The following is a 115,343-nucleotide window of genomic DNA, read 5'->3' as shown; positions in this document are numbered from 1 at the left end:
GCCCCCATCACCCGCTGGCCCTTTTTCAGGTTCATGGCCTGTACTCCCTGGGTGTTCTTGGTGGCCTTGGGCTGAATGAGACCCGTGTGGAACAGCAGCATCCTGCCGGAGGAAGCTGTAAGCAGCACCTCACAGTCCTCCCGCAAATAGAGAGCAGTTGCCAGGGGGGATTTGTCGCTGTAGGCGCTGATCAGCTTTTTCCGGTTCGTCTTCGTCTGGTAGGCGCTCATCTCCACCTTGGCGGCCTTGCCGTTTTCGAAGAAAAACAGCAGGAAGCCCGCATAATCCTTGGTAGGCGCCAGGTAGACGGCCCGTTCTCCCTCGTCCATTTGGGCCTTGGCCGGGATGTATTCGCCCAGGACGCTTGCCTTGGTGTCGTCGAAATCAGAGGCCTTCAGCTTGTATACCTGGCAGCGGTCGGAGAAAAACAGCAGGTCCGTGCTGTTGGTGTCCTCCAGCTGCTGGGCGATCTCGTCCCCCTCTTTGAGTTTCTGCTCGCCGCTCATGCGCAGGGACTGGGGGGTAATCTTCTTAAAATAGCCTTCCCTGGTGAAGAACAGGTTCACCGGGTAATCCGGCGTTTCCTCCACCACTTCCGCCTCTTCCACCTCGTCGGCGTAGAGGATCATGGTGCGGCGGGGCTTGCCGTACTTCTTCGCCACCTCCTCCAGCTCCCGGATGATGATGGATTTCACCTTGGATTTGGAACCCAAAATCCCTTCCAGCTCTCCGATCTCCTTTTTCAGGCTGTCGGTCTCCTCGGTGCGCTTTAAAATATATTCCCGGTTCAAATGGCGCAGCTTGATCTCCGCCACATATTCCGCCTGAACTTCATCGATGCCGAAGCCGATCATCAGGTTCGGCACCACCTCGCTCTCCTCCTCGGTCTCCCGCACGATTCGGACAGCCTTGTCGATATCCAGCAGGATGGCCTGCAGGCCCAGCAGGAGGTGCAGCTTTTCCTTTTTCTTCCGCAAATCGTAGTGGGTGCGGCGGCGGACGCACTCCACGCGGAAGGCCGTCCACTCCTCCAACAGCTCCCGCACCCCCAGCACCCGGGGCACGCCGCCCACCAGCACGTTGAAATTGCAGCCGAAGCTGTCCTCCAGTGTGGTGAGCTTGAAAAGCTTCTGCATCAGCTTATCCGGGTCTACGCCGCGTTTCAGGTCAATGGTGATCTTCAGGCCGTCCAGGTCCGTCTCGTCCCGGATGTCGGAAATCTCCTTGAGACGGTTCTGTTTGACCAGATCTACCACCTTTTCCACAATGACCTCCACTGTGGTGGAAGGGGGGATTTGGGTGACGTCGATACAGCCTGCGGCCTTGTCATAGGCGTAGCGGCTGCGCACCCGGAAGCTGCCCCGTCCGGTCTGATAGATTTTCTCCATCACCTCCCGGTCAAAAATCAGCTGGCCGCCGCCGGGAAAATCCGGGGCCTGCAGCGTCTCAAACAGGTCCGCGTCCGGATCCCGCATCAGGGCGATGGCGGTATTGCACACCTCACTGAGGTTGAAGGGACAGATATTGCTGGCCATGCCCACGGCAATGCCCGTGTTGGCGTTTACCAGCACCGTGGGGAATGTGGCGGGCAGCAGGGTGGGTTCTTTTGTGGTGTTGTCGTAGTTGTCCGCAAAGTCCACGGTATCCTTATCGATATCCTTAAACAGCTCTTTGCAGATTTCGTCCAGCTTGGCCTCCGTGTAACGGGAGGCGGCCCAGGCCATATCCCGGGAATAGAATTTCCCGAAATTCCCCTTGGAATCCACAAAGGGATGAAGCAGGGCCTCGTACCCCCTGGACAAACGCACCATGGTATCGTAGATGGCGGAGTCGCCGTGGGGATTCAGCTTCATGGTCTGGCCCACGATGTTGGCGCTCTTGGTCCTGGCAGAGCCCAAAAGCCCCATCTTGTACATGGTATACAGCAGCTTCCGGTGGGAGGGTTTAAAGCCATCGATCTCCGGGATGGCCCGGGACAGAATGACGCTCATGGCGTAAGGCATGTAGTTTTTCCGCAGGGTTTCCCCCACGTCCTGCTCCACAATCTCCCCGGCCCCGGCAATGTAGCCGTGGGCCTTGGAGGTTCCGCCGCTCTTTCTTTCTTTTTTGGATTTAGGCATATTCCAAACTCTCCTCTTTGGGATGGTTTCCTCTCTTTCCTGGCTTTCACACAGGAATCAGGACCTTGGGACGCCGTCCCAAACCCTGCAAGCTTTTGAAAAAGCTTGAGCAAAACTTTTTATTATTTTTTTCAGCGAGCCCTGGCATCGGGGAGCGAGCCAAACGTTTAAAGGAGTCCGGAGCCGGATGAAAAGTCTTTTGCTTCCTTTTCTTCAGAAAAGGAGACGGACAGCCTCAGCGAAGCCAAGGCATCGGGGAACGGGCTTAACGTTTGAAGGAGTCCGGCGTCGGAACAAAAGTCTTTTGCTTCCTTTTCTTCAGAAAAGGAAGTCAGCTCACGTCCAGCTCGTCGGTGTATTCCGCGCCGTGCTCGGCGATATATTCCTTGCGGCCCGCCAGATTGTCGCCCTGCATGATATCGAACATATAGGAGGCATACGACGCATCGCCGGGCAGTACCTTGATGAGCCGCCGGGTCTTGGGGTTCATGGTGGTCAGGTTCATCATGTCGGGCTCGTTTTCGCCCAGTCCCTTGGAGCGCTGGATGGTATACTTCTGGCCCTCCAGCTTTTTCAGGAACTCCGCCTTTTCCGCCTCATCATAGGCAAAGTAGGTCTCGTCCCGGGAATTGATCTCATACAGGGGGGATTCTACTATATACACCTTGCCCTGCTCGATGAGCGCCGGGGTCAGCCGGTAAAGCATGGTCAAAAGCAGCACGCGGATCTGGAAACCGTCCACGTCTGCGTCGGTACACAGGATGACCTTGCTCCACCGCAGGTTTTCCATGTCAAAGGTGGCCAGATTCTTATTGGCCCTGCTTTTCACCTGCACGCCGCAGCCCAGCACTTTGATCAAGTCGGTGATGATTTCGCTCTTGAAAATCTTGTCGTAATCCGCCTTCAGGCAGTTCAGTATCTTGCCGCGGATGGGCATGACGGCCTGGAAGTTGGAATCCCGGGCCTGCTTCACCGCGCCCAGGGCGGAATCGCCCTCCACGATGAACAGCTCGCGTTCGTTCACGTCCTTGCTGCGGCAGTCTACAAATTTCGCCACCCTGCCCGTGATGTCCATCTTTCCGGTGAGCTTTGTCTTCAGGTTCAGGCGAGTCTTCTCCGCGTCCTCCCGGCTGCGCTTGTTCACCAGCACCTGGTTTGCAATTTTCTCCGCATCCATGGGGTTCTCGATAAAGTAGACCTCCAGATTGTGGCGGAGCATTTCCACCATTGCATCCTGGATGCCCTTGTTGGTAATGGCCTTTTTGGTCTGATTTTCATAAGAGGTCTGGGTGGAGAAGGAGGAGATCACAATGATCAGGCAGTCCTCCACATCCTGATAGGTAATCTTGCTCTCACTTTTCGTATACTTGTTGTTCTGCTTCAAATAGGCGTCGATCTGATAGACAAAGGCGTTGCGCACAGCCTTGTCCGGCGCGCCGCCGTGCTCCAGCCAGCTGGAATTGTGGTAATATTCCGCCACATGGGTGCGGTTGGAAAAAGCCGCCGCCACGTTGATCTTCGTGTTGTAAAGGGGCATGTCCGCCCGGTCCCGCACCTTCTTCTCGCTCTGCCAGAGCTGCACGGGCGTGAGGAAGTCCTCGCCAGCCAGCTCCTTGGCATGGTCCAGGATGCCGTTTTCGTAGCAGAAATCCGTGGTTTCAAATTTGCCGGGCGCGGTCTCGTTTCTGAAATGGAAGGTGATCCCCGCATTGACTACAGCCTGCCGCTTCAGGATGTCCAGATAATAATCCGTCTCCACCTGGATGTCGGTGAACACCTGAAGGTCGGGCTTCCATTTGATGAGGGAGCCGGTATCCTTTTTGGCATAGGGTTCCTTCCGCAAGCCGCCCACATTCTCCCCGTGTTCAAAATGCAGGGTGTAGCGGAAGCCGTCCCGGCGGATGTCCACATCCATATATTCCGAGGCGTACTGGGTGGAGCAAAGGCCCAGGCCGTTGAGGCCCAGGGAGTATTCATAGCTTTCGCCGGAATCGTTATTGTACTTGCCGCCGGCGTACAGCTCACAGAAGACCAGTTCCCAGTTATAGCGTTCCTCCTTGGGGTTGTAGTCCACCGGGATGCCCCGGCCGTGGTCCTCCACCTGCACGGAATGGTCCAGAAACCGGGTAATGGAGATTTCCCTGCCGAAGCCCTGCCTGGCTTCGTCGATGGAATTGGAGAGGATTTCAAAGATGGAATGCTGACAGCCGTCGATGCCGTCCGAACCGAAGATGACAGCCGGACGCAGCCGGACCCGGTCCGCGCCCTTCAGGCTCTGTATGCTCTCGTTGCCGTAGGTCTGTTTTTTGGCCATGAATCTACCTTTCCTTTCTCGCGGCAGAATTCTGCCCGGAAATTTCTATTGCCTGCTATAGCATTGCCGCTGGAGGCTGTCTGTAAACAGCAAGAAAGGGAATGTATCCATTCCCCTTGCTTGCAGTAGAACTGTTCAAGTGTTGCCGCCCTCCTCCTTTTCTGAAGAAAAGGAGGCAAAAGACTTTTGTTCCGGCTTCGGACCTCTCCAAACTTTTGGTCCGCTCCCCGATGCCCCTACCTTTCTGAAGAAAGGTAGGACCAAAGACTTTTCATCCGGCTTCGGACTTCTTCAAACGTTTAGCCCGCTCCCCGATGCCCCTACCTTTCTGGAGAAAGGTAGGACCAAAGACTTTTCATCCGGCTTCGGACTTCTTCAAACGTTTAGCCCGCTCCCCGACGACTTGGCTTATTTGCCGCCGTCCGACGGTCCTTCCGGCCCGATGGATCTGGGGACCTCCGGCTGCGGAACGCCGCCTTCTTCCCCGAAGGGCAGGTCTGCTGCGCTCCGGGAAGCGCTTGCCCCCAGCTCGCCGGCGGCCGCCGTGCCGCCCGGCAGCAGGCTGCCGTCCATAACCTGCTGGAATTCGCTTCCATCCAGCTTTTCCTTTTCGTACAGTACGCCCGCCAGGCGGTGCAGTTCATCGATATGCTCCTTCAGAATCTGCTCCGTCTTGTCGTAAGCGGTGGAAATGATGGTTTGAATTTCCTCGTCGATCTCCGAAGCGGTCTGCTCGGAATAGTTGCTGACATGGCCCATTTCCTTCCCAAGGAAGGGGTTCGACTCGTCGGTGCCGTAGGTGATGGGACCCAGCTTTTCGCTCATGCCGTACTTCATCACCATGGCGCGGGCAATCTTTGTGGCCCGCTCGATGTCGTTGGACGCGCCGGTAGAGATATCGTCCAGCACCAGGGCCTCCGCCACGCGGCCGCCCAGCAGCACAACCAACTCTTCCTTCATTTCGTTGCGGCTCTTATAGGAACGGTCCTCCGTGGGCAGGTGCATGGTATAACCGCCCGCCATCCCTCTGGGGATGATGGATATCTGATGCACCGGGTCCTGGGATTTGCAGTAGTAAGTGGCAATGGCATGGCCCGCCTCATGGTATGCGGTGAGCTTTTTCTCTTTTTCGCTCATGACACGGCTCTTCTTCTCCGTACCCACCACCACCTTGATGGTGGCTTCTTCGATCTCCTCCATGGTGATGGCCTTGTGGTTTTTCCGGGCTGCCAGAAGGGCTGCTTCGTTCAAAAGGTTTTCCAGGTCCGCGCCGGTAAACCCGGCGGTAGACTTGGCTATGGTGGAGAGCACCACATCGGGCGCCAGGGGTTTTCCTTTGGCGTGCACACGCAGGATCTCTTCCCTGCCCTTGATATCGGGATAGCCCACCATGACCTGGCGGTCGAAACGGCCGGGACGCATCAGGGCGGGATCTAGGATATCCGGGCGGTTGGTGGCGGCGATCATGATGACGCCCTCGTTGGCGCCGAAGCCGTCCATCTCCACCAGCAGCTGGTTCAGCGTCTGTTCGCGCTCGTCGTGCCCGCCGCCCAGGCCTGCGCCTCTCTGGCGGCCCACGGCGTCGATCTCATCGATGAAGATGATGCAGGGATGGTTTTTCTTGGCCTTGTCGAACAGGTCGCGGACACGGGAAGCGCCCACGCCCACAAACATCTCCACAAAGTCGGAGCCGGAGATGGAGAAGAAGGGTACGCCCGCCTCCCCGGCCACAGCCCTGGCAAGCAGGGTTTTACCTGTTCCGGGAGGGCCCACCAACAGCACGCCCTTGGGGATGCGTGCGCCCAGGGTATTGTATTTCGAGGGATTCTTCAGGAACTCCACAATCTCCCGCAGTTCCTCTTTTTCCTCGTCCGCGCCGGCCACGTCCGCAAAGGTGGTCTTGCGCTTCTCGTCGCTCATCTGCTTGATCTTCGCCTTGCCGAAGTTCATCTGCTTGTCGCCGCCGCCCATGGAATTGCCCAGGCGGCGCATCATGAACACCCAGAAGACGATGAGCCCGCCGAACAGGATCAGGGTTGGCAGGAAGCTCAAAAGCCAGTTGGTTTCCGCAGGCCGGATGATATCCTGGGTCATCTTCTGATCGGGATGGGCGTCGTTGTACTCGGTGATGTAATCCGACACATTCCGGTAGAACAGGTCCACGCTGGGCACAACGTACCCCACGGTGGACTTCTTCTCGTCGTTGAGCGTCAGCACCATTTCACCCGTACCCAGGTTCAGCCTGTAGGACGTCACCTGCCCCGACTCGAAATAATTGAGAATATCGGAATACTTGTAGGTTTCCTGCTGGGGCGTCCTGTTGAACAGAAAGACGATGATCAACAGAACCACAATCGGGATTCCCAGATACAGCAGCAGGTTGCGCAGTTTCTTTTTATTGCTGTCCAAAAATTTGTCCCCCTAAACTCAATCCGCTCCTGCTGTTTCGTAGACAGAGGGCTTCAGTATGCCTACGAACGGCAGGTTGCGGTATTTTTCATCATAATCGAGACCGTAGCCCACAATAAAGGCGTCGGGAATCTCTGCGCCGGTATAGGTGGCCTGCACATCCACTTCACGGCGTTCCGGCTTGTCGAACAGGGTGCAGATGCGGATGCTTCTCGGCCCTCTGGACTGCAAAATATCCAAAAGGTAGCTCAGCGTTTTGCCGCTGTCGAGAATATCCTCCACAATCACGATATCGTATCCCTCCAGCTCTATATCCAGATCCTTCACAATCTTTACCACTCCGGAGGTTTTCACTCCCGAGCCGTAGCTGGAAGTCGCCATAAAATCGATGCGGGCAGGGATATCGATGGAACGCATCAAATCCGCCATGAACACGACCGAGCCCTTGAGCACACTGACAAGAAGCAGGTTCTTGCCCCGGTAATCCCGGGAAATCTCCTTGCCGATGCGCTCCACAATAACGGCGATCTGCCGTTCGGTGAAGAGCACCTCTTCGATGTCCTGCATCATTTCCATGTTTGGCGTCATATTACCCATCCTCTCTTCAAGCTTTCCCCTCTTGCAGCGGGTTACTCACCGTTACGGCCACAAGCGTTTCCGTCCGCGGCGTAATCCGGAACGGTTCTGCAACGCCCACGCCTTCACAGAAGACAATCTGCCCGCCGCATTCCAGCAGAACCATGTTCTCCCTCTGAGAGGCCGGAACCCGCTGTTCCTGAAAGAGCTGCTTGAGCCCTTTTGTCACACGCCTTCCCACAGGCGTGAACCTGTCGCCCTCTCTTCTCGTCCTGGCCAGGAAAACTCCTGTCATTGTAGCATAGTCAAAGGAATTTTTAAACAACAAATTATTAATTTTTCTTCCGTTTTCCAGATCCGGGCAGGGTTTCTTTTCCAAAATCAGTATTTTCCCGTTTGGCAGCACTGTTTTCCCCACAAAAACGGGGATCGAGAACCCCGTTTGCCCCTGGTCCCGGGCAGAGGCAAAAAACAGATTCTGGGCGCACTCCGCCGTAAAACCGCCCGGCAGCGAACACCGCCCGCCCCGCAGAGCCACAGACTGCGCGCTTTCCAAATGCCGCTTTTCCAGGCCCCTGCAGCCGCGGTCCTCCAAATAAAGCTTCAGCGCTTCCAGCCGTAAAGCCGGATGGGCCTGCCGCAGCGGCCCGGTTTCCAGCTTTCCGTCCCGGACGGCGCCGGAAAGAAGTTTTTCCGCTTCCCCGTCCAGATATTCCTGCAACAGCCGCAGGCTTTCCGCCGTGCGCCCCATTGCTTCGGAAAGCCTGGGGTTTTCCTCCCGCAGCAGCGGCATCACCCGGTTCCGGATACGGTTTCTGCCGTATTCGTCCGTCAGGTTGCTGCTGTCCGTCACATAGGCGAGCCCCCGGGCCGCGCAATACTGTTCAATTTCCTCCCGGCTGACCCGCAGAAGCGGCCGCAGGATACGGCCCCTCTGTCTGGGAATGCCGCAAAGCCCCAGAAGAGACGTGCCCCGCACCAGGTTCATCAGCATGGTTTCCGCATTGTCGTCCCCATGATGGGCGGTGAGGATGGTTCCTTCCCCCTCCTCCAGCAGGGACTCAAAAAAGCGGTAGCGCACCTCTCTGCCGCAAACTTCCACGCTCACGCCTTCCTGCTGAGCCAAGGCCTTCACATCCGTGTGCAGGCAGGCAAAGCGGACGCCCAGCTTTCCGGCCTGCTCCCGGCAGAAGGCCTCGTCCCTGTCCGCCTCCGCCCCGCGCAGGCCGTGGTTCACATGGGCCAGCACAATCCGGTCCCGGCTGCCGGCTGCCTCCAGCAGGCAGTGAAGCAGAACCGTGGAATCCGCGCCGCCGGAAAACCCCACCACGAGGGTTCCCCGCTGGGAAATCCCGGAAAAATCGGCCCCGGACAGCTCCGGAAAATCACTCATGCCGGATCACCTCGCGGGAAGTAAAGCGCATGAACTCGCCCTGCCAGTGCATGGGCACGGCCTTCGATTCGCCGTGGCGGTTTTTGGCCACGATGCATTCGCAGCTGTTCTGGTCCGCATCCTCGCCGGGCGCGCCGCCTTCGGAATTGGAATAATAGTCGTCCCGGTAGAGGAACAGCACGATATCCGCGTCCTGCTCGATGGAGCCGGAATCACGCAGGTCGGAGAGGACGGGCCTGTGGTCGGTACGCTTCTCGCTGGCACGGGCCAGCTGGGAAAGGGCGATTACCGGCACGTTCAGCTCCTTGGCCATGATTTTCAGATTCCGGGTAATTTCAGAAATTTCCTGTACGCGGTTGTCAATGCGCTTTGCGCTGTTCATCAGCTGCAGGTAGTCGATCACGATAAGCTCCACACCCTTAAGCCTGCGCACCTTTGCCTTCATCTCCGGCACGGTGATGCCGGGGCTGTCGTCAAAATAGAGGTCTGCCCTGGAAAGGATGTCCCCTGCCTCCACCAGCCGGGTCCACTCCCCCTCCGAAAGGTCTCCGGCCCTGAGCTTCGTGCCCTCCACCAGGGATTCGCTGGAGAGCAGCCGGGAAACCAGCTGTTCCTTGCCCATTTCCAGAGAGAAGAAGGCCACCCGGCGCTTTGCCGTCAGGGAGACATGACGGCAGATATTCAGCGCAAAGCTTGTTTTGCCCATGCCGGGACGGGCCGCCAGAATGATGAGATCGGACCGGTTCAGGCCTGTGATGGTGGCGTCCAGTTCACCGATGCCGGTGGGGATGCCCCTGTATTTGTCCTTGTCGGGGGAATTCAGCTTGTCCAAGCGGTCGAAGGTCTCCAGCAGGATTTCCCGCACTGGCTGCAGCCCCCGCATGCTCTTCCCCTGGCGGATATCGAAAATTTTCTGCTCCGCCGAGTCCAGCAGCAGGTTGGATTCCTCCGCGCCCTCGCTGGCGTCGTCCAGAATGCTGCGGGCGGCCTGCATCAGGGTGCGCACGTCGTACTTGTCCCGGACAATGTTGGCGTAAATTTCCACGTTGGCAATGGAGGGAACAATCTGCGCCAGCTGGGTCAGGTACACCTTGCCCGTGGCCTCTTCAAAGTCGCTGTTTTCCTTCAGCTTTTCCAGTACGGTGATAAAATCCACCGGACGGCCCAAAGTAAACAGTTCCTGCATGGCCCCGTAGATCAGGCGGTTGTTGACCGCGTAGAAATAGTCTGGCCTGGGCAGAATCTCCGTCACGATGGGCAGACAGGAGGATTCCAGAAGGATGGCGCCCAGCACGGACTGCTCCGCCTCCAGGCTGAAAGGCATCGCCATGCCGGGCGCCGCCTGGGGAGCCGCTAAGGATTCTCTCTCAAAAGCCATTTCTTAAAACTTTCTTCCTTTCTCAGGCCGCGGGGCTTCCGCAAAGCCCTGATTGGACGGGGCGCCCCTTCCGGCGCCGCTCCGCCCGCCGCGTTTTTTTCCTCCCACAGAACGTATCCTTTCCGCCCTGGGAAGACAGGAAGGGCGGCCACAGACCGCCCTACGCTCCAACAGCATTTTCATGAGCCTCTGTGCAGAGAAAGCTCACTCTTTTTCACAGACAGCCACGCTCATGGTGGTGGTGATTCCGTTATAGAATTTCACCTCGAAGCCGAAGGTTCCGAACGCCTTGATATCCGCGTCCAGCACCACCTTCCGCTTGTCCACCTCCACACCGAACTGCTTGCCGATTTCCTCAGCCAGCTCCTTGGCGGTTACAGAACCGAAAATCTTGCCGCCCTGGCCCGCTTTGGCATAAATCTTCACGGTTTTCCCGGAAAGCTTCTCCGCATTTTGATTGGCCTGTTCGGTCTCCGTCTTGATTTTGAATTCTTTGGCGGCCTCGGCATTTTTCAGCTCGTTCATCGCCTGGGCGTTTGCCTCCTTGGCAAGCTTTCTGGGAAGCAGGAAGTTCCTTCCATAGCCGTCGGAAACATTGACCAGCTCCCCCTTTTTCCCTACGGATTTCACGTCCTGCAAAAGTACAACCTTCATTGCAATCACCATGCCCTTCCGGCAGGCGCGGGGCGCGGCCCTGCGCTTTGCCTGATTCTCTGTTTCAGTTTTGGGCCGTCATTTCGGCCAGTTTTCCATCCAGCGCACGGATCAAAGCCCTGCGTGCGTCGCTCATTGTCATATTCTTGATCTGGGCACCCGCCATGGTAAAGTGCCCGCCGCCGCCGAACTCTTCCAGGATCACCTGGACGTTCACGTCGCCCAGGCTCCTGGCGGATATGTTCACGTCGGAACCCGTGCGGTACAGCACGAAGGACGCCTTCACCCCTTGGATGGACAGCAGTTCATCCGCCGCCTGGGCCGAGGCGATCCGCAGATCTTCAAACTCCCAGCTGGAGGTGGCGATGGCGCAGCCCTTGTATATTTCGGCCCCTGAAACCAGCTGGGATTTTTGTTTATAGGTTTCCAGGGTGTTGGAAAAGAGCTTCTTCACCGCCACGGTGTCGGCCCCTCTCCTTCGCAGATAGGCCGACGCCTCGAAGGTGCGCACGCCTGTCTTCAGCACAAAGTTCTTGGTATCCAGCATAATCCCCGCCAGCAGCGCCTGGGCGTCCACCGGGTCGATGGAGGAGGATTTGATGTACTGCGCAAGCTCCGTCACCATTTCAGAAGCGGAACTTGCATAGGGTTCATGATAAAAAATCAGCGCGTTCTTGATATGGGTGACCATCATGCGGTGATGGTCGATGACCACCGTACGGGGAACCCTGTCAAGCAGCTCCCGGCTCTCCACAAAATTCACCGAATGGGTATCCACCACGATGAGCAGAGAGCGTTCCGTGGCCGTCTGCAGGGCCTCCAGCGGGCTGATGAAAAGCTCCTCCTCGCCGTAGGATTCCTCCACGCTGTCGATCAGCGCGCCTGCCAGGGTCTGGTTGCGGTTGACCACTATGGAAGCCTGCTTCTCCAGGCCCTTCCGGATGGCCGCCCACATGCCCACCGCAGCGCCGATGCAGTCCAGGTCAGAATTCTTGTGTCCCATAATGAACACCCTGTCGCTGGACTTGATGTGATCGGAAAGAGTTGCCGCGATGACGCGGGTACGCACCTTATCCCGTTTTTCAACGCCCTTGGAAAGGCCGCCGAAAAACTCGTATGTATCCCCCTTCTGCTTCACAGCCACCTGGTCGCCGCCGCGTCCCAGGGCCATGTCCAGCGCCTGCCGGGCCCAGCGTTCGCTCTCCGCTAGATCCTCCGCTCCCCGGCCCACGCCAATGGACAGGGTGGCGCTCATCTTGTTGTTGGCGCTCTTGATCTCCCGCACCTCGTCCAGCACCTGGAAACGCCGGGATTTCGCCTCTTCAATATGCGCCTCATCCGTCAGGAAGAGGTAGCGCCCGATGGACAGGCGGTGGACAAAACCGTCCAGCTCACCCACCACCCAGTTGCGCAGCACGGTGTCCACCTCGCCCACAATGCGGGATTCCTCCCCGCCCATGCTGTCGCGCACCAGTTCCTCCCGGTTGTCGAACGCCGCCAGGCACACCACGGGGCGCTTTTCCCGGTACTCCTTGTGAATCGCCTTGAAATAGGTGTCGTCCACAAAATAAAGGATATAGCCTCGCTCCGCCCTGGCGCCGTAAACCGTGTACTCCCGGCCGCCGTGGGCAATGGCCGTGCCCTTTTCCCCCATGACCTGCCGGAAGGTTTTGGGATAGATGTATTTGAGCACATTTTCCCCCATAAAATTCCCGCCGCCGCAGAGCGAGGCCGCAAACGCCTCGTTGGCCCATACGATATCCCCGGCAGGAGCCACCACGGCCACCGGCAGGGCAAATTCCTCCAGGGCGTATTCCTCTTCCGCCGTCAGAACCTTCTTGGCGGTTTTCACCGTGGAGGTCACATTCCGCCGGAACAGGAAATCCGAGGCGGTTACCGCCAGAATGGACAGACAGGATACCGTCATCTCCACCGCAAAGGCAATTTTATTGTACCGGTAGGTGACCAGCGCCATGACCAGCATGGCCGCCGCCATCAGATAAAACAGGGGGGAAACCGTCCAGATCCTCCTGCGCCGCAATCCCCTCACCTCTCCTCCCTACTCTCTCTCTAAAGCCCTGTGCCGCCGCCCCGGCCGGAACGCCCTCTCTTCAGAGCCGGACCGGCCAAACCGGCCTGCCGCAAAACCTGTTCCTCACACCTCCATGATGATGGGAAGGATCATGGGATTGCGCTTTGTCTTCTGGTACAGGAACCGGGAAAGCTCATCCTTGATGCTCTGCTTCAGCCCGCTCCAATCCCGCACTTTGTTTTCCGCACAGGCCTCAAGGGTATTATACACCAGCTTTCGGGCTTCGTCCATAAGAGCTTCCGACTCCCGCACATACACAAAGCCTCTGGAGACGATATCCGGGCCGGATACCACGTGGCCTGTGCCGGATTCGATGGAGCACACCGCCACGATCAGGCCGTCCTCGGCCAGGTGCTTGCGGTCCCGCAGCACAATGCTGCCCACATCGCCCACGCCCAGGCCGTCCACCATCACGCTGCCCGCGGGCACGTCCGCCAGCTGCTTCATGTGATCCTCATGGAGCTCCAGTACATTGCCGATATCCCCGATGAAGATATTTTCCTTTGCCATGCCCATGGCCATGGCAAGACCAGCGTGCTTGCGCAGGTGCTTCTGCTCGCCGTGGACCGGGATGAAATATTTGGGTTTCGTCAGGCCGTGAATCAGCTTCAGCTCCTCCTGGCAGGCATGGCCGGAAACATGCACCTCGTACATGGATTCGTAAATCACCGTACAGCCCTGCTTTAAGAGTTCATCCACCACAACCCCCACCGTCTTCTCGTTGCCGGGAATGGGACGGGCCGAAATGATGATAAAATCATTGGGATTGATGGCCACCTGCCGGTGATCGGAAAACGCCATGCGGGTCAGGGCCGACATGGGCTCGCCCTGGCTGCCCGTTGTGATGAGCACAATCTGTCCCGCTTCGTACCGGTTGATCAGGTTCAGGTCGATGAGCACGCCGTCCGGAATGTTCAGGTAGCCCAGCTCGCCGGCAATGCCCATCACGTTGAGCATGCTGCGGCCGGAAAGGGCTACCTTCCTGCCGTATTTCACCGCGCAGTTGATAATCATCTGCACCCGGCTGATGCTGGAGGCGAAGGTGGCCACGATGATGCGCTTTCCCTCCGCTCTCATGAACAGGGAATCCAAGGAATTGTTCACCGTCTGCTCCGTCTGGGTGTAGCCCGCACGCTCCGCATTGGTGGAATCCGCCAGCAGCGCCAGCACGCCTTCCTTTCCCAGCTCCGCGAAACGGGCCAGGTCGATCATCTCCCCCTCGGCAGGCGTACAATCTATTTTGAAATCTCCCGTGTGCACCACCACGCCGGCCGGGCTGTGAATGGCCAGCGCCACGGCGTCGGCTATGGAGTGGTTTACATGGATCAGCTCCACATCCATACAGCCCAGCTGAATGTGGGAGCCGGGCGGGGTCACCTGAAGCCGGGCCGTGCCGGTAAGGCCGTGCTCCTTGAGCTTGCCCTCGATCAGCCCGATGGTGAGCGCCGTGCCGTATACCGGCACATTCAGCTTCTTCAGCAGGTAAGGCACCGCGCCGATGTGGTCCTCATGCCCGTGGGTAATCACCGCGCCCCGGATTTTATCCCGGTTTTTCTCCACAAAGGTAAAATCCGGGGTCACGCTGTCCACGCCCAGCATTTCCTCGTCGGGAAACGCCAGCCCACAGTCCACAATCACCATGTCATCCTGACATTCGTACAGGGTGAAGTTTTTTCCGATCTCGTTGAGGCCGCCCAAAAAATAGGCCTTGATGGCGGGTTTCGCCGATTTTTTCTGCCTTGTGCCCCTGCCCCGCTTTGCCGGCTGCCTGACCGGAGCGGCCGCCTCCGCGGCCTGCTTGATCACCTGCGCCTGCTGGGCTGCGGCAATCGGCGCCGTACCGATGCTGCTGCGCTTGCCCCGCTGCTGCCTGCCCTTGCCGCCCTCAGGCTTTTTGACGCCTTCCTTGGCGCCGCTCTTTCCGGTCTTCTGCTCTTTCGGCTCCGTTTGCGCCTTATCCGCCTTGCCGCCCTTCTTCTGACGGGACTGGCGTCCCTGCTGCGCAGGCTGCTTTTCTTCAGGCTTTTGGGCGGCTTTTTCCGCCGGTTTCCTTTTCGGTCCGGAAATCTTGCCGACCCGGGGAGCATCCACCGCGCCGCTCAAGGGCTGGTCCGCCTGCTTCCCTGCCTTCTCCAAAGAAGGCGTACGGCGCGTCCTGCTGTTCTTTTTTTCATTCTCTGCCACAAAAGTTCCTCCTAAAATCATGATGAAATCCTGAATCTTCTTCCGAACAAATCCGCTTTGCAGCTGTCCTTCGCCGCTTTCTTCCACTGCTTATTGACCTTACTTTCCGAGAAAAACGCATAAAACACCAGACGCCCTGCAGAATACTCTCCTGCGGCGCTGCACCTTCCAACACGATAACCGTCTCTCTCCGGACTGCGGTGTTTCTGCCAGGCAGCGCTGGGTTCAGCGCTGCCTTCCAACCTGAAAAGCCTTTTCCAAGTCTCTTCTCTCCTGCCGGAAGACAAAATCCGCAGTTTGAAAAAGTTTTCAAACTTGCTCCAAGCCGGTTTTTCCGATTCCGTTCCCGGCTGGATCTTTCAAACATATCCAATAAGCGGCTTTGCCGCAGATGCACGAAACAAGCCCCGGCTGAACCGGGCTGTAATAGAACTATTGTACCTGCTCCAGGTTCCGCTGTCAAGCACGAGGCTCCGAATGCGCCATATTCCGGGACGAAAGCCGTTCCGCCGTCAGACGTCCGCCCTTCCATGCGCCCGGGGGGCGCCTGCGGTCCGGCATTCCCCACAGAAGCTGTTATCCTTTAGTTTCACACCATTTTCTCCCCCTTATACGGCATTTTTTGTTTTTTGCCTGCCGCGGCACGGCAAAGCATAAAATATTTTTTCAGAGGAACTTGAAATGTATACTAAAATGGTGTATATTAAAACCGGCAAAGCGGACACTAGTACCGACAGCAGCTTTGCCGCAGGATTTTCAGTATCGGCAAGCGAAAGGAATGATATGTTATGGGCAGATCGGTCTATGCGGATAATGCCGCAACCACCGCTGTTTCAGCGGAAGTGCTCGAGGCCATGCTCCCCTTCTATAAAGAAGTTTACGGCAACCCCTCGAGCCTCTATTCCCTGGGGCGGGATGCAAAGACCGCCCTGGAAGAGGCCCGCGCCAGAACGGCGGGCTGTCTGGGCGCCAACGCCAACGAAATCTATTTTACCAGCTGCGGCAGCGAAAGCGACAACTGGGCCGTCAAGGGTGCGGCCCGGGCGCAGCGGAAAAAAGGGAAAAACCACATCATCACCTCTGCCTTTGAGCACCACGCAGTGCTGCACACCTGCCAGGCGCTGGAAAAGGAAGGGTTTGAAGTCACCTATCTGAACGTGCACGAAAACGGGATCGTCCATCCGGATGAGCTGGAAGCCGCCATTACGGATAAGACCGCCCTGGTCACCATCATGTACGCCAACAACGAAATCGGCACCATCCAGCCCATCCCGGAAATCGGCGCCATCTGCAAAAAGCACGGCGTGCTGTTCCACACCGATGCGGTGCAGGCCATCGGCAACGTGCACATCGACGTGAAGGAACAGAATATCGACATGCTCTCCCTCAGCGGACACAAGATCCACGCGCCAAAGGGCGTGGGGGCATTGTACCTCCGTTCCGGCGTCTCCATTGAGAATTTTATGGACGGCGGCGCACAGGAGCGGGGCCGCCGCGCCGGTACGGAAAACGTGGCGGAAATCGTGGGCCTGTCGGTGGCCATGGAGCGGGCCTGCTCCACGGTGGACCAGCGCATTGCAAGGCTCACTCCCATGCGGGACAAGCTGATCCATGAAATTTTGAAGATCGACCGCAGCCGCCTCAACGGTGACCTGGAACACCGCCTTCCGGGAAACGTGAGTTTCTGTTTCCAGGGCGTGGAGGGGGAATCCCTGCTGCTGATGCTGGACATGAAGGGCATTTGCGCCTCCTCCGGCTCCGCCTGCACCAGCGGTTCCCTGGACCCCAGCCATGTGCTGCTGTCCATCGGCCTGCCCCACGAGGTGGCCCACGGCTCCCTGCGCCTCTCCTTTGGAGATGACAGCACCATGGAGGACGTGGATTATATTATCGAAACGCTGCCCCCCATCATCGAGCGCCTGCGGGCCATGTCCCCGCTTTGGGACGCCATCGTGAACGGCCGGGTCGCCTACAACGTGTAAAGAAAGGACTGGATTTTCAGTATGGCATACAGTGAAAAGGTTATGGACCATTTTGCCAACCCCCGCAACGTGGGTGAAATGAAGGATGCAAACGGCGTGGGGGAAGTGGGAAACCCCAAGTGCGGAGACATCATGCGCATGTACATCAAGGTGGAAAACGGCGTCATCCAGGACGTCTCCTTTATGACCTTCGGCTGCGGCGCGGCAATTGCCACCAGCAGCATGGCTACGGAACTCATCAAGGGAAAGAGCGTGGAAGACGCGCTGAAGCTCACCAACAAAGCCGTTATGGAAGCCCTGGACGGGCTGCCGCCGGTGAAGGTACACTGCTCCGTCCTGGCGGAACAGGCCATCAAGGCCGCTGTGGCGGATTATTACAGGCGTCAGGGCATCGACCCCACCCCCTTCGTGGGAGAGATTCCCGAATGCGAGGAGTGCGCCTGCGAGGTGTAACCGCGGCTGCCTCCCCTGAAACGGAGAACAAAACGAGGGGCTGCTGCAAAACGGCTTCTGAAGATATCCGAACAGAAACGCCCCTGCGTCCGGCTTATCATTGCCGGATGCAGGGGCGTTTCTTCTATTGACAAGCTGTTTTTTCCGCAATCAGCTGCCGCCAATTTTTTTCAAGGCGCCTCCCGTCATCCCCGCGGTACCGGAAATTTCTGCGCCGGAAGGCCTCCCCCTCTCAGCCGCCGTCCAGGTCTCCGGCAGAGGAGGACGCCCTGCTGATGCGGTACCCGTCCCGGCCGGCGCGCTTTGTCTGATAAAGCGCCTGGTCGGCCAGCTCATACAGGGCGCTGTACTCAAGGGAGCCGGTACAGAACACGGCGCCGACACTGGCGGTAAGCTTGATCTTTCCCGCCACCAGCAGGCTGCGCAGCCCTTCACAAAGCTGCTCGCACCGTTTTTCCAGCATTTCCGTATCTTCCACATGGGTCAGGTAGACGATAAACTCATCCCCGCCGGGCCTGCCCACGATATCTCCCTCTCCTGCATTGGCCTGTAGCAGCCGGGCCACAGCTTCCAGGGACTGATCCCCCCGCAGGTGCCCATAGGTGTCGTTGACCTCCTTGAAATGGTCCACATCCAGCAGCAGCAGGGCGCTGCCCTCGTTTTCCGCCTTCCGGGCCAGGCGCTCCGCGACCAGCAGGCGGCAGGCCTCCGCATTGTAGATATGAGTGAGGCTGTCCAGCTGCGCCTTTTCCTGCAGCGTATCCTTTTCCCGCTTTTCCCCGTCGATGATATTGATTTTGCCCAGGGCATACACCGGCCTGCCGCCGTCCCGGACGGTTTCCAGGGCGATGCGCACCCAGTGGGTTTTCCCGTCGATAAATTCTGCTTCCATTTCCCAAACGCCGTCCCGCCCGCTGCGGATCAGATCCAGGAATTCCCCGTCCCGGCCCCAATCCTTCCTGCCGGGCAGCGGTTTGGAAAAATCCAACTCCACAATTTCCGGCTTGCCGCCTTCCCGGGGAAGGGTGACCATTAAACGGCCGTCCTGAAAGTCATATTCAAAGAAATATTCGCTCACCAGCGCGTAGATGCGGAAGTGCTTTTCCAGCTCTAGCGCCAGCCGCTTTCCGGCTTTGGCCCGGTGCCGCAGAAAGAGCAGCAGCAGAACGATTACCAGCAGGAAGAAAGCCACCAGGAACACCACGGTTTCCAGCGGGTTGGCCCGCAGAAAATTCCCCAGGGAAAAGGGCTGCTTCTGCAGGGTATTGCTGTTGATGATGGCCTGGCTGTCCTCCTCGGATATCGTGTTGATACACTTATTGAGGATGGAAAGCAGCTGCGGATCGCCGGCCTTTGCCACCCCAAAACAGATTTTCCGCGGCTCATAGCTCTGCGGGATCATTTTGAGGTTCTGGTATTCCGGCATATTTACATAGTACTGCGCCGTGTAGGCATCCATGTAGGTATAATCCGCCTCGCCCTTTGCCACCGCACTGATACACTGCTCCGCCGTATCATAGCTGACGGGTTCCCCCAGGAGCTTGCCCTGATAGGTCGCCGCATTTGTCAGCGCCAGACGTCTGCCCGCTACGCCCTGCTCTGTCCCGCCGTCCTCCCTGGTCACCAGCAGATACTGGGAGGAGAGATACGCCCGGGACATGGACACGCCTTTGCTCCTAGCCAGAGCATATTCATAGGGCATGCAGGCCACCAGGGAAACCTCCTGGTTCTGAGCCGCCTCATACGCCTGCTCCGGCGTGTCATAATACACCAGTTCAAAGGACAAGCCGGTATGCTCCGACACATAGGCGAGAAAATCCAGAGCCATCCCCTTTTCCTGCCCATCCTCTCCCAGATATTGATACGGAGGCTGGTTTTTCAGGACGCCCACCTTGATTTTGCCTGCATTTTCAATGTAATTCTTTTCTTTTCCAGTGAGAAAAAGCTTTTCGTTGGGAGGAGAAAAATACTTCTCATAGAGATTGGTGGAAAAAGAAGGGTCCGCCTGTTCAATGCTGACGATGGCGGCGTTGAGTTCCTCGATCAGGCCGCTGCTGTTGCCTTTGGTCGTTGCAAAGTAGAAGGGCTTCGGGGAAAATTTGGCCACGGTGCGCATTCCCTCGATATAATTCATGCCGGAATTGAGGAGCACGTCCGCCCGGCCCTCTCTCACGGCCTGTACCTGTTCCTCCGACGTTTCACAATAGACGTACTGCGGTTCGATCAGGTTCATCACGCAGTAGTCCTCAAATTCCCGAATCAAACGGGTGCCCTGCCCGATGGCGGCCACACGAAGGACTTGGTATACCTGGGAATTGATCTCTGCTTCCTGCACCGTTTCATAGGGCACCTGAAGCAAGGTCTCCGAGACGCCGTAGCTGTGGCTTGCATAATCGTACAGTTCCCCCAGGCTCTCACTGTACACCATGGCGCCCATCAGGTCGACTTCCCCGTTCTGAAGCATTTCCAGCAGCGCGCTCAGGCTCTCGTCAATCTCACCGGGAACCTCCACAAATTCATATTCCCAGCCGGTATACTGCGCCACCTCTTCCAGATATTCATAGGTGTATCCGGTGTAGTTTCCATATTCATCAAAATCGGTAAGCCCGGCCTGAACCGGGTAGGCCACCCGGACCACACGCGCCGCTGTGTCCATCGCGCAGACCGGCAGGGCACACCAAACCAGAAGCATGCTCCAAAACAGGCACATCCATCCGCGCTTTCTCATTTGCCTCGCCGCTTTCCTCAGATTTCCGTCCTCATGATAGTATTATAGAGGATTCCGGGGCGACAGGCAAGCCTTCTGACAAATCCGGCGCGCACGTTTCGGTCCCGCGGGCGTCCGGCCGCCTTCCCTCCACAGTTTTTAGAGGATATCCTAAGTTTTCACCGGACAATTTAGGGGTTCTGTCCCTTGCGGCTGTCCGGTGGTTGGGCTATAATAACGCCAGCAGCCGGTAGCGCTTCGGATCCGGAATACCGGCGAAACAAATTGAAGCAGCGGCGAAAAAAGGAAAAACGAAAAAAAAGACGCCGCAGGCCTGCGGCCGGGAAAGCTGCCCGGGCAGGGCCTGCATGCAGGGAGGATTCTATGAAACGAGTAAAATTTGGAGCGGTAAAGCCCGAGGGGGCGCTGCGTGCCAGCATCCAGGCCGATATGGACGGCTGTATCGGTCATTTGGAGGAACTGGCTCCCGCCATCGTCTGCAACCAGGACATCTACGGGGAGGACCGACTGACCCGCCTCTCCAAACAGGCGGAGCTGGGCCGGAAGCCGGACGAACACAGCGAATTTGAGGGCGGCGGCACAGAGGTGCAGTTCATGTGGTGGAACAGCGAAAGCCAGTCCAACTGGCGGGACGGCTATGTGCGCGCCGCCCTGCTACTGGAGGATCCGGTGCTGCGCAAAAAGGCGGACGGCTACATTGACCGCATCCTTGCCACCCAGGACGAGGACGGCTATCTGGGCATTTACGGCACGGACCTGCGGTACCGGCACACCACGGAAAACGGCGAGCTCTGGTCCAAATCCACCCTGTACCGGGTGCTGCTGGGCTACTACGAGGCCACTGGGGAGCAGCGGGTGAAGGACGCCCTGGTTCGCGCCTTCGACAACCTGATGGAGGGCTACCCTATGGGCAGCTCCGACCCTTTCCTGGTAGACAAGAGCTTTTGCGGCCACTGTCACGGCCTCACCATTGTGGACGCGTTGGGCGGAATGTACGAGCTCACCGGGGACGAAAAGTATCTGGATTACGCGGTGTGGCTCTATGAGAGGTACTCCGCCAACGAGGTGGAGGAGGAGGACCTGACGCTGTCCAGCATCAGGAATCCCCACTATTTCTGGAAGAACCATGGCGTCCATCTTTACGAGCATCTGCGGGCCGTAATTCTGGCCGCCTCCCGAAAGGCGGAGTACCGGCCTCTGCTGGAGCTGGTACGGGCGAAGCTGCCCTATTATCTCACCCCTTCCGGCGGCCCCATCGGGGATGAGTGGGTGAACCGCCGTACCGCAAACGCTTCCAGAACTGGGTATGAATTCTGTTCTGTGACGGAGCTGTTCGACTCCTACGCCCTGCTGCTGGAAAAGACCGGGGACCTCTCCGTGGGCGACGATATGGAATGGCTGTACTTCAACGCCGGGCTGGGCATGAAGCACCCCACGGAAAGCTCCATTATGTACTGTAAAACCGACAACTGCTACACGGCCAACCGCCAGCGGAACCCCGGGGACGTATACGCCGACGAGCGCTATAAGTATTCCCCTGTCCATCAAACCACGGCCGTCTGCTGCGTCCCCAACATGGGAAGGCTGACCCCGCATTACGTGCAGAACATGTTTCTGGCGGAAGACGACGGCTTTACCGCCTCCCTCTTCGGAGAGAGCCGGTTTACCGGCGAATTCGGCGGTGTCCCGGTGACCATCCGCCAACTCACCTCCTATCCCGCGGAGACGGAGGTGACTTTTGAAGTGACTGTGCCGAAGCCCGTGCACTTCACCCTGCGGGTGCGCAGGCCGAAATGGGCGGAATCGGTAAGCGCCGGCTGTGACTTCTCTGAAAAGCCCGGCTGCATTGCTGTGGAACGAGAGTGGAACGGCACACAGAGGGTTACCGTCCGTTTCAGCTGTTCCGTCAAAATCCGCACCGATTTCTGCCGGGACGCCTTTGTCACCAGGGGTCCGCTGGTATACGCCCTGCCCATTGAGGCCAGGGAGCACCAGCTTCTCGCCTATGAGACCCGGCCCTTCCGGGAGGTGGCCTACGAATCCCTGCAGCGGGAACGGGAAGCCCTGCGCATTCACGAGGACGACCGGGGAAGCTTTGTCTATGAGCCCGCCGTTTCCGGAAGCTGGCGGGAACAGACCGTCACGGGAAAATTCTGGGACGGAGCACAGACGCAGACCCTGTCCATGGTCCCCATGGGCGGCACCATCCTCAGAAAGGTGACCTTTCCCCTGGCGGCGGACAAGAGAGCCTGACAAAACAGGAAAAGGAGAAATCGTATGAATTCCAAAGAACGTCTGGAAGCGCGTTTGCAGGGGAAGCCTGTGGACAAAATCCCCAATCTGAACATCGCCATGGCCCTGGTGGCGAAATGCGCGGGGGTATCCTATCGGGAATATGCCCAGGATTACCGAAAACTGGTGGAGGGGAACCTGATCTGCGCGGAAAAATTCGGCTTTGACTCGGTGAGCGCCATCTCCGACCCCATGCGGGAGGCCTCCGCTTTCGGCGCAGCCGTCACCTTTCCGGAAAACGCCGTACCCTACAGCCTGCCGGAGCTCTTTCACGACGGCTATGACCGCTCCCTGCTGAAGACAGGGAGCCCCTACGACAGCGAACGCACGCTGGACCGCATCAAAGCGGTGGAGCTGCTGCATGAAAAGGCGGGAAAGGACTTTCCCGTCATCGGCTGGGTGGAGGGCGTGCTGGCGGAATGCGCGGACCTGCGGGGCGTCAGCGAGCTCATGTTCGACCTGGCAGCGGGAGAGGAATACCTCTCCGAGCTGATGGAGCTTGTGCATGCCCAGCAGAAGGCCTTTGCCAAGGCCCAGGTGGACGCGGGGGCAGATTTCATCGGCGTGGGAAACGCGGTGGCCTCCCTCATCGGCCCTTCCCTGTATGAGGAATACGCCTTTGCCTACGACAAGGCCATTGTGGACTACGTCCATTCCCTGGGCGCCAAGGTAAAGCTCCATATCTGCGGCAACATCACCGCCCTGCTGCCCCAGCTCAGGGAGGTTGCGCCCGACATTCTGGACCTGGACTGGATGGTGGACTACAAAACCGCCGCCGATATGATGCAGGGCGCTCCTATCAGCGTAAACGGAAACCTGGACCCCGTGGCCGTGATGCTGAGCGGCACGGTGGAAGAGGTGGAGCAGAAGACCCGGGAATGCATTGCCGCTGGAAACCAGACCTCCCTTCTGGCCGCGGGCTGCGAGGTCCCTGCCGACACGCCGGAGGAAAACCTGCTGGCCATGGACCGGCTGCTCTATTTGAGCTGAAACCTTACAGGCGCGCCACGCCTCTCCCCGGGCGCATACGGCGCAGAACAAAGAGAGGACATCCCGCAATTCGCTTCGGGATGTCCTCTCTCTGTCATAAAAGGGATACGGGACGCCGCCCCGTACCCCGCAAGCTTTCAAAAAAGCCTGGCCATGCTTTTCCTCTTTTGGAAGACCTGCCAACTGTGCAAGGATATCTTTTTGACAGACTTCCCCTTGGGGGGAAGCCTTGGGCTGAGCAGAAACCCGGGAGCAGGTAAGGGCCGCGGGAAACAAGCCGAAAATTTGAAACCCGAGCGGAGCGGAGCGAGCGACCCCCGCGACTTAAAAGTCTTTGGCCGTCTTTCTTCAGAAAGGCGGGAAGCTGCTTAAAAAAGGTCTCCGCAGACTGCCTTTTTTGCAGCTTTATAGAGCGGTCCCTCCCGCTTTGACACAGTCTGCTGTTTCAGCCCTTCCTTTGAGCAGAGCTCCAGCCTGACGTAGCCCTTCCCACGATAGGGATGCCGCAGTACCCGTGCGCCGCAGAGGTTCCCCTTCTCCCGGGAAACCGCCAGATAGGAGAATTTCTCATCCTCAAAAGGAGCCTCTCCTTCCTTTGCCAGCTTGTGCAGTCGTGTGCGCTGGATACGGCAGACAAAGTGACACCAATCCCCGTCCGGCAGCGGACAAGGACCCTCCTGGGGACAGGGCGCCAGGACATGCGCGCCGCTTTCCAGCAGCCGGCTGCGGGCTTCCTTCAGAACCCGGAAACCCTCCGGCGTGCCCGGCTCCACAAGGAGCAGCAGCTTGCCCGTTGCCTCCCACAGCTTTGCAAGCACCTTTCCCCGGTCTTCTTCCCTGATTTCGTTGACCACATAAGAGGCCACCACCAGATCAGCCCGCTTTCCAATGGGCTGTGATACCAGCTCCAGCCGGCTCCATTCCGCTTGCTTGAGAGGGCTGCCCTCCCCGTGCATCAGGCTTTCCCCCAGCTTTCTCATTTCGTCCGCATATTCCAGGCAGGTCACGGAGCTGAGCTCTGCCAGCCCGGCCGCCGCCCAGGCGGCGGCCCCTGTTCCCGCGCCCACGTCCAGCAGGGAAAGCGGCGCTTGCGTCAGCCCGCCCAGCCCTTCCAGAGAATACCGGAGCGCCCTGCAGACCGCCCCATAGGTGGCGGGCATCCTGGCCAGGGCATAGGCCAGCGCCTCCGCTCTGTTCCTGATTTGAAAAGATTTCTTCTCCCGGGCTCGGTACCTCCGGCTGACCTCCCCCGCAGCCGAAAGGACTTCCGCCTGCTGCGCACTATCCAGCTGCTCCGCCAGCGCGGCCTGCAGCGTCATCGGCAGCTCCATTTTTCTTCCTTCCTTTCAAGGACGTTCCGGGCTTCCTCCCTCCCGGCCGGGCTTCCCCCGTACCGGCCCCGCGCTGTCCGGGAAAACGTCAATTTTTCAAAAGTATACCATAGAACGCGCCAAAGCGACAGGCCTCTTCCTGTTAAAAAAACGTGCCAAAGTGGAAAAAATCCCTGGTGGATTTTTTCTTCTCCCTGCTTTATACTGGATCTACCATAAAGGAGGCTGTGCATATGGAGTTAGGAAACAGTTTATTTCAGGCAAGAAAAAGAAACGGCTTTTCTCAGGAAGACGCAGCGGAAAAACTGGGAGTCAGCAGGCAGACGATTTCCAAATGGGAAACGGGCGAAACGCTTCCCGACCTTTGCCAGGCCCAAAGGCTGGCGTGCCTCTACCGGATGTCTCTGGACAACCTGGCCGGCTTTGATCCTGAAAAGGAGAGGATAGAGCAAATGGTTGAGAGCACCGGGGAGGAGATTCAGAAAAAAATTGACTGGACCAAGCTCTGGAGCAAAAAATATCCGGTTTTAGCTTCTTATCAAGACAAGGTCAGCGTTGAAAGGTACGCCGCACCGCTGCAGGCCATGCTGGGAAACCTGAAAAAAGAGTACGGGTATTCGGACAGGGACGCCTTTTTGGTGCTGAAGGATATTCTGGCCCAGCTGTGGAAAGAGGCCGAATAACCGCCTGGGTTTCTCTTCCCCGCGCAAATCATGGAGAAAATTTCATCCTCGAAAGGAAAGGGTAAAATGAACCATTTGGGAACAATTACCATAGAAACGCCCAGGCTTCTGCTGCGGCGCTTCGTCAAGGAGGACGCCGCGGCGGCCTTTCAAAATTGGACCAGCGATGAAAAGGTCACGGAATTCCTCACCTGGCCCGCTCACGAAAGCCAGGCGGTCACCGAATCGATCCTGCAGGATTGGATCGACAGCTACCGGCGCCCGGACTTTTATCAATGGGCCATCGTACTGAAAGAGGAAGGGGACGAACCCATCGGCACCATTTCCGTAATAGGCGTCCGGGAAGCGCTGAATCTGCTTCAGATTGGTTATTGCATCGGCAGCAGATGGTGGAACAGGGGCATTACCAGCGAGGCTTTTTCCGGAATTCTTCCCTATCTGTTCCAGGAAGTCGGGGCAAACCGGGTCGAGTCCGGGCACGACCCTGAAAACCCCGGCTCCGGGAGGGTGATGGCCAAATGCGGCCTGCGCCGCGAGGGCGTCCTGCGCCAGGCAGACCTCAGCAACCGGGGAATCGTCGACGCCGTTGTCTACAGTATGCTGGCGGAGGAGTTCCAGGCGGCATGCCTTCCCTTTCAGTCCCGGAAAGTCTGTTCCGGTGATGGGAAAGAGTAGGGCGCTCAAACGCGATACGGAAGGCTTTTCCCCCGCCAAACCGGAAAGGAGCGCTGCTGAAATTCAGCAGCGCTCCTCAGTTTGCCGAAAAAGAGTATTTCGCCAGGCTGAATCAGCGTGCAGGGAAGCACCGTTTTCCATAAAGAAAGCTTTGTGTGCAAACCTGTGTCCAAAATGAATGGGGGAAGGAATTCTGTTTTTCCTGGGGAACTCTGACGGTTCCTCTCCCGCGTTGATTCAGAGGAATTTTACGCGCAAATGGCTGTTTTTAAGATACAAAGCTGCTCGGCAAAATTCCTCAGCTTGGCGAAATGACCTTTTTCGACAAGCTGAGGCGCCCTGCCGGAATTCCGGCAGGGCGCCTTTTTAAGAAAAGAGGAGGATAAGGATATGAAAAAGATTTCTTGTTTTCTTTTCTGAACTGTCTTTAGTATATCTTCCTTTTGTGAAGTTGCCATGAAGCGAAGATGAAGAATTGGTAAAAAAACGGGAACGGTTTTTTATTCCGCCGCCGGGGCATACAGCTTCTTCCGCCGCACGTACAGGCTGTACCAGCAGGTGACCAGCGTCCCCTTGATGATGGACGCGATGGTCAGCGCCCACCACACCCCGTTGAGGCCCAGAGAAAACACAGGAGAAGACAGCAGCATGGCAAAGGGCACCCGCGCCACGTTAAAGAAAATGCTGGCGCCGGAGGGAATCTTTGTCTCCCCCAGCCCATTGAACGCGCCGGTCGCCGCACCTTCGATGCAGGAGAAGAACTGGCACAGCCCCAGAATCCGCAGATAGTCCACCCCCATGGGCAGCAGCTCCGCCTCATGCAGGAAAAGTCCGAAAATTTGTTGGGGGAAGACCAGAAGCAGCAGCGTACAGAAGACGCCCCAGCCCGCCATCAGTCCCAGGGCGGTACGGTAGCCCTTCTGTACCCGCCCCATCAGCCTTGCGCCGAAATTCTGGCCCACAAAGGCGTTCAGCGCAATGCCAAAACCCCCGGAAATCATCCAGGAGATACTTTCCACCTGTCCCCCCACCCGCTGAACGGCAATAGCGTCCGCGCCGAAGGAGGAGACAATGCGGGAGATGAGCAGGGAAAGGCCCGACATAAAAACGTTTTGAATCCCGGCGGGGAGCCCCAGGGAAAAAACCTCTTTCCAGGCAGCGGAGTCCGGTTTCCGGAAGACGGCAAGTTCCCGGAAAAAGCCCTGATCTTTGAGCAGGAACACCAAAAACAGCAGCGTGACCACGCCTTGGGAACCGGCCGTCGCGGCGGCGGCCCCCACGACCCCCAGCTCCGGAAAGGGGCCCAGGCCGAAAATCAGCACCGGGTCCAATATGACGTTGAGTACCAGGCCCGCCGAGGTGACAACAAACGGGAGCTTGGAATTTCCCCGCCCGGTACAGATTCCCGTAAAAATCTGGTTCAGGGTTCCGAACAGGATTCCCGCCGTGCCCGTAATCAGCAGGTAGGCTTCCGCGCTGTGCGACACTTCCGCCTTTCCCAGACGGAAAAAGCCGATGAGGCCCTTGTGAAAAATCACCAGGACTGCCATATAGAGCAGCACGATCAAAAGGCCCAGCTGAAACGCGGCGGTGGCATAGCTTTTGGCCTTTTCCTCTTCCCCCGCGCCAATGGCGTGCGCCACCTTGATCTGGCCGCCCATCCGGGCCACCGAGGTGAGGCTGTCGGAAATCCACAGGTAGATGCCCGCCGCGCCAACGGCGGCCATCGCTCCGCTTCCGATCCTGCCGATCCAGATCATATCCACAAGGTTATACGCCATCTGGATAAACGAGGTCAGCATAATGGGCAGGGCCAGCCGGGAAAGTCCCAGGAAGATACTGCCCTCCCTCAAATTCTGTTCTTTCATTGTAAAAAACCCGCTCCTTTTCTCTGTGTCCGTCTGCGTATGGAAGGAGTCCCCTCCCGCTGCAGCGCCCCGGCCCGCAGCGGGAACCCATCCCCATAAAAAAAGACGGTGGAAACGGCGATACGCATACGTATCCCCCGTTTCCACCGTCCACCGTTTTGAAAAGACATCTCTTTTCAAGATACCTAGATTGTAACGGCTGGCAGCACATTTGTCAATAGGGCTTTTCTTCCGTTCCCGTTACCGCAGGCTCTCCACCGCGGCCTGCTCCACGGCGAGGCCCGTGCGGTAGCGCTCGATATAGCGCCCGAACCCGGCCGTATCCTCCGGCTTGGGCTCCACGCAGTCCCCTGCCGCGTCCCGGAACACCTTCTGCTCCAGGTAGCTTTCCAGGGTTTCATCCTGTTCCCGTTCCTTCCTGTACATGGCCAGCAGCGCCATGCCCCAGGGGCCGCCTTCCCCGGCGGTCTCCATCACGGCTACCGGCACGTTCAGCGCGCCGGCCATCAGGCGCTGGCCCACGCCCTTCGTCTTAAACAGGCCGCCGTGGCCGTACAGCCTGGAAAGCACCACATGCTCCTGGTCAAAGAGAATGTCCATGCCGATTTTCAACGTCGCCATGGCCGCATACAGCTGCGCCCGCATAAAGTTGGGCAGGTTCAGCCTGCTCTCCGGGTTCCGCACCAGCAGCGGGCGGCCCTCCTCCAGCCCGGTCACAGGTTCGCCGGAATAGTAGTTGTAGCTCAGCACGCCCCCGCAGTCCGCCTCGCCTTCCAGCGCCTGGAAGTACAGCAGATCGTACAGCTTCCACTTGGGAAGCTCCGTCCCAGCCGCCTGCAGCAGCTGTCCGAACAGCTTCACCCAGGCGTCCAGGTCGGAGGTACAGGTGTTGCAGTGCACCATGGCCACCGGCAGGCCCGCAGGCGTGGTCACCATGTCGATTTCCGGGTAGACTTTGGACAGCTCCTTTTCCAGCACCGCCATGGCAAAGATGGATGTGCCCGCAGAAACGTTGCCCGTGCGCACGGAAACGCTGTTGGTGGCGGTCATGCCCGTCCCGGCGTCGCCCTCAGGCGGGCACAGCGGCACACCCGGCTCCAGTTCCCCGGAGGGGTCCAGCAGCCGTGCGCCCTCCTCCGTCAGCACCCCGGCCGGGTCCCCGGCCACAAGCACCTTCGGCAGGATATCCCCCAGCCGCCAGGGCAGACCGCGCTGCTCCAGAAGCCCGTCGAACTGATGGACCATGCGGGCGTCGAAATCCTTTGTCCCGCTGTCAATGGGGAACATACCGGAGGCCTCCCCCACGCCCAGCACCCTTTCCCCGGTGAGCTTCCAATGTACATACCCGGCAAGCGTTGTGAGATAAGCGATACGCCCCACATGCTCCTCCCCGTTCCGGATGGCCCGGTAAAGGTGGGCGATACTCCACCGCTGAGGGATGTTGAACCGGAATAGCTCCGTCAGTTCCGCGGCCTCCGCCTCTGTGACGGTGTTCCGCCAGGTGCGGAATTCGGCCAGCTGCTCCCCATCTCCGTCAAAGGCCAGGTAGCCGTGCATCATGGCGGAAAAGCCCATAGCGCCCGGCCGCTTCAGCGCCGTGCCGTACTTTTCCTTCACCTGCAGGGCCATCTCCCTGTAGGCGGCTTGAACCCCCGTCCACACATCCTCCAGGCGATAGGTCCAGATGCCGTTTTCCAGGCGGTTTTCCCAGTCAAAGGCGCCCGAGGCAATGGGCGCGTGGTCCGGGCCGATCAGCACCGCCTTGATGCGGGTGGAGCCCAGCTCCACCCCCAGCGCGGTCTTTCCCTGTTCTATTGCCGTTTTGATCTCTGCATCTTTCATTTCAACAACTCCCTTTACCAAATTTTCTCCGACTGCGCACAGTGCTGTCTCTTTTTCGCCGCCCGCACTTCCACAAAGCAGCCGCACAGGGCGCACATGCCGTTGCGCAGGCTGTCGCAGCGCCTGCACTGTTCCAGCCGCCCGGCATACTCCGCCGGGTCCGTTTTCTCTTCCTCCGGAATGCTTTTTATGTACTCGTAAACGGACTGGAAATAGGCGCCGTCCAGTTCTTTCAGCAGGCACCTTCTGCACACCCTCTGTTCCATCAGGAGAGGGTCAGTTCCAGCACAGAGCAGGCGGGCATCGTGAAGGCGATTCCGCCTTTTTCCGCAGTGAACTCTGAAAATGCCCGGGGCTGCACCTTGTCCTGTGCGCCGAAGTCGTTATAATCGCCCATGTTTCCGGAAAGGATACGGCCTTCCGCCCCGGCGCACGTCCTGCCTTCCAGCGTCAGCTCCACGGGGCGGGGCTTTTCCGCATCCGTATTCGCCAGCGTCACATGGATCACACCCGACCCGTCCTCCGAAGCGGACACGCTCAGGTCCGGCACCAAATCTCCTTCTGTGCCCACAAACCCCGTCTCCGCGTAGCTGCCCAGCAGCACAGCGTCCTGATGATGCTTGTAAAGGTCGAACACGTGATACGTGGGCGTGAGCACCAGCTTTTCCCCCTCCGTCAGGATCACCGCCTGCAGCACGTTCACCATCTGCGCCAGGTTCGCCATCACCACCCGGTCGCTGTGGGCGTTGAAGATATTCAGGGTCAGGGCCGCCACCATGGCGTCCCGCATGGTATTCTGCTGGTACAAAAAGCCGGGGTTGGTGCCGGGCTCCACATTGTACCAGGTCCCCCATTCGTCCACAATCAGTCCCACCCTGTGGGCGGGGTCATGGCGCTCCATGATCTGCGCATGCTTTCTCACCAGTTCTTCCATGCGCAGGGCCTTCTTCAGGGTGGCGTAATACTCCTCCTTCGGAAACCCGGTGGCCGCGCCCTTGTCCTGCCACTTTCCGGTGGGCACCGTGTAATAGTGCAGCGTCAGGGCGTCCATATACGCCCCGGCAATCTCCATTACCTTGTCCGTCCAGTCATAATCCGCCCCGTTGGGACCGCAGGCGATCTTATACACCTTGTTTTCCCCGTAATCCCTCACATAGGTCTGGTACCGCCGGAACTCGTCCGCATAGTATTCCGGCCGCATATTGCCGCCGCAGCCCCAGTTTTCGTTGCCCACTCCGAAATATTTTACCTTCCAGGGCTCCTCCCGGCCGTTTTGTTTCCGAAGCTCCGCCATGGGGGACACGCCGTCAAAGGTCATATACTCCATCCATTCGCTCATCTCCTGCACCGTGCCGGAACCCACGTTGCCGTTGACATAAGGCTCGCAGCCTACCTGGCGGCAGAATTCCAGGAACTCATGGGTGCCGAAGGAATTGTCCTCCACCACGCCGCCCCAATGGGTGTTCACCATGCGCTTTCTGCCCTCTTTGGGGCCGATGCCGTCCTTCCAGTGGTATTCGTCGGCAAAACAGCCGCCGGGCCAGCGCAGCACCGGCACCCTGATATTCTTCAGGGCCTCCACCAGGTCCGTCCTCATGCCGTTTACATTGGGGATGGGCGACCCCTCCCCCACATACAGGCCGTTGTAGATACACCTGCCCAGATGCTCCGAAAAATGGCCGTAGATATTTTTGCTGATTTTGCTTTTCTTTTCCAACGCGTTGACAATGACCCTGCTCATTCTTCTGATTTCTTCCTTTCCTCAGGCCGCTGCGCAACGGGCACTAGAACCCCGCCCGCAACGGGCACTAGAACTCCGCCCGCAACGGGCACAAAAGCTCTGCCCGCGCCGCCCGTTTTTTTAGTTCTCCCTCCCAAAGGATACCGGGTATTTCGTAAGCTTATTATAAAGTTGTAAGTACAAATTTGCAACTGTTTTCAGAGGAAAATCAGCAGAATTTTTGAGCGGCGGACAAAAGCACAGCCCCCTTTGTCCTGCGGATCATTCCCTGCTCCCTTTCCTCCCCCGTACCCTGAAGGTTTCATTGCAATCAGGTACCGGCAGGCTATGGGGCGGGGCGGCGCCATAGCAGCGGGGCAGCAGGGTCAAGTTCCCCCAACTTGACTTAATCGACAATTTACGTTATGATACACTCGCTGTTTTTATCTAATCCAAACCACAGCAGGCGGGATAGTCATCGCAGAAAGAGGGTCGCTTTATTTATGAAACTGAAAAAGGCTGTATTTCTTCTGGCCGCCGGAATCCTGCTCTTCTGCGCATCCCTGCCGGCTTATGCCGAAGAGGCCCAAAGCAAGGGGCTGGAATCCTATTTCAGAACGGGGGACCACAAACCCTATATTTCCGGATACGGAAACCACACCATTGCGCCGGACAAGGAGATTACGCGGTCTGAAGCGGCTCAGATGCTCTGGAATTTGCTGCTGGACCCTCCCGAAACAACAGAATCCAGGTTTTCCGATGTAACGCCTGGCGAATGGTATGCCGACGCGGTAAATTCGTTGAGTCAGATCGGCATCTTTAACGGATACGGCGACGGGACGTTCCGGCCCGGCCAAAACATCACCAGGGCGGAATATGTAAAGGCTCTGACATCCTGTGTTCCGGCTGTTGAGGCGGACAACCCCTTTTCCGATGTGAAAAGTACCCATTGGGCGTACCGCAACATCCTGACAGCCATTTCCAAGCAATGGATTAACGGCTATGAAGACGGGACCTTTCGTCCGGATCAGACGATCACCAGGGCGGAAGCGGTGACGATTCTCAACAGAGCCCTGAAGCGCACAGGGGCGGGCTTTGCGGAATACCGTACAGGAGAATATTTCACAGACATCGGCAAGAGCCATTGGGCCTACCTGGATATTGTAGAAGCAAGCGGGGCGGTAGCCTATGAGGAGGCGGATCTTCCGCCGGTGGACACGGACGCCTATGTACGTGTCACTGCTTCCTCCGGGCTGAACCTGAGAGAAGGTCCGGGAAGCGGTTTTGGAAGTATCCTGGTATTGTCAAACCACACGGTATTATCCGTGTTATCTATGCAGGACAGGCCCTGGATTTATGTGCAGACAAGCGGGGGAGTAAAGGGCTATGTGCATTCCGATTACATAGAGGAATACCGTCCTAACACGGATCCGGCTGAAAATATCCGTCTGTCGGCGCAGGAGGCAGCTGTCCCCCAATACAAAACCTTCCGGCTGGATGGAGTTTCCAGCCCGAGGACCTCCATCCGGTGGAGCAGTGAAGATGATACCGTCGCAGCCGTCTCCAGCGTCATCGCATACGGCGAGGGGGATGAAAGCTGTTTTGTGTTTGGGAAAACTCCCGGGACCACGGTGATTACCTGCACGGATTACACGGGCAAGGTGCAGGCGAGATGCAGCGTGACGGTAGGCGCGCCGGAACCGGTACGCTTTGCCTATTGCGACAATAATACCGCCGCTGCCGGAGAAACGGCAAATTTAGTGGCGTTGACGGACAGTTCAAAAGACAGCGTCAAATTTATTGTCTCCGGCGGCGTCCAGCAAACCGCCTTGGAATCTGATTCGTACCGCACGGAACAAAGGGGCGGCAATACGGTCCGCATCTTTCAGTGCCCCATAAGGTTTTCCGGCAACGGAGAGTACCGTGTCCAGGTATATTCCGCCGAAAAAAACGAGCCGTACACGGAAGGGGAGTCCTTTTCTGTTCCGGTTGGGACGGCAGAGCCAAAGGATTCCACAACTTACGGAAACCGTCAAACCAGCAATGCAATGATAGAGCTGATTATGGACTATGAAGATTATGTGCCTGTCATTCGCGACGACAGCGCCGCGCCGAAGCACCCAACAGTGGGCTATGGGTTTGTTGTCAATACGAACACGGCCTTTTATGACAGCCTGACCAGGACAGAAGCCAGGGCCATGCTGGTGGAAACGATCAATTCTTATTACGGAGAGGCTGTCAACCAGTTCCGGAGCGAGCATCAATTGAAGATGAGCCAAAGTCAATTTGACGCTTTGGTTTCCTTCAATTACAATCTCGGAACGGCGTATATGGAATATCCGAGCGGCAGGTATCTGTTTGAAACCATTTTAAACGCCGTCATTCCGCCGTCAGGCATCAGCGCCGCAAATCCCTGCTCCGCCACTCTGAATGTAAAAGATGCAGACTTATTGGAAACGCCGAATAAGAGCGGCAAAGTTGTGAGGAAAATTCAGGTGAATTCCAAGGTTCAGGTAACGGCGGTAAAACGGGACGCGCAGACGAAAGAAACTTGGTATCTGGTAAAGGCAGGGAAGGATACCGGCTGGATGAGAGCGGGAAACATCCATCTGGATATTCCCTCCCCCGTTCGCGATCTGAACTATGTGGATTCCATGACGTTTGCAACTTACCTGCTGGCCTATCATCACACAGACGTCTGTGAACCGGGCCTGCTGTACCGGCGGCTGCGAGAGGCGAAGCTGTTCAATCATGGGGATTATGCGCAGGCGTCGCCCTCCAATCCCTATTCCACAAAGAACACCTATGGGTACCTCTATCCTGACTGCATGAAAGCATACGAATGATTCCCTGTATTTCTGCTTACCAAGTGTTTCCTCCATTTGAAAAAAGGAAGCCCGCTGTTACGACGCAGGCTTCCTTTTTCCTTTTCTATGTCGTTCTTTTTTGCCGCGGTCTGGGGCGGCTTTCGCCCTTCTCCGTCAGGGCCGGCTCCCGCCGCTGCCTTCCTCCGGGGAGGGAGCGGGGGAAAACCGGTTTTCCGGAATCTCCTCCCGGAAGGGCTGCGCCCGGCTCCACTCTTTGGTGGCGTCGTCCCGCACCACCTCGCTCTGATGATTTCTCAAAAGGTTGCAGAGGTCGTTGACGTCGATCCAAATCTCGTTTGCCCCCTCCTTCTGCGACTCGTCGAAAATCAGCTGAAGCCCATAGTGGAGGTGGCTGGTGTCGATGTTGTTGGTATTTTCCGTGGCGCTGTATCCCGTCCGGCCCACATAGCCGATCACATCCCCTGCCATGACTGTTTGGCCCGGTTCCAGGCCTTCCGCATAGGGTCGGTCCTTCCGCAGGTGGGCGTAATAGTGGTACCGCTTTCCGTCGAAGCTGCGCACGCCGATGCGCCAGCCGCCGTACTGATTCCAGCCCATGGCCTCCACCACGCCGGACTCCACGGCGATGACCGGGGTGCCCACCGCCGCCATCAGGTCGTGGCCCAGATGCCTGCGCTGGTAGCCGTAGGAGCGCCCCACGCCGAAATCGTCATAATCGCTGTAGGGAAAGGTTTTCGCAATAGGGGAATACGCCTTCAGGCCGTACCTTTTTTCCCAGCCGTTTTCCGTCTCCACCTCGTATTCCCCCACGAACCCGTCCAGCACGGCATGGTAGGCTTCGCTGTAATAACTATAATATTTCAGCCCTTCCCCCAGAGATGCCACGGTCTGGCCGCTCCCTATCTTTTCCAGCACAGCTTCCAGGTCGCCGCTTCGGTACCGGGTGAAATCCCCGCCGTATTTCGTACCCAAATAGGCCAGTATCTCGATCCAGTCCACATGGGGGCGGCCTTCCTCTCCATGGGTTTCGATATCCAGCTCCATGGCGCTTTTCAGCAGTTCGGAAGGGATGTTGAAGTCCACCCATTTGATCGGTTCTTTTTTTTCGGCCCCTGCTTCCGCCTGCCTGGCCAGCACCGGCACAGCCGCCCCTACCAGGACGCAAACCAGCAGGACCGCCAGAACAGCGGTCTTCTTCACCTTGATGGCACAAAACATATCCTCACTCACCCGGGTTCTCTTTTGGATATGCCTATGCCGGACAGGGGGCGGTTTAGAACATGAAAAGCAGTTTTCCTTTCCCGCCGCAGCCTTCCGCCAATCAGGAGACGGCTTTCTGCGCTTCCTGCTTTCCAAACACGGGATTTTTCCTGCACTGACGGGCGCGCAGAAGGAGCAGTACGGCGCCTGCCGCCAGCATCAGCAGCCCGCCCAGAGGAAGGCTGGAAGCGCCCAGAGAGTCTATCAACGCTCCGCAGAGTGTTGCGCCTACCGTGGTGCCCAGGTTGGTGGCTGACAGAAACAGGCCGTTGGCGAACTCCGGCGCTTCCGGCGCCGCCGCAGTGATCCAATACTGGTTGATGTTGCCCGCGCACCCGGCCAGAATTCCCCAGAGCAGCACTGCGCCCACTGCAGGCGCAGGAAGCTTTCCTCCCCACAGGAGCAGCAGATACACTGCGCCCAGCACAGGAGGGAACAGCACCACAAACCGCAGCGCACTGCGGGAAAGCGCCCTGCCCCCTATGGCGTTCCCCAGAATGTTCGCCAGCCCATACAGCAGCAGAAGCACGCTGACCAGCTGGGCCGGCAGCCCTGTAACAGCGCCCAAATACTCCGAAAGGTAGCTGTACACGCCGAAAATGGAACCGTTGAGCAGCACCACCCCCAGAATCGACAGCCAGACGCCGGAACGCTTCAGAACCCGCACCTGGGAACCGTAGGTGACCCGCTCCGCAGCAGGCAGTGCGGGCAGGAAAAAGAGGACGGCCAGCAGGGACACTCCATTGGCCGCCGCCAAAAACAGCATAGCCGCCCGCAGGGAAGCCGCGCCTGCAATGGCGCTGACAACCGGCACCCCCAGCACCATCCCCGCGGAAACCCCCATCATCACCTTTGCCACAGCCTTCGGCGCACGGGCCGGTTCTACAGAGGCTGCCGCCAGAGAAAAGGCCATGGACACATAGACCGGCTGAAAAAAGGCGGGCAGAATGCGGGCCGTCAAAAGCACTGGGAAGCTTTCGGCAAACGCGGAGACGACATTGCAGGCGGTGAACACGCCAAGCACTGCCAGCATTACAGCTTTCCGGCGAAACCGGGAAAACAGCAGCGGCAGAATGGGCCCGGATACAGCCACCGCCAATGCGAACAAACTCACCAGCAGCCCTGCCGCTGAAATTTCCACCCCGTACCGGACGGAAACCATGGGCAGAATACCCACCACGCCCATTTCCGTATTGATAATGCTAAAGACTCCCAGCGTCAAAACCAGCAGCAGCGATCCTGTTTTTCCGCCCTTTCTTTCCATCATAGCCGTTCGGCCTCCTCTTTCTCAATTTTCCAGCTCCTCAGCAGGCCGGGTCCGGATTTATTCTGCGCTTACCTGAAAGGACACCTCAGCGCTTCCGCTGCCCAGCGCCTCTCCAAGCCCGGCGGGGTCTTCCAGGAATCCCAGCGGCGTGTACTCATAAGAGGTGGAAAAGCTCTCGTAAAACAGCACCAGGCAACTGCCTCCGTAAAGCATCAGATCTCCCGCACGGATGCTGTGGGGATTACGGGCCTCTGCGGGCAGGCTCACCGGCAGATCAAAATATTTCTCATTGCCGTTGAGCTCGTTCATCTCCAGCGTCATCGGCTTATTCTTCAGCAGCGCCCGGGTGGTCTCGCTGTCATAAAGCAGGGCGGAGAATTCCTTCCCGCCCGCCGTAACCTGCAGTTTCAGCATTTCTTCCTCCTGTTCCTCCGTCCGGCTTTCTTCCCCGGACGACAACGCCGGGGAAGAAAGCGCCCGTTCCCTGTTCTCCCCGGAGGATTCCGCCCCAACAGACGCTTCCCCTTTGGAACTTCCGGCGTTTCCCACTTCCCGGGATTCTTCCGGAACCCCGCCGTTCCCCTCACAGGCGCCAAGCGTCAGTGAAAAGACCGCCGCCAGCAGCAGTGCTCCCAGCCTTTTTCCACCTTTCATCCGTTTCCCCTTTCCACACGGAACTCCTCCCGGACGCCCTTCCGGATGAGCATGGAGGAAATCCGGCGCGTGCCGTCTGCCCCGGCTTGTTCCGTGGTTCCCCAGGCTCCGGGGTTTTTTCTTTTGCAAAATGTCCTTAGTTTGGAAAGCCTATCTCTTTCCGCGCCTCCGCCGTTCTCTCGCCACCCACTCCCCATAGGGCTCGCTGAGCCGGAAAAGGCGGACCGTCAAGCCAGCCAGTACCAGCAGAACGCAGATAAGCAAAGCATCCAACATTGCCAATAAATCCATCGCGGTGCTCCTCTTCCTTTCTCCGTTTCCAAGTATTGTGTAAGCGGGCGGCTCTCCGTGCAGTTCAGGACGCCGTTTTCCTGCCGGAAGCTGCTGCGGGACGCCGTACTCTCCGGTGGCCGTCGGCCCTCCCGGCTCCCGTGTCCAGCCGGTAGCCTACGCCCCGCACTGTGACGATAAAATCTCCCAGGCCGCCCAGCCGGGCCCGCAGGTTTTTCACGTGGGTATCCACCGTCCGGGTGGCGCCGGGAAGTTCATATTCCCAAACCTCCCGCAGAAGCCGCTCCCTGGAGAGCACCGTGTCGGGATGCCTCGCCAGATACAGCAGCAGCTTCCGCTCCATGCGGGAAAGCGCCAGCTCCCGCCCGTCCAGCCTGACAGAGTCTTTCCCACAGGAAAGCTCTGCTCCGTTCCATACAATTTTCATCATCCGGGCGTCCTCGGCCTCCTTTTCTCCGTTTTCCCGTTCTCCGCGCCGGACGTCCCACAAGGCCTTCAGCCCCGGCCCCGGCGCTTCAGACCACACCTTCTGCCCGAAGCCCTTCTTTCCTTCCCGGGCGACAGATGTTTCTGCAGCCACTTTGCGAGGGGCTTGCAGTTCAGAAGCAGGCGGATGGTACAAAACATCAGCGCCATCATAGCCAGCATGAGGACTCCGTCAATCAGATGGAGGATGATAATGGTAGATTCTTCCAAAACACGCGCCTCCTGTTTCCTTTGTTACACGGGCTTTTTCCCTGCCAAGCCGCTGAATTCAGTATAATCTCCTCCATGTGAAATATCAAATACCTATGCTGTATACTGTATCATGCATTTCAGGCATATATTTATCGAAACAATGCAGTCCAGCCTTTTCAGCTGACCGACCCACGATAAAAAATGGGAGACTTCCCTACGAATCTAAAGTTGGAAAAGCTCCAAACAGTGAAAAGGAACCCAAAGCCGTATTCCTACCAGCCGGCTTGCCGCAAAATCCCTGCGGGGACAGCCGCGCAAAAACGCCTTTGAATCCGGCCGTAAAGGCCGTTTTCAAAGGCGTTTTCCTGGACAACAAGCTTATTGTTACAGCTTTATTCCGCAGTTTCCATTTGCGGCGGTACTTTTTGCAGGCAACCTTCCCAAACGGGAACCTGCCTTATGTCAATTGGCGGCAAATCTTTTCCGCATGCAGTTTTCCTCAAAATTCCTGTCCCGCAGGGGCAGCCAGTCGATGATCTTCGGCAGGTATTCGTTCCAGAAGCTCCAGGTGTGCGCCCCGGGTCCCTCCGCATAGGTCACCTCCAGGCCGATTTCCTTTGCCTTCTCTTTAAAAGCGCAGAACCCGCTGTAACCGAAATCCTCCGTGCCGCAGCAATCGTAGATTTTGGGCAGGTCCCCCCCGTTTTTCACGGCCTCCTCCAGCACATACCAGATATCGTTCATGGAGTGGGGGATCAGGCTCACGTCCCCAAAAATGTTTTCGAAATGATGGTCGCGGTCCTTGAGGATCTCCGCCAGCTGCAGAGGGCTCATGGGCCCTGTGGACATCAGCCCCACCGCCGCGTATTTCTCCGGACAGTTAAAGGCGCATTTCGCCGCGCCGAATCCGCCCATGGAAAGGCCGCAGATAAAGTTGTCCTCCCGCTTCTCAGACAGCGGGAAATATTTGCGCAGCAGGGCGGGCAGCTCCTCGGTCACATAGGTGAAGTACTTCGCCCCGCCGTTGGGCAGGTCTGTGTAAAAGCTGTTCCCCACCTCCGGCATGATCACCGCCAGCTTATGCTTCACCGCCCAGAACTCAATGGCCGTTTTGCGCACATAATCGGTATGGTCCCCGCCACCCCCATGCAGAAGCCACAGGGTCTGGAATTTCTCCCCCTCCGGGATTTCCCGGTCAAAGCCTTCAAAAATGGGCAGGATGACGCTGATACTGGTCTGACCGCCCAACGCTTCGGATTTTAAGCTCAGTTCAAAACATGCCATGTAATATCTCCCCTTTTCTTAGTTATCCCGCCGGGACGGAAGAAACCGCCCCGCAGAGGGTTATTCTCCCGGATAGATGGCGCTGTGCCGGACGGGCAGCCATTCTCCAATGGCCTTCCTGAGGATGAGGTCCCAGAAATCCCATTCGTGCTTATAGCCGGGCAGCTCCAGCATGCTGGCCTTAAAGCCCAGCTTCTTCAGTTCTTCGTAGCCCAGGCGGCATCTGGGCAGGGCAAAGTCGTCCAGCCCGCAGGCGAAGAAGAATTCCGGCAGGGGCTTTCCCTCTTTCACGTCGTTTTCCGCCGTCAGGTAGGCGTTGTGTCTGCTTGCCGCGAACTCCTCCCAGGTGCCGTAAATGTCCGACAGGTTGGGCATGGGCATGGCGTCCGGATCCTCCTCATCGCGCCCCAGCGCCATTTTCGGCATGGCATAGGGGGAACCCGGCTTCAGGGTGTCCGGATGCCTTGCAGCGCCCGACATGATCAGCGCTGCCGAAAACAGCTCCGGGTAAGTGAGGGCAATTTTCATAGCCCCCGCGGCGCCCATGCTCAGGCCGCCTACGAAGGTGTCCTCCCGTTTGTCCGACAGCGGGAAAAACGCCCTTGTCAGGGGGATCAGCTCCTCCATGATGTATTTCAGGTATTTCGGGCCCTTGGGCACGTCGGTGTATTCCCCGTTGTAGTCGCAGGGCATCACCACGGCCAGCTTGTGGTCGTCCGCATACCGGACGATATTGGAAAAGTTCACGTAATCCGAATCGTCCCCGCTGCCGCCGTGCAGCAGGTACAGGGTCTGGTACTTCATGCCCTGCACATAGACCTCTTTGCGGTCGCTCATGACGTCGGCAAAGGAAAAGCTGGGAAGGCACATGGTGACGTTGGTCTGCATGCCCAGATATTTCGAAAGAAAATTGAATTTTACTACCATACTGATACTCTCCTCCAAAAAAATGATTGTGACAAAAGGGGGCCCGCAGGAAAGCGGGCCGTCCTTGTATCCAGTTTACTCCTTCACAGCGCCCAGCGTAATCCCCTTGACGAAATATTTTTGGAAAAACGGGTAGGCGATGAGGATGGGGGCGATTGCCACCACGGCAATGGCCATACGGATTGTGGTGGTGGGGATATCCCGGTTGACTCCCTGGGTGGAGTCGGTGCCGTTTGACAGGAAGGTGATCTGGGAGGACATGACCCGCAGCACCTGCTGAATGGAATACCATTCGGTGCCGGTGAGGTAATACAGGCCGTTCTGCCAGTCGTTCCAGAACATGATGGCGGTGAGCAGCCCCACTGTGGCGGTGATGGGCAGGGACAGGGGGAATACAATCCGCACAAAGGTGGTAAACTCCCCCGCGCCGTCGATGCGGGCGGATTCCACAATCGCCTTTGGGATGCTGAACCGGTAATAGTTCCGGATGAGGATGATGTTGAACGCGTTGAGCAGCAGGTTGGGGACAATCAGGCACCAGAGGGTATCCTTCAGGTGGAACACCTGGGTGTAGATGTAGTAGGTAGGCACCAGCCCGCCGGAAAACAGCATGGTGAACACCACCAGGAACATCAGCACCTTCACCCCGGGAAGGTCGTCCTGGGACAGCATGTAGGCGCCCAGGTTGGTGATGATCAGGCTGGCCGCGGTGCCGATCACCGTCACCGCTATGGTGACGCCGTAGGCCCGGCCGATGACGGAAAAGTTTGTGAGGATATACCCGTAGGCGTCCATACTGAAGCCCCGGGGGAACATGGAATAGCCGTATTTGATGATCTGCGTATCCTCGGAAAAGGAGGAGGAGATGAGGATCAGGAACGGCACCAGCGCCAGAAAGGTCAGAAGGAACAGCACCGTATGGGAGACCCCGTTCATGCGTCTGGCTGATTTCGAATTGACCATACCTCTCCCCCCTTAAAACAGCGCGTCTTCCGCGCTTATTTTTTTGATGACCGTATTGGCGGTTACCACCAGGATAAAGCCCACAATGGACTGGTAGAAGCCCGCCGCCGCCGACATGCCGAAGTTGCCCAGCTGCATCAGCCCCCGGAACACATAGGTGTCGATGGTCTGAGTGGTGGAGTACAGCGCGCCGGTGTTCATGGGCACCTGGTAGAACAGTCCGAAATCCGAACGGAACATGCGGCCCAATCCCATAATCGTCATCATGATGATGGTGCCCTTGAGCAGCGGCAGGGTGATCTGGGTGATCTGCTGCCATTTGCTGGCCCCGTCCAGCTCCGCCGCCTCATAGTATTCCTGGCTAATGCCGCAGATGGAGGACAGGTAGATGATGGAGCTGAAGCCGATACTGTACCATTGGTTGACAAAGATCAGGATAAAGGGCCACTTGCCCGCGTCCGCGTACCAGTTCACGCCCTCCCCGCCGAAGGCCGTCAGCAGGGCGTTGAAAATGCCGGAATTCTGGTCGAGGAACGCGTAGACGATGTAGCTGACCACCACCATGCTCATCAGGTGGGGCAGCAGAATCGACGTCTGGTAGATTTTAGAGCTTCTGCCTCCCTTGATGGAATTGAGGCAGATGGCCACGGTGATGCCCAGCACAGGCCCCAAAACCAGGAACGCCAGATTGTACAGGACGGTGTTGCGGGTCATGATAAAAGCGTCGTCCGTCCGGAACAGGAACTCAAAGTTTTTCAGGCCGACCCAGGGGCTCCCCATCACGCCCTTGCGCATGTTCACATCCTTAAAGGCAAACAGCAGGCCGTACAGGGGCATATAGTTGTTGATGAACAAATAGATCACCATGGGCAGGCCCATGAGATAATAGGGGATAAAATGCTTCCAATCCCTCTTCTTTTTCAGCTTTTTTGTTTTTCCCATACTTGCCATGGGCCGTTTCCTCCCGCTCTGCGAAAGTCCGCGGGCACAAACACGCGCCGGGTTGTGCCCGCGGGGCTTCCTGCCGTTTTATTTCTTTTTGGCTTCAAGCCACTGGTCCAGCTGGGTCTGTTTTTCTTTCACGATCTCGTCGATGCCCGCGCTCTTCAGCTTCTGGATGAACTCGGGAAGCGCCACGGCAGGATCCAACTCGCCGCCTGTCAGCGCGTTGTTGTATTCATTGACCACGTTGGTGCACGCCGCGATCTGGGTGGTCACGTTGGTGGCGTCAAAGTTGAAGCCCATGGCCAGGGAGATATCCGCGGATTTGTTCCATTCGTCCATTTCTTCCCACTGGTGGGGGTTGGTGCCCTTCATCACGTACTGCAGGAAGTTGTTGGGGAAGGAGTACTTGGTCCACTGGTAGTAGTTGACCGTGCCGGAATCCTGTCCTTCCATATAATCGATGACGCCGACGCCCTCGTCGCTGATGACCTGGTAATCCTCGCCCTCAATACCCCAGGCAAGCAGGTTCTGGATTTCCTTGTTGGTGTACATGAAGTTCAGCATTTCCAGGGCCCGCTCCGGCGTCTCGCAGTTGGAGTTCACACACCAGGTCCAGGCGTTGGAGGTCATGGCCAGGGGATTGGCGTCCACATAGACCTTCCAGGCCGTCACGTCGCTTCCGGCGCTTGTGCCGGCTTCCGCAGTGGCCTTGGGGGAGAGCGCGTAGCCGGAGCACAGGGATTTTCCCGCACGCATCAGGTCCAGGCCGGAGGTGAGGGAATCCCGGTCCAACAGGCCCTCCTGCTTCCAGGCGTACATGTAATTGCAGAGCTGCTCGTAGGATTTGCTCTGGTAATAGTCGGTAACCTCCGTGCTGTTCACAGGATCCATCAGCACGCCCAGGCCATTGCCCAGGATGTCAGCCATTTGGTTGTTGTCAAAATCTCCTCTGAGATTTCCCAGCGCAGAACCCTGGGAACCGCCCATCAGGGGGGTGATGTCGGGATAGGCTTCCTTCAGCTTCACCAGTACATCGTGGAGATCGTCGAAATTTTTAATGTCGTTCACATCCGCGTTGACCGCCTCCAGCGCGTCTGTGCGGAAGATGACGCAGGTATCCTGGGCCAGATCCTTCAGGGAGGGCAGGCCGTACTGCACACCGTCGATCTGGGCGCACTCCATGTACCCCTCGCCCAAAAGCTCCGCAATGTCCTTGTAATACTCGCCGTAGCCGCTGATGTCCATCATATAGCCGTTGGCATAGAAATTGTCGTAGCTTTGGAAGGGCTCATACAGGTCCAGCTTGTCGCCGGAGGCCAGCACCAGGTTGATTTTCTCCGTATGGTCGGCGTAGGAGACCATCATAAATTTCACGGTGGTGTTGAGGGCAGGCTCCAGGATGGCGTTGATGGCGTCCTCCACCTGCTGTTCCTTATCCTTGCTGTTGCCATCGCTGACAAGCAGCATGTCGATGGTGACCGGGTCAGCGTTGGTTCCGGCGGACGCTTCCGAGCTCTCCGCTTTCGAACCGCTTTCCGCAGCGCTCTTTTCGGAACTGTCATTCCCCGGTGAACTGGTCTTTTCAGACGGGCCGCCGCAGGCTGTCAGCCCAACGAACATCGCCAACGCCAGCAGAGCCGCCAAAAGCCTTTTTCCCTTTGCTTGTTTCATCAATTTTCTTCCCTCCATTTTCTCCGGCGGCTGTGCTGCCGCCGTGTTCCTGCCTAAAGAGTACCAGCTTTCCCGGGTCCGGGGCTATAACTGCCGTGCTTTCAATTTGCACTTTCGTGTTTCTCCTAATTTTGGTACTGTCGCCTTATTTTCTCACCACTTTTTGCAATTTTATGGTATAATGATAAAATAACTTGAGACGCGTACGGCGAACTGAAGAACCGAAGAGATTGAGATGCGCGGCCCGCCCACCGCAGGTATGGTTATAACAGCCACTGAAGCCTGCGGCACGGGCAGAAGGCCGGAATCTCCCAAGAGCTGTGGAGCGCGGCCCGCCCACCGCAGGTGTGGTATCAGGTTGAATCACGGACGTGGGACAGGGGTACGGAAGGCCTGTCCTTCTCTTCTGTAAATCACGTCTTGAAAGGAGGCTCTCATATGAAAAAAAGAACCTTTTCCATCCGTACCTCCGTCATCCTCTGCCTGCTGGTCTCCATTATCCCGGTGGACCTGATGTTCATTGTTTTCAGCAACCATTCCATCCGCAGCATCTTTGAAAAGACGGAAGAGTCCTACCGCATGAGCATCGACTCCGCTGCGGCTGTTTTTGAAGAGAGCTTCCGGGATATTGAGAACGGGCTGGCCGCCCTCTACATCAACAGCATCGACGTGCGGTACCTGAAAAACGCCGCCACCCCGGAGGAGCGGTACCATTACGCCTACAGCCTATCCCAGGACCTCTCCGTGGCCGCAGGCAGCGCGGGCGTCTCCTTTGTCTACGACGGCAGGCAGTTTTATTTCTCCATGGGCCAGGACATTTCCGCAGAGGATAAGCGCAGCATGCGCTACAGCTCCTTTTTCACAGCCCTTCAGTCCCAGGAAAGCTTTGACACCTCCGGCTGGCTTCTGGAACCCGCCGGGGACAGCTGGGTTTTGGCAAGGATTGTGGGCGGCGGGGGCGTCTATATCGGCAAGGCGGTTCTGCTGGGCGGCAGCCTGGCTCAGGATGTTCTTGCCCCCTCGGCCAATCAGCTGGTGTATTTTGCCGGTCCGGACGGCGTCCCTATCACGGAGATAGGCGGCGTGGCGGAAGAGCAGCTCCTGTCCCTGGACGACGCCGGAGACAGCCCCTTTTTCCTTTTTCCCGCAGACAGCTATCTTACGGTGGAGCATCCGTTTGACACCCTGCCCGCCATCCTGGTCTGCGCCGTCTCCTCCGCCTCCCTCATCTCAGACCTCCGTTTTTCTCAGGCCGTTTTCTGGGGCCTGATCCTGCTCTCGGCGTTTTCCGTGGCCTTTACCTTGCTGTTCCTGCACTGGCGGGTCACAAAACCCCTGAAGGACCTGCGGGGGAACATCCTTTCCCTGCGCAACAGCGCCTATGAGTGGCGCTCCGGCAGCGGGGCGGCCAGGGAAATCCAGCAGGTATACGACACCTTCGACAGCATGACCGAGGAGATCAAGGAGCTGCGCATCCGCTTTTACGAGGAGGAGCTGCAAAAGCAGCAGTACCGGTTACAGTACTATCAGCTGCAGCTCAAGCCCCATTTTTACCTGAACTCCCTGAAATCCCTGTACGGCCTGGCCCAGAACGGCAAAAATGAGGAGATTCAGAAAATGCTGCTGAGCCTTTCGGAGCAGTTCCAGTATATCGCCTACGACCTGACCGCCATGATCCCTCTGGGGGAGGAGCTCACCCACACCCAGAATTATGTGAATATCCAGAAAATCGGCAAGGGCTTCCCCATCCATGTGACCCTTTCCGCGGAGAGCGGCCTGTCCCAGGTTGAGGTGCCTTCCCTGATCCTGCAGACCTTTGTGGAGAATTCCATCAAATACGCCCCCGTATACGGCAGGACCCTGCGGATCTCCATTGCGATCCGCCTGGAGGACCTGGATGGGGAGAGCTATCTCCACATCCAGGTGGCCGACAACGGCGCCGGATACCCGGAACAGCTGCTGGAGGATTTTTACGCCGAGGACGCGGGGCGGCTGAAGGGGCACATCGGCCTTTTCAACCTCAGGGCGCGGCTTTCCCTGATTTACGGGGAACGTGCCTACTTTATTCTCAGCAACAAAGACGGCGCGGTGTCGGAAATTTTCCTGCCCGTCAACAGCAAAAAGGAGGAAACTGCAAATGGTACTGCTGCTGGTTGACGATCAGCAAAGTGTGCTGGACGGCATCCTGGCCGGGGTGGACTGGAAAGCCCTGGGCTCTCCGGAGGTGCTGACAGCCAATTCCGCGCTGCAGGCAAAGGAATGGTTCCAGGCGCAGGCCGTGGATATCCTGGTCTGCGATATTGAAATGCCCATTGAAAACGGGCTGGAGCTCTTCCGCTGGGTGCGGGAGAACTATCCCCGCACCGAAGGGATCTTCCTCACCTCCCACGCGGTGTTCGACTACGCCCAGACCGCCCTGAAGCTGGGCAGCTTCGAATACCTGGTGCAGCCCATCGATTACCGGGAGCTGGAGCTGAGCCTGAAACGGCTGATGAACCACATCTACAACGAACGGGAAAACCGAGGGCTTTCGGAAATCGGCACTGCGGTCATCGAAAACCGGGAGGTCCTGGTGCGGCATTTCTGGACGAACCTGATCCTCACCGAGAGCAATAAAAGGCTGGAAAGCATCGCCAAAGATATCCTGCTGCTGGGCATCCCGGCGGACGTCCGGAAAAAATACATGCTGGTCCTGCTCACGGTGAAGGATGAGCATGTCTCCCTGGGCCGGTGGGACACGGAGAGCGCCATCAACAACATCTGCGCCCTGTTTTCCCAGTGCGCGGAGCTTGCGGGGGAGACGGACAACGTGTTCTTTCTGCAGCTGGACGACATCCATCTGCTGGCGGTCATGCGCGAGCAGCAGAACAGCAGGCTGTACGAGACCCTGAAGCTGTGGCTGGACGCCTGCGCCCAAAGCCTCTCCATCCACTGCAGCTGCCTGGCCAGCAGCGCCGTCCCCCTCAACGGGCTGGACAAACAGTACCGGAAGCTGCGGGCCTTCGAGGAATCGGACCCCTTCGTGCGCGGCATTGTCTTTCCCGAACATCCCCGTCCGCCCAGGGAGGAGGTGGAGCGGCTCAGCGCCATGCTGGCCCCCTACACCGACTTTGAAAGCTGGATCCGCTTTTTCTCCCACGGGGAGGACGGCAAGCTGCGGGAGGAGCTGGAAAGCTGCCTGGAAAAGATCGGCCGCACCCCGGGCGTTTCCGCCAATGTGCTCTTCTTTTTCTACCAGCAGATCATGGGGGCCTTTTTCGCCTCGCTGCGGATGCGCAACGTGAAGGAGGGGGACATCTACACCACCAACAATTACCTGGCCCTGCTGGTCCGGGCCAGAAATTCCGCGGACGACCTGCGCGCCTGGTTCGACGCCCTTTTGGAATACAACAAGACGCTGCCCCTGCTTCAGGGCAGCACCGAGCACGCCTTGGTAAACCAGCTCAAGGAGTACATCAACGCCCACCTGGACCTGGATTTAACCCGGAAGGAGCTGGCCGAACAGGTTTACCTGTCGGAAAGCTACGTTTCCCACCTGTTCAGCAAGGAGACAGGGGAACCCCTGGCGGACTACATCACCAACCGGAAAATTGAGCTGGCCCAAAACCTGCTCTCCACCACTTCCTACCCGGTCAGCATCATCGCCGTGAAGGCGGGTTATTCCAATTTTTCCTACTTTTCCAAGCTCTTCAAAAAAAAGACCGGCCTGGCCCCCAACGAATACCGGAAGGCATACGGCGCATAAAGCGGCCTCCTTCCGGGCCGCCCTGCGCGGCGGCACAAAAATGCCAATTTACAGCACGGGCGTTATAGCGGTTCCCCCCTGGGGCCCGCTATACTGTACCTATAAAAAATATGCTTTTGGAGAAAAGGAGTAAAAAATCATGGCAAAGAAATTTGTGTGCTCCACCACCGAACCCGTTGTCTCCACCAAGGCCGGCAAAGTGCGCGGCTTCTGTGTGGACGGCACCTACACCTTCCACGGCATCAAATATGCCGATGCGGACCGTTTCCAGATGCCCCGGCCCGTGGAGCCCTGGGACGGCGTGAAAGACGCCCTCTCCTACGGCTATGTCTCCCCCATGTTGGACAAAGAAACCGCTGTGGGCGAGATCATGGTGCCCCACCGCTACTGGCCCAAGGACGAAAACTGCCAGTACCTGAATATCTGGAGCCAGTCTCTCTGTGAAGAGGCCAAAAAACCCGTCATGGTATGGCTGCACGGCGGCGGCTTCAGCGCGGGCTCCTCCATTGAGCAGATGGCCTACGACGGCGAGAATCTCTCGAAGTTCGGAGACGTGGTTGTGGTCACGCTCAACCACCGGCTGAACATCCTGGGCTATCTGGACCTCTCTCCCTACGGCGAAAAATACAAGAATTCCGGCAACGCGGGCAACGCCGACCTGGTTGCAGCCCTGCAGTGGGTGCACGACAACATCGCGGCCTTCGGCGGCGACCCTGAGAACGTCACCATTTTTGGCCAGTCCGGCGGCGGCGGAAAGGTTTCTTCCCTGATGCAGACTCCCGCGGCGGACGGCCTGTTCCACAAAGGCATCATCATGAGCGGCGTGGCCGACGGCATCATGTTCTGCGATTCCACAGACAGCCGCCCCTTGGTGGACGGCATGCTCAAGGAGCTGGGCCTCACCGCGGATGAAATTGAAAAGCTGGAAACCCTGCCCTATGAGGCGCTGGCCGAGGCCTACAAGAAGGTAAGCCCCGCCATCAAGGCGGCGGGCGGCTATGTGGGCTGCGCCCCCACCCCCAACGATTTCTACCTGGGCGAGCCCCGGAGCGTGGGCTTTACAGACCATGCCAAGACCATCCCGGTCATCGTGGGCACCGTGATGGCGGAGTTCGGCTTCGGCCCCGGCGTCCCCCACAAATACGACCTCACCGAGGAAGAGCAGATGGCCATGCTGCGCGAGGAGTACGGAGACGCTGCCGATACCCTGGCGAAGCTGTTCCGGGAATGCTATCCGGAAAAGAACCTCACCGACCTGCTGGTGCTGGACGGCTTCTCCCGCAAGCCCAGCAAGGATTTCGCCCTGAAAAAGGCGGAGCATCCCGAAGCCCCCACTTACAACTACCTCTTTACCTACGAATTTCCCATGGATGACGGCAAGCCGGCCTGGCACTGCTCCGACATCCCCTTCTTCTTCCACAACACGGACAAGGTGCTCATCTGCAACATCCCCGGCGTATCCGACCAGCTGGAGGACAGGATGGCTTCCGCCTGGGTAAACTTCGCCCGGTACGGCGTGCCCAGCTGCCCCTCCCTGCCGGAATGGACGCCCTGCAAGCCCGGAGACGTGGCTACCATGATCTTTGACCGGGACTGCAAGGTCCTGCACAACTTCGACGACGCCCTCTATGAGGCCTTCATGCCGGTGGCCCCCAACCCCTTCGCGCCGAAGAAAAACGTCACCGTTCTCCACTGAGCCGGTACTGCGGGAACCTTCCCGGCGCGCACAGCGCCGGATAAAACAGCCGGACGGTGCAAGAAAGCTTGCGCCGTCCGGCCTCTTTTTTAAAAGTATTGAAACAAAACAGAAGAAAGGACGCCGCGGCCCGCCTCCCCCCACGGGGCGGCGCAGGCCTGCAGGCACGGACAATTCCATGGGCAAACAGTCTCAAACACAAAAAGAAAAGCTGTGGACGGGCTCCTATCTGCTGCTCATCGCCATGGGTACCATGACCTCCACCTGCTTTTACATGGTAAACCCCACCATCACCAAATACGCGGTGGGCCTGGGCGCCTCCGTCGCCGCGGCGGGGGTGATTTCCGGACTCTTCTCCATCACCGCCCTGGTTGCCCGGCCCTTCAGCGGTCTGGTGGCGGACAGGGTCAACCGCAAAAGGCTGCTGATTTTTTCCACCTGCGTCATGGGCTTGGCGGCGCTGGGCTATTCCGTCTCCCGCACAGTGCCGCTGCTGATTGCGTTCCGCATCCTGCACGGTGTGGCCTTCGCTTTCAGCGGCACCGTAAACGTCACCATGATTGCCTCCCTGGTCCCCCGCAGCAGGCTGGGGGAGGGCGTGGGGTATTACGGCCTGGTGAATATTTTCGCCACCGCCATAGGCCCCTCCCTGGGCCTTTCCCTGGGGGATGCCTTCGGCTTCGGGCTCTCCTACGTCATCTCCGGCATCCTGCTGTTCGCAGCAGCGGGCTTCGCCCTGCTCATCCCCCTCACCCAACCCCCTTCGCCCAAGGGAACCGCCCGGAAAGGTATCCGCCTGGACGACCTGGTCTCCCTGAAAGTGCTGCCCCTGGCCCTGCTGGGCGGCCTGTTCTCCATGAGCAACGGCATCATCGGCTCCTATATAGCCCTGCTGGGGGACGTGCGCGGGATCGTCAACATCGGCCTCTATTTCACTGTAAACGCTGCGGTACTGCTGCTGGTGCGGCCTCTGGCGGGAAAGCTCTCTGACCGTAAAAACGGACTGCTGCTGGTGTTCCCCGCCATGCTGCTGGACGGCGCCGCGCTGCTGCTTTTAGGCCGTGCGGGGGCGCTGTGGATGGTCTCCCTGGCGGCGGTGCTCAAGGCCATGGGCCAGGGCAGCGGCCAGCCCACCCTGCAGGCGGCCTCCCTGAAGCTGCTGCCGCCGGAAAAAAGCGGCGTGGCCTCCTCTACCTTTTACATCGGCGGGGACGTGGGCCAGGGGCTGGGCCCCATGCTGGCCGGCGCTATGGTGGGGGCCTGCGGGGCGGACAGCGCCGGTTACGGCGTCATGTTCACCTGCGCCTCCCTCATCTTCGCCGCCGGGCTTCTGGGCTTCGCCCTCTACCGGCTGAAACAGAAAGGCTCCCCTTTGCCCGCGGCACAGGCGGAGGAGGGCTGAATGGCCCTCTCCCAGGCAGAATAAGAGAACCGTCGTCCCGGCTCCTGCGGCAGGCAAAAGGGTAAAAGGACACAGCTTCAATAGCATACATGTTTCATCTACCTATATCCGCCTGAAGCACACGGATAGATGATTTTATAGTTTTTTGCTTTACTAATTTCTGGTTTTATCACTATCGCTACTATTTTTATATATTTGTTGTACCACTTGAATAAGAACTAGAAATAGGTAATCATTCTTTTCTCTCGCAATTACTTCATATCTTTCAAATTCTTCTACAGTCATATTAGTTTCTTTGCATACTGCTTCAATAAAATCAAGATGTCTGATTACCCACCAAAGAGCTCTTTGTATCCCAATAGGTAACTTACCCATCTCTTCTAAGATATCGTAAAATTCTTTATCCTTACCGCTTTCCATTGTTTAGCAGCCTCCTTTTACTTTCCATGGTATTAACTGGATGTATTTATCCAATCATACCATAGAATTTAGGTTAGAATCAAGATGGATGTATTCATCCGGAAACTGTTTCTGATTTCAGGAGGCGCTTATGTCAAACAAGTTAAAACAGGATCTCTCCATTGGACAAAACCTCAAGGCTCTGCGCAAAAAGGCGAATTTGACACAGCGGGACGCTTCCGCACAGCTGGAGCTCTTGGGCGTCCCCATGACGGAGGACATTCTGGCCAAAATGGAGCAGGGGAAATACAGCGTGCGTATCAGCGTTTTGATCGCTCTAAAACAGATTTATGGAATTCATTCCTTTGACGCTTTCTTCGAAGGGCTGCGTCTTCCCGCCAAGCCCGCGTAAAGCCGCGCCTTCTCTTTTCACCAGGGAAGGCGCCGTACGAGGGTCCATTCCCGCTTTTTTTACAAAAACACCGCGGACCTATCCCTCGTAACGCCGCTTTTTCTGCAGACTGTGTTTTCAGCAAGCCGCCCGGGCTTTGGGAAAGCCCGGGCAAAACTTTTCAACTGGGGCTTGCAATTTGCGGCGCGGCGGCGTATATTGAGCGGTGAAAAAGGCCGTGAATTGCACGGCTGGAGTTTTGGAGGAGTTTTTTTATGGAGCATGCTTTTGTACCGGTCCCGGGTGGGGCCGGCAAACCTTATCCGCCATCCCGGGCCGGGAAACCGGTTTTTCTGACAGACGACCGGGGACCTGTGGCCCGCAGGCTGGCCCGCAGCCTTTCGGACAGGGGCTTTTCCGTTGTGCTCAACTGCCTTTCCGAAGAGCCTGTGCCGGAAAACTGCCGGAAGGTGCGGATCGACCCTCTGGATCAGGAAGGGCTGGAACAGCTGCTGCGCGGGCTGGGGCCCGAGACCTGTGTCCTGCACCCCGCCCCGCCGCCCCTGAGGGCCGACGTCGCCCTGGCGGACGACAAGCTCTGGGACCGGGCTTTCCGGGAAGGGCCCCTGGCCGCACTGCAGACCGCCCGGGCGGCCGGGAATGCCCTGCGCGGGGGAAGCGCACTGCAGACCGCCCGGGCGGCCGGGAATGCCCTGCGCGGGGGAAGCCTGGTATTCCTGGGGGACCTGCACGCGGAAAAGCCCACCGGCTGCGCCTTTCTCCACTCCCTGGGCTGCGCCGCGGTTCAAATGCTCTGCCGGGAGGCCGCCCTGGATTTTGCCCCCAAGGGCATCTCCTGCCACTATGTGCAGCGGGGCGTGATGGAAAGCGATTTGTCCAACCGGAACAGCCGCTCCAACCTGTACAACGAACCTCAGCTGCAGTATCCCGGAAGACGCCTGCCGGAGGCGGAGGAGCTGGCCGGGCTGCTCTCCTTCCTGTTCTCCGGGGAGGCGGCCCTGCTCAACGGCGCGGACCTGCGGGCGGACGGCGGTATGAGCCTGTACTATGGGGAGCAGGAAACCGGGAAGCGCCCCGAAGGGCCCGCGGATCCGGAGGTCCCCGCTCCCTTCCTGCACGGAGATCCCCGCCGCCCCTCTCCGAAAGGCCGCACGGCGCTGATCACCGGAGGCGGAAAAGGCGTGGGCGCGGGCATCGCCCGGGTATTCTGCGCCGCCGGCATGCGGGTGTGCATCGGCTGGAACAGCAGCCGGGAGCTGGCGGAAAAGACCCTGGCGGAAATTCAGGCCATGGGAGGGGAGGCGTTCCTGTACCGGGCCGACGTGACGGACCGGGCCCAGCTGGAGGCCATGGCCGCGGCCACGGCGGAGCGGTACGGCGGCATCGACGTGCTGGTAAACAACGCGGCCCTGCAGCCCAACCTCTTCCTCCACGAGTACGACGAAGAGACGTTCCGCCGGGTGTGGGACATCAACATCGGCGGCTACTGGCGGGCCCTGCAGGCCTGCCTGCCCTATCTGCGGCGGAGCAGGAGCCCCCGGGTCGTCAACCTGTCCTCCATCCACGGCAAGCGCCCCACCCTGTTCGACCCGGGCTATGCCATGACCAAGGGAGCCATCCGCATGTTTACCAGAGAGGCCGCGCTGGAGCTGGCCTCCTCCCACATCACGGTGAACGCCGTCGAGCTGGGCGGCTGCCGTATCGAGGGGAAGACCGGCGGCTTCCCCTTCAAGGTGCGCAGGCTTCCGGAAATTGAAAGGAACCCCGGCCATCCCTTGGGAGGCATGTGCGACCCGGAGGACGCGGGCTTTCTCGCCCTGTATCTGGCGGGGGAAGAGGCCTCGAACATCACCGGCGCGGGCATTCGTCTGGATGCGGGCTCCATGCTGGTGTGAGCGCCGCTCCCTTCGGCTCCGGATTTGACGGCCGGGCCGCGGGCGGCAGCCGCAGGGGCCTTTCGCCTGCAGAGCTTCAAAATAAAAAAATCCCTTTTCAGGGCAAACAGGCCGGCCAGCTGCGCTACTTCGCGGCTGGCCGGCCTGTTTGCCCTGCGCCATATCCGGATTTTAAGCTTGAAAATCCGCCGCGCCGCGTTATACTGGAAGGAAAGGAGAGGAGAGGGCGAAATGCTTGACTTTCGTATGGAAACGTTTCTGGAGGCCTGCCGGACCCTGAATTTCACCAGGGCGGCAGAAGCCTTAAATATCACCCAGCCCGCGGTGACCCAGCATATTCAGTATTTGGAGAAATATTATGGAACAGAGCTCTTTGAGTACCGCAACAAACAGCTGCGCCTAACCCCTGCGGGCGAACAGCTGCGCTGGGCCGCCACCGCCATGGTCCACGACGAACAGAAGCTGAAGCGGGACCTGCAGGATCTGGAAAACGTCCGCCAGTCCCTGCGCTTCGGCGCAACTCTGACCATCGGCGAATATGCCCTGCCGGCCCGGCTGGCCAAATTTCTGCACCGGCACCCGCAGACCGACGTGCACATGCTGGTGGACAACACCCAGAACCTGCTCAACAGCCTGAACGAAGGAAAGCTGGACTTTGCCGTGGTGGAAGGCTATTACACCAAAAGCGAGTTCGATTCCCTGCTGTGGACCATGGAGCCCTACATCTGCGTCTGCTCTTCCCGCCATGCGCTCCCCCCGCAGCCGCTGACTCTTTCCGGGATGTTCCGGGAAAACCTGATCCTGCGGAACCCCGGCTCCGGCAGCCGGGAGGTGCTGGAACGGGTCCTGGGGGAAAAGGGCTGCCGCTTTTCGGACTTCCGGCACATCGTCGAAATCAGCGACCTGCTTGTGATTAAAGAGCTGGTAAAGGCGGACTGCGGCATCACCTTCCTCTACCAGAAAGCCGTGGAAAAGGAGCTGCAGGAGGGCTCCATACAGAAGGTCCGGCTGGCGGATTTTGAGGTTTATCATGAATTCACCTTTCTCTGGCGGAAGGGCAGCATTTACGAGGCGGAATTCCACAGCATTTTCCGGGAGCTCTGTCAGGAACCATAAGAATTTGTTATCCTCCAATAAATAACAATCATTTTTCCAGATTCATGCAATGTGCTATTATACTGTTAATAAGGCTGCAGCCGCAGCGCGGCTTTGACAGCCAAGGGAGGTTTGGAAATGGAATATGCATTGAGCGCGGCCCAGGCGGATGAGGTTCTCAGGGCGCTGTCCAGGGACTTTACAGTCTGCGCGCCGAAACGTTTTCCAAAAGCGGGGCGGTATTCCGACACGGATATCGTCCGGTACGACCGGGTGGAAAAGTTCAGCGACATTGTATGGGAAACAAAATCCGACTATCCGGCAAAGGAGGCCGTCTCCCCGATTCAGCAGACGCTGTTCTACTTTACAGAAGATGAATTTCGGGAGAGCAAAGGGCCGAAAAAACCCATCCTGCTGTTTGCGCGCCCCTGCGACATCCACGCCCAGCGCATCCAGGCGAAAATCTATGCCGGGAACGGCGGGTTTGAGGACTTCTATTACACCCGCGTCCGGAACCTGGTGAAATTCGCCATGATGGAATGCGGCGGCGGGGACGACACCTGCTTCTGCGTCTCCATGGGGACCAACCGGACTGAGGACTGTTCCATGGCGGTGAAATTCTCTGCGGAGGGGATGCAGGTACAGCTTAAGGAGGAGGCGTTCCTCCCCTATTTCCAGGGCATGCCGGAAACCAGCTATACCCCTGCGTTTGTGGAGGAGAACGTCCTGAAGGTGGAACCGCCGGACCTCTCCGATGAAGGCGTGTACCAGGCGCTGAAGAAGCACCCCATGTGGAAGGAATTCGACAGCCGCTGCACCTCCTGCGGCAGCTGCACGGTGGCCTGTTCCACCTGCACCTGCTTTACCACCCGGGATGTACTCTATGGGGACAACGCCGAGGTAGGGGAACGGCGCCGTGTGGCCGCCTCCTGCCAGGTGGCCGGTTTCGACCAGATGGCGGGGCAGCGGGAGCTCAGGCCCACCCCGGGCGACCGGATGCGCTACAAGGTGCTGCACAAATTTCACGATTACAAGGCCCGCTTCGGGGAGTCCCACATGTGCGTGGGCTGCGGGCGTTGTATCCACCGCTGCCCGGAATTCATCTCTATCGTCGAAACCGTGCGTAAAATGTCCGCCGCCGTGCAGGAAATCCAAGAGGAACAAAGCCGGGCTCAGGCCGGCGCCGGCGTACAGCCGTAAAGGAGGGAACCCTTATGCAGAATCCTGTTTTACCAATGCCCTGCGAGATTTTAAAGGTTCACCGGGAGAGCGGGCACGAGTGGACCTTCCGGGTCGCCACGGACGCCAAACCCCAGCACGGCCAGTTCATGCAGCTCTCCATCCCCAAGGTGGGCGAGGCGCCGATCTCCGTTTCCGCCCAGGGAGAGGGATGGCTGGAATTTACCATCCGGTCTGTCGGCCGGGTGACGGACTGCATCTTCTCCAAGCAGGCGGGCGACGTGCTGTTCCTGCGGGGGCCCTACGGAAAGGGCTGGCCCCTGGAACAGCTCCAGGGGAAACATCTGGTGGTGGTTGCCGGGGGTACCGGCGTCGCGCCGGTACGGTCCCTGCTGCGGCATCTGGAAGAGAACCCCTCCTTCGTCCGGGACGTCCATTTGATCTGCGGTTTTAAGAATGAAGAGGGGATTGTGTTCCGGGAGGAGCTGGAGCGCTGGAAGGAGAGCTTTTCCGCCGTCTACACGCTGGACTCCGGAACCAAGGAAGGCTGGCGCACAGGCCTGGTGACGGAATTCGTGGGGGAAATCCCCTTTGACACCTTTGGAGACCAGTACGCCGTCATCGTGGTGGGGCCGCCGCCCATGATGAAATTTACCGGGTTGGAGCTGCTCAAATGCGGCGCGGCCCCGGAAAAAATCTGGATGAGTTTTGAACGGAAGATGTCCTGCGCCGTGGGCAAATGCGGGCACTGCCGGATTGATGAGGTATACGTCTGCCTGGACGGACCCGTGTTTCCCTACACGGTGGCCCGCAGGCTTGTGGACTGAGAAAGGAGCCGGGAGTTATGAATCAGGATATCAACATCAAAAAGGCCCGTACCAACTGCTTCCGCCAGTCCAAGGTGCCCGGCGAATTCATGCTGCAGATGCGTGTTCCGGGCGGCTTTCTCGACGCGGCCTACCTCTCTGTAATCGAGCATATCGCCAAGACCTGGGGAGATGGGAACTTCCATTTCGGCACCCGCCAGACCTTTGACATCACCGGAATTCCCTACGGGAACATCCCGGCCGTCAATGCCTATTTGGAGCAGTATATCCGCGAGGTGGACGAACAGCTCTGCCGCGTGGATCTGGACACGGTCTCCCAGGAACCCCAGCCTTGGGACCCGGAGGGGGGCTATCCCACCATCGGCGCCCGCAACATCACGGCCTGCATCGGCAACTACCACTGCATCTGCGCCAACTGCAACACCTTTGAGCTGGCTAGGAAAATCGAACCCATCATCTTTCCCAGCCATTACCATATCAAAATCAACATTGCAGGCTGCCCCAACGACTGCAACAAGGCCCATCTCTGCGATTTCGGCATCATCGGGGTGGCGAAGATGACCTACCATCCGGAGCGCTGCATTGGCTGCGGGGCCTGCGTCCGTGCCTGCGAGAAAGGTTCCACCCGGGTGCTTTCCCTCAATGAAAACACCGGAAAAATCGAAAAGGACGCCTGCTGCTGCATCGGCTGCGGCGAATGCGTGCGCGCCTGCCCCGCCAGCGCCTGGACGCGGCAGGAAACCAAGTTCTACCGGGTGATCCTGGGCGGGCGCACAGGCCGCCAGACCCCCCGCACCGGCAAGATGTTCCTTAACTGGGCCACCGAGGAGGTGGTTCTCAGCGCGCTGCGCAACTGGCAGAAATTCTCCGCTTGGGTTATGGATTACAAGCCCGAATACCTGCACGGCGGACACCTCATCGACCGGGCGGGCTACAAGAAATTTAAGGAACTCATCCTGGAGGGCGTCGCCCTGAACCCGGAATGCCTGGTGGCCGAGGATATCTTCTGGCAGGAGACGGAGTACCGCTCGAATTTCAACGTGAAGCCCATGTCCCTGCACCACACGGCAGGCCCCCAGTAACCGGGCCGTCCGTTTCACGGGCCGTTCCCTTTTCTTCTGCCCAGGGTTCCACACCTGCAGTGCTTCACGTTCTCATTCCAAAAAGCAAAGCGCCGGATCAGGATTGATCCGGCGCTTTGCTTTTTGGAAAACCATCTTGCTTTACTTCGGCTGTAGAAACGCCTCTTTGTGACGCGAAACCGGACTCACCGGTTCATGGGTTTCAGAGGCAGGGTGCACTCCACGGTCCAGCCCTCCGGAGCGCTGAGCTCCACCCAGGTTTCCTCCCCCACATGGGCCCGGAGGGTAAAGCGCTCCCCGCCGATCACCAGGTTCTTCAGCTCCACCCCGTCCATCTCTTCACAGAGGCAGGGCTTGAGGCTCAGCCTTTTGCGGGCCGCGTCGGGAGAGACGCCGAAGATGCAGGCGGCCACGGGCCACATGGTGGCAAAGCTGTTCCAGGCCTGGACAAAGCAGCCGGAATCGGGATAGATTTCACTGGTGGCGCCCGGGGTGACCCTCCCGAAGCTTTCCGCCACCAGCTGCATCCCCTCCAGCACCCGCTCCGGGTTCCCGGCGGCATATTCCGCCACAATGCGGTGGCCCGTGCCGATGGGCATGATGTGTTCCCCCGCAATTTCTGCGGGCCGGAAGCCGGAGCCCGTCTTCTCCAGGATGGCCGCGGCCCGTTCCTGTTCCACAAAGCCATATTCCACGGGCAGGGCGGAATGACCCAGGCCAAACAGGAAAAAGGCCCGGCGCTCCCCCTCCTCCATGGTTTCCGCCTCCCGGATCACAGCCTGCATCCGCTCCCGCAGCCGCAGCTTCTCCGCTTCCTCCTCCGGAGATTTATCCTGCTTGCAGCTCTCATACCCTTCGATTTCATCCACGTCGGTGATGGGAAAGCCCTTCAGGGTGATCTGCCAGGTTTGGGCGCGGGGCAGGATTTCTTCCTTCGTTGCGGCCATATCCCCGTAAAGCCCCTGCTCTTCCAGCCACATCAGCCGCTCAAAGGCGCTGAAGGTTTCCTCCATACGCAGCCTGTACCGCTCCGCCTCCTCCTGCTTTCCCAGAGCCCCCGCCATCTGCATCAGCGCCTGGTAATCCCGGACAGCGTGGACCGCCGTATCGCAGCAGATACAGTCAAGCCCCGCGATTTCCGTGACACCGTAGCCTGTGGGCAGCCCATCCACACAGAGGGAGTCCAGATACTCCGCGCCTTTTTGGCAGAAGGGGTACATCTCCCGCAGGAAATCCTCGTCCCCGGTCCAGCAGTAGGTGCGCCACACCGCGTCCGCAAACTGCGGCGTCTCCGTGGTCATGCCCTCATAGAACACCACCCCGTTGTTGGAGATTTCATGCACCACCCGGCCGCTGCCGTTTTCCCGGCAGGAGGCGGCCTTGATCAGCCGCAGGGTGCTCTTCACCGTCTCCCCGTCCCCCTGCATCAGCAGCGCAGGGGCCAGATAGGCGGTGTCGTGGCCGAACCACCAGGGAAACTCCGCATAACCCGCCACGGCGCCCCTGCCCACCTGCTCCACGTCCCGCACAATCCAGTCGTTGAGGTATTGGGTCCAGCGGTAGGTCTCCTCGATTTCGGGACGCTTCGGGAACCGCAACGCAGCCGTTTCCGCCAAGGCTTCGTAAACCTCCCGCTTCTCCCGCAGCAGCTCTTCCCGCCTGCCCTGCACACGGCGGCAGGTCCTCTCCGCCTCTTCCGGCGATAGGGAGGAGGCGGACAGAGTGAACCAAAGCTCCTTCCGCTCTCCCGGGGCCAGCTCCGGCATGAGCTCCAGGGTAAAATAGGCGCCCTTTCCCCGGGTTTTTCCCTGGGGGCATTCCTCTTCGCCGCCTGGCAGGAAGGTATAGGGCTCCGATACGCCCAGACAAAATGCTCATGTACGGTAAGGAAGCAAGCAACCGAAAACAAGAGATAGACCGCCAGCACTACACTATTCCGAACCAAAGACCAAAAGATAAGCATTGTGGGAAAATCTAAACTTTTGGATTTTCCTACAATGCCGACTACGGCGGAATCCCTCCCACTCCTTATATCTTTCTTTCCGTATACATTGAATTTGTATTTAGTAAATGCTATAATGTCCCTATTCAAATTATAAATGTGTTGAATTAGTTACATGTACATATTTTTTGTGCCGGAGGAAGTGAAATGAAACAAAAAATTTATCTCATTACAGGCTTAATGGCTTCTGGAAAATCTACAGTTTCCGATTTACTGGCAAAATCAATAGAAAAATGCGTCCATCTTCGTGGTGATGTGTTCCGAAAAATGATTATTTCAGGCAGAGAAAATATGTCAGCTACCCCATCAGCGGAAGCAGTCCGCCAGCTGTACCTTCGATACAAATTGACTGCTGATGCGGCAAGGTCATACTTTGACAACGGCTTTTCTGTAGTGATCCAAGATAACTACTACGGTGATGAATTAAACCGAATGATAAATTATCTGCATAAATACCCTGTTGAGGTTGTCGTTCTTTGTCCAGATGTGGAAACAATAAAAGAAAGGGAACGATACAGGGAGAAAACAGGCTATTCCGGCTTTACGGTTGAAACCTTATACGATACATTTATGCAGACAACACCACGGATCGGCTTTTGGCTGGACAATTCCAACCAAACACCGCAGCAGACAGTAGAAACCATTCTGAACGTTAGGAAGCCGGTATGATTGTTACATATAAGGGGAAGAAAAATTTCTTTTAGATACTTGTTTTCCTAAAACTGATGTGATATAATAAATTCAATTCCAGAAAAGGAGTAAAAAATATGCGGCAAGGTATTCTTAAATAAAACTATAATCAAATAGTGGGAACAAAGGATTATGATAGTCCCTTTTGTAGGGGCTTAGTTTTTTGTACCCAATTCAAGAATACTTTTGCCTTATCAATTTTGACATATCCCCAAAAACAGCACTCACAAACAGGTGTATGCTGTATATGTGTATGTCCGCAAATTATCATCCCCAGTGGTAAAAGTATTTTACTGCTGGGGATTTTTATGCCCTTCGGGGCAGTAAAGGGAGGACAATCACATGAAAATAATCAATATTGGAATTCTTGCCCATGTAGACGCTGGAAAGACGACCTTGACGGAGAGCCTGCTATATGCCAGCGGAGCCATTTCAGAACCGGGGAGCGTCGAAAAAGGGACAACGAGGACGGACACCATGTTTTTGGAGCGGCAGCGTGGGATTACCATTCAAGCGGCAGTCACTTCCTTCCAGTGGCACAGATGTAAAGTCAACATTGTGGATACGCCCGGCCACATGGATTTTTTGGCGGAGGTGTACCGCTCTTTGGCTGTTTTAGATGGGGCCATCTTGGTGATCTCCGCTAAAGATGGCGTGCAGGCCCAGACCCGTATTCTGTTCCATGCCCTGCGGAAAATGAACATTCCCACCGTTATCTTTATCAACAAGATCGACCAGGCTGGCGTTGATTTGCAGAGCGTGGTTCAGTCTGTTCGGGATAAGCTCTCCGCCGATATTATCATCAAGCAGACGGTGTCGCTGTCCCCGGAAATAGTCCTGGAGGAAAATACCGACATAGAAGCATGGGATGCGGTCATCGAAAATAACGATAAATTATTGGAAAAGTATATCGCAGGAGAACCAATCAGCCGGGAAAAACTTGTGCGGGAGGAACAGCGGCGGGTTCAAGACGCCTCCCTGTTCCCGGTCTATTATGGCAGCGCCAAAAAGGGCCTTGGCATTCAACCGTTGATGGATGCGGTGACAGGGCTGTTCCAACCGATTGGGGAACAGGGGAGCGCCGCCCTATGCGGCAGCGTTTTCAAGGTGGAGTATACAGATTGCGGCCAGCGGCGTGTCTATCTACGGCTATACAGCGGAACGCTGCGCCTGCGGGATACGGTGGCCCTGGCCGGGAGAGAAAAGCTGAAAATCACAGAGATGCGTATTCCATCCAAAGGGGAAATTGTTCGGACAGACACCGCTTATCCGGGTGAAATTGTTATCCTTCCCAGCGACAGCGTGAGGTTAAACGATGTATTAGGGGACCCAACCCGGCTCCCTCGTAAAAGGTGGCGTGAGGACCCCCTCCCCATGCTGCGGACGTCGATTGCGCCGAAAACGGCAGCGCAAAGAGAACGGCTGCTGGACGCTCTTACGCAACTTGCGGATACTGACCCGCTTTTGCGCTGCGAGGTGGATTCCATCACCCATGAGATCATTCTTTCTTTTTTGGGCCGGGTGCAGTTGGAGGTTGTTTCCGCTTTGCTGTCGGAAAAATACAAGCTTGAAACAGTGGTAAAGGAACCCACCGTCATTTATATGGAGCGGCCGCTCAAAGCAGCCAGCCACACCATCCATATCGAGGTGCCGCCCAACCCGTTTTGGGCATCCATCGGACTGTCTGTTACACCACTCCCGCTTGGCTCCGGTGTACAATACGAGAGCCGGGTTTCGCTGGGATACTTGAACCAGAGTTTTCAAAACGCTGTCAGGGATGGTATCCGTTACGGGCTGGAGCAGGGCTTGTTCGGCTGGAACGTAACGGACTGTAAGATTTGCTTTGAATACGGGCTTTATTACAGTCCGGTCAGCACGCCGGCGGACTTCCGCTCATTGGCCCCGATTGTATTGGAACAGGCATTGAAGGAATCAGGGACGCAACTGCTGGAACCTTATCTCTCCTTCACCCTCTATGCGCCCCGGGAATATCTTTCCAGGGCTTATCATGATGCACCGAAATACTGTGCCACCATCGAAACGGTCCAGGAAAAAAAGGATGAAGTTGTCTTTACTGGCGAGATTCCCGCCCGCTGTATACAGGCATACCGTACTGATCTGGCCTTTTACACCAACGGGCAGAGCGTATGCCTTACAGAACTGAAAGGGTATCAGGCCGCTGTCGGCAAGCCAGTCATCCAGCCCCGCCGTCCAAACAGCCGCCTGGACAAGGTGCGCTATATGTTTCAGAAGATAATGTAACGTCTTGCGCAATGCAAGCGTTCATTGCTGGCTATTGCGAAATATCATTGATAAAATCAGTATCAGAGAGGAGAAACTATTTTGAACCAGGAACAGACGAATATTACAACAGGAAAGCAAATACGTCATCTGCGAACACAATTGGGAATGACACAGGAAGAACTAGCCGGGGAATTGAATGTTACCCGGCAGGCACTATCGAATTGGGAGAGAGATGTTAATGAACCCGATTTAAATATGTTGAAAAAAATTTGCTTTCTTTTTGGAGTCAACATGGACGATTTTGCGAAGGAGGTAATAACAAAGATGGAAACATATGAAAAAAAGGAGAAACGACAATTTAATAAGTACGATATGGCAATTGGACTTTTTTATGGTGTTGGTATATTTCTTGGCATTGGTATTTTCTTTGTTGGCGGTTTTATGACAATGTCAGGTGCAGGGTGGGGAGCATCACTATTTGGCGGTGGCTGTTTTTCTCTTGTATTTGGCTTGATATGCCATGCAGTTATTACATTGAGAAGAAATGACAAATGATGACATATCCTGCTTTCTATACTTTTCGGTAATACCGAGTAAAAAAAGCCGCTGCTTTTGGCTTTCCAATAGCGGCGGCTTAATGCAAGCGGCGGCAAAGGGAAATATCCTTTGAATACCTTACAGAAGAAAAGTTTTGCAGCATTACAAAAATAAAAGCCTATACCATTTTGGAAAGAAAAGATACATAATAGTCAAGACGACAACAATCAGAAGTTATGGAGGGTAACAATGGAATATAGTAAGGAAGATTTAATGGAAGCAAAAAAGCAAATTTTGGGAGTGGGAGAGAACATGGGAACAGAGGAAAGTAAAAAAATCTGGGAGGAGAACGCACAATTTTGGGATAATGCAATGGGTGACGAATCTAATGAATTTCACAGAGAGGTAGTGCGCCCCAAAGTAACGGAACTTCTATCTCCTAATCCTGCGGATTACATTTTGGATATTGCGTGTGGCAATGGAAATTATTCTTCGTATCTTGCACAAAGAGGTGCTTCGGTTGTCGCTTTTGATTACAGCAAAAAAATGATAGAATTGGCTAAAAGACGGCAATCACAATATGCAAAACAAATTGAATTTTGTGTGGCGGATGCGACCGATAGAAAAAGTATATTAGAATTAAAAAGAAATCGAGCCTTTACGAAAGCAGTTTCTAATATGGCAATTATGGATATTACGGACATTGAACCACTTCTTATGGCTGTTTATGAACTGTTGCAGGAAAGCGGAATTTTTGTCTTTGCAACGCAACACCCTTGTTTTGTCACGTTGACTGAAAAATATATGACACCGCACAGTTACTATGATATAGCGATTGAAGGGCAACCGAAAGAGCAGATTTATTATCATCGTTCCATACAAGATATTTTTAACCTTTGTTTTAGAGCTGGATTTGTCATTGATGGATTTTATGAAGAATGTTTCAAAACCAACAAAGAAATTCCTATGGTAATGATAGTAAGGCTTAAGAAGGTAAAACGTGATAGCTTAAAATAAATTCAAGTTTGTCGGGTAAATAGCAAACCCAGCCGAGCCAGTCAACGATAAAATGAACGCCGCTTCGCGCCGTCGTTGACAGCCCCGCCCGTCTTTGCTGGTAGGCAATCAAGGGGCGACAGCCTAAAGTGCTGCCGCCCCTTACTATCATAAAAAGCAACTACTAACCAGCCACAGCCCTTTTGGGAGGAAAGGGGGATTTTCCATGACCTGTACAGAAGAATATCGGGAACATATCGAGTACACTTTCCATGCCTTTTGCAAAGTCGTTATCCGAAATGCAACGATCAACGCAGCGAGGACACGGAGCAGGAAGCACAAAAGAGAAATATCCCTTGAATACCTCACAGACGAAAAGCACTACCCTTTAGGCACGACAGATGAATATTTCCAAGCCCCGGAGCCGGACGAGGAATACATACTTACCCTTTGCGGCGATACGGTCATTTTCAGCAGCGGCTTACTTGCGGAAGCCCTGTCACGGCTGGACGAACGGGAGCGGGAAATGATTTACCTGTCCTTTTTCAAGCGTATTCCACAGCACGAAATTGGCAGACAGTACGGGCGCAGCCGCAGCACAGCGGGCTACCATATCCGAAAAGTCCTACGGCAGCTCCAAGCGGAAATGGAGGGAATGGCATATGAGAAATAATAGGCTTCTCCCCTATGAAACAATCGTCCAAGCCACCAGCGGGGAGCCGGAAGCGGTGGGAACTGTATTGCAGTATTACCGCCGCCGCATACAATGTGCCGCCCGTGTGAATGGACGGGTAGACCAAGATACAGAGGACTACATCACCCAGACGCTTCTCACAGCTATTTTCAAGTTCCGCTTTGGGAGATAGCCCTACCGCCTACAACTGAATAACCGCCGCTTCGCCGGCAACCAGAAAGCAGTAAATCTATTCAACAGATTTGCTGCTTTTTTTCGTTCCTGTTTGGCATTTTTGAAAATCCCCAGTATGAAAAAACAAAAGGGAAAATTGCCGCCGCAGTTGGCAAAATCCCTTACTTATCCGTGGAGGGTATCAAAGAAAAAAATACTGCCATTGTCCGCCTTTTTCGGCTTGCGTGGTGTTGTAGGGAATAAGGGGAAATTCTAAAAATCTCCGTCCATTTTGCTTTGCGTGGTGTTGTAGGTAGTGAAAGGAAAATTTTCAAGATATGCCGGAATAGCGGGTAGCAAAGCCCTTTTGAAACGTCTTGTTAGCGGAAAGTACGGAAGCCGGGGAACGCCGGAGTTTTTCAGAGCAAGATTCTACCGCAGTACCAAAATTCGCTTATCGCTCATTTTGCCCCTGCGGGAATCTTGTTGGGGAGTGCCTTCCCCAAACCCTGCTTATGCGGCTTACGCCGCTGGAAAATCCCTCAAAATAATTTTTCGGATTTTTCAAAAACAGTTCCGCTTTACACCCTGTTTTTCTCCTATTAGTGAGAGGACACCACGCACAGCCGAAGGAGGTTTTACCATGCGAAAACGATATAACACGCCGCACCGCAGCCGGGTAGTCAAGACACGCATGACCGAGGAAGAATACGCCGAGTTTGCGGAAAGGCTTTCTGCTTACAACATGAGCCAAGCCGAGTTTATCCGGCAAGCCATAACCGGGGCAGCCATACGCCCCATCATAACCGTTTCCCCCGTCAATGACGAGTTGCTTGCCGCTGTCGGGAAGCTGACCGCCGAATACGGCAGGATCGGCGGCAACTTAAACCAGATAGCCCGGACGCTGAACGAGTGGCACAGCCCCTACCCGCAGCTTGCCGGGGAGGTACGGGCGGCGGTTTCCGACCTTGCTGCCCTAAAGTTTGAAGTCTTGCAGAAAGTGGGTGACGCTGTTGGCAACATTCAAACATATCAGCTCTAAAAATGCGGACTATGGCGCAGCGGAAGCCTATCTCACATTTGAGCATGACGAGTTTACCATGAAGCCCACCCTTGATGAAAACGGGCGGCTGATACCGAGGGAGGATTACCGCATTTCTTCCCTCAACTGTGGGGGCGAGGATTTCGCTGTTGCCTGTATGCGGGCTAATCTCCGCTATGAGAAAAACCAAAAACGGGAAGATGTGAAAAGCCACCACTATATCATCAGCTTTGACCCACGGGACGGGACAGACAACGGCTTGACCGTAGACCGGGCGCAGGAGCTGGGCGAGCAGTTCTGTAAAGAGCATTTCCCCGGACACCAAGCCTTAGTCTGCACCCACCCGGACGGGCATAACCACAGCGGCAATATCCATGTGCATATCGTCATCAACTCCCTGCGGATTTATGAAGTCCCGCTTCTGCCCTACATGGACAGACCAGCCGACACACGGGAGGGCTGCAAGCACCGCTGCACCAACGCCGCTATGGAATATTTCAAGAGTGAAGTCATGGAGATGTGCCACCGGGAGGGGCTTTACCAAATCGACCTCCTAAGCGGCAGCAAGGAACGGATAACCGAACGGGAATACTGGGCGGCAAAGAAAGGACAGCTTGCCCTTGATAAAGAGAACGCTGTCAGAGAAGCCGCAGGACAGCCGACCAAGCCCACCAAGTTTGAAACGGACAAGGCGAAGCTGCGCCGGACGATACGGCAGGCACTTTCCCAAGCTGGCAGCTTTGACGAATTTTCTTCCCTTTTGCTGCGGGAGGGTGTGACCGTCAAGGAGAGCCGGGGGCGGCTTTCCTACCTCACGCCGGACAGGACAAAGCCTATCACAGCCCGGAAGCTGGGGGACGATTTTGACAAGGCTGCTGTCCTTGTCCTGCTTACGCAGAACGCCCACAGAGCCGCCGAACAGAGCAAAGCCATACTCGAATACCCTGCCGCGGTTAAAAAGCTGTCACAAGGGGAAAAAACCACAAAAACCACCCCGGCAGACAACACCTTGCAGCGCATGGTTGACCGGGAAGCCAAGCGAGCCGAGGGCAAGGGCGTGGGCTATGACCGCTGGGCGGCAAAGCACAACCTAAAGCAAATGGCAGCTACCGTTACCGCCTATCAGCAGTACGGCTTTTCTTCCCCGGAGGAACTGGACGAAGCCTGTTCTGCCGCCTATACCGCCATGCGGGAAAGCCTTACAGAGCTGAAGCAGATGGAAAAGACGCTGAACGGGAAAAAGGAGCTGCAACGGCAGGTGCTTGCCTATTCCAAGACCCGCCCTGTCCGGGACGGGCTGAAACAGCAGAAAAACGCCAAAGCAAAAGCAGCCTACCGTCAGAAGTACGAAAGCGACTTTATCATAGCAGACGCAGCCGCCCGCTATTTCAGGGAAAACGGCATTTCCAAGCTGCCGAGCTATAAAGCCCTGCAAGCAGAGATTGAAACCCTTATCCAAGAGAAAAACAGCGGCTACAACGATTACCGGGCAAAACGGGAGGAATACCGCCGCTTACAGACTGTCAAGGGCAATATCGACCAGATTTTACACCGGGAGCGCAAGCCTGTGAAAAGGCAGGAACAGGAACGATAAAAACCGCCCCAAAATGTACCCGAACCTATACAGAACAAGGGGGCTGCCCCGTACCCTATCCGCAAATACCAAAGGATTTTTTAACGGGCTTATAGGGCAGAAAAAACCCGAAAATGATACCGAGATGATACAGAATTACCGCCGATACCGCCACACCAGCGGAAACGGCAGAAAGGAGCGCACCCATGCCAAGAATGAGCAAGAAACGGCGGCTGGAATGGTCTTTTTTCCTGCGGCAAGTGAAAGTCGGGAATTCCACCTGCGATCGTATCACATACAATGACCTCTGCCGGGGCTGTACCCATAGCTGCAAGCAGAGCTTCCGGGCGGTTATCATACTCTGCCCCCACTACTACTCCAAACGCCGGAAAAAGGAGGACAGGGACAATGGCAGATAACCGCAAGTATTACTACCTCAAGCTGAAAGAGAACTTTTTTGACAGCGACTCCATTGTGCTGCTGGAAGATATGAAAGACGGGATTTTATACTCCAATATCCTCTTGAAGCTGTACTTAAAATCGCTGAAAAACGGCGGGAAATTGCAGCTTGACGAGCATATCCCCTACACAGCGCAGATGATAGCGACACTGACCCGCCACCAGATAGGGACGGTTGAGAGGGCTTTAGAGATTTTCCGGCAGTTGGGGCTTGTGGAGCAGCTTGACAGCGGGGCTTTCTATATGACCGACATTGAGCTGATGATAGGACAGTCCTCTACCGAAGCCGAGCGGAAACGGGCTGCAAGACTGGAAAACAAGGCACTTTTACCGCCCCGGACAAAAGGCGGACATTTGTCCGACATTCGTCCACCAGAGATAGAGATAGAGTTAGAGAAAGAGATAGAGATAGAAAAAGAGAGAGAGGGAGAAACGGGACACCCCGCCCCCGCCGCTTATGGCAGATACAACAATGTGATACTGACCGATACAGAGCTTTCCGGGCTAAAAACAGAGTTGCCCGACAAGTGGGAGTATTATATTGACCGGCTTTCCTGCCATATCGCTTCCACCGGGAAACAGTACCACAGCCATGCAGCCACCATTTACAAGTGGGCGCAGGAGGACGCTGCCAAAGGCAAGGCTGCCCCGAAACAGGGCATACCCGATTATTCATGCAAGGAGGGCGAGAGCTTATGAAAAACGGAATTGAAGCTATGATTACGGACATTACAGCCACTACCGCCGAAGCGGAGGACTACACAGGCGAGGACGGGCTTTTATACTGCGGTAAGTGCCATACGCCCAAAGAAGCCTATTTTGCAGAGGGAAAGACTTGTTTCGGGCGTGACCGCCACCCGGCAGAGTGCGACTGCCAGCGGGCAGCCCGTGAAAAGCAGCAAGCCGCCGAAAGCCGACAGAAGCACCTTGAAAAAGTGGAGGACTTGAAACGCCGGGGCTTTACCGACCCTGCTATGCGGAACTGGACATTTGAGCATGACAACGGCAGAAACCCGCAGACCGAAACCGCCCGCTTTTATGTGGAGAGCTGGGAAACCATGCAGGCTGAAAATATCGGCTACCTGTTTTGGGGCGGCGTGGGGACGGGAAAAAGCTACCTTGCCGCCTGTATCGCCAACGCCCTTATGGAAAAAGAGGTTGCCGTCTGCATGACAAACTTTGCAACGATACTGGGTGACCTTGCCGCCAGCTTTGAGGGCAGGAACGAATATATTTCCCGCCTTTGCAGCTACCCTCTGCTGATACTTGATGATTTCGGTATGGAGCGAGGAACAGAATACGGGCTGGAACAGGTTTACAGCGTGATTGACAGCCGTTACCGAAGCGGCAAGCCGCTGATCGCCACGACCAACCTCACGCTGGAGGAATTGCAGCACCCGCAGGACACGCCCCACGCCCGTATCTATGACAGGCTGACTTCCATGTGCGCCCCCGTCCGCTTCACGGGCAGCAACTTCCGAAAGGAAACCGCACAGGAAAAGCTGGAACGCTTAAAGCAACTGATGAAGCAGCGAAAGGAGAGCCTATGACAGAAACGAAACAGACAAGCACCACCAAAACAGACCGCCGCCCGGACTGTGTGACGGAAATCCGCATGGGCAACTCCGTCCTTACCGTTTCCGGCTTCTTCAAGCAGGGCGCAACCGACACCGCAGCCGACAAGATGATGAAAGTGCTGGAAGCGGAAGCTGCTACACAAAAAACGGCGATTTGACCGACCATAAAGAAGCAGATTTGACGCTTTTGCCGCTATACAGACAGCCGCCCCATGTGGTACAATCAAGGTACGGAATAGTGGGGCTGGCTGTCGGAAACGGAGGATTTTATGTTAAGACAGACCAACCAACAACCAATTACCGCCCTTTACCCAAGACTATCCCATGAGGACGAGCTGCAAGGCGAAAGCAATTCCATTTCCAATCAGAAGCGTATCCTTGAAACCTATGCAAAGCAGAACGGCTTTTCCAATCTGCGCTGGTACACGGACGACGGTTATTCTGGTGCGAACTTTCAAAGACCCGGTTTTCAAGCCATGCTTGCGGACATTGAAGCCGGAAAAGTCGGGACAGTTATCGTAAAGGATATGTCGAGGTTAGGGCGAAACTACCTGCAAGTGGGAATGTACACGGAAATGATTTTCCCACAGAAAGGTGTCCGCTTCATCGCTATCAATGACGGAGTGGACAGCGCACAGGGCGACAATGACTTTGCCCCGCTGCGGAATATCTTTAACGAATGGCTGGTGAGAGATACGAGCAAGAAAATCAAAGCAGTAAAACGCTCAAAAGGCATGAATGGCAAGCCCATCACAAGCAAGCCTGTGTATGGCTACCTCATGGACGAGGATGAAAATTTCATTATTGACGAGGAAGCTGCACCCGTAGTCAAGCAGATATACAACCTCTGTCTTGCCGGGAATGGTCCGACCAAGATAGCCCGTATGCTCACAGAGCAGCAAATCCCCACGCCGGGAACGCTTGAATACCGCAGGACGGGCAGCACCCGCCGCTACCACCCCGGCTATGAGTGCAAGTGGGCGACCAATACCGTAGTGCATATCCTTGAAAACCGGGAATACACAGGCTGTCTGGTAAATTTCAAGACAGAAAAACTTTCTTACAAAGTCAAGCACAGTGTAGAAAATCCCCCGGAAAAGCAAGTGATTTTCGAGAACCACCACGAGCCTATCATAGACACCCAAACATGGGAACGGGTGCAGGAGCTTCGCAAACAGCGCAAACGCCCAAACCGCTATGATGAAGTGGGTTTGTTCTCCGGCATACTGTTCTGTGCGGACTGCGGCAGCGTGATGTATCAGCAGCGATACCAGACGGACAAGCGCAAGCAGGACTGTTATATCTGCGGCAACTACAAGAAACGCACCCATGACTGTACGGCGCACTTTATCCGCACCGACCTCTTGACCGCTGGTGTACTCTCCAATCTGCGGAAAGTGACCAGCTATGCGGCAAAGCATGAAGCCCGGTTTATGAAACTCTTGATTGAGCAGAACGAGGACGGGGGCAAACGCAGGAACGCCGCCAAGAAAAAGGAACTGGAAGCCTCCGAGAAACGCATAGCCGAGTTATCCGCTATCTTCAAGCGGCTGTATGAGGACAGCGTGACCGGGCGCATATCAGACGAGCGTTTCACAGAGCTGTCGGCAGACTATGAAGCAGAGCAACGGGAGCTGAAAGAAAGAGCCGCTGCTATTCAAGCGGAGCTTTCCAAAGCACAGGAAGCCACCGTGAACGCAGAAAAGTTTATGAATGTTGTCCGGCGGCATACCAGCTTTGAAGAACTTACCCCTACTCTGCTGCGGGAGTTTGTAGAGAAAATCGTTGTGCATGAGTGCAGCTATGACGAGAACAAGACCCGCAGACAGGACATTGAGATTTATTATTCTTTTGTTGGCAAGGTGGACTTGCCCGAATAACCGCCCGACCTATCCGACACAATGCGCAAGTGCCGGATAGGAACGGCAAAATTTTTTACACTTCTATTACTTCTTTATCGCACATCAGTAAAGCTCCAGGGGTTCTCCTCATCCTTCCCCAGCACCAGATCCCCCTTCCGGCGCACCCGGTCCTGCCCGTCCCGGACGCCCAGCCGGTCGGAGAGCCATACGGGCATCAGCTCCGTTTTCACCGCCAGGCGGAGCCTGCCCTGCCAGGGCTGCTCCTCCCGGTTTTCCAGAGTGATCCGCACGAACAGCGCCGCCTCCTCCTGAGGCACAAACTGAAAGCGCTCCACGTTCAGTCCCGAAACGTTTTCGTAAGCAAAGCAGCAGCCATAGGGCAGCGCCGTAAAGGCGTCGGCCCGGGTCAGCCACCTGCCGTCCAGTTCCAGCCAAAAACCGTCCAGCAGTTTGATGGGAGGGGCCCACACGCCCCACATCTCCCCGCCCATATGCTCCCCTTTCTGGGGAAACATGCCGTTCTGGCCGCCGATCACATAGAGCCTGTGCCCTGTGGTCAGGCAGGGCTTTTCCTCCGTCTGATACACCGTAATTCTGTCTTCCTGCTTCATGGTCAACTCCCTTTCTCCCTTTTCTGCTGCTTTACTGCCTGCGCCTTTCCCGGACACAGGTGCAGGCAGTGGGAAACGGAGAATCCCCCGTTTCTGTTTGCAGACATTCTAGCATGGAAATTTCAGAACCGCAAGCGTTTCGGAAAAACAATCTTGACAAATTTTTCTTTCTATGTTATTAATATTTTACAAAGAAGGCCGAATTCATCTCAAACAACCGGGCACTGTGCCGGTTGTCTTTTGAACGCAGTCCGAAACGATTTGGAGGAAAGGGGCGGACAGACATGGTCAACCTGAAGGACGTGGCTCTGCGTGCGGGCGTATCCCTCACCCAGGCTTCCCGGGCGCTCAACGGCCGGGAGGACGTAAGCGAAGCCACAAGGAAAAAGGTGGAGAAGGCGGCTGTGGAGCTGGGCTATGTAAAAAACATGGCGGCCTCCGCACTGGCGGGCAGCATTCCCCTGCAGATTGCCGCGCTGGTCAAGGGAATTGAGCAGGAAAGCACGGATTTCGGTTCCCCCAACATCCATTCCCTTCTCTCCGGCATCAGCAGCTACGCCTCTTCCCACAGCCTGGAGGCGGCCACCTACCTGCTGGACGATTCCTGCACCTCCTATGCCGGCTACTGCCGCCAACGCGGCGTGCGGGGCGCCATCCTCTTCGGCGCGGACTATCAGAGCGGCAATTACCGGGAGATGGTGGAATCGGAGCTCTGCTGCGTGGTGATCGACATCCCGCTGGAGGCGGAACGGAAGGGCTGTGTGCTGGTCAACGATTTCTACTACGCCAAGCAGGCCGCCGCCGCTTTGATAGAATCCGGCTGCCGGCAGGTTTTCATGCTTTCCGGACATCCGCGTGCCTATGTTTCCCAGACCAGGGAAGCCGGTTTCCGCGCCGCCCTGGCGGAGGCCGGCCTGCCCTGCCTTCCGGAACAGATTATCAATGCGGATTTCGACTGGAAGGAGGCCCGGCAGGCCACGCTGGAATTGCTCAAACGCTGCCCGGAAACAGACGGCATCTTCTGCGCCAGCGATTATATGGCCCTGGGCTGCCACAGTGCCCTGCAGCATCTGAAAAAGAAGATTCCAGAGGAGGTCTCCCTCTTCGGATTTGACGGCCTCGTCTCCACCCAGATGGTGCACCCCACCATTGCCACCGTGCGCCAGGACAGTTTTCGGAAGGGCTACCGGGCCGCGGAGCTTCTGCACAAGCTGCTGCTGGGGGAGGCCTGCGACCACACTGTCACCGTGCCCTGCCAGATGATTCCGGGAGGATCGGTGAAAAAGACGGATGCCGGACGCTAGCGCATGAGGAAGGGCCTGGGAGCAAGGCCTCCCTCCGGCGCTGATCACTGCCGCGCCTCTTCCTCCTTTTCCAGCTCCAGAAAGAAATCCTCATAGGAAACCCTGAAAATCTGTTTCAGGGCAATCAACTCGCTGACACGAAGACTTCTTCGCCCGTTCTCGATATAGCTGTAGCTTCTTTTGGTTACCGGGTAGCCACGCAGCTGCAGCTGTATCACCACTTGGCCCTGTGTTTCGTTCCTGTTATGCCTCATCCTTCGGAGAACCGCTCCCAGGTACAAATCCTGATGCAATTTTTGTTCCATCTGCCAATTCACCTTTCTTGTTTTCGTTATTCCCTTGATTGTAGCAGATAAAATTCGAAACCCTGCAATGTATGGATTGCACGATGAAAAAAAGGAGAAATTTTATGTTCGAAACCATTTCCCCCTCCGGCTGGGGGCTCAAGCTGCCGGAAAAGCGCAATGCCAGGGTGGAGGAGCTTCTGGGCTATTCGCCGGAAGAGCTGGAACTGCGCTGCAAAAACTGCGTCTATCAGTTCCTTGACTCCCTGTTCGATGAAGAGGCGGGGGCGCTGCGCCACTATTACCGGGCCGACGTCAAAACCTTTGGGGAGCTGGACAGCGGCAATTTTCTCATGGTGATCAACTACCTGGTGATGTACGACCTGTACGGCGACGCCAGAATGCTGGAACGGGCGGAGAGCTGCTTTGACTGGGCCTACCGGAACACCTGCGAAATCCATCCCATGTTCACCTGGCAGGGCGGCGTGCGGGACGGCCAGAAGCCGCAGGAGCTCTATGTAAAATATACAGGGGACGCCTTCCTGGCGGCCAATGCCCTGTACCGCCGCACGGGGAACGAACACTACCTGTTCTGCATCCGGCAGTTCCACAACTTCTTCAAGCAGGCCAGAAAGGCCGGTTTCCAGTATAAATACCACACCGGAACTTACCAGTGGAGCAGCAAGGGCTACGTCTGGCAGTCCTTCGGGTTTCCCCTGGTCTGCTACCTGGAGCTGTACGAACTCACCCAGGAGAAGCGGTATCTGGAGGAGGCCGTGCTCTGGGGCGAACAGGGCCTGCGCCAGCAGGCGGAGGACGGCTGCTTCTATCTGCTGGACGGCGAGTTTTGGAACTCCGACCTGACCGCACCGGAGCTGCGGGGCCTCTGCTTCCTCTCGGAGGTTACCGGGGAACAAAAATACCTGGACGCCGCCGTGCGGTTCGGGCGCTGGGTGGCGGCCCGCCAGCGGGAAGACGGCTCCTTCCCCATCGGCATCGATTCCGACGGGGAAATCTGCGCGCCCAACGTGGGCCCCGGCGATATGCCGAACATTGCCCTCTCCATGCTGCGGCTGCACCGGGACACCGGGGAACAGGCCTTTCTGGACTGCGCCGTCCGGGCCGTGCGCTACGGGCTTTCCCTGCAGGCGGCGCCGGACGGAAAGTATCCCGAGCACCTGGAGGATCCCCATGTGAAATGGGGCTTCTGGTCCTGGGATCCTCTCTTTGACCATTCCCTTTCCGGCGACCAGAGCGTGCACCACATCCGCGGTATCCTCTTCCTTTCCGCCTATTTGGCTCAGGAGGGATAAAAAAAGCATGGTTTTACATCCTTCCCCGTAAAACCATGCTATACCGTCTTTCTCTTGCTTTTCCAGGGGCCTGCTGCAGTTTTTTACTTTTGCAGCGGGCCCTTTTTATTGTGGAGCAGGAGCTGTTCTCCGTCAGCCCCGGGGGGACAGCAGCATCTCCCGAATCGAACACAGAAGCTCCTCCGAAGCGCCGTTTTGCCGCAGGTAATCCCGGGCCGTGCCGTATTCTTCCTCCAGATAGGCAAGCGCCATCTCAATCTCCGCCGGATCGGAGGAAAAAACATGGTCGGGCGGAGCCTTGCCGAAGGTTTCTTCGGCCCAGCGCTTCTGCTGCGCAAAGCTCTCTTTCATATAGAGGCCTGTGGCGCTGTAATCCGCTATAATAACTTCCCGCGGCACCCCGGCCAGCAGCAGCAACAGCATGGCGGTGACACCGGTACGGTCCTTTCCGGCGGTACAGTGGAACAGGCAGGCCCTGCCCCGGTGGGCGGCGAACAACTCCAAAATCCGCACAAACTGCTCCCCCATATGGGTGAGCAGTTCCACATAGACCTCCCCCATCCGTTCCGGCAGCTTCCCCTGAAACGCGCTGGAGGTCACCTGGTCCAGCATGGGCGCCGCATAGTAATCCACCCCTGGGGTTTCCCTGAGGGCGGAGGGAGCGCGTTCCGTCTCCTGGCCGCTGCGCAGGTCCACAACACAGCCCACCCCCAGCTGCTGAAGCAGCCGCACGTCCTCCCCGGTCAGGCCGGCAGTGCTGTCCCCCCGGTAGAACCGTCCGCTCTGCACTGTGCCGTCATCCTCCGCGGGGTAGCCTCCCAAATCCCGTACATTGCGGGCTCCCGCAAGCTTCAGCGGCTTTGCGACCCACAAGCTTTCCTGCTTTTCCATGTTATCACGCTCTTCCTTTCTGAGGGAACCATATGCCGCGGCTCGCAAAGAAACGGCAGCCTTCCCAGTGTTCCGATTCCGATATCCGTAGTATAACACAGCGCGCCGCAAAAGGAAACTCCGCCGCGCAGCCCGGGATAAACCGGAAAATATCTCAGATTCATTGACTTCTCTTTTTTCCAGCCGTATGATAGAGAAAAGAAGCGTACCGCCCTGCAGCCTGTTTCTCCTCTATGGGGTACGCATGATTCCGCTGGGTTTGGGGAACGGTGGGTGCGCCGCGGGAATCTGCCGGAAACATGGATGCACAAAGCAGGCTCTGAGACCGGAAGGAGTGATATCGTCTGTGAAAAGGCCGTATTTCAAGCTGACAAAAAGCGAAATGGAAATTATGGATCTTCTCTGGAAAGAGAAGCGTCCCCTGTGCCGTTCCGAGATCATCGCCCTCTCACCCGACCGAAGCTGGAAAGCAGGCTCCATCCATATCCTGCTCAACTCCATGTTGGAAAAGGGAGCCGTTCAGGTGGCCGGATTTGTACAGAGCACCAAGAACTATGCGCGCACCTTTCTTCCCGAACTGACCTTGGAGGAATATGCAGTGATGCAGATTCAGGGGACTAGAGGCCTGGACGGCTGCCGTCTCGTCGGCCTCACGGCAGCCCTGATCGGAGAGATTGACGACCGGGAGACGCTGGAACGGCTGGAACAGGCCATCCAGGAGAAAAAGCAGCAGCTTTCCTGAAAGCAGTCCAACCGGTCCGGAATGGAAAGCGGGACATCATAGGAAAAGGGTACTGCCGGCGGAAAGCTGACAGTACCCTTTTCCTATGGGAAGACCGTGCCCCTCCCACAAGCAGCCGCTGAACAAAGTAAGCCTGAAGGCCAGGCTCATTTTGTGCGATAAGCGGAGAGACCCCCGCTCAGGGGAAAGAAACTTTAGAAATCCCTGACCAAAGCTTCCCGGGCAGGGGTGTGTGGCTGTCCAAGGCAGTTTTTAGACACGCCCATTCGTTTTTGCAGTTTCGTCTATCTATAATTCACAAATTTATTTGACAAAAACTTCAAATTCGTGTAAAATTTATGGATAAAAGAGGGCGCAGATTCGGCAGATTTGGCCTTACAAAGGCTTTATACTGGGGTCCTGGGAAAGGATGTGACCGGCGGTGCATGAGAAAAACAGAGAATTGCTGTTGGGATGTCCGGCCTGCGGCAGAGCGGCCCTGATCAGGGAATGCCCGGACCAATGCTTCGCCCAGGGGATGGCCGGCAGCGGGGCCGTCCTGTTCCCCACAGAAAAGACCTTCCTTGCGCCCGCCAATGTAAAAATAGTCGCTCAGATCGGCTTCCACGCCGTGGGGATGATGACGGAAGAAGGGCTGGAGCTCCTGCTTCACGTGGGGCTTGGCGCGGACCATCCCAGCGAGCGGAGGTGCTCTTTCTGTGTCCATACCGGAGAAACGGTGCGCAGGGGCATGCCGCTTCTGCAGATTGAACCGTCTGCCGCCGAATCCGGGGTTCTTCCTGCCACCGCCTTTCTGCTGTGCAACCTTACAAGGCTGCGCTGCAGCTGCGAGCTGCTGCGCACTGGTTTTGTAAGCGCCGGGACGGATTTGATCCGGGTGACCTTTTGAAGCGGCCGGATCAGGAGGCCGGACTTTTCCGGTTGATATCCTGGATATCCGCCAGTTCAAAACCCGGGTATGGAAAATATAGGAACATAAGGGAATGGGGCGAAGAAAATGACGGAATTTGAGAGGATTCGAAAGACGATTGACTCTTACTGCGGCCTCAGCTGCGCGGAATGCACCTACCGGGAAACGAAACACTGCGGCGGCTGTATCTCCACGGGAGGAAAGCCCTTTCACGGCAGCTGCGAAGTGGCTGCATGCGCTATGGAAAAAAAACGGGGCTTCTGTGGGGAATGCGGGGAGTTTGCCTGCGAGCTGCTGAAAAGTTATTCCAACGACGAAACCCACGGCGATACACCCAAAGGGGCGCGGATTGGGCGCTGTATGGAAATCAAGGGAGCCCTGCTCCAGGAGGCGCGAAAGGGGACCGACCCCCAGGGCGCGTGCGGCCATCACTGCCATCATTGCTTTTTGGGACAGTGGTGCGGCGGCTGCCGGAGCGTCTATCCCAACTGTTCGTTCGCCACCCTGTTTGAGGACGGAAAATGTCCCAATCTAACCTGCTCGGCGGGAAAAGGCCTGGACGGCTGTTACGGCTGTGAGAAACTGGCCGGCTGCGGCAAGGGCTATTACGGCGCCGGGGACGGATACACGGCCAAGGGCGCGGCGCTTTTTATTCAGAAATACGGCAAGGAGGCTTGCGCCGCGGTTCTGGAAACGATAGAAAAAAGCGGCTGCAGCTACCCGGGCGGCGCCTGCGGCCCGGAAGCGGCGCTGCAATTTTTGGAAAGCTATCAAAAGTAAAACCACAGGGCAATTTTGAGCTGCCGTCCCAGCCGGAAACAAGGGGCCGCCTCACTAAATAGGATATGCTCCCTCTGAGAAAGACAGTGAAAATCATAAACTGTCTCTCTAGGAGGGAGCATTTACCTATCCAGATATAGAAAATGGAGCCGGGAAAAGAAGGAAACAAAACGCCCTTCCCGACCGTCAGCGGAACAGGGTGCATTCCCCGCTTTCCCGGTAGTAGCGGATACGCTTCTCGATCTCCTCCCGGGGGCAGTGGAAATACGCCGCCAGACAGCCGATGCAGAGGAAATCCTCCGCGCCGCGGAACACCAGCTTGCGGTAGATGGCAATGTCGTCCGAGCCCAGGGGCCCGCCGCAGCTTCTGCAGGTTGTATAATTTCCCATACCGGCGCCCCGCTTACCGGGCCTTTACCACTTTGGCCCGGAACATCCTGCAGCCGTGGGGCTCGATCTGGGCGGCATAGCGTTCGGTGAACACGCCCTCTTCCTGATGGGCCCAGCAGTCATAGAAAGACAGGCCCATTCCCGCCGCCGCGCTCAGGCCCATATCCCAGAACTGAAGGGACATTTCGCTGCGCCGGTCGCCGAAGTTGAACATGCCGATGCCAAGCGACCCGTCGGATAGGGGCTTGACCAGGGTGAATACATTCTCCGGGTTGTTCCACTGGGGAATGCGGTAAGGGCCGCGGCATTCGATATCCTGATTGATGGCGATCACATCCCGGTTGGCAAGAGTCTCCAGGGTGGCCCCGCTCATGGAGCGGACGTCGCAGCCGATCATCAGCGGGGAATTGAGGATGGCCCACAGGGAGAAATGGGTGCGGTATTCCTCGTCTGTGCAGCCGCCCAGGCTGCCGATGTATTCGTTGTTGCTGCCGCCGTGTATGCCCACCACCAGCATGTCTATGTCGTTGTGGCAGAAGGGGCCGGAAAAGGGGGCCTTTTCGATTTGGGAAAGGGCCAGGGACCGGATGGATTCCCAGTTGTCCTGGATATCCCCAGTGGAGCGGAACAGCTGGGCGCCGGAGGCCTGAATCCATTGATGGACATTGTCCGCGCCCCAGTTGCAGGCGGAAAACAGGATGTCCCTTCCGCAGTTGCGCAGCGCCAAGGACATGCGCTTATAGAGCATTTCCCCGTCCGCGTGGCGGGGCTTGTAGCAGTTGTCGTATTTCAGGTAGTCCACGCCCCAGGAAGCAAAGGTCTCCGCATCCTGAAATTCATGCTCAAAGCTGCCGGGGTACCCTGCGCAGGTATGGGTGCCGTCGCAGGAATACATGCCGAACTTCAGGCCCTTGGAGTGGAGGTAATCCCCCACTGCCTTCATGCCGTTGGGAAATTTTTCCGGATCTGCCTGGAGGCGGCCGTCCGCATCCCGCTGCTTCAGGCTCCAGCAGTCGTCCACGACCACATACTCGTAGCCCGCCTCCTTCAGGCCGGTTTCCACCAGCGCGTCCGCTGTCTCGCGGATCAGCTGTTCATTGATGTTCCAGGTGAAGGTATTCCAGGAATTCCAGCCCATGGGCGGGGTGAGGCCCAGATATTGATTCTGCATTGACAATTCCTCCCGTCTTCCGTATGCGGCCCGGCGTACCGCCAGACCGGCCTTTCCCCTTCATTCTAGAAGCGCCGCGGCGAAATGTCAACCGCGGATTTCTCCTGTTTCCCAGGCCCCGGCCGCAAAAGAGGACCTGCCGCGGAATACGCGGCAGGTCCTCCGATATTCCGGCAGCAGCGCCGGAGAGTTCTTTTTAATAGTTCTCCGCCTTGACCTGGAAATAGGCCTGAGGATGAGCGCACACCGGGCACACCTCAGGGGCCTGCTTGCCGATGACGATATGGCCGCAGTTGGAGCACTGCCAGATCACGTCGCCGTCTTTGGAGAAGACCAGGCCGCCTTCAATATTCTGCACCAGCTTGAGGTAACGCTCCTCATGCTCCTTTTCGATTTTTGCCACGCCCTCGAAGAGATCGGCAATATGGTCGAAGCCCTCTTCCCTGGCGGTCTTGGCAAAGCCCGCGTACATGTCGGTCCACTCGTAATTCTCGCCGGCGGCAGCATCCTTCAGGTTGGAAAGGGTGTCGCCGATGCCGCCGTTGAGCAGCTTGAACCACATTTTTGCATGCTCTTTTTCATTGTTGGCCGTCTCCTCAAAGATGTTGGCAATCTGCACATAGCCGTCCTTGCGGGCCTTGGAGGCATAATAGGTATACTTGTTTCTCGCCTGGGATTCCCCGGAAAAAGCCGCCAGCAGGTTTGCTTCCGTCTTGCTGCCCTTGATGTCGTAATTTGCCATTTTGCTATTCCTCCTAAAAGTAAGTTACGGGTTTATTTGTTTTTATTATATCCAGATTTTACCGGAAAGTCAAGATAAAATAGGAATTATTTTTATTTTTAGAAACTTTGCGGAGCATTCATTTCCAAATTGAGTCTGAACTGTAAATTTATTGCCGCAGGACCCGTCTCCGGTTGAAAAAGCGGGGTAAAACGGGTATACTGAATGCAGTCCGTTCCCCGGGCGAAGGGGCGGAAAAAACAGAGATCAAATCTGGCAAGGGATGTGTGTGTGTGCTTCTTCAAAAATTGCAGCGTTTTATGATGGGCCGTTACGGCGGCGACAAATTCAGCATTTTTTTGCTGGTTTCCGGGTTAGTATTGACCATACTGGGACAGATATTCTTCTGGCCCGTCATTCTTTTGGGCGACGCGCTCTACCTCTACGCGCTGTTCCGCATGTTTTCCCGGAACATCCCCGCAAGGCAGCGGGAATATTACGCCTTCCTGAAGGTCTGGACGCCGGTGGCGGACTGGTTCCGCTTTCAAAAGCGGAAATTTTCCGACCGGAAAACCTTCCGGTATTTCCGGTGCCCCAACTGCGGCCAGCAGCTGCGTGCGCCCAGGGGCCGCGGCAAAATCCAGGTGACCTGCCAGAAATGCCGCAAGGAATTTATCAAAAAGGTTTAATGGGCTGATGCCGGAAAGGAACCGCCTCTGTACCCACAAGGGCTTACAGGAGCGCCGGAGGAAGCCTGCGTCCATCCCGCCGGGCGGAAACGGGATGCCTGCGGGCAGGGACTTACGGTTGATAAACGCTGACTATCAGCGAAAACGGAAGAGGGTAAACTTGATGAAAAATTTGCTGGAGCTGACTCCCGCGGAATTTGCGGGATTGGAATTCGACTGCCCCTGCGGCAGGCGCCACAGTGTGGGAATACGGAAAATCCTGATTGAAAGCGGCTGTTTGCCCGCCATCGTCCCCACCGTGAAGGAGCTGGGAGGAACCCACATTTTCCTGCTGGCGGATGATAACACCTTTGAAGCCGCGGGGAAACGGGCGAAAGACCTTCTCTGCCAGGCGGGCCTTTCCCTGCACGGCCGCGTCTTCCCCGGCACGCCTGTGCTGGTGCCCGACGAGCGCACCGTGGGCTCGGCCCTGGCCGCCATGGAGCCGGAGGACGATCTGATTTTGGCCGTGGGCTCCGGCGTGCTGAACGACACAGCCCGCATTCTCAGCGCCCGTACCGGCATCCCCTATGTGATTCTGGCCACCGCGCCCTCCATGGACGGTTTCGCCTCCACCGTTTCGCCGCTGATTCTCGACGGCATGAAAATCACAAAGTCCGCCGTCTACCCGGCGGCCATTGTGGCGGACACGGCCATTCTGAAGGAAGCCCCCATGCCCATGCTCACTGCGGGCTTCGGCGACATCATCGGCAAATACACCGCCCTGGCGGACTGGCGGCTGGCCCGGACCTTGCTGGACGAATACTATTGTGAGCAGAGCGTGGCCCTGATGGAGCGTGCCGTGCAAAAATGCGCGGACAACGCCGCGGGCCTGCAAAAGCGGGACGAAGAGGCCGTGCGCTATGTGACCGAGGCCCTGGTGCTCTCCGGCGTGGCCATGGGCCTGGTGGGGAATTCCCGGCCCGCCTCCGGCGCGGAGCATCATTTCTCCCACTATTGGGAAGTGGAATGCCTGAAGCGCGGCGTGGAGCATCCTCTTCACGGCAATTCCGTGGGCGCGGCGGCAGTGGTTTCCGCCTCCCTGTACGAACTGGCCGCGGGCGAGCTGCCCCAAGGCTTTGCGCCGCCGGACAAGGGGCAGATCCTCTCGGTTCTGAAAGCGGCCGGGGCCTGTACCAGCCCCAAGGAGCTGGGCATTTCCCGGGAGCTGTTCCTGGAAAGCGTGCTGCACGCCATGGAGATCCGCGAACGGTTCACCATCCTGCGTTTCCTGCACCAAAAGGGCCTGCTGAACGCCTGTGCCGGAGCGCTCGCCAACCGCTTCTACCCGGCGGCCGGGTAAGGCTTAAGACAAAGCAATGCCGCCCCACGCCTGTGGGCAGGGGCGGCCGGTCTCCAACAGTTTACCTACGGCATCCGCCATTTAAAAAGGAACGGTGAAAAACTATGCGCCTGCGCGATCTCGGCAGAAGCCTGCACGATGAAAAGAAAATTCTCAGGAACGGCTGCATCCTGCTGACTTTCGGGGCTGTACTGACGCTCCTCATCCTCAAGTTCGACCTGGTTTGGGGGGCGCTTTCCACGGTGTTCAACACCGCCGCACCCGTATTTTTCGGTATTGTCATCGCTTACATCCTCAATGTGTTCGTCCACTTTTTCGAGGACATCGCCTTCCGGCCGTTTCGCAGCTGCAGGTCAAAGGCCTGGAACAAGCTGCGCCGCCCCCTTTCCGTATCCCTGGCCTATCTGGTGGTGGTGCTGGTCCTGCTGTTCATCTCCCTCTTCATCATCCCCGGCCTGATTGAATCCATGAGCACCATTGCCGAGACGGCCCAGAAAACAGTACCCGGCTACGTGAATTCCGCTGTCGCATGGCTCAACGAATTTGCCCAGAAAAACGACCTGGCTTTCCTGGAAGATTTTGTCAAGAGCTTTAACTGGACCTCCCTGTTCTCCAACGCCACGAAGATGACCGCTGATTTCCTGGGCTCCCTGCTGAATGTGACCTTCAACGTGGCCTCCGGCGTATTCACCGCAGTGATGGGCTTTATCTTCTCCGTATACATGCTTTTCGGCAAGGAAAAGCTGCTGCGGGGCTTGAAATCCACCCTGCTTGCCTTCCTGCCGGAGCAGACGGCCCGGAAGCTTAACCGGGCGGGCGCCCTTACCAACCGCATTTTCTTCTCCTTCATTCGGGGGCAGCTTACCGAATGCGTGATTCTGGGCTCCCTGTGTTATATCGGCATGAGCCTTCTGGGGCTGGACTACGCCCTGCTGATCTCCTCCGTGGTGGCGCTGGGCGCTTTGATTCCCATTCTGGGCGCTTATATCGGCGCTGCGGTGGGAGTGATTGTGCTGCTGCTGGTGCACCCCATCGACGCCCTGATCTTCCTGATTTTCCTGCTGTGCCTGCAGCAGATTGAAGGCAACCTCATCTATCCCCGGGTGGTGGGCTCCTCCATCGGCCTGCCCCCTGTCTGGACCATGTTCGCCGTGCTGTTCTGGGGCGGCGTGTTGGGCATTCCCGGCATCCTCATCGGCACCCCCGCCACCGCGGTGATCTACCGCCTGCTGCGCACCTCCGTACACACCCGCCTGCGGGAGCGGGGCATCGACCCCAACGATCCCAAGCTGGAAGAGCCTCTCCCCGAAGGCCAGGAACCCGGCCAGCAGAGGCTGGAGGATGTGTAAGTGCAGATAAGCCCCTCCCCGCAAGGGGAAGACAAAGTTCAAAGGCTTTCCCTTGCGGGGAAGTCTGCCAAAAAGATCTCTTCACCCTGTTCAGAGATCTTCACCGAGGTGACTGATGAGGTGTCGCTAACCCGTATTCTGCCGCTGCGGAGTGAGAATGGAGCTTTCCACCTCATCCGTCACGGCATAGCCGCGACACCTTCCCCTCAAGGGGAAGGCTAAGGGCTTCCCTTGCCCTTCTTCAGCCCGGAAGCAAAAGATCTCCTCACTCTGTTCGGAGATCTTCGGGAAGAACCCCTCGAACGCGAAGCGTTCGCCTTTCCTGCGGAAAGTACCAGGCTTCTTCCGGCCCGGAGGATAAAAACAGCTTGGGGGATAAAACTCAGAGTTCTTCGCCGAGCTTTCTGCGAAAGAAAGCGGAGATTTTCAGGTTTCCTTCCCTATTTCAAGAATGCGGCTTGCAAAACCCATTTATTTCTTTTATACTGCAGTTATAGGAAAAGACCGCGGGGCGCCAGTGAGCCGTGCGGCGGGAGGACATTACTTTTCACTGGAGAAAAAGGTGTGAATATGCTGAAATACGGTATGGTCGGCGGAGGGAAGGGCGCTTTTATCGGAGAGGTTCACCGGAAAGCCATGGCGCTTGACCACAGGACAGAACTGGTTGCGGGCTGCTTTTCCCGGGATGCCGGAACCAACGCGGAGAGCGGCGCGGAGCTGGGCGTCAGCCCCGACCGGGTGTATGCGGATTACAACGAGATGGCCAGGGCCGAGGGCATGCGGGAAGACGGCATCGACTTCGTCTCCATCGTCACCTCCAACTACTGCCACGCGGACGCCTGCCGGGCCTTCCTGAACAATGGGATCAACGTGGTCTGCGAAAAGCCCCTGGCCCTTACCCTGCCCGACGCGGAGGAGCTCACCGCCCTGGCGGAGGGAAAGGGGCTGCTGTTCATGCTCACCTACACCTTCGCCGGGTACCCCATGCTGCGGCACGCCAAAAAGGTGGTGGAACGGGGGGATCTGGGAAACATCTTCATGGTGATGGGCGAATTCCCCCAGGACTACCTGTGCGGGGATTTCGACGACAGCAGCCTGGGAAAATTCCCCTGGCGCTCTGAGCCGCGTTTTTCCGGGCGCACCAATTCCCTGGGGGACATCGGCAGCCACATTCAGTTCACCACCCAGTACCTTACAGGCCTGGAAATTGATTCCGTCTGCGCGAAGCTGGACAACATCGGCCCCTTTGGCAAGCTGGACACCAACTCCAGCGTGATGGTCCGCTTTACCAACGGCGCTACCGGCATGTTCTGGTCCTCTCAGGTAGCTCTGGGCAACGACAACAATTTTGCCCTGCGCATTTACGGGGAAAAGGGATCCATCGAATGGTGCAACGAGGCTGCGGAAGAATTCAACCTGTCCCTGCTGGGGCATCCCACCATGCGGATCCGCAAGGGACATTCCTACCTGGGCGAAGACAAATTTCACAATGTGACCGCCAGGCTTCCCTTCGGACATACGGAGGGCCTGTATGCCGCCTTTGCCAACCTGTATCTGGACTACTGTGAGGCACTGGAAAACAAGCTTCAGGGAAAACCGTATGAGATTAACTTCCCCACCGCCAGAGATGGGCTGCACGGGGTGCGCTACATCGAAAGGTGCCTGGAAAGCAACGAGTCCGGCCAGGCCTGGGTCAAATTCTAGTCTTTTATTCCAAGGCTCCCCGTTCTCATCCTAAAAGCCTGCGGTGAAACAGAAAACCGGCGTCCTTTTTTCAGCCTGAATGGCTCTGAAAAGGCGCCGGTTTTTCATATAATTTTTAATCAAAGGCTTCCCCTTGAGTGGAAGCTGTCAAAAAGATCTCCTCACTTTGTTCAGAGATCTTCACCGAGGTGACTGATGAGGTGTTTTGACTTGTATTCTGCCGCCGCGGTGTGGGCGGGAAGCTTTCACCCGGCCGGAAGAAACCCGGTGCTTTTCCGAAGGAAAAGAGAGGCGCTGCGTGCCGGTGGCACACGCCCAGCGCCGACCGGAGCGGCAGCGGAGAATTCTTCCAGAAGCTGTCTTCGCATTCGCGAAGTCAGCTTTTTTCCAGGGCGATGACGCCGGTGCGGGCGATCTCCTTGATGCCGAAGGGGCGCAGCAGGCTCCACAGGGTGTCGCACTTTTCATGCTCCCCCGAATACTTCAGGGTGACGCTGTGCTTTGACACAGACACTACCTCCGCCTTCATCAGGGCGGCAATCTGGTTGATCTCCCCGAAGCTCTGGGGGTCGCAGCCCAGCTTGACCAGCATCAGCTCCGCCTGGGTGGCGTCCGGCCCCAAAGAACGCACCTTGATTACCTGGATCACCTTGTTGAGCTGCTTTTCCACCTGCTCTAGGATCCGGTCGTCCCCTTCCCCCACAATGGTCATGCGGGAAACCGTGGGGTCCTCCGTAGCGCCCACAGCCAGGCTGTCGATATTGTAGCCCCGCCGGGAAAACAGGGAGACCACCTTGGACAGCACGCCGGGCTGGTTTTCCGCCAATACCGATAACGTATACTTCATAACTATGGCCGTTTCCCTTTCTCCGGGCCGCGCTCCAGGCGCGCCCGGCTTTGCTCTGGAACTTTTCAGTTTTCCCTCAAACAGAGGGCGTTTCCGGATCCACGCGGCACACCAGCACATAGGGACCGGGGCTTGCCAGCATTTCCCCCGCCAGAAGTTCCGCCTGGGCGTTGTTCTCCGCCAGGGCCGCCTGGATGCCGTAAGCCCTGCACAACGCCACAAAATCGGGGTTCCCCTCCATATGGGTGGCAATATGCCGCCCGCGGTATGCCTGGTTCTGAAACTCCCGCACCATTCCCAGCCTGCGGTTGTCCATCACCACAATTTTCAGAGGGACGTTGGTGGCCTTCACCGTGGCCAGCTCGCACAGGCTCATCTGGAAAGCGCCGTCCCCGCACACAGCCACCGCCTGACGCCGTGGCTTCGCCAGCTTGGCCCCCAGTGCCGCGGGCAGCGCGTAGCCCATGGTTCCCAGCCCGCCGCTGGTGAGGAACCTGCCCTCCCGCTGGGTAAAATTGATGGCCGCCCAAATCTGGCTCTGGCCTGGGTCCGCCGCCAGGATGGCGTCCCCGTCCATGAGCCGGGACAGGGCGCGGATAAAGGAACGGGGCTCCACCGCGTCCATGCGGTCCTCCCCCCGGGGCTCGTACTCGTTCTTGTACCGCAGCACCCTGTCCACCCAGTCCCGGCAGTCCGCAGGCTCCGCCTGCTCTGCAAGCTCCGAGAGCACGGATTTGATATCCCCCACAATGGGGATGTCCACCCGCATGTTCTTGCCGATTTCCGCCGGGTCGATATCGATATGGATCACCTTCGCCTGCTCCGCAATCTGGTTGGGCACGGCAATGGCCCGGTCGCCTACCCGGGCGCCGCACAGCAAAATCAAATCCGCCTCGCCCACGGCGCGGTTGGCATAGCTGCGGCCGAATTTCCCAATCATCCCCAGATACAGGGGATCGTGCATGGGCATCACCCCAATGCCCATCATGGTGGAGACAATGGGCATGCCGCTCTTCCGGGCAAAGGCGGCCATCTCTTCCCTGGCATTTGAGAGCACCACCCCGCCCCCGCAGCAGATGACGGGCCGCTTCGCCTCACGGATGGCCTGGGCGGCCTTCCGGATCTGTATGGGGTGGCCCTTGGTCTTGGGCCGATATCCCTCAATTTCAGCCCGTTCCGGGTAGTGGAACCCTTCCCGCACCACTGTTTCCTGCACGTCCTGGGGCACGTCGATCAGCACCGGGCCGGGACGTCCCGTGGAAGCGATGTGAAACGCCTCCCGGAACACACGGGGCAGATCCGCGGCACGCTTTACCAGGTAGCTGTGTTTGGTGAAGGACTCGCAGGCCCCGGTGATATCCGCCTCCTGAAACACATCCCTGCCCAACTGTTCCAGGTTCACCTGCCCGGTGACGGCTATCATGGGGACGGAATCCATATAGGCGGTGGCAATGCCGGTAATCAGGTTGGTGGCCCCTGGGCCGGAGGTGGCCACGCACACCCCCGGCCTGCCGGATGCCCGGGCATAGCCACTGGCCATATGGGCCGCGTTCTGCTCGCTGCGCACCAGCACATGGCGGATGGAGGAATCGTAAAGGGCGTCGTAAAAAGGGCAGATGGCAGCACCCGGATAGCCGAAGACGATTTCCACGCCCTCCGCCTCCAGGCAGCCCACCATAATTTCAGCGCCGTTTTTCATGCAGGATTCCCCCTATTCCTCTGCTCTCTCAAAAATTGCCCCGTCATAAGTGACCCCCAGGGAGCCGCCGGAATAGAGCACGCTCCCCTCCGCCTTTTCCAGCCGGATTTCCGTGAGTTCGCTGCCCACGGCGCCCTCCGGGGCGGAGGTGGCCTCGGGCTTCAGCAGGTACGCGTCCTCCTCCTCGGTATAGGTTCCGGTGAGGCGCACCGTACCGTCGTAACAGAACGCGGAAAACTCAAAAGTCCCGTTTTCCAGCAGGCGAACCGTCGGCTCGTAGCCCTCCTCCGCGCCGGAATCCGATTGTACGAACACCAGCTCCTTCATCTGCCGGGGAGCCGGGCTCGTCTGAACCGGGACGGAGGAGGCCGGAGCTTCCCCTTCCGAAGGGGCAAAGCTCTGCTCCGCTCCGGAGCCGACCGCCGTTTGAGGGGCGGATTCCCCACCCTGCCCCGCGCCGCAGGCCACGAGCGCCCCTGCCAGCAGCAGCGCGCCCGCCAGGCTGACGAATCGTTTCATTTCGCATCGGTCCTTTCCTGAGGAAATTCCAGGGTCATAATCCAAAACCTGTTCTGGAAACAGGAATTCGTGACCTCCCGTTCCAACCGGAAGCCGCAGCGCAGGTAGACCTTGACGGCACGTTCATTGAAAGCCGCCACAGACAGCCGGAAGCGTTCCGCCTCAAATCTTTGCCGCCCAAACTCCAGGCCCATCCTTACAAAGTCTGCACCCAGCCCCTGCCCGCAGAGCGCCGGGCGAAGACCCAGGCCGATATCCAGATAACCCGGCCCATAGACATGCTCTTCCACCGTGGGAATCTGCGCGTCCAGGCCATAGGAAAAATGCCCTGCCAGGCTTCCGTCTTCCGCCAGGCAGGCGAATTCCGCGCCCTCTTCAAACTCCGGATTTCCCTGCTCCCGCCTGTTATAAAAGGAATACTCCCCCTCATACTTCCAGCGGGAAAGTTCCCTCGCATACTCCCTGTTCATGGGGACGATTTCCCAGCCCATACCTTTCTCCCTTCACTCGATGGAGCGCTGGGCGCAGGCATTCAGTTCCATGCCCGCGGTATTCCCCGCCAGATATTCATAATAGCCCTGAGAGGCGATCATGGCGGCGTTGTCGCCGCAGAGGCTCAGCTCCGGAACATAGAGCTTTCTGCCGCTTTTGGCACAGAGCTCCTGCAGGTTTCTGCGCAGCAGGCGGTTTGCGGAAACGCCCCCTGCAGCCACCAGCTTCTGAGTGCCGGTCTGCTCCGCCGCTTTGAGGAAGTTCTCCGTCAGGCAGTCCACCACGGCCCTGCGGTAAGAGGCGCAGAGATCGGGGAGATTCACTTCCGTCCCCTTTTGTCCGGCATTGTGCAGCAGATTGATCACCGCCGTCTTCAGCCCGGAAAAGCTGAAGTCCAGCGGCGCGCCGTCCACCCTGGGGCGGGGCAGCTGATAAGCCCGGTCGTTCCCCGCCTCTGCAATGCGGTCCATTTCCACGCCGCCGGGATAGGGGATCCCCATGGCCCGGGCGGCCTTATCAAAAGCCTCCCCTGCCGCGTCGTCCCGGGTTTTCCCCAGCACCCGCAGCTGGGTATAACTTTTCACCTCGATGATATGGGAATGTCCTCCCGAGACCACCAGGCACAGAAAGGGCGGTTCCAGCTCCGGGCTGGTCAGATAGTTGGAGGCAATATGCCCCCGCAGGTGATGGACGGGGATCAAAGGCAGGCCTGCCGAAAGAGCAAGGCCCTTGGCAAAATTCACGCCCACCAGCAGCGCCCCAATCAGCCCCGGCGCATAGGTGACCGCTACGGCGTCGATCTGGGAGAGGGGCTTCCCACTGTCTGCCAGCGCCTGCCGCACCACGCCCGCAATGGCCTCGCTGTGCCGCCGCGAGGCAATCTCCGGCACCACGCCGCCGTACAGTTTATGTTCCTCCACCTGAGAGGCGATTACAGAGGAGAGAACCTTCCTTCCATCCTCCACCACTGCTGCCGCCGTCTCGTCGCAGGAGCTTTCAATTCCCAGAATAATCACGCCGAACCACTTCCTTTCCCGCTTTCTTTCGCAGAAAGCTTGCAAAGAACTCTGAATTTTATCCCCCAAGCTATCTTTTTTCCTCCGGGCCGGAAGAAGCCCGGTACTTTCCGCAGGAAAGGCGAACGCTTCGCGTTCGAGGGGTTCTTCCCGAAGATCTCCGAACAGAGTGAGGAGATCTTTTGCTTCCGGGCTGGAGAAGGGCCGCCCTTTGCCTTCCCCTCGAGGGGAAGGGGGACCGCTTGCGGTGGATGAGGTGGAAGGCTCCCCGCTTACACCGCAGCGGCAGAACACAAGCGGAAGATGGTCGAACTTCGTTCGGGCATCTTTTTGCCACCTCATCAGCCGCCTACGGCGGCAGCTTCCCCTCGAGGGGAAGCCTTAGGCCTTTGCCTTTTTCTGCCTCTGAACTTCACTGTAATCAAAACCTTCTGGTGAGCAAAAGCGCATCCTCTGTGGGGTTGGAATAAAAATTCCGGCGCCTGCCCTCTTCCGCAAAGCCCAGGCGGGTATACAGCCGCAGGGCCTGGGCGTTGGAGGGGCGCACTTCCAGGGAGATAAATTCCCCGCCCCTGCGTTTGGCCTCGGCCGCCAGGGCCTCCACAATAGCGCTGCCCACGCCCTTTCTCCTATGGTGGCCGAACACCGCCACATTGTCCATATAATACTCCTTACAGGCGCAGTGCATCCCGCCGTAGCCCAGTACGATATCGCCATCCACCGCGGTGACGAAATAGGCGTTGGGGTTATCCACCTCATCCAGCAGCGCCTTTTGGCTCCAGGGCCTGGCAAAGCAGAGCTTTTCCAGCTCCGCCAGAAGTTCCGTATGTTCTCTTGTCATTCTGACGATTTCCACTCACTTACAATTCCTTTCCCACTTCAATGGTGCTGTCAAAGACAAGCAGCCGCGCAACAAAGCTATTATAGAAGATGCCGAGCTCTGTTGCAAGCTTATCCCTGCATTTTCGGTAGCCATTGAGATCCTGGCCAAAGGGGTCTTCAATATATTTCGGTATATAAATCTTCTGCTGGGGGACCCCTGCCTGCTCCAGAATATAACCGTGGGTTTTTGACATGGGGAAGTACAGGTCCCACACCGGAATCTCTTCCCCGGTGATGCGCCGGGCCGCATGGTCGGAAATGTCCACCCCCAGCTCCGCGCAGGCTTTTACCGCGTTTTCCGTCACCGGGTCCCCGTCCACCGCCGAAAGCCCCGCGCTCTGGCAGAGCACCTTATCCTCCATGCCGATCTGCCGCATCATCTGGCGGAACAGCCCTTCCGCCATAGGGCTTCTGCACGTGTTGCCCGTGCAGACAAACAATATTTTCAAGCTGAGTCACCTCATCCATATTTTCTCGCTTTATCGTTCCGTTCTCCGGTACACCAGGAAATCAAAGGCAATCTCCGTGGAAAAGCCCCTGGTCTCCCGCAGCCTTTTTCCGCCGTCCACCCCTGTCTTCCAATAATAGGGCGTCATGGCGAACAGGTCCATGGCGGTCCCGGCGTCCGGGACCCAAATCTCCTCCCGCACAGCGGTGCGGGATACAAAGGAAAAACCGCTGTACTCCGTCTCCCTATGCTCGTTTTCATAGGGCTCCTGGTACAGAATCTCTTTCATGCCGTACAGGTGCCTTTCCCCCGGCACCGCTAGAATCATCACGCCGCCGGGCCTTACCACCCTTCGGAATTCCTCCTCCGCCATGGGCGCGAACACATTGATCAGGCAGCCGCAGAATCCGGCCGGCACCGGGATGGCAAAACTGCTGGCCACCGCAAACCCGATCTCCTTATATTTCCCGGCAGCCGCTTTCACCGCCAGTTTCGAAATGTCGAAACCGTAAACCTCTGCCGTCCCCAGCGCCTTCCGGACAGCCTCCGTGTAATACCCTTCCCCGCATCCCGCGTCCAGTATTTTTACACCGGCTTCGGCTGAGTGCGAGCTGAAAGCCCGCTCCCCGATGCCTGCACCTGCTTCTGTCTGAAACAATCCGGAAGTCTCTTCCGGATTGCGTGATCCGGGCTTATCCTCTTCCAGCTCACGCTGCGGCGTCGCGCCGCCTCCGGCGTACCGCTTTGCCAGCTCGCACAGCTTGTCCCGGAAAGGGCGGTAATATCCGGCTTCCAGAAAGCGCCTGCGCGCTTCCACCATTTCCCTGGAGTCCCCGGGCAGTTTGGAATGCATCTTATTGGGCGGCAGGAGGTGCAGATAGCCCTGCCGGGCAATATCAAAGCTGTGGCCGTCCCCGCAGACCGCAGCGTGCCCCCGGCGTTCCAGCCTTCCGCCGCACACCGGACAGCAAAATCCCAACTCCATTTCCGCCGCTCCTTTCCAAAATTCCATGGGTTACATACCGGACGTCCTTGACCTATGCCTTCCCCTGGAGGGGAAGCCTTTCCAGCCTCTACCTTCCGCCGTTATCCTTTGGCGTCGTACCAGGTCCTGCCGGAATTGGCCTCCGCCACCATGGGGACGGAGAGGGAGACGGCCTGCTCCATTTCTTCTGTCAGCAGGGCTTTCACCTGCTCCGCCTCCTCCCCGGGGCACTCCACGATCAGTTCGTCGTGCACCTGCAGAATCAGCTTTGCCTGCAGGCCTTCCCGTTCCAGCCGGTCGCTGACGCGGATCATGGCGATTTTGATGATGTCCGCCGCCGCGCCCTGGATGGGCATGTTCCGGGCCACTCGCTCCCCGAAAGCGCGCATGTTGAAGTTGGTGCTTTTGAGCTCCGGCAGATACCGGCGCCGGCCGAACATGGTTTCCACATATCCTTTTTCCCTGGCCTCTTCCGCCACACGCTTCATATAGGAATCCACGCCGGAATAATTTTTCAGGTACTCCTTGATATACTCGTCCGCCTCCCTGCGGGAAACGCCGATATCCTTGGAAAGGGAGAAGGCGCCGATGCCGTAAACAATGCCGAAGTTTACGGCTTTGGCCCTGCTGCGCATCTCCCCGGTCACCATTTCCTGGGGCATCCGGAACACACGGGCAGCCGTGGAGGCATGGATGTCCCTCCCCTCCCGGAAGTCCTCCTGCAGCACCGCGTCGTCCGCCACATGGGCCAGCACCCGCAGCTCAATCTGGGAATAGTCGGCATCTGCCAACACGCCTGTTTCCGCCGCAAAGAATTTCCGCAGCTCCCGGCCGATGGGCGTGCGCACCGGGATGTTCTGCAGGTTGGGCTCGGTGCTGGAAATACGGCCCGTGCGGGTCTCGGTCTGGTTGAAGCTGGAATGGATGCGCCCGTCCGGGCCGATCACCTTTACCAGGCCGTCGCAGTAAGTGGACTTCAGCTTGGCCACCGTGCGGTACCGCAGCACCTCGTCCACTACGGGATTGAGATACCGCAGCTCTTCCAGCACGTCCGCATTGGTGGACCAGCCGCTTTTTGTCTTTTTCCCGTGAGGCAGGCCCAGCTTGTCAAAGAGCGCCTCCCCCAGCTGCTTGGGGGAATTGATGTTGAAGCTGTAGCCCACCTGTTCGATGATGGAATCATGCAGGGCCTGTGCCTGCTGTTCCAGCTCCCTGCCGTAGGCCTCGATGCTCCCCTTGTCCACATAGAAGCCCACATGCTCCATCTGAGCCAGCACATAGGCCAGGGGGATTTCGATGTTCTGCAGCAGCTCCCGCTGTTCATTTTCATCGATGGCCCAGGAGAGCGCCCTGCAGAGGCCCGGCATGGCCGCCCCGGCGTTGAGTTCCGCCTCCTCGAAATCGGTCTGGCTCACGCCGTACTCTGCGGCAAGCCGCTTCACGTCGTATCCAGAGGCCGAGGGGTTCAGCAGGTAGCCTGCCAGCGCCGTGTCCATGGCCACGTTTTCCACCTTACAGCCCAGCGCCAGCGCCTTCCTGTGCAGGGGCTTTACGTCGTGGGTGTATTTTTTGACCTCCCTGCTGCGGAAAAAGGCCCGCAGGAAGGCGTCGTCCGGCGTCACCCGGAACAGCTCTCCCCCGTGGGAGAAGACGAGGCTGCGAAGCGTCCCGTCCTTGTCCCAGTCCCCGTAGAAGTAAGCCTCCCCGGCGTCCTCCAGCCGCGCCAGCACCGGCGCGCCGTCGGGGCAGTCCCGCACCTGAGGCCGTTCCGACGCCGGAGCCCCCTCCGGCGCGGGAAGGGCCGTTTCGGAAAGTCCGAATTTTTCCAGCAGGGAAAACAGCTCCAGCTGCACCATAAGGGCGGAGGCCTTCTGCGGCTCTCCCGCCTCCTTCACATAGTGGGGCACCTCTGTATCGATGGGGGCGTCCCTGCGGATGGTGCCCAGGTCGTAGCTCAGCAGCGCGTTCTCCTTGGACTTTTCCAGCTTGGCCCGCACAGCGGGCTTCAGTTCCAGCTCTTCCAGGTGATCGTAGAGATAGGAGACGCTGCCGTATTTCTGAATCAGCTCCCCCGCGCCCTTGGGGCCGATGCCCGCCACGCCGGGAATACAGTCGGAAGCGTCTCCCTGAATGGCCTTCAGGTCGATCATCTGGTGCGGGGTGACGCCGTATTCCTCCTTGATTTTCGCCTCGTCGTACACTGTCACCTGGGGCTGGCCGAATTTCGTGGTGGCCAGCCGCACCGTGGTGCCGCCGGACACCAGCTGCAGGCTGTCCCTGTCTCCGGTGGCGATGACGCAGGCGTCCCCACGCTGTTCGCAGGCGGCGGCAAGGGTGCCCAGGATATCGTCGGCCTCCCAGCCTTCGCAGGAGACAATGCGGTACCCCATCAGGGTGAGCAGCTCCTGCAGCACGGGCAGCTGCTGCGCCAGCTCCGGCGGCATGCCCTTGCGGTTGGCCTTATAGCCCGCATAGGCCTTGTGCCGGAAGGTGGGCGCCTTGCGGTCAAACGCGACGGCCACCGCGTCCGGCTCCGTCTCGTCGCAGAGCTTTTTGAACATGGTGAGAAACCCGTAGATGCCGTTGGTGAACTCTCCTGCTTTCGTAGAGAGCAGCTTGATCCCGTAAAAGGCCCGGTTCAGGATGCTGTTGCCGTCCAGTACCAATAATTTCATGAATGTGATCCCCCATTTTGGATGCTGATAGTTAGATGTGAAAGACTCGATCTTGACGGCCCCTGCCCTCCGCCTTTCCTGCCTGCGCCCATCCAGCGGAGGTCAGGCATTGGCTTCGTACACGTCCCGCAAAAGCAGATCCAGGTCCTGCAGGGTACAGAGCTGCCCTGCGCGGCGGCGGAATTCCGCCGCGCCCTGCATGCCGTGGAGATACCAGCCCACATGCTTTCTGGCCTCCCGCATGCCCCGGCTCTCCCCCTTGAACCTGCACAGTTCGTCCATATGCCGCCGGATCACCACAATGCGCTCCGCCACGCCCGGCGGCGGCAGAATGCGGCAGGACTCGCTGAGATAGGCATTGATCTGCCGGAAGACCCAGGGGTTTCCCAGCGCCCCGCGGCCCACCATCACCAGGTCGCAGCCCGTCTCCTCCAGCAGCCTGCAGGCGGATTGGGCGTCCGTTACGTCCCCGTTTCCGATGACGGGGATGGAAACGGCCTCCTTCACCTGTTTTATGATGCCCCAGTCGGCCTGTCCCATATACATCTGGTTCCGGGTGCGGCCGTGCACGCACACCGCGTCCGCACCGGCCTGTTCGCAGAGCTTCGCCACCTCCACTGCATTGACGTGCTCCTCGTCCCAGCCCTTGCGCAGCTTTACGGTGACGGGCACGTCCACATTCCGCTTGATGGCCGCCACAATGGCCGCGCAGCGCTCCGGCGTCTTCATCAGCGCGCTGCCCGCTCCGTTCCCCGCCACCTTGGGCACGGGGCAGCCCATATTCACGTCGATGCCGTCCGGCCCGTAAGCCATGGCCTTTTTCGCCGCCAGGCCCATGACCATGGGGTCGTCTCCAAACAGCTGCAGGAAGACCGGCCGCCGGTCCTGGGAGAGGTCGGCGATTCCCGCCGTCTTTCTGTCGCCGTACTGGACGGCCCGGGAGCTCACCATCTCCGTGACGGCGCAGGCAGCGCCGAACTGCATGCAGAGCCTGCGGAAGGCGGCGTCCGTCACCCCTGCCATAGGCGCCAGTGCCGCCCGGCCCTCTATGGGTATTGTTCCGATTTTCAAAATTTCCCTGTTCCTTTCTCCGGCCTGCCGGCCGCTCTTATTTTAGCACCTTGGTAAATACCAGTTGTGAAGATTCTGCAAACTTGAGGCCCGCCTCTCTGGTATAATCCTGTTCCTCAATGGTGAGGCCGTAGGAGGGGAGGAATTCTTTCACGTAGTAGTCCGCCTCCGGCAGGTGCAGGTCCCGGATATTCTGGAGGATGGTCTGCTCCGCCTGGACGAATTCCCGGTTGCCGCTCTTCTTCTCCTCCACGCATTTTACCGCCGCCGCGATCTTGTCCGCCGCTTTCACCAAGGGCCTGAGCGCCGCGTCCTTCTCCCCGTTCAGCTTCATGATTTCCTCGTAGTCCGGCCGGAATTCCTCGGGCAGCATGGAGACCAGGTGGTCCACCGCCCTGTCCTCCACCTCGGCGTAGGCGCTGCGGATTTCTTTGGAGTGGTATTTCACCGGCGTGGGCATGTCCCCGGTGATGATTTCAGAGGCGTCGTGGAGCATGCCCAGCACGGCGGCCCGTTCCGCGTCGTAATTCTTTCCGAATTTCTTGTTGCCGATCAGCGCCAGGGCATGGGCGATCAGCCCCACGTCCAGGCTGTGCTCGCAGATGTTCTCCGCCCTGGTGTTTCGCATAAGGCCCCAGCGGTTGATGTATTTCATTCTCGAAAGCATGGCAAAAAAATGATACATGCGAATTTCCCTCCTCAAATATGCCCATCCTTATTTTACTCAAAGACGCCCGCTTTTGCAATGGCGGAACCTCTGCCATCAAAAAACCACTTTCTTCCACCCCGGGAATGTGGTATAATTACTATCAAAATCTGCGGCGCGTGGGAAAGCCGAAGCATCGCGGGAATTGGGGTGCACGGCTTGCCCGCCGCAGATGCCTTTCAGAAAGGTATGGTCATCACTATGGAAGCATCGATTAAGAAAAGAGAGAACGGAGGCTGGAGGGACAACTATTTCCTCAAAGCATTCTTTCTGGGCATGGGGCTGTCGTTCCTGGTCTTTCTCCCGTTTCTTCTGGTAGACGGGGGCAGGTTCCTGTTTTACGGCGATTTCAACGTACAGCAGGTGCCTTTCTACCGCATCGCCCATGACGCCATCCGTTCCGGAAACTGGGGCTGGAGCCATCTGACGGACCTGGGGGCCAACTTTGTGGGCTCCTATTCCTTCTACCTGCTGGGAAGCCCGTTCTTCTGGCTCACCATCCCCTTCCCGTCGGAGTCCCTGCAGTACCTGATGGGGCCGCTGTTTATCCTGAAATTCGCCTCGGCCACGCTGACGGGCTACGTCTACCTGCACCGGTACACCAAAAGCAGGAACACCGCCCTGATCGGCTCGGTGCTCTACGCCTTTTCCGGCTTTTCCATCTACAATATTTTCTTCAACCACTTCCACGAGGCCATCATCTTCTTCCCCCTGATGCTGGCCGCGCTGGACGAATACATGGAAAACCGCAGGCGGGGCCTGTTTGCCCTCACCGTGTTCGCCTGCTGCTTTGTAAACTACTATTTCTTCGTGGGCCAGGTCACCTTCACGCTGATCTACTTTTTCCTGCGGCTGCTGTGCAGAAGCTGGCGCATCTCCCTGCGGGACTTCCTGCTGCTGGCGCTGGAGGCAGTGCTGGGGGTGGGCATGGCCTGCGTGCTGCTGATCCCCTCGGTGCTGACCGTCACCCAGAATTACCGGACCTCCAATTACATCAACGGCTGGAACGCCGTGCTCTATAACAAAAACCAGCGTTACCTGCACATTCTCGAGTGCTTCTTCTTCCCGCCGGACTTGCCGGCCCGGCCCAATTTCACGCCGGAGTCGGAATCGAAATGGGCATCCCTGGGCGCGTGGCTGCCCCTGTTCGGCATGACCGGCGTCATCGGCTGGCTGCAGCTGCGCAGGAAGCACTGGCTCAAGAAGATGCTGTGGGTTCTGTTCCTGATGGCCCTGGTGCCCTTCCTCAATTCCTCCTTCCAGCTGATGAACAGCTCCTATTATGCCCGCTGGTATTACATGCTTACCCTGATGATGGCCCTGGCCACGGTGATGGCTCTGGAAAATGAGCGGGTCAACTGGAAACGCTCCATCACCTGGACGCTCACCATCACCGCAGCCATTGCGGCGGTCATCGGCTTCATGCCCACCCTCACCAAAGAGGACGGGAAGCTTACAGACGTGACCTTCGGCCTGGAAAAATACCCCACCCGGTTCTGGACCTACGTGGCTGTTTCCATGATCTGTATCGGCGCGGTGGCCTACCTGTTCTGCTTCTGCAAAGACAGCCGCAGGCATTTCCAGCGGGCCACGCTGGTCTGCCTTTCCCTGGTTTCCGTGTTCTATTCCATCTTCTTCATCGCCATCGGCAAGACCCAGTCCGAATACACCTATGACCATATCATCCCCTACGCCCTCAACGGGGGGAAGAATATCGACCTGCCGGACCTGCAGAGCTGCCGTTCCGACTTCTATGAATCGCTGGACAATTCCGCCATGTTCTGGGAAATCCCCTCCATCCAGGCCTTTCACAGCATCGTGCCGGGCTCGGTGATGGAATTCTACGACTCCATCGGCGTTCCCCGGGATGTGGCCTCCCGCCCGAAAGCGGCCCACTACGCCCTGCGGGCCCTCACCTCGGTGCACTGGCTGTTCGACGACGACCACGACGACGACTATTTCGCCGGGGAATCCCTGGACGACCCCGCCATGCCGGGCTGGGCCTATTACGGCAACGCCAACGGCTTCGACATCTGGGAAAACAAGAATTATATCCCCATGGGCTTCACCTACGATTACTACCTCTCCCGCAGCGACTTCAACGCTTTGAGCGAGGGAGACGAAAATTCCATGGGCAGCCGGGAGCCGGCCATGCTCCGGGCCGTTGTGCTGGAGGACGACACCATCCGCAGGCTCTCCGGCCTGCTGCAGGAGCTGCCGGAGGACCGGCGGAACTTCACCGAAGAAAGCTTCGAGCAGGACTGCGCCGACCGGCGCCTGAACGCCTGCACCTCCTTCGCCTATACCAACACCGGCTTCACCGCGGAGATCAACACCGACCGGGAACGCCTGGTATTTTTCAGCGTACCCTATGAAGCCGGCTGGAGCGCCAGGGTAAACGGGGAGCCTGTGGATATTGAACGAGTCAACGTGGGCTTCATGGCTGTGGTGGCGCCCCGGGGGGAAAAGGTGCAGATCGAATTCACCTACCGCACCCCCGGCCTGATTCCCGGCCTGGCAGTCACCGTCTTCTCGGTGCTGCTGCTGGCCGCCTATCTGGCCTTTGCCAGACGCCGCCTCCCCCCGGACCCGGCTCCGGCGAACCCCGGCCTGCTGCGCAGGGGCAGTTTTTCCGACTATGCCAAGGCCCGGCGCGCCGCTTTCCTGCGTCCCGGCGCCATGATTCCCCGGGAGTTTCTGCCCCGGACGCTAGAAGAGGAACCGGAGTCCGGCGCGCAGGAACCGCCGGAAGCGCCCGGCTTACCGGAACAGCCCGGGAACGGGCCTGACGAAAAGTAAATCCCCTGTTCCCCGAGGCGCGTCCGGCACAGAAGGGCGCAGCCCGGCCTATCACGAGAAAGGAACCTGTTTTCATGGAAAATCAATCACCTGTAGTCTATTTTGTCATTCCCTGCTATAACGAGGAGGCGGTGCTTCCGGAAACGGTGAAACGCCTGACGGAGAAGCTGGATTCCATGCGGGAAAAGGGGCTGGCGTCCCCGGAAAGCCGGATGCTGCTGGTGGACGACGGCAGCAGGGACGCCACCTGGTCCCTCATTTCCGGGTTTCATGAGAAAAATCCCTATGTGGAGGGGGTAAAGCTGGCCCACAACCGGGGCCATCAAAACGCCCTGCTCTGCGGCCTGATGACCGCCAGGGAATCCTGCGACTGCGCCATCAGCCTGGACGCCGACCTGCAGGACGACACCGGCGTGCTGGACCAGTTTGTGGAGAAATACCTGGAGGGCTGCGACGTGGTATACGGCGTGCGCAACAAACGGGACACCGACACCTGGTTCAAGCGCACCACCGCCGAGGGCTTCTACAAGGTGATGAAAGTCCTGGGCGTGGACGTGGTGTTCAACCACGCGGACTACCGCCTGATGAGCAGGCGGGCCCTGGAGGCCCTTTCGGAATACCGGGAGACAAACCTCTTCCTGCGGGGCATTGTGCCGCTGATCGGCTACCGCAGCGACTATGTCTATTACGACCGGCAGGAGCGGTTCGCGGGGGAATCCAAATACCCGCTGAAAAAGATGCTCTCCTTTGCCCTGGACGGCATCACCAGCTTCAGCGTGAAGCCTTTGAAGCTCATCTCCAACCTGGGCATCCTCATTTCCGTGCTCAGCGTGTTCGGGCTGCTTTACGCCCTGGTCTCCTACTTTGCAGGCTGGGCCGTCTCGGGCTGGACCGCCATCGTCTGCTCCATCTGGCTGCTGGGCGGCCTGCAGATGCTCTGCCTGGGCGTGGTGGGCGGCTACATCGGCAAAATCTACAGCGAGGTAAAGGACCGCCCCAGATACCGGATCGAAGACCACCTGAAAAACGAACCCAAGGATTGACACAGCGGCTCAGACTGTTTTGCGCCCGCCCGTCCTCCCGGGACAAAAGGTTCCTTCCCAGGCACAGTTTGCCTGGGAAGGATTTTTTTGGTTTCCGAAGGGAGGCTTTCTGCGCCTCATCCAGGCGGCGGAGCAACTTTATCCCTGTCTTTCCCGCCGCCATTGTATTTTCCCTGCCGCTTTGGTATAATTTGAAAATAAGTGAACAGGAAACCAGGTGAGTATGTGTCTGAAAATAAAAACGAACAGGCCCTACGGGAGCGGTACGACGCCCTTTCCGCGCAGGAGCGCAGGGAGTACTCCCTGATCAGCCTCAAAATCAAGCGTTTCCCCGTCTTTAACCGGCTCTACGGCCGGCGGGCAGGGGACGAGCTGATGGCCAAGGTTTTCGAGATCGTCTCCGGCTGGCTGGGAGACGGAGACTGTATTTTCAGGCTGCGCCTGAATTACTTCAACATCCTGCTCAGGTTCCCCAGGGATTACGAGGCCGTGTTCCAGCGTATGATCGACATCAACGCCCGCATCCGGGACATGGACGACCCCAGGTTCCCCTGCAAGGTGTACTGCGGCTTTGGCATCTATCCCCTGGAGGAGGGGGTGGATTTTCTCACCGCCCAATACAACGCGGACCTGGCCCGCATCAAATGCCCGGAACGGGATTTCCGGAATTCCCATTTCGAGGTGTACGGCCTGTCCATCCAGGACGCCGAGCTGCGCTATTACGATCTCAGCGAGCTGGTGCGGCCCGCCATCGAACAGGGCCATATCAAATTTTACCTGCAGCCCAAGGTGGACCTGCGCACCGGGGAGGTCCGCTCCGCAGAGGCTCTCATGCGCTGGGAAGACCCTGTCCGCGGCATGATCCCGGTGTCTGAATTCCTGCCCGTCCTGGAGAGCAACGGCATCATCGACCTGGCGGACCTCAGCGTATTCGCACAGGTGTGCGCCACCATCAACCGCTGGATTGAGACCTATGGAAAAAAGATCCAAATCAGCGTGAACCTCTCCGCCTCCATGTTCAACTACCTCTACTTTTTCAAACAGTACCGGGAGGTCCATGAGAAATACAATACCCCTGCAGACTGTATTGAGTTCGAGCTGCTGGAGAGCATCGTGCTCAACCAGGTGGAGCGGGTGACGCAGGTGGTCAACGAACTTCGGGAATACGGTTTCTCCTGTTCCCTGGACGATTTCGGAAGCGGTTTCTCCTCCTACAGCGTGCTCACCCATTCCGAAATCGGCGTTCTGAAAATCGACCGCTCCCTGTTCCAGCAGGAGGGGAACGGGCGGGAGCGCACTATCCTCCGGCATATCATCGCAACCGCCCGGGAGCTGGGCATGCGCACGGTGGCGGAGGGGGTGGAATCCCGGAGCTATGTGGAGTACCTGCGATCCCTGGGCTGCGATTTTATCCAGGGCTATGTCTTCTACCGGCCCATGCCCGTGGAGGAATTCGAAGAGCGTTTCCTGCGCCGGGGCGAAACCGTCCCTTTGGAAGAATTTCAATTATGATTTCGGGTTTGCCGCGCACAAAGTGTTTGCGGCAAACCCGATTTTTATTTACAAAATCTCCGGAACAGGGTATCATGGAGCTATCGAAACATCAGAAAGGCGGTTTATCAATATGGCGGAACTCTTATCCATGGGCGAGCTGTTGATCGATTTTGCCCCCTCCGGGGAGACGGAGGACGGCAGGCTGCTATTTGCCAGGAACCCGGGGGGCGCGCCCGCCAACGTGGCGGTACAGGCCCACCGCGCCGGGGTGAGCGCCGGTTTTTTGGGCTGCGTGGGCGACGACATGTTCGGCAATTTCCTGCGCGGCACCCTGGAGGGCTGCGGCGTGGAAACCAAGGGGCTTTCCCTGGTTTCCGGCACAGCCACCAGCCTTGCCTTCGTGCAGCTCAGCGAGACCGGGGACCGGGATTTCAGCTTTTACCGCAATCCCGGCGCGGACACCCGGCTGGACTTTGACACGGCAGACCTCTCCCTGCTGGACGAATGCAGGCTGCTGTGCTTCGGCTCCCTGCTGCTGACAGCCGAGCCCTCCCGCTCCTCTGTGGCGAAATTTGTGGACTACGCCCGGCAGCAGGGGAAGCTCACCGCTTACGACCCCAACTGGCGGCCTCCCCTGTGGCAGGACAAGGATGAAGGAATCCGGCAGATGCGCAGCCTTGTGGGCAAAGCCGACATCATGAAGGTTTCCGATGAGGAGCTGGCCCTGCTGACTGGGCTTTCCGGCATGGAAGAGGGCGCAAAGGCGCTGCTCTCCCAGGGCGTCTCCCTGGTGGTGGTAACCCTGGGCGCCAGCGGCTGCGCCGTGTTCACGCCGGAGTTTTCCCTGCGCCGGAACACCTACGACACAAAAGTGAAAGACACCACCGGCTCCGGCGACAGCTTCTTCGGCGCGCTGCTGGCGAAGATCGTCCAGTCGGGCAAAAAGCCCGGTGAACTGGCCGCAGAGGAGCTGGAGGATTTCATCGATTTTGCCAACGCCGCGGGCGCCGTATGCGCGGAGAACCCCGGCGCCATCCCCGCCCTGCCGGACACAGCTGCCGTCGAGGCCTGCCGGAGGAACGTGCCGCTGCTGATCAGATAGCCTTACCCGGTCCTGCTGTCTTCCGGCGGACGCTTCCCCGGGTGCGGCGCCCGTCTTTTCCAATAGAAGCCGGCTGTCCCCCATCCGGACACAGAAGCGTCCCCATACCTCAATGTCAAGGTACGGGGACGCTTTTTGTTTTTATTCTGTTGGCCGAAAGCCTTCGCTCAACCTAGGATAGACAATTACCTTGATGCATTCGTCCAGGTGGTTGTGGCACAGGTCCAGCGCCCAGGGCAGCTGGTCCAAAGTGACGCGATGGGTAATCATTTTCCCCAGCGGTACTCTGCCCTCGGAGACCATCCGGAACCCCCGGCGGAAGTCTTCCACGGTACCGGCCCGTTCCAGGTTATGGCGGTACTTGACGTTTTTGCGGTTCAGATGGAAGGGATTCATCCTGTGGTTATGGTATTTCAGCTGAACCTCTACATTCACACTGGTCATCCTGCCATCCTGCCGCAGCAGCTCCACGGGGATCAGGAAAGCGTCCAGCTCCTCCGAGCGGTCCAGGGCGATACACATGCAGGCCAGGTCGATCTCTCCCACATCCCTGCGTACCTGCCCGATGATCTCTTCCGCGCTGTACTGGGAGCGGTTGTACACATGCCGTGCCCCCAGCTCCAGCGCCATATCCAGGCGGTTCTGGCAGAAGTCCACTGAACACACCACCGCGCCGTGGGCGGCGGCGCAGCTGGCCGCCGTCAGGCCAAGCGGGCCCGCGCCCACAATCAGCACCCGCTCTCCCGGCGTAAGCTCCGCACAGGCTATGGTGCTGGTATAGGCCCCGTCGAACATCTCGCAGATCGACGCCTCCTCGTCGGACAGGTTATCCGGCACCACCGCATAATAACCGGGATCCACATCCACAGGCACGTATTCGGCAAAAGCGCCGTATGGGGTATACAGGGCGATGCGGTCTCCCAGCTTCAGGTCCGTGACTTCAGCTCCCAGCTCCACCACTTCGCCGCATACCTCGTGGCCCATGATTTGGGGATAGCGGTCATGGTATCCATCGAAAATCCCCTCCAGAATGTGGTTATCCGTGGCGTTGCAGATTGAGCAGGCCAAAGTCTTGATGATCACCTGCTTGGGGCCTGCGTCAGGCCTGGGGATATCCTTAATTACAAATTCATGGGGTCTTTCTACAATAGCTGCTAACATGCCGTGTCCCTCCCGCTCTCCTGATTCCGGAAAAATCCCAGACTTCTCAGCCAGGCGCTTTCCTTTGCATAAAATTCCTCCACGTGCTCCGGCGTTGTGTGGGGCTCCAGAGTGCAGACGCCCGTATATTCCCCGTCCCGTTCCAGACTGGTGAGAAGGGCAGGGATGTTCACCGCGCCCTCGGGGATGGGGGTGTACTGGATCGGGGCAGGCGCGTAAAGGCCTGACATGGGCTCACCCCGGTTTTCGTCCGGCTGCCCCGCCTGTGGGTCATAGAGGCAGGCGTTCTTCAGATGGACGTACCCGATAAATGGGCGGAGCGCCTTATAGGCGCCGGGAAAGCCTTCGCAGCTGGCATGGAAATAGTTCACCGCGTCAAAATTCGTTTTGAAATTGGGGTGGTTGAAATACTCCAGGATCCTGCGCATTTTCTCCGGCGTGGAGGTGCAGTCATGAGCCTCGTTTTCCAGCGCCATGATGATTCCCAGCTTCCCGGCACGCTCCAGCGGCGCACGCCAGTACTGCTCCAGCACGTTGAAATCCGGTTGTGTGCCGGGGTTGACTGCCCCACAGTAGTGGTTCACCACAGGCGCGCCCAGCTCCGCCGCCGCGTCCACTGCGTGAAGAAGGTATTCCGCGTACCTGCCGGGGTCAGCCGCGGCTTCTGCGGAAAAGCCTGCGCCCAAGGTCACGCAGCAGATATGCACGCCCTCGTCCCGCGCCGTCTTTTTCACGTCATCCAGGCTGCCCTCCCTGTAGTCCCAGTCCGCGCCTGCGTTGCAGGGCCAGATCTCATATTCCGTCACCCCGTATTTTTTGCCCAGCTTTACGATGTCTGCAAAAGACATCACTTCGCCCAGGGCCTGTCCAGAAATTCCCAGCTTCATACGCATCCCTCCATTTGAAAAACAACTTTAATTTGATCCTCCGGATGTTCCAGCAGATGCTGGAATGCGGGGCCAATGTCCCGGAACCCCTTCCGGTGGGTAACCAGCGGTTCCACGCGAATGTCCCCGTCCTCCACAGCCTGAAGGATGAGCCTCCCCTTTTCCCGGATCTGATCCAGATCTCCCTCAGGCGGGATCATGGTAAGCCCTCTGGCCTGGAATACATAGGGGGAAAACCGCCTGCCGCTGCGGGGGTGGCCGTAGGAGACCACAACGCCGCCTTTTCTTGTGGCGCGCAGGAGGGCGGTAAAAGAGGGCTCTTCCGGCAGGAGGTCGTCGCCCATGCAGTCCACACTCACATCGAACTCCCCCATCTGCCCAAGCTCCTTTGGGCTTATGCCCGCGGCGTCGTACACGGCGTCCGCCCCCAGCTCCAGGGCCAGCTGCCGCCGCTGTTCATAAAGATCCCACCCCACAATGCGCCGGTAACCCAAAAGCTTGGCATATTGAGCCAGCACCAGCCCGCTGGGACCCAGCCCGCAAAGGAGCAGGGAGCTGCGCCCCTCCCCGGCAGGCATGCCCATCAGCGCCCGGCAGGCGGCGATCACCAGTTCCATCACAGGGACGACCTCCAGGCTGAGGTTCTTGGGGGCCCGGAACAGGGCCACGTCCTCCGGACGGATGAGCTGGTACTCTGCAAAGGCGCCCACAGCGCACCAGCAGAACACCGTATCGCCTGCCGTCCAGCCCGTTACGCCCGCCCCCGCCTGCACCACTTCACCCACCGCTTCATGGCCGAACACAAAAGGCGGCGCGTAGGCCTCGTGGCCATAATAAATCCCCGGGTCAGACCCGTTGCAGAGGCAAGCGTACAAGATTTTGACAAGGATTTCTCCAGGTCCCGGCGTGGGTACAGGTATCTCCATCAGCTCCAGTTTCCGGGGAGCGGTGACCACCCAGGCTTTCATGTTTTTCATCGATACCACTTCCTTTCAAGACTGCGGAGGCGGCGCTCCTCCCATATTGCTCCGCTCCGCACCGTAAGCGTAGCACCTGCCCGCCCGGGATACAATCTACAAATCATTTGACTTTTTACAGTATTCTTTTATAATAGGATATCAAATATCAGGGCTGGAAGAAGGAGGGATCTGCTTGCACACCGTTATGGAATCCATGATACAGACCCATCATGACAAGGATTTTGTCGTCAGAAGGCCGGGAAACAGAAAAGGGAACCCCTGGGTGATCCTCTGCTTTTCCAACGATTGCATGATTCAGACCGAGGGCGGGATGCAGACAGCCCATGCCGGGGACTGTTTCTTCAATTCGCCGGATTTTATAGAATACCACTATACCCCTGAGGATTTCGAAGAGGGCTTTATCAACGATTGGATGCATGTGCAGTCCGACACCCTGGAAGCCCTCCTGAGGCACCTGGGACTTCCCGTCAATACCCTCATCCAGACCAGGCATCCGGAAATCATGCGGAGCGCCATGCAAAAAATCCAGAATGAAAAAAGGAACCAGTTTCCCTACAGCGGCGAGTACATTCACAACCTGGTGGAAAACATCGTCATCAAGATCGCCAGGACGGCCATGGAAGCCAACTTCGGCGGCTCCCGAAAATACGAGGAGGAACTGCTTTGCCTCCGGCAGGAACTCCAAAGCCATCTGGATAGGCCGTGGACCATCCGGGATATGTCGGATATGGTGGGCCTGAGCAGCAGCAGGCTTTCCGTACTGTATAAAAAGCGGTTCAACCTGAGCCCAAACGAGGATCTGATTCAAATGCGCATCGACAAATCAAAGCTCCTGCTGCTCTCCACCAATCTGAAGCTGCAGCATATCTCCCAGCTCTGCGGCTTTAAAAACGAATATTATTTTTCCCGTATTTTCAAGGAACGGGAGAACGTCACCCCCGGCGCTTACCGCAAATGGGAATGACTTTTCGCTGGAATCCGCCGTCTTTCGTTTCTATTCGCCGCATTCCGGCAGGCCGTTAGGAGGCTGGCAACACCCCTTTTTCAATAAGATAATATAAACAAATTCTCAGCAGTTTTTCTCCTGTTTTTCCAAGCTTCCAAGAGGCAAGCCGCCGGTATAGGAAAATTATTGTTGTGTGAAAGAAAAAAAATAGGAAATTTAGTGAAACATCTGCGGTTATTCCATCAAAAAAAGCGGGCCTTTTCAGCCCGCTTTTTTTTCTTGCAAAAATCTTTTTTTCAGCTCTTCCTCGGAAATCCCGGAAGAATAACAGGATTGTATAAAATTTAAAAGGATAGTGGATTGTTGGCCTCTATGGTCTTTGCTATGATAAAAGCGGAGAGACAGAAAACCTCCCGGCCAGCCGTAAAAATTGGTACAAACCGACAGAAATAATTACCGGGCCACCCCGCCAGACCGCTTTTCCGGTTCCAAACAGAACCGCTGAAACCGGAAAAGGACGGAGATGTTTACGCTTTCCTCAATCGACGCTGCCCGGAATACCGGCCGTTCTGCAGCCGTCGGGAACGCGGCCCGGCAAAAGAAGGGAATGAACATTTCGTATGAGGTCAAACAAAAAAGCCTTCGGGCTGAGGCCCTGGATGCAGATGAAAAAGAGCCGCCAGCTGTATCTGCTTTTGCTGATCCCCCTGGCCTACATTATCCTGTTCTGCTATGTGCCCATGTACGGCGCAACGCTGGCGTTTAAGGAGTTTAACCCCGCCGCCGGCATTCTGGGCAGCAGTTGGGTGGGGCTGAAGCACTTTGCCCGTTTCTTTAACTCGCCGTCCTGCTGGTCTGTTATCAAAAACACCTTTGTGCTCGGCGCGCTGAACCTGATCATCAGCCTGCCCTTCCCCATCATCCTGGCCATCTCCCTGAACGAGTGCAAACACCGGCTCATAAACAAAACAGTGCAGATGGTCACCTATGCTCCCTATTTTATCTCCACCGTGATCATGGTGGCCCTGCTGATGCAGTGGAGCTCCATCAACGGCGGCCTCTTCAACAACATCCTGGGGCTGTTCGGCAGGGATCCGGTAAACCTGTTCGGCGACGCCAAGTATTTCCGCCCTGTGTACATCCTCTCTAACATCTGGCAGTTCACGGGCTTCAACTCCATAATCTATCTGGCGGCCCTCTCCTCCGTGGATGTGAGCATGTACGAGGCCGCAAAGGTGGACGGGGCCAGCAAGCTGCAGAAGATCTGGTTTATCGATCTTCCCAGCATCCTACCCACCATTATCATCCTGCTGATCCTCAACGCGGGGCAGATCATGAACCTGGGCTTTGACAAAGTTTACCTGATGCAGAACCAGCTGAACGTACAGGTGTCCGAAATCATCGCCACCTATACCTATAAGGTGGGCCTGCTGGATCTGGATTTCTCCTACTCCACAGCTATCGGGCTGCTGAATTCCGTGGTAAACGTCATCCTGCTGTTTTCCGTGAACCTTTTTTCCCGGAAGATCAGTGAAAACAGCCTGTGGTAAGGGGGGAGAAGACCATGAAACACAGAAAAAAAATCCAGGAGCCTATCGCGGACAAGGTCTTCAACGTCTGCAACATGATCTTTCTGTTTCTCTCGTTTATTCTGGTGGCCTACCCACTGCTCTATATTGTGAGCGCCTCCCTCAGCGATTCCTCCGCGGTCATCCGGGGCGAGGTCTGGCTCTTTCCTGTAGGTTTCGAGCTCAAGGCCTACCAGGCGATCTTCTCCAACAAGATGATCATGACCGGGTACCTCAATTCTATTCTCTATACCGTACTGGGCACCTGCTTCAACCTGTTCCTCACCACTCTGGCTGCCTACCCGCTGTCCCGGAAAAAGCTGTACGGCAGGCCAGTGCTCACCTGGGTCTTTATGTTCACCATGTTTTTTTCCGGCGGGCTGATCCCCCAGTATATTCTGATGAACGACCTGCGCCTGATGAACACCATATGGGCGATCGTCATCTCCGGCGGCATCTCGATCTACAACATGATCGTCATGCGGAGCTTTTTACAGAGCTCCATTCCAGAAGACCTCTATGAGGCAGCCTATCTGGACGGCTGCGGGGATATCCGCATTCTATTCGACATTGTCCTGCCCCTGTCGAAGCCGATCCTGGCGGTCATGCTCCTCTATTACGCGGTCTGGCATTGGAATGATTTCTTTACCGCCCTGATCTACACCTCCGACCCCAAGCTCTCCCCGCTGCAGCTGGTCCTGCGGGAGCTGCTTGTGCTCAACAAGATCGAAGGCCAGCTCACCGAATCGGCGGCCACCATCGCCGGCCGGATGGGGATGTACGAGCTGCTGCGGTACGCCATTATTGTGGTGGCCAGCGTGCCGGTGTTGGTGATCTATCCCTTTGTGCAGAAGCATTTCGTCAAGGGCGTGATGATCGGCTCCATCAAGGGCTGACCCCCTTTGGGAAAGAGGACAAGCAAACCTTGTCTATTCAAATAATCAAAAGAATATGGAGGACAACACGATGAAAAAGAGAAAGCTCGCCGTGGTCAGCCTGCTACTCAGCATTGCCATGCTGCTGAGCGCATGCGCCGGAAATCCTTCGTCCGGTGAAGGAAGCTCCAAGGATTCCAAAACACCGCCGTCATCCAGCTCCGGCTCCGCTGCGGAGCCGGAATCAAAGCCGGCAGCCGAAAACACGGACAGGGGCGAAAACTGGGTTACCGACACCCCCGTCACTCTGAAGGTCTGGTGTATGAAGCAGGCCGACATTGAGGACATTGCCACAAACGAATACATCAAATGGCTGCAGAAGGAGACCAATGTTAATCTGGAGTTCGACCAGATTGCCGAGGCGGAGTCCCTGCAGAAGTTCAACCTGTCCCTGGCCAGCGGCTCCTATCCCGACGTGTACCTGAGCTGCAACCAGCTCATCAACATGTCCGCCACCATCATGAACTCCACGCTGATGAAGTTCGGCAAGGCTGGTGTGTTCCTTCCGCTGAACGACCTGATTGAACAGTACGGCGCCAATACGAAAAAGCTGTTTGACGACATCTCCTACGTCAAGGACGGCATCACCATGCCGGACGGCAATATCTACGCCCTGCCCAGCTATTCGGAGATCTACCACTGCAAATACGCGGATAAGCTGTGGATCGACCAGAGCTGGCTGGACAACCTGAAGCTGGAAATGCCCACCACCACAGATGAATACTATGAGGTGCTGAAGGCCTTCAAGGAGCAGGACGCCAACGGAAATGGGGACCCCAACGACGAGATCCCGCTGGCCGGATGCACGGACGGCTGGAACTCCGATCCCTCCTTCTTCCTGATGAACGCCTTCATCTATGAGGACGGCGACAAGCACCTGACTGTAGAAAACGATACGGTGGACACCATTCTGAACAAGGACGAATTCCGGGAAGGCTTGCGGTATGTACATAAGCTGTACGACGAGGGCCTGATGTATTCCGAAAGCTACGCACAGGATTCCACGCAGATGAAGTCCCTGAATTCCGCTTCGCCCAACGTTGTGGGAAGCTTTCCCATCGGCGCGCCCATGATCGTCATGGACGCCGGCTCCGATCTCTACAAAACCTGTGTGACGGTTCCTCCCCTGAAGGGGCCCCAGGGCCACCAGAGCTGCAGCTATTATGAGTATGGAAACCTGCGTGTGGGCGCTTTCATGATCACCAGCGCCTGCAATGATCCCGAGGTGGCCTTTAAGTTGGCCGATTTCATGTATACCGAGGATTCCTCCGTCCGCCTGCGCCAGGGTGTGAAGGATGTGGACTGGAGAATGGCGAAGGAGGGCGAAAAGACCTTCGACGGAAAGCCCGCCACCTATGCCCGCATCACGCCTCTTGTCACAAACGGCGGCGCGCAGAACCAGCATTTTGGCAATTCCGGCATGTTCCGGGAGAGCAACGATTCCTTTATCGGCGCCTGGGCTGTCCAGGACGGTTTCGACATCCGCTCCCTGGATGGCATTGAGCAGCTCCTGATCGAGCAGACCTGGCCCTATGACGGCTTTGAACCCAAGCAGACCCTGCCGCCCGTGGTCTTCACCGAGGAGGAGGCCGCCGAGGTCTCCACCATCGAGGTGGAAGTGCAGAAGTACGCCAAGGAGCAGAGGGTTCTGTTTATCACCGGCCAGAAGAGCCTGGACACAGATTGGGATTCCTATGTTACCAATCTGAAAAACCTGGGCCTGGACCGTCTGGTGGAGCTGTACAACACCGCCTACCAGCGCCAGTATGTGAAGTAAGGCGCAGAGCTGCGGCAGAGACTGTAGCTGAAAAGCTCCAAATGCACTGAAATTTCCAGCAACCGGAAGGGCCTGCTGCCTGCGAACTGCGGGTGGCGGACCCTTCCGCTTTGCCTCTTGCTGCGCCCCGCTGTTTTTTCAAATACTTATATCTAAAAAGATTAAACTCATAAGAACGGCGTATAAAAACAACCCACCTTACTGGACAAATTAATGTCCTGTAAGGTGGGTACCGATCCGTTCCGGAAGCCCGCGGGGGTCTTAGTTATTCGATGAGTTTTTCCGGCGCGATCTCCGCCAGCGTGGGAGCGGTGATATCGGCTTTTTCATAGCGGGAGGCGTCGCCCACGCCCAGGGCTTTCATGCCGCCCGCCTTGGCCGCGTCGATGCCCGCGAAAGCGTCCTCCACCACCACGCACTCCTCCGGGGGAAGCCCCAGAAGCTTTGCCGCCAGCAGGAACACCTCGGGGTCGGGCTTGGAGTTTTGAATCTGGTTGCCGTCGGCCACCGCGTCGAAAAAGTCTCCCAGGCCAATCTGCTTTAAGATGGCCGGGGTGTTGCGGCTAGAGGAGCCGATGGCCAGCTTTACGCCCATGGCGCGCAGTTTTTCCAGCACCGGGGTAACGCCGGGCAGGATGTCGTTCGGGGTTAGGGTGGACAGGCTCTCCCGGTACAGCTCGTTCTTCATGGAGGCCATTTCCAGCTTTTCCTCGTCCGTATATGTTTTTTCCGCCCGCTCCAGGATAATGGCAAGGCTCTCCATGCGGCTGACGCCCCGCAGGCGGTTGTTGATCACCTGGTCAAAATAGATGCCCTCCCGGTCGGCCATCTGCTTCCAGGCCTTGTAATGCAGGCCGTCTGTGGAAACGATGACGCCGTCCAGATCAAAGATAACGCCCTTTTTCATCTGTGAAGCTCCTTTCAGCTGAACGCTGTTATTTCTTATTTTACCATCCAGCATCCAGGATTTAAAGCCTGGTATCCCATTTCCCGCAGAAGGGGTCGATGGGGTTCGTGCCCTTGAATTCGGAGCGGCCGCAGAGCTTTTCCACAATGGCGTTCAGGGTCTCATCCGTGGAGCTGTAACCGTTGATAAAGGTCTTGATGCGCGGCACGTCCAGCAGGTGGTAGGGGTTTTCCACCGAGATAAAAACGGTGGGCACGTCCTGAATGTAATGGGGGCAGTTGGCGCCCATGGGCTGCGCCCACTCGATACGCACCGTGGTCTGGTTGGACTTGGTGGACATGTTCGCCAGGTACACAATGGCGTCGTACTCGTCTACGGTATCCAGATAGCGGGGCACCTTGCCCTCAAAGCCCTGGGGCGGCTCGAAGGTGGTGACACAGAAGCCCTCGTTTTCCAGCATTTCCTTGAAGTGGTCGCACACGCCCGCCTTCACGGAGTAGGCCACGCCCTGGCCGGACTCGATGGGGCAGTAAAGGATTTTCTTGTATTTCTCAGGAGTCAGTGGCAGCACGCCGGGCTCCTCCTTCACCAGAGTGACGGCCATATCTGCGCACTCTCTGGCCCACTGCTTGTGCTCCTCGCAGCCCAGCACCTGCAAAGCGGATTCCAGGGTGGGCAGGGTGCGGGGCTTGTTCAGATCCAGGGCGGCTTTCAGGGCCAGCACGCGGACCACGGCCTCATCCAGGCGCTCCTTGGTGATAACGCCTTCCTCTACGCCCTTGCACATGAACTCGAAGTCCTCGGCCAGGTTCTTGGTGAACAGGAACATGTCGGCGCCGCTGGCAATGGACAGGGGAACCGCCTTCTCCCGGGACATGGGGATGGTGAAGCCGGCCATGGAGGTGGCGTCCGTGCAGATCAGGCCGTTAAAGCCCAGCTTGCCCCGGAGCAGGTCCTGCAGCAGTTCGGGGGACAGGGTGGCAGGCATCATGTCCTCGTCCTTGATTTCGGGATTGAAATGGCGGATGTAGGCGGGCTGCATGATATGGCCCACCATCACGGTGAGGGCCCCGGCGTCGATGCAGGCCTGGTAGGCCGCGCCGTAGGTCTGGTCCCACTCCTCGCAGGAGAAGTCGTTGATGCTGGTGACCAGATGCTGGTCCCGCTCATCACGGCCGTCGCCGGGGAAATGCTTGATGGAGGCCGCCAGCTTATACTTCTGCACATTTTCCACATAGGCCCTGCCGAAATTCTTCACGCGCTCCGGATCGGAACCGAAGGTGCGGGTGTTGGTGATGGGGTTGCGGAAATTGTAGTCGATATCGATGATGGGGGCGAACGCCCAGTTGGCGCCCACCGCCGCGCCTTCACGGCCGCAGATGGTTCCCAGGCGCTCGGCAAATTTCACGTCGTCCGTGGCAGCGATCTCCGTGGGGGAACCCAGCATGGTGCCCTCGCTGACGATGCCGTTTCCGCCCTTCTCCAGGTTGGCGGAGATGAGCATGGGGATTTTCATGGCTTTGTCCAGCATGGCGGTAAAATTCACAGCCTGCTCGGCGGTGAAGGGACGGTACATGATGCCGCCGGGCTCCATCACCTGGAGCGTGTCCTCAATCTCCTGTTCGGTGCCCTCTCTGGCGCACAGGCAGAAAATCTGGCCGATCTTCTGTTTCTCCGTCATTCCGGCCAGGGTGTCCTTGACCCACTGCACGTCGGAATCGCTCAGCAGAAACGGTTTCTCCTTGATTTTGTCAAAAATGCTCATGTCTTTCCGATCCTTTCCAATATAGGATATTTCACACAAGCTTATTTTAAACGATTTCTTCTAAAAAATCAAACACACAAGTGCTTAAAACTGGCAGTTTTGTGCTATAAAACTATCACGATCCCAACTTGTTTTATCAAAAAACAGACATGCCCGGATTTCTTTGTTTTTCCTGCGCCGGGTTCCTTCCCACTCCCTGGAAAAAAGGAACCGCGGAGAGCTTCTCTCCGCGGTTCTCTGGTTCTTCTCCTCTGCGGTTCATTCCCGATGGTGTTCCTCCCGCTCCAGCTTTCCCCACTCGTGCCGTTTTTTCCGGTAGCCGATCAGCGCGTTCATGCGCGTCAACATCAGGATGAAGCGCATACCGAACAGCTCCAGCACGCTGAGCAGCACCGCTTTTACGCAGTCCCCCAGGGGAATGGAGA

98 protein-coding genes (2 of these 98 cut by a window edge) are annotated in these 115,343 nt (G+C 57.5%); 47 read left to right on the top strand and 51 right to left on the bottom strand.

What is annotated here, in order from left to right:
- From BN3911_RS02555 to BN3911_RS02510, 9 genes are all read right to left on the bottom strand, one after another.
- A protein-coding gene (locus BN3911_RS02555) for a DNA gyrase/topoisomerase IV subunit A (RefSeq protein WP_066860945.1) crosses the window boundary here: on the bottom strand, positions 1 to 2,120 show its 5' portion. The gene continues 115 nt to the left of window position 1, outside the view; only the first 2,120 of its 2,235 coding nucleotides appear in the window; it begins with the start codon at positions 2,118 to 2,120; its stop codon lies off the left edge, out of view.
- Positions 2,121 to 2,451: 331 nt separating this feature from the next.
- Positions 2,452 to 4,434 carry a DNA gyrase/topoisomerase IV subunit B gene (locus tag BN3911_RS02550; protein WP_066860942.1) on the bottom strand — a complete coding sequence of 661 codons (1,983 nt, stop codon included), beginning with the start codon at positions 4,432 to 4,434 and terminating at the stop codon, positions 2,452 to 2,454.
- 408 nt (positions 4,435 to 4,842) lie between these two features.
- On the bottom strand, positions 4,843 to 6,843 hold the full coding sequence (gene ftsH, locus BN3911_RS02545) for an ATP-dependent zinc metalloprotease FtsH (protein WP_074039108.1): 2,001 nt from the start codon (positions 6,841 to 6,843) through the stop codon (positions 4,843 to 4,845).
- An 18-nt stretch (positions 6,844 to 6,861) separates the two neighbouring features.
- The gene (hpt, locus tag BN3911_RS02540; RefSeq protein WP_082942038.1) at positions 6,862 to 7,413 is read right to left on the bottom strand and encodes a hypoxanthine phosphoribosyltransferase; all 552 of its coding nucleotides are present in this window, start codon (positions 7,411 to 7,413) and stop codon (positions 6,862 to 6,864) included.
- 34 nt (positions 7,414 to 7,447) lie between these two features.
- On the bottom strand, positions 7,448 to 8,812 hold the full coding sequence (tilS, locus tag BN3911_RS02535; RefSeq protein ID WP_066860939.1) for a tRNA lysidine(34) synthetase TilS: 1,365 nt from the start codon (positions 8,810 to 8,812) through the stop codon (positions 7,448 to 7,450).
- Complete coding sequence (gene dnaB / locus BN3911_RS02530; RefSeq protein WP_066860936.1) at positions 8,805 to 10,190, bottom strand: replicative DNA helicase; 1,386 nt, start codon at positions 10,188 to 10,190, stop codon at positions 8,805 to 8,807. The genes tilS and dnaB overlap by 8 nt, the downstream gene beginning before the upstream one ends.
- A 204-nt stretch (positions 10,191 to 10,394) precedes the next feature.
- A complete protein-coding gene (rplI, locus tag BN3911_RS02520) occupies positions 10,395 to 10,844 on the bottom strand; it encodes a 50S ribosomal protein L9 (RefSeq protein ID WP_066861071.1) in 450 nt (149 codons plus the stop codon).
- A gap of 64 nt (positions 10,845 to 10,908) precedes the next feature.
- Positions 10,909 to 12,885, bottom strand: a complete 1,977-nt coding sequence (locus BN3911_RS02515; protein WP_242871063.1) for a DHH family phosphoesterase — start codon at positions 12,883 to 12,885, stop codon at positions 10,909 to 10,911.
- 114 nt (positions 12,886 to 12,999) lie between these two features.
- A complete protein-coding gene (locus tag BN3911_RS02510; RefSeq protein ID WP_242871062.1) occupies positions 13,000 to 15,120 on the bottom strand; it encodes a ribonuclease J in 2,121 nt (706 codons plus the stop codon).
- Between the two features lie 788 nt (positions 15,121 to 15,908).
- Between BN3911_RS02510 and nifS the strand changes: the two genes are divergently transcribed.
- Positions 15,909 to 17,102: a cysteine desulfurase NifS gene (gene nifS / locus BN3911_RS02505; RefSeq protein WP_066860930.1), complete on the top strand. Its 1,194-nt coding sequence runs from the start codon at positions 15,909 to 15,911 to the stop codon at positions 17,100 to 17,102.
- 21 nt (positions 17,103 to 17,123) lie between these two features.
- Positions 17,124 to 17,555: a Fe-S cluster assembly scaffold protein NifU gene (nifU, locus tag BN3911_RS02500; protein WP_066860927.1), complete on the top strand. Its 432-nt coding sequence runs from the start codon at positions 17,124 to 17,126 to the stop codon at positions 17,553 to 17,555.
- 232 nt (positions 17,556 to 17,787) lie between these two features.
- On the opposite strand, the gene BN3911_RS02495 is transcribed toward nifU, so the two are convergent.
- Entirely contained in the window at positions 17,788 to 20,283 is a 2,496-nt protein-coding gene (locus tag BN3911_RS02495; protein ID WP_066860924.1) for a transporter substrate-binding domain-containing diguanylate cyclase, read from the bottom strand.
- 363 nt (positions 20,284 to 20,646) lie between these two features.
- Here BN3911_RS02495 and BN3911_RS02490 point away from each other — a divergent pair, with 363 nt between their 5' ends.
- Both BN3911_RS02490 and BN3911_RS02485 read left to right on the top strand, forming a co-directional pair.
- Positions 20,647 to 22,536 (top strand): beta-L-arabinofuranosidase domain-containing protein, encoded by a 1,890-nt coding sequence (locus BN3911_RS02490; RefSeq protein WP_082942030.1) that lies wholly within the window; start codon positions 20,647 to 20,649, stop codon positions 22,534 to 22,536.
- Positions 22,537 to 22,560: 24 nt separating this feature from the next.
- A complete protein-coding gene (locus BN3911_RS02485) occupies positions 22,561 to 23,565 on the top strand; it encodes a uroporphyrinogen decarboxylase family protein (RefSeq protein WP_066860921.1) in 1,005 nt (334 codons plus the stop codon).
- A gap of 368 nt (positions 23,566 to 23,933) precedes the next feature.
- On the opposite strand, the gene BN3911_RS02475 is transcribed toward BN3911_RS02485, so the two are convergent.
- Entirely contained in the window at positions 23,934 to 24,896 is a 963-nt protein-coding gene (locus BN3911_RS02475; RefSeq protein WP_066860915.1) for a small ribosomal subunit Rsm22 family protein, read from the bottom strand.
- 233 nt (positions 24,897 to 25,129) lie between these two features.
- Between BN3911_RS02475 and BN3911_RS02470 the strand changes: the two genes are divergently transcribed.
- Both BN3911_RS02470 and BN3911_RS02465 read left to right on the top strand, forming a co-directional pair.
- Positions 25,130 to 25,579: a helix-turn-helix transcriptional regulator gene (locus BN3911_RS02470; protein WP_066861059.1), complete on the top strand. Its 450-nt coding sequence runs from the start codon at positions 25,130 to 25,132 to the stop codon at positions 25,577 to 25,579.
- A 66-nt stretch (positions 25,580 to 25,645) separates the two neighbouring features.
- Positions 25,646 to 26,254, top strand: coding sequence for a GNAT family N-acetyltransferase (locus tag BN3911_RS02465; RefSeq protein ID WP_066860913.1), 609 nt, complete (start codon positions 25,646 to 25,648; stop codon positions 26,252 to 26,254).
- 500 nt (positions 26,255 to 26,754) lie between these two features.
- Here BN3911_RS02465 and BN3911_RS02455 read toward each other — a convergent pair whose 3' ends face one another.
- The 4 genes from BN3911_RS02455 to BN3911_RS02440 all read right to left on the bottom strand — a co-directional run bounded on the left by BN3911_RS02455 (position 26,755) and on the right by BN3911_RS02440 (position 31,705).
- Positions 26,755 to 28,122 (bottom strand): MATE family efflux transporter, encoded by a 1,368-nt coding sequence (locus tag BN3911_RS02455; RefSeq protein WP_066861056.1) that lies wholly within the window; start codon positions 28,120 to 28,122, stop codon positions 26,755 to 26,757.
- Between the two features lie 240 nt (positions 28,123 to 28,362).
- Complete coding sequence (locus tag BN3911_RS02450) at positions 28,363 to 29,964, bottom strand: xylulokinase (RefSeq protein ID WP_066860908.1); 1,602 nt, start codon at positions 29,962 to 29,964, stop codon at positions 28,363 to 28,365.
- A gap of 14 nt (positions 29,965 to 29,978) precedes the next feature.
- Complete coding sequence (locus tag BN3911_RS02445) at positions 29,979 to 30,230, bottom strand: DUF6171 family protein (RefSeq protein WP_066860905.1); 252 nt, start codon at positions 30,228 to 30,230, stop codon at positions 29,979 to 29,981.
- A complete protein-coding gene (locus tag BN3911_RS02440) occupies positions 30,230 to 31,705 on the bottom strand; it encodes an alpha-N-arabinofuranosidase (protein ID WP_066860901.1) in 1,476 nt (491 codons plus the stop codon). The genes BN3911_RS02445 and BN3911_RS02440 overlap by 1 nt, the downstream gene beginning before the upstream one ends.
- Positions 31,706 to 32,187: 482 nt before the next feature.
- Between BN3911_RS02440 and BN3911_RS02435 the strand changes: the two genes are divergently transcribed.
- Positions 32,188 to 34,530 (top strand): S-layer homology domain-containing protein, encoded by a 2,343-nt coding sequence (locus tag BN3911_RS02435; protein ID WP_066860898.1) that lies wholly within the window; start codon positions 32,188 to 32,190, stop codon positions 34,528 to 34,530.
- Between the two features lie 135 nt (positions 34,531 to 34,665).
- Here BN3911_RS02435 and BN3911_RS02430 read toward each other — a convergent pair whose 3' ends face one another.
- The 11 genes from BN3911_RS02430 to BN3911_RS02380 all read right to left on the bottom strand — a co-directional run bounded on the left by BN3911_RS02430 (position 34,666) and on the right by BN3911_RS02380 (position 44,452).
- Positions 34,666 to 35,742: a M23 family metallopeptidase gene (locus tag BN3911_RS02430; protein ID WP_066860895.1), complete on the bottom strand. Its 1,077-nt coding sequence runs from the start codon at positions 35,740 to 35,742 to the stop codon at positions 34,666 to 34,668.
- Positions 35,743 to 35,833: 91 nt separating this feature from the next.
- Complete coding sequence (locus BN3911_RS02425; RefSeq protein WP_242871061.1) at positions 35,834 to 37,039, bottom strand: MFS transporter; 1,206 nt, start codon at positions 37,037 to 37,039, stop codon at positions 35,834 to 35,836.
- A gap of 57 nt (positions 37,040 to 37,096) precedes the next feature.
- Positions 37,097 to 37,693 (bottom strand): cyclophilin-like fold protein, encoded by a 597-nt coding sequence (locus tag BN3911_RS17520; protein WP_242871060.1) that lies wholly within the window; start codon positions 37,691 to 37,693, stop codon positions 37,097 to 37,099.
- Between the two features lie 150 nt (positions 37,694 to 37,843).
- Positions 37,844 to 37,984, bottom strand: coding sequence for a hypothetical protein (locus BN3911_RS17115; RefSeq protein ID WP_154669691.1), 141 nt, complete (start codon positions 37,982 to 37,984; stop codon positions 37,844 to 37,846).
- A gap of 64 nt (positions 37,985 to 38,048) precedes the next feature.
- Positions 38,049 to 38,414: a winged helix-turn-helix domain-containing protein gene (locus BN3911_RS02410; RefSeq protein ID WP_147578494.1), complete on the bottom strand. Its 366-nt coding sequence runs from the start codon at positions 38,412 to 38,414 to the stop codon at positions 38,049 to 38,051.
- A 65-nt stretch (positions 38,415 to 38,479) separates the two neighbouring features.
- A complete protein-coding gene (locus tag BN3911_RS02405; RefSeq protein WP_066860888.1) occupies positions 38,480 to 38,680 on the bottom strand; it encodes a hypothetical protein in 201 nt (66 codons plus the stop codon).
- Positions 38,681 to 39,124: 444 nt separating this feature from the next.
- Positions 39,125 to 39,946 carry an alpha/beta hydrolase gene (locus BN3911_RS02400; RefSeq protein WP_066860885.1) on the bottom strand — a complete coding sequence of 274 codons (822 nt, stop codon included), beginning with the start codon at positions 39,944 to 39,946 and terminating at the stop codon, positions 39,125 to 39,127.
- A 60-nt stretch (positions 39,947 to 40,006) separates the two neighbouring features.
- On the bottom strand, positions 40,007 to 40,873 hold the full coding sequence (locus tag BN3911_RS02395) for an alpha/beta hydrolase (protein WP_066860882.1): 867 nt from the start codon (positions 40,871 to 40,873) through the stop codon (positions 40,007 to 40,009).
- 75 nt (positions 40,874 to 40,948) lie between these two features.
- Entirely contained in the window at positions 40,949 to 41,836 is an 888-nt protein-coding gene (locus BN3911_RS02390) for a carbohydrate ABC transporter permease (RefSeq protein ID WP_066860880.1), read from the bottom strand.
- A 12-nt stretch (positions 41,837 to 41,848) separates the two neighbouring features.
- On the bottom strand, positions 41,849 to 42,787 hold the full coding sequence (locus tag BN3911_RS02385; protein ID WP_066860877.1) for an ABC transporter permease: 939 nt from the start codon (positions 42,785 to 42,787) through the stop codon (positions 41,849 to 41,851).
- A 78-nt stretch (positions 42,788 to 42,865) separates the two neighbouring features.
- Positions 42,866 to 44,452, bottom strand: coding sequence for an ABC transporter substrate-binding protein (locus tag BN3911_RS02380; protein WP_066860874.1), 1,587 nt, complete (start codon positions 44,450 to 44,452; stop codon positions 42,866 to 42,868).
- 438 nt (positions 44,453 to 44,890) lie between these two features.
- Here BN3911_RS02380 and BN3911_RS02375 point away from each other — a divergent pair, with 438 nt between their 5' ends.
- The 4 genes from BN3911_RS02375 to BN3911_RS02360 all read left to right on the top strand — a co-directional run bounded on the left by BN3911_RS02375 (position 44,891) and on the right by BN3911_RS02360 (position 51,295).
- Positions 44,891 to 46,609 carry a sensor histidine kinase gene (locus BN3911_RS02375; RefSeq protein WP_066860871.1) on the top strand — a complete coding sequence of 573 codons (1,719 nt, stop codon included), beginning with the start codon at positions 44,891 to 44,893 and terminating at the stop codon, positions 46,607 to 46,609.
- Positions 46,590 to 48,197 carry a helix-turn-helix domain-containing protein gene (locus tag BN3911_RS02370; RefSeq protein ID WP_066860868.1) on the top strand — a complete coding sequence of 536 codons (1,608 nt, stop codon included), beginning with the start codon at positions 46,590 to 46,592 and terminating at the stop codon, positions 48,195 to 48,197. The genes BN3911_RS02375 and BN3911_RS02370 overlap by 20 nt, the downstream gene beginning before the upstream one ends.
- 139 nt (positions 48,198 to 48,336) lie before the next feature.
- Entirely contained in the window at positions 48,337 to 49,893 is a 1,557-nt protein-coding gene (locus tag BN3911_RS02365; RefSeq protein WP_066860865.1) for a carboxylesterase/lipase family protein, read from the top strand.
- A gap of 178 nt (positions 49,894 to 50,071) precedes the next feature.
- Entirely contained in the window at positions 50,072 to 51,295 is a 1,224-nt protein-coding gene (locus BN3911_RS02360; RefSeq protein WP_066860862.1) for an MFS transporter, read from the top strand.
- Between the two features lie 153 nt (positions 51,296 to 51,448).
- Here the strand turns inward: BN3911_RS02360 and BN3911_RS02355 are convergent, their stop codons facing one another.
- The gene (locus BN3911_RS02355; protein ID WP_066860859.1) at positions 51,449 to 51,715 is read right to left on the bottom strand and encodes a hypothetical protein; all 267 of its coding nucleotides are present in this window, start codon (positions 51,713 to 51,715) and stop codon (positions 51,449 to 51,451) included.
- 130 nt (positions 51,716 to 51,845) lie between these two features.
- Between BN3911_RS02355 and BN3911_RS02350 the strand changes: the two genes are divergently transcribed.
- From BN3911_RS02350 to asrC, 6 genes are all read left to right on the top strand, one after another.
- Positions 51,846 to 52,106 (top strand): helix-turn-helix domain-containing protein, encoded by a 261-nt coding sequence (locus BN3911_RS02350; protein ID WP_066860856.1) that lies wholly within the window; start codon positions 51,846 to 51,848, stop codon positions 52,104 to 52,106.
- 254 nt (positions 52,107 to 52,360) lie between these two features.
- Positions 52,361 to 54,001: an SDR family oxidoreductase gene (locus BN3911_RS16925; RefSeq protein ID WP_082942026.1), complete on the top strand. Its 1,641-nt coding sequence runs from the start codon at positions 52,361 to 52,363 to the stop codon at positions 53,999 to 54,001.
- A gap of 231 nt (positions 54,002 to 54,232) precedes the next feature.
- Positions 54,233 to 55,117 carry a LysR family transcriptional regulator gene (locus tag BN3911_RS02335; RefSeq protein ID WP_066860850.1) on the top strand — a complete coding sequence of 295 codons (885 nt, stop codon included), beginning with the start codon at positions 54,233 to 54,235 and terminating at the stop codon, positions 55,115 to 55,117.
- A gap of 117 nt (positions 55,118 to 55,234) precedes the next feature.
- The gene (gene asrA, locus BN3911_RS02330) at positions 55,235 to 56,296 is read left to right on the top strand and encodes an anaerobic sulfite reductase subunit AsrA (RefSeq protein ID WP_066860847.1); all 1,062 of its coding nucleotides are present in this window, start codon (positions 55,235 to 55,237) and stop codon (positions 56,294 to 56,296) included.
- A gap of 14 nt (positions 56,297 to 56,310) precedes the next feature.
- Entirely contained in the window at positions 56,311 to 57,102 is a 792-nt protein-coding gene (gene asrB, locus BN3911_RS02325) for an anaerobic sulfite reductase subunit AsrB (protein ID WP_066860845.1), read from the top strand.
- A 17-nt stretch (positions 57,103 to 57,119) separates the two neighbouring features.
- Positions 57,120 to 58,184 (top strand): sulfite reductase subunit C, encoded by a 1,065-nt coding sequence (asrC, locus tag BN3911_RS02320; protein ID WP_066860842.1) that lies wholly within the window; start codon positions 57,120 to 57,122, stop codon positions 58,182 to 58,184.
- Positions 58,185 to 58,369: 185 nt separating this feature from the next.
- Here the strand turns inward: asrC and BN3911_RS02315 are convergent, their stop codons facing one another.
- Complete coding sequence (locus BN3911_RS02315; protein ID WP_066860840.1) at positions 58,370 to 59,950, bottom strand: glucosidase family protein; 1,581 nt, start codon at positions 59,948 to 59,950, stop codon at positions 58,370 to 58,372.
- 383 nt (positions 59,951 to 60,333) lie between these two features.
- On the opposite strand from BN3911_RS02315, the gene BN3911_RS02310 reads away from it, so the two are divergent.
- From BN3911_RS02310 to BN3911_RS02245, 13 genes are all read left to right on the top strand, one after another.
- Positions 60,334 to 60,855 carry a P-loop nucleotide/nucleoside kinase family protein gene (locus BN3911_RS02310; protein WP_066860837.1) on the top strand — a complete coding sequence of 174 codons (522 nt, stop codon included), beginning with the start codon at positions 60,334 to 60,336 and terminating at the stop codon, positions 60,853 to 60,855.
- Between the two features lie 363 nt (positions 60,856 to 61,218).
- Positions 61,219 to 63,138 (top strand): tetracycline resistance ribosomal protection protein Tet(W), encoded by a 1,920-nt coding sequence (gene tet(W), locus BN3911_RS02305; RefSeq protein ID WP_066860834.1) that lies wholly within the window; start codon positions 61,219 to 61,221, stop codon positions 63,136 to 63,138.
- A gap of 81 nt (positions 63,139 to 63,219) precedes the next feature.
- Positions 63,220 to 63,675, top strand: coding sequence for an XRE family transcriptional regulator (locus tag BN3911_RS02300; protein WP_001071126.1), 456 nt, complete (start codon positions 63,220 to 63,222; stop codon positions 63,673 to 63,675).
- Positions 63,676 to 63,906: 231 nt separating this feature from the next.
- Positions 63,907 to 64,674 (top strand): class I SAM-dependent methyltransferase, encoded by a 768-nt coding sequence (locus BN3911_RS02295; RefSeq protein ID WP_000456787.1) that lies wholly within the window; start codon positions 63,907 to 63,909, stop codon positions 64,672 to 64,674.
- Between the two features lie 205 nt (positions 64,675 to 64,879).
- Entirely contained in the window at positions 64,880 to 65,326 is a 447-nt protein-coding gene (locus BN3911_RS02290) for an RNA polymerase sigma factor (protein ID WP_003505338.1), read from the top strand.
- Positions 65,316 to 65,519 carry a helix-turn-helix domain-containing protein gene (locus BN3911_RS02285; protein ID WP_003505336.1) on the top strand — a complete coding sequence of 68 codons (204 nt, stop codon included), beginning with the start codon at positions 65,316 to 65,318 and terminating at the stop codon, positions 65,517 to 65,519. Before BN3911_RS02290 ends, BN3911_RS02285 begins: the two co-directional genes overlap by 11 nt.
- A 624-nt stretch (positions 65,520 to 66,143) precedes the next feature.
- The gene (locus BN3911_RS02280) at positions 66,144 to 66,542 is read left to right on the top strand and encodes a plasmid mobilization protein (protein WP_002569238.1); all 399 of its coding nucleotides are present in this window, start codon (positions 66,144 to 66,146) and stop codon (positions 66,540 to 66,542) included.
- On the top strand, positions 66,514 to 68,136 hold the full coding sequence (locus BN3911_RS02275; RefSeq protein ID WP_002569237.1) for a relaxase/mobilization nuclease domain-containing protein: 1,623 nt from the start codon (positions 66,514 to 66,516) through the stop codon (positions 68,134 to 68,136). Before BN3911_RS02280 ends, BN3911_RS02275 begins: the two co-directional genes overlap by 29 nt.
- A gap of 185 nt (positions 68,137 to 68,321) precedes the next feature.
- Positions 68,322 to 68,534: a hypothetical protein gene (locus tag BN3911_RS02265; RefSeq protein WP_002569236.1), complete on the top strand. Its 213-nt coding sequence runs from the start codon at positions 68,322 to 68,324 to the stop codon at positions 68,532 to 68,534.
- On the top strand, positions 68,524 to 69,273 hold the full coding sequence (locus tag BN3911_RS02260) for a phage replisome organizer N-terminal domain-containing protein (protein WP_002569235.1): 750 nt from the start codon (positions 68,524 to 68,526) through the stop codon (positions 69,271 to 69,273). The genes BN3911_RS02265 and BN3911_RS02260 overlap by 11 nt, the downstream gene beginning before the upstream one ends.
- Complete coding sequence (locus BN3911_RS02255) at positions 69,270 to 70,124, top strand: ATP-binding protein (RefSeq protein WP_002569234.1); 855 nt, start codon at positions 69,270 to 69,272, stop codon at positions 70,122 to 70,124. Before BN3911_RS02260 ends, BN3911_RS02255 begins: the two co-directional genes overlap by 4 nt.
- Entirely contained in the window at positions 70,121 to 70,309 is a 189-nt protein-coding gene (locus BN3911_RS02250; RefSeq protein WP_002569233.1) for a transposon-encoded TnpW family protein, read from the top strand. Before BN3911_RS02255 ends, BN3911_RS02250 begins: the two co-directional genes overlap by 4 nt.
- Positions 70,310 to 70,420: 111 nt before the next feature.
- Positions 70,421 to 72,031, top strand: a complete 1,611-nt coding sequence (locus BN3911_RS02245) for a recombinase family protein (RefSeq protein ID WP_002569232.1) — start codon at positions 70,421 to 70,423, stop codon at positions 72,029 to 72,031.
- A 74-nt stretch (positions 72,032 to 72,105) separates the two neighbouring features.
- Here BN3911_RS02245 and BN3911_RS17345 read toward each other — a convergent pair whose 3' ends face one another.
- The gene (locus BN3911_RS17345) at positions 72,106 to 72,624 is read right to left on the bottom strand and encodes a hypothetical protein (protein ID WP_066860831.1); all 519 of its coding nucleotides are present in this window, start codon (positions 72,622 to 72,624) and stop codon (positions 72,106 to 72,108) included.
- 284 nt (positions 72,625 to 72,908) lie between these two features.
- On the opposite strand from BN3911_RS17345, the gene BN3911_RS02235 reads away from it, so the two are divergent.
- Positions 72,909 to 73,928 carry a LacI family DNA-binding transcriptional regulator gene (locus BN3911_RS02235; protein ID WP_066860828.1) on the top strand — a complete coding sequence of 340 codons (1,020 nt, stop codon included), beginning with the start codon at positions 72,909 to 72,911 and terminating at the stop codon, positions 73,926 to 73,928.
- Positions 73,929 to 73,972: 44 nt separating this feature from the next.
- Here the strand turns inward: BN3911_RS02235 and BN3911_RS02230 are convergent, their stop codons facing one another.
- Positions 73,973 to 74,233 (bottom strand): helix-turn-helix domain-containing protein, encoded by a 261-nt coding sequence (locus BN3911_RS02230; RefSeq protein WP_066860825.1) that lies wholly within the window; start codon positions 74,231 to 74,233, stop codon positions 73,973 to 73,975.
- Between the two features lie 104 nt (positions 74,234 to 74,337).
- Between BN3911_RS02230 and BN3911_RS02225 the strand changes: the two genes are divergently transcribed.
- On the top strand, positions 74,338 to 75,525 hold the full coding sequence (locus BN3911_RS02225; RefSeq protein WP_066860822.1) for a glycoside hydrolase family protein: 1,188 nt from the start codon (positions 74,338 to 74,340) through the stop codon (positions 75,523 to 75,525).
- Between the two features lie 132 nt (positions 75,526 to 75,657).
- On the opposite strand, the gene BN3911_RS02220 is transcribed toward BN3911_RS02225, so the two are convergent.
- Complete coding sequence (locus BN3911_RS02220; protein ID WP_147578492.1) at positions 75,658 to 76,416, bottom strand: tyrosine-protein phosphatase; 759 nt, start codon at positions 76,414 to 76,416, stop codon at positions 75,658 to 75,660.
- A 346-nt stretch (positions 76,417 to 76,762) separates the two neighbouring features.
- On the opposite strand from BN3911_RS02220, the gene BN3911_RS02215 reads away from it, so the two are divergent.
- From BN3911_RS02215 to BN3911_RS17110, 3 genes are all read left to right on the top strand, one after another.
- Positions 76,763 to 77,158, top strand: coding sequence for a BlaI/MecI/CopY family transcriptional regulator (locus BN3911_RS02215; protein ID WP_187127669.1), 396 nt, complete (start codon positions 76,763 to 76,765; stop codon positions 77,156 to 77,158).
- Positions 77,159 to 77,579: 421 nt separating this feature from the next.
- Entirely contained in the window at positions 77,580 to 78,047 is a 468-nt protein-coding gene (locus BN3911_RS02210) for a PTS glucose transporter subunit IIA (protein WP_066860813.1), read from the top strand.
- 108 nt (positions 78,048 to 78,155) lie between these two features.
- Positions 78,156 to 78,848, top strand: a complete 693-nt coding sequence (locus BN3911_RS17110; RefSeq protein WP_066860810.1) for a DUF3795 domain-containing protein — start codon at positions 78,156 to 78,158, stop codon at positions 78,846 to 78,848.
- Positions 78,849 to 79,034: 186 nt separating this feature from the next.
- Here BN3911_RS17110 and BN3911_RS02200 read toward each other — a convergent pair whose 3' ends face one another.
- From BN3911_RS02200 to rbr, 3 genes are all read right to left on the bottom strand, one after another.
- Positions 79,035 to 79,238, bottom strand: a complete 204-nt coding sequence (locus BN3911_RS02200; RefSeq protein ID WP_066860807.1) for a hypothetical protein — start codon at positions 79,236 to 79,238, stop codon at positions 79,035 to 79,037.
- Positions 79,239 to 79,251: 13 nt separating this feature from the next.
- Positions 79,252 to 80,409, bottom strand: a complete 1,158-nt coding sequence (locus tag BN3911_RS02195; protein ID WP_066860804.1) for a glycoside hydrolase family 27 protein — start codon at positions 80,407 to 80,409, stop codon at positions 79,252 to 79,254.
- 196 nt (positions 80,410 to 80,605) lie between these two features.
- Positions 80,606 to 81,151 carry a rubrerythrin gene (gene rbr / locus BN3911_RS02190; RefSeq protein WP_066860801.1) on the bottom strand — a complete coding sequence of 182 codons (546 nt, stop codon included), beginning with the start codon at positions 81,149 to 81,151 and terminating at the stop codon, positions 80,606 to 80,608.
- 272 nt (positions 81,152 to 81,423) lie between these two features.
- On the opposite strand from rbr, the gene BN3911_RS02185 reads away from it, so the two are divergent.
- The 4 genes from BN3911_RS02185 (at position 81,424) to BN3911_RS02165 (ending at position 86,214) form a co-directional block, all read left to right on the top strand.
- Entirely contained in the window at positions 81,424 to 81,819 is a 396-nt protein-coding gene (locus BN3911_RS02185) for a hypothetical protein (protein ID WP_242871059.1), read from the top strand.
- Between the two features lie 163 nt (positions 81,820 to 81,982).
- Positions 81,983 to 83,161 (top strand): sn-glycerol-1-phosphate dehydrogenase, encoded by a 1,179-nt coding sequence (locus BN3911_RS02180; RefSeq protein ID WP_066861042.1) that lies wholly within the window; start codon positions 81,983 to 81,985, stop codon positions 83,159 to 83,161.
- A gap of 104 nt (positions 83,162 to 83,265) precedes the next feature.
- Positions 83,266 to 84,510 carry an AI-2E family transporter gene (locus BN3911_RS02175; protein WP_066860798.1) on the top strand — a complete coding sequence of 415 codons (1,245 nt, stop codon included), beginning with the start codon at positions 83,266 to 83,268 and terminating at the stop codon, positions 84,508 to 84,510.
- 570 nt (positions 84,511 to 85,080) lie between these two features.
- Complete coding sequence (locus tag BN3911_RS02165; protein ID WP_066860792.1) at positions 85,081 to 86,214, top strand: Gfo/Idh/MocA family protein; 1,134 nt, start codon at positions 85,081 to 85,083, stop codon at positions 86,212 to 86,214.
- 376 nt (positions 86,215 to 86,590) lie between these two features.
- Here BN3911_RS02165 and ilvN read toward each other — a convergent pair whose 3' ends face one another.
- The 11 genes from ilvN to yfbR all read right to left on the bottom strand — a co-directional run bounded on the left by ilvN (position 86,591) and on the right by yfbR (position 97,533).
- A complete protein-coding gene (ilvN, locus tag BN3911_RS02160) occupies positions 86,591 to 87,061 on the bottom strand; it encodes an acetolactate synthase small subunit (RefSeq protein WP_066860789.1) in 471 nt (156 codons plus the stop codon).
- 76 nt (positions 87,062 to 87,137) lie between these two features.
- Positions 87,138 to 88,760 (bottom strand): biosynthetic-type acetolactate synthase large subunit, encoded by a 1,623-nt coding sequence (gene ilvB / locus BN3911_RS02155; RefSeq protein WP_066860786.1) that lies wholly within the window; start codon positions 88,758 to 88,760, stop codon positions 87,138 to 87,140.
- A gap of 12 nt (positions 88,761 to 88,772) precedes the next feature.
- Positions 88,773 to 89,279 carry a hypothetical protein gene (locus BN3911_RS02150; RefSeq protein ID WP_066860783.1) on the bottom strand — a complete coding sequence of 169 codons (507 nt, stop codon included), beginning with the start codon at positions 89,277 to 89,279 and terminating at the stop codon, positions 88,773 to 88,775.
- The gene (locus tag BN3911_RS02145) at positions 89,276 to 89,770 is read right to left on the bottom strand and encodes a GNAT family N-acetyltransferase (protein WP_066860780.1); all 495 of its coding nucleotides are present in this window, start codon (positions 89,768 to 89,770) and stop codon (positions 89,276 to 89,278) included. The genes BN3911_RS02150 and BN3911_RS02145 overlap by 4 nt, the downstream gene beginning before the upstream one ends.
- Positions 89,771 to 89,782: 12 nt before the next feature.
- Complete coding sequence (gene tsaD / locus BN3911_RS02140; protein WP_066861039.1) at positions 89,783 to 90,787, bottom strand: tRNA (adenosine(37)-N6)-threonylcarbamoyltransferase complex transferase subunit TsaD; 1,005 nt, start codon at positions 90,785 to 90,787, stop codon at positions 89,783 to 89,785.
- A 421-nt stretch (positions 90,788 to 91,208) separates the two neighbouring features.
- Positions 91,209 to 91,643 (bottom strand): ribosomal protein S18-alanine N-acetyltransferase, encoded by a 435-nt coding sequence (rimI, locus tag BN3911_RS02135; RefSeq protein WP_242871058.1) that lies wholly within the window; start codon positions 91,641 to 91,643, stop codon positions 91,209 to 91,211.
- Between the two features lie 4 nt (positions 91,644 to 91,647).
- Positions 91,648 to 92,118 (bottom strand): arsenate reductase/protein-tyrosine-phosphatase family protein, encoded by a 471-nt coding sequence (locus tag BN3911_RS02130; RefSeq protein WP_074039104.1) that lies wholly within the window; start codon positions 92,116 to 92,118, stop codon positions 91,648 to 91,650.
- Between the two features lie 30 nt (positions 92,119 to 92,148).
- On the bottom strand, positions 92,149 to 93,102 hold the full coding sequence (locus BN3911_RS02125; protein WP_066861034.1) for a putative RNA methyltransferase: 954 nt from the start codon (positions 93,100 to 93,102) through the stop codon (positions 92,149 to 92,151).
- A 101-nt stretch (positions 93,103 to 93,203) separates the two neighbouring features.
- The gene (gene polA, locus BN3911_RS02120; protein ID WP_066860774.1) at positions 93,204 to 95,777 is read right to left on the bottom strand and encodes a DNA polymerase I; all 2,574 of its coding nucleotides are present in this window, start codon (positions 95,775 to 95,777) and stop codon (positions 93,204 to 93,206) included.
- A 102-nt stretch (positions 95,778 to 95,879) separates the two neighbouring features.
- Positions 95,880 to 96,848, bottom strand: coding sequence for a tRNA dihydrouridine synthase DusB (gene dusB, locus BN3911_RS02115; RefSeq protein ID WP_074039103.1), 969 nt, complete (start codon positions 96,846 to 96,848; stop codon positions 95,880 to 95,882).
- Between the two features lie 37 nt (positions 96,849 to 96,885).
- Positions 96,886 to 97,533, bottom strand: a complete 648-nt coding sequence (yfbR, locus tag BN3911_RS02110; protein ID WP_066860772.1) for a 5'-deoxynucleotidase — start codon at positions 97,531 to 97,533, stop codon at positions 96,886 to 96,888.
- A gap of 222 nt (positions 97,534 to 97,755) precedes the next feature.
- Between yfbR and BN3911_RS02105 the strand changes: the two genes are divergently transcribed.
- The 4 genes from BN3911_RS02105 (at position 97,756) to BN3911_RS02085 (ending at position 103,992) form a co-directional block, all read left to right on the top strand.
- Positions 97,756 to 100,353: a YfhO family protein gene (locus BN3911_RS02105; protein WP_066860769.1), complete on the top strand. Its 2,598-nt coding sequence runs from the start codon at positions 97,756 to 97,758 to the stop codon at positions 100,351 to 100,353.
- A gap of 74 nt (positions 100,354 to 100,427) precedes the next feature.
- Entirely contained in the window at positions 100,428 to 101,396 is a 969-nt protein-coding gene (locus tag BN3911_RS02100) for a glycosyltransferase family 2 protein (RefSeq protein ID WP_066860766.1), read from the top strand.
- A gap of 225 nt (positions 101,397 to 101,621) precedes the next feature.
- Positions 101,622 to 102,908 carry a GGDEF domain-containing phosphodiesterase gene (locus BN3911_RS02090; protein ID WP_066860760.1) on the top strand — a complete coding sequence of 429 codons (1,287 nt, stop codon included), beginning with the start codon at positions 101,622 to 101,624 and terminating at the stop codon, positions 102,906 to 102,908.
- Between the two features lie 112 nt (positions 102,909 to 103,020).
- Positions 103,021 to 103,992, top strand: a complete 972-nt coding sequence (locus BN3911_RS02085; protein ID WP_066860757.1) for a carbohydrate kinase family protein — start codon at positions 103,021 to 103,023, stop codon at positions 103,990 to 103,992.
- 141 nt (positions 103,993 to 104,133) lie between these two features.
- On the opposite strand, the gene BN3911_RS02080 is transcribed toward BN3911_RS02085, so the two are convergent.
- The 3 genes from BN3911_RS02080 to BN3911_RS02070 are packed head-to-tail and all read right to left on the bottom strand — an operon-like array spanning position 104,134 to position 107,017.
- The gene (locus BN3911_RS02080; protein ID WP_066860754.1) at positions 104,134 to 105,153 is read right to left on the bottom strand and encodes a zinc-dependent alcohol dehydrogenase; all 1,020 of its coding nucleotides are present in this window, start codon (positions 105,151 to 105,153) and stop codon (positions 104,134 to 104,136) included.
- Positions 105,147 to 106,040 (bottom strand): sugar phosphate isomerase/epimerase family protein, encoded by an 894-nt coding sequence (locus tag BN3911_RS02075; protein ID WP_066860751.1) that lies wholly within the window; start codon positions 106,038 to 106,040, stop codon positions 105,147 to 105,149. The genes BN3911_RS02080 and BN3911_RS02075 overlap by 7 nt, the downstream gene beginning before the upstream one ends.
- Complete coding sequence (locus BN3911_RS02070; RefSeq protein WP_066860748.1) at positions 106,037 to 107,017, bottom strand: zinc-dependent alcohol dehydrogenase; 981 nt, start codon at positions 107,015 to 107,017, stop codon at positions 106,037 to 106,039. The genes BN3911_RS02075 and BN3911_RS02070 overlap by 4 nt, the downstream gene beginning before the upstream one ends.
- A gap of 175 nt (positions 107,018 to 107,192) precedes the next feature.
- On the opposite strand from BN3911_RS02070, the gene BN3911_RS02065 reads away from it, so the two are divergent.
- The 4 genes from BN3911_RS02065 (at position 107,193) to BN3911_RS02050 (ending at position 112,246) form a co-directional block, all read left to right on the top strand.
- Positions 107,193 to 107,984, top strand: coding sequence for a helix-turn-helix transcriptional regulator (locus BN3911_RS02065; RefSeq protein ID WP_066860745.1), 792 nt, complete (start codon positions 107,193 to 107,195; stop codon positions 107,982 to 107,984).
- Positions 107,985 to 108,586: 602 nt separating this feature from the next.
- The gene (locus BN3911_RS02060; protein WP_066860742.1) at positions 108,587 to 109,516 is read left to right on the top strand and encodes an ABC transporter permease; all 930 of its coding nucleotides are present in this window, start codon (positions 108,587 to 108,589) and stop codon (positions 109,514 to 109,516) included.
- 14 nt (positions 109,517 to 109,530) lie between these two features.
- Entirely contained in the window at positions 109,531 to 110,430 is a 900-nt protein-coding gene (locus BN3911_RS02055) for a carbohydrate ABC transporter permease (RefSeq protein WP_066860739.1), read from the top strand.
- 70 nt (positions 110,431 to 110,500) lie between these two features.
- Positions 110,501 to 112,246 carry an extracellular solute-binding protein gene (locus BN3911_RS02050; RefSeq protein ID WP_066860736.1) on the top strand — a complete coding sequence of 582 codons (1,746 nt, stop codon included), beginning with the start codon at positions 110,501 to 110,503 and terminating at the stop codon, positions 112,244 to 112,246.
- 265 nt (positions 112,247 to 112,511) lie between these two features.
- Here the strand turns inward: BN3911_RS02050 and pgmB are convergent, their stop codons facing one another.
- From pgmB to BN3911_RS02035, 3 genes are all read right to left on the bottom strand, one after another.
- On the bottom strand, positions 112,512 to 113,153 hold the full coding sequence (pgmB, locus tag BN3911_RS02045; RefSeq protein WP_066860733.1) for a beta-phosphoglucomutase: 642 nt from the start codon (positions 113,151 to 113,153) through the stop codon (positions 112,512 to 112,514).
- A 61-nt stretch (positions 113,154 to 113,214) separates the two neighbouring features.
- Complete coding sequence (locus BN3911_RS02040) at positions 113,215 to 114,918, bottom strand: glycoside hydrolase family 3 protein (protein WP_066860730.1); 1,704 nt, start codon at positions 114,916 to 114,918, stop codon at positions 113,215 to 113,217.
- Positions 114,919 to 115,176: 258 nt separating this feature from the next.
- A protein-coding gene (locus BN3911_RS02035; RefSeq protein ID WP_066860727.1) for a glycosyltransferase family 2 protein crosses the window boundary here: on the bottom strand, positions 115,177 to 115,343 show its 3' end. It continues 1,246 nt past the right edge of the window; only the last 167 of its 1,413 coding nucleotides appear in the window; the start codon falls outside the window, past its right edge; its stop codon occupies positions 115,177 to 115,179.

This window comes from Neglectibacter timonensis, from assembly GCF_900048895.1.
Classification (GTDB): Bacteria; Bacillota; Clostridia; order Oscillospirales; family Acutalibacteraceae; genus Acutalibacter; species Acutalibacter timonensis.
This window is presented reverse-complemented; position numbering and strand designations above follow the sequence as displayed.

Bases quoted from the DNA above. Each gene is read 5' to 3' on its own strand.
- BN3911_RS02395 (WP_066860882.1), bottom strand. From the start codon at position 40,873: ATGGTAGTAAAATTCAATTTTCTTTCGAAATATCTGGGCATGCAGACC.
- BN3911_RS02050 (WP_066860736.1), top strand. From the start codon at position 110,501: ATGAAAAAGAGAAAGCTCGCCGTGGTCAGCCTGCTACTCAGCATTGCC.
- BN3911_RS02335 (WP_066860850.1), top strand. From the start codon at position 54,233: ATGCTTGACTTTCGTATGGAAACGTTTCTGGAGGCCTGCCGGACCCTG.
- BN3911_RS02290 (WP_003505338.1), top strand. From the start codon at position 64,880: ATGACCTGTACAGAAGAATATCGGGAACATATCGAGTACACTTTCCAT.
- BN3911_RS02355 (WP_066860859.1), bottom strand. From the start codon at position 51,715: ATGGAAAGCGGTAAGGATAAAGAATTTTACGATATCTTAGAAGAGATG.
- BN3911_RS02040 (WP_066860730.1), bottom strand. From the start codon at position 114,918: ATGAGCATTTTTGACAAAATCAAGGAGAAACCGTTTCTGCTGAGCGAT.
- dnaB (WP_066860936.1), bottom strand. From the start codon at position 10,190: ATGGCTTTTGAGAGAGAATCCTTAGCGGCTCCCCAGGCGGCGCCCGGC.
- nifS (WP_066860930.1), top strand. From the start codon at position 15,909: ATGGGCAGATCGGTCTATGCGGATAATGCCGCAACCACCGCTGTTTCA.
- BN3911_RS02450 (WP_066860908.1), bottom strand. From the start codon at position 29,964: ATGAAAGATGCAGAGATCAAAACGGCAATAGAACAGGGAAAGACCGCG.
- BN3911_RS02315 (WP_066860840.1), bottom strand. From the start codon at position 59,950: ATGCCGGAGCTGGCCCCGGGAGAGCGGAAGGAGCTTTGGTTCACTCTG.
- BN3911_RS02495 (WP_066860924.1), bottom strand. From the start codon at position 20,283: ATGAGAAAGCGCGGATGGATGTGCCTGTTTTGGAGCATGCTTCTGGTT.
- BN3911_RS02440 (WP_066860901.1), bottom strand. From the start codon at position 31,705: ATGAGCAGGGTCATTGTCAACGCGTTGGAAAAGAAAAGCAAAATCAGC.
- BN3911_RS02280 (WP_002569238.1), top strand. From the start codon at position 66,144: ATGCGAAAACGATATAACACGCCGCACCGCAGCCGGGTAGTCAAGACA.
- BN3911_RS17110 (WP_066860810.1), top strand. From the start codon at position 78,156: ATGACGGAATTTGAGAGGATTCGAAAGACGATTGACTCTTACTGCGGC.
- BN3911_RS17115 (WP_154669691.1), bottom strand. From the start codon at position 37,984: ATGGATTTATTGGCAATGTTGGATGCTTTGCTTATCTGCGTTCTGCTG.
- BN3911_RS02175 (WP_066860798.1), top strand. From the start codon at position 83,266: ATGCGCCTGCGCGATCTCGGCAGAAGCCTGCACGATGAAAAGAAAATT.
- BN3911_RS02465 (WP_066860913.1), top strand. From the start codon at position 25,646: ATGAACCATTTGGGAACAATTACCATAGAAACGCCCAGGCTTCTGCTG.
- BN3911_RS02100 (WP_066860766.1), top strand. From the start codon at position 100,428: ATGGAAAATCAATCACCTGTAGTCTATTTTGTCATTCCCTGCTATAAC.
- BN3911_RS02295 (WP_000456787.1), top strand. From the start codon at position 63,907: ATGGAATATAGTAAGGAAGATTTAATGGAAGCAAAAAAGCAAATTTTG.
- BN3911_RS02380 (WP_066860874.1), bottom strand. From the start codon at position 44,452: ATGAAACAAGCAAAGGGAAAAAGGCTTTTGGCGGCTCTGCTGGCGTTG.
- BN3911_RS02220 (WP_147578492.1), bottom strand. From the start codon at position 76,416: ATGGAAAAGCAGGAAAGCTTGTGGGTCGCAAAGCCGCTGAAGCTTGCG.
- BN3911_RS02195 (WP_066860804.1), bottom strand. From the start codon at position 80,409: ATGCAGAATCAATATCTGGGCCTCACCCCGCCCATGGGCTGGAATTCC.
- BN3911_RS02145 (WP_066860780.1), bottom strand. From the start codon at position 89,770: ATGGGCTGGGAAATCGTCCCCATGAACAGGGAGTATGCGAGGGAACTT.
- BN3911_RS16925 (WP_082942026.1), top strand. From the start codon at position 52,361: ATGGAGCATGCTTTTGTACCGGTCCCGGGTGGGGCCGGCAAACCTTAT.
- BN3911_RS02070 (WP_066860748.1), bottom strand. From the start codon at position 107,017: ATGAAAAACATGAAAGCCTGGGTGGTCACCGCTCCCCGGAAACTGGAG.
- BN3911_RS02080 (WP_066860754.1), bottom strand. From the start codon at position 105,153: ATGTTAGCAGCTATTGTAGAAAGACCCCATGAATTTGTAATTAAGGAT.
- BN3911_RS02265 (WP_002569236.1), top strand. From the start codon at position 68,322: ATGCCAAGAATGAGCAAGAAACGGCGGCTGGAATGGTCTTTTTTCCTG.
- ilvB (WP_066860786.1), bottom strand. From the start codon at position 88,760: ATGAAAAACGGCGCTGAAATTATGGTGGGCTGCCTGGAGGCGGAGGGC.
- rbr (WP_066860801.1), bottom strand. From the start codon at position 81,151: ATGGCAAATTACGACATCAAGGGCAGCAAGACGGAAGCAAACCTGCTG.
- BN3911_RS02235 (WP_066860828.1), top strand. From the start codon at position 72,909: ATGGTCAACCTGAAGGACGTGGCTCTGCGTGCGGGCGTATCCCTCACC.
- yfbR (WP_066860772.1), bottom strand. From the start codon at position 97,533: ATGTATCATTTTTTTGCCATGCTTTCGAGAATGAAATACATCAACCGC.
- BN3911_RS02285 (WP_003505336.1), top strand. From the start codon at position 65,316: ATGAGAAATAATAGGCTTCTCCCCTATGAAACAATCGTCCAAGCCACC.
- BN3911_RS02245 (WP_002569232.1), top strand. From the start codon at position 70,421: ATGTTAAGACAGACCAACCAACAACCAATTACCGCCCTTTACCCAAGA.
- BN3911_RS02385 (WP_066860877.1), bottom strand. From the start codon at position 42,787: ATGGCAAGTATGGGAAAAACAAAAAAGCTGAAAAAGAAGAGGGATTGG.
- BN3911_RS02490 (WP_082942030.1), top strand. From the start codon at position 20,647: ATGAAACGAGTAAAATTTGGAGCGGTAAAGCCCGAGGGGGCGCTGCGT.
- asrB (WP_066860845.1), top strand. From the start codon at position 56,311: ATGCAGAATCCTGTTTTACCAATGCCCTGCGAGATTTTAAAGGTTCAC.
- BN3911_RS02400 (WP_066860885.1), bottom strand. From the start codon at position 39,946: ATGGCATGTTTTGAACTGAGCTTAAAATCCGAAGCGTTGGGCGGTCAG.
- BN3911_RS02230 (WP_066860825.1), bottom strand. From the start codon at position 74,233: ATGGAACAAAAATTGCATCAGGATTTGTACCTGGGAGCGGTTCTCCGA.
- BN3911_RS02075 (WP_066860751.1), bottom strand. From the start codon at position 106,040: ATGAAGCTGGGAATTTCTGGACAGGCCCTGGGCGAAGTGATGTCTTTT.
- nifU (WP_066860927.1), top strand. From the start codon at position 17,124: ATGGCATACAGTGAAAAGGTTATGGACCATTTTGCCAACCCCCGCAAC.
- BN3911_RS02435 (WP_066860898.1), top strand. From the start codon at position 32,188: ATGAAACTGAAAAAGGCTGTATTTCTTCTGGCCGCCGGAATCCTGCTC.
- BN3911_RS02475 (WP_066860915.1), bottom strand. From the start codon at position 24,896: ATGGAGCTGCCGATGACGCTGCAGGCCGCGCTGGCGGAGCAGCTGGAT.
- BN3911_RS02060 (WP_066860742.1), top strand. From the start codon at position 108,587: ATGAGGTCAAACAAAAAAGCCTTCGGGCTGAGGCCCTGGATGCAGATG.
- BN3911_RS02260 (WP_002569235.1), top strand. From the start codon at position 68,524: ATGGCAGATAACCGCAAGTATTACTACCTCAAGCTGAAAGAGAACTTT.
- BN3911_RS02370 (WP_066860868.1), top strand. From the start codon at position 46,590: ATGGTACTGCTGCTGGTTGACGATCAGCAAAGTGTGCTGGACGGCATC.
- asrC (WP_066860842.1), top strand. From the start codon at position 57,120: ATGAATCAGGATATCAACATCAAAAAGGCCCGTACCAACTGCTTCCGC.
- BN3911_RS02310 (WP_066860837.1), top strand. From the start codon at position 60,334: ATGAAACAAAAAATTTATCTCATTACAGGCTTAATGGCTTCTGGAAAA.
- BN3911_RS02350 (WP_066860856.1), top strand. From the start codon at position 51,846: ATGTCAAACAAGTTAAAACAGGATCTCTCCATTGGACAAAACCTCAAG.
- BN3911_RS02445 (WP_066860905.1), bottom strand. From the start codon at position 30,230: ATGGAACAGAGGGTGTGCAGAAGGTGCCTGCTGAAAGAACTGGACGGC.
- BN3911_RS02375 (WP_066860871.1), top strand. From the start codon at position 44,891: ATGAAAAAAAGAACCTTTTCCATCCGTACCTCCGTCATCCTCTGCCTG.
- BN3911_RS02180 (WP_066861042.1), top strand. From the start codon at position 81,983: ATGAAAAATTTGCTGGAGCTGACTCCCGCGGAATTTGCGGGATTGGAA.
- BN3911_RS02550 (WP_066860942.1), bottom strand. From the start codon at position 4,434: ATGGCCAAAAAACAGACCTACGGCAACGAGAGCATACAGAGCCTGAAG.
- BN3911_RS02125 (WP_066861034.1), bottom strand. From the start codon at position 93,102: ATGGAGTTGGGATTTTGCTGTCCGGTGTGCGGCGGAAGGCTGGAACGC.
- BN3911_RS02470 (WP_066861059.1), top strand. From the start codon at position 25,130: ATGGAGTTAGGAAACAGTTTATTTCAGGCAAGAAAAAGAAACGGCTTT.
- BN3911_RS02165 (WP_066860792.1), top strand. From the start codon at position 85,081: ATGCTGAAATACGGTATGGTCGGCGGAGGGAAGGGCGCTTTTATCGGA.
- ilvN (WP_066860789.1), bottom strand. From the start codon at position 87,061: ATGAAGTATACGTTATCGGTATTGGCGGAAAACCAGCCCGGCGTGCTG.
- polA (WP_066860774.1), bottom strand. From the start codon at position 95,777: ATGAAATTATTGGTACTGGACGGCAACAGCATCCTGAACCGGGCCTTT.
- asrA (WP_066860847.1), top strand. From the start codon at position 55,235: ATGGAATATGCATTGAGCGCGGCCCAGGCGGATGAGGTTCTCAGGGCG.
- BN3911_RS02150 (WP_066860783.1), bottom strand. From the start codon at position 89,279: ATGAAACGATTCGTCAGCCTGGCGGGCGCGCTGCTGCTGGCAGGGGCG.
- BN3911_RS02360 (WP_066860862.1), top strand. From the start codon at position 50,072: ATGGGCAAACAGTCTCAAACACAAAAAGAAAAGCTGTGGACGGGCTCC.
- BN3911_RS02365 (WP_066860865.1), top strand. From the start codon at position 48,337: ATGGCAAAGAAATTTGTGTGCTCCACCACCGAACCCGTTGTCTCCACC.
- BN3911_RS02055 (WP_066860739.1), top strand. From the start codon at position 109,531: ATGAAACACAGAAAAAAAATCCAGGAGCCTATCGCGGACAAGGTCTTC.
- BN3911_RS02425 (WP_242871061.1), bottom strand. From the start codon at position 37,039: ATGATGGAAAGAAAGGGCGGAAAAACAGGATCGCTGCTGCTGGTTTTG.
- BN3911_RS02225 (WP_066860822.1), top strand. From the start codon at position 74,338: ATGTTCGAAACCATTTCCCCCTCCGGCTGGGGGCTCAAGCTGCCGGAA.
- BN3911_RS17520 (WP_242871060.1), bottom strand. From the start codon at position 37,693: ATGAAAGGTGGAAAAAGGCTGGGAGCACTGCTGCTGGCGGCGGTCTTT.
- hpt (WP_082942038.1), bottom strand. From the start codon at position 7,413: ATGATGCAGGACATCGAAGAGGTGCTCTTCACCGAACGGCAGATCGCC.
- BN3911_RS02390 (WP_066860880.1), bottom strand. From the start codon at position 41,836: ATGGTCAATTCGAAATCAGCCAGACGCATGAACGGGGTCTCCCATACG.
- BN3911_RS02085 (WP_066860757.1), top strand. From the start codon at position 103,021: ATGGCGGAACTCTTATCCATGGGCGAGCTGTTGATCGATTTTGCCCCC.
- BN3911_RS02200 (WP_066860807.1), bottom strand. From the start codon at position 79,238: ATGGGAAATTATACAACCTGCAGAAGCTGCGGCGGGCCCCTGGGCTCG.
- BN3911_RS17345 (WP_066860831.1), bottom strand. From the start codon at position 72,624: ATGAAGCAGGAAGACAGAATTACGGTGTATCAGACGGAGGAAAAGCCC.
- pgmB (WP_066860733.1), bottom strand. From the start codon at position 113,153: ATGAAAAAGGGCGTTATCTTTGATCTGGACGGCGTCATCGTTTCCACA.
- tilS (WP_066860939.1), bottom strand. From the start codon at position 8,812: ATGAGTGATTTTCCGGAGCTGTCCGGGGCCGATTTTTCCGGGATTTCC.
- rplI (WP_066861071.1), bottom strand. From the start codon at position 10,844: ATGAAGGTTGTACTTTTGCAGGACGTGAAATCCGTAGGGAAAAAGGGG.
- BN3911_RS02105 (WP_066860769.1), top strand. From the start codon at position 97,756: ATGGAAGCATCGATTAAGAAAAGAGAGAACGGAGGCTGGAGGGACAAC.
- BN3911_RS02410 (WP_147578494.1), bottom strand. From the start codon at position 38,414: ATGATGAAAATTGTATGGAACGGAGCAGAGCTTTCCTGTGGGAAAGAC.
- BN3911_RS02485 (WP_066860921.1), top strand. From the start codon at position 22,561: ATGAATTCCAAAGAACGTCTGGAAGCGCGTTTGCAGGGGAAGCCTGTG.
- BN3911_RS02250 (WP_002569233.1), top strand. From the start codon at position 70,121: ATGACAGAAACGAAACAGACAAGCACCACCAAAACAGACCGCCGCCCG.
- BN3911_RS02255 (WP_002569234.1), top strand. From the start codon at position 69,270: ATGAAAAACGGAATTGAAGCTATGATTACGGACATTACAGCCACTACC.
- BN3911_RS02455 (WP_066861056.1), bottom strand. From the start codon at position 28,122: ATGAAAGAACAGAATTTGAGGGAGGGCAGTATCTTCCTGGGACTTTCC.